121 protein-coding genes, 1 tRNA gene and 2 pseudogenes (1 of these 124 cut by a window edge) are annotated in these 110588 nt (G+C 70.3%); 50 read left to right on the top strand and 74 right to left on the bottom strand.

The window, feature by feature from the left end:
- The 4 genes from FCN18_RS26175 to FCN18_RS26160 all read right to left on the bottom strand — a co-directional run.
- A protein-coding gene (locus FCN18_RS26175) for a protein kinase domain-containing protein (RefSeq protein ID WP_137096353.1) crosses the window boundary here: on the bottom strand, positions 1-1120 show its 5' portion. The gene continues 212 nt to the left of window position 1, outside the view; 1120 of the gene's 1332 nt are visible here — the first part of the coding sequence; it begins with the start codon at positions 1118-1120; its stop codon lies beyond the left edge, outside the window.
- A gap of 9 nt (positions 1121-1129) precedes the next feature.
- A complete protein-coding gene (locus FCN18_RS26170; protein ID WP_137096352.1) occupies positions 1130-1888 on the bottom strand; it encodes a ParA family protein in 759 nt (252 codons plus the stop codon).
- The gene (locus FCN18_RS26165) at positions 1885-3447 is read right to left on the bottom strand and encodes a CHAD domain-containing protein (RefSeq protein ID WP_158303182.1); all 1563 of its coding nucleotides are present in this window, start codon (positions 3445-3447) and stop codon (positions 1885-1887) included. The genes FCN18_RS26170 and FCN18_RS26165 overlap by 4 nt, the downstream gene beginning before the upstream one ends.
- 234 nt (positions 3448-3681) lie before the next feature.
- Positions 3682-4701: a YihY/virulence factor BrkB family protein gene (locus FCN18_RS26160; RefSeq protein WP_137096350.1), complete on the bottom strand. Its 1020-nt coding sequence runs from the start codon at positions 4699-4701 to the stop codon at positions 3682-3684.
- A gap of 115 nt (positions 4702-4816) precedes the next feature.
- Here FCN18_RS26160 and FCN18_RS26155 point away from each other — a divergent pair, with 115 nt between their 5' ends.
- Both FCN18_RS26155 and FCN18_RS26150 read left to right on the top strand, forming a co-directional pair.
- Positions 4817-6625, top strand: coding sequence for a pentapeptide repeat-containing protein (locus FCN18_RS26155; protein ID WP_137096349.1), 1809 nt, complete (start codon positions 4817-4819; stop codon positions 6623-6625).
- A 6-nt stretch (positions 6626-6631) separates the two neighbouring features.
- The gene (locus tag FCN18_RS26150) at positions 6632-7465 is read left to right on the top strand and encodes an aldo/keto reductase (protein WP_112273110.1); all 834 of its coding nucleotides are present in this window, start codon (positions 6632-6634) and stop codon (positions 7463-7465) included.
- Between the two features lie 77 nt (positions 7466-7542).
- Here the strand turns inward: FCN18_RS26150 and FCN18_RS26145 are convergent, their stop codons facing one another.
- Positions 7543-8544, bottom strand: a complete 1002-nt coding sequence (locus tag FCN18_RS26145; RefSeq protein ID WP_112273112.1) for an ABC transporter substrate-binding protein — start codon at positions 8542-8544, stop codon at positions 7543-7545.
- A gap of 104 nt (positions 8545-8648) precedes the next feature.
- Here FCN18_RS26145 and FCN18_RS26140 point away from each other — a divergent pair, with 104 nt between their 5' ends.
- Genes FCN18_RS26140 through FCN18_RS26130 form a run of 3 tightly spaced genes read left to right on the top strand, consistent with a single transcriptional unit; the run spans position 8649 to position 11586 of the window.
- The gene (locus FCN18_RS26140; RefSeq protein ID WP_137096348.1) at positions 8649-9695 is read left to right on the top strand and encodes a FecCD family ABC transporter permease; all 1047 of its coding nucleotides are present in this window, start codon (positions 8649-8651) and stop codon (positions 9693-9695) included.
- Positions 9692-10783: a FecCD family ABC transporter permease gene (locus FCN18_RS26135; protein ID WP_228714134.1), complete on the top strand. Its 1092-nt coding sequence runs from the start codon at positions 9692-9694 to the stop codon at positions 10781-10783. The genes FCN18_RS26140 and FCN18_RS26135 overlap by 4 nt, the downstream gene beginning before the upstream one ends.
- On the top strand, positions 10780-11586 hold the full coding sequence (locus FCN18_RS26130; protein WP_112273116.1) for an ABC transporter ATP-binding protein: 807 nt from the start codon (positions 10780-10782) through the stop codon (positions 11584-11586). Before FCN18_RS26135 ends, FCN18_RS26130 begins: the two co-directional genes overlap by 4 nt.
- 183 nt (positions 11587-11769) lie before the next feature.
- Here the strand turns inward: FCN18_RS26130 and FCN18_RS26125 are convergent, their stop codons facing one another.
- From FCN18_RS26125 to FCN18_RS26100, 6 genes are read right to left on the bottom strand one after another with little or no spacing between them, the layout of a single operon-like run.
- A complete protein-coding gene (locus FCN18_RS26125) occupies positions 11770-12483 on the bottom strand; it encodes a GAF and ANTAR domain-containing protein (RefSeq protein WP_137096347.1) in 714 nt (237 codons plus the stop codon).
- 10 nt (positions 12484-12493) lie between these two features.
- Entirely contained in the window at positions 12494-13582 is a 1089-nt protein-coding gene (locus FCN18_RS26120) for an acyl-CoA dehydrogenase family protein (protein ID WP_137096346.1), read from the bottom strand.
- On the bottom strand, positions 13575-14522 hold the full coding sequence (locus tag FCN18_RS26115; RefSeq protein WP_112273119.1) for an acyl-CoA dehydrogenase family protein: 948 nt from the start codon (positions 14520-14522) through the stop codon (positions 13575-13577). Before FCN18_RS26115 ends, FCN18_RS26120 begins: the two co-directional genes overlap by 8 nt.
- Complete coding sequence (locus FCN18_RS26110; protein WP_137096345.1) at positions 14519-15652, bottom strand: acyl-CoA dehydrogenase family protein; 1134 nt, start codon at positions 15650-15652, stop codon at positions 14519-14521. Before FCN18_RS26110 ends, FCN18_RS26115 begins: the two co-directional genes overlap by 4 nt.
- Complete coding sequence (locus FCN18_RS26105) at positions 15652-16494, bottom strand: enoyl-CoA hydratase (protein WP_137096344.1); 843 nt, start codon at positions 16492-16494, stop codon at positions 15652-15654. The genes FCN18_RS26110 and FCN18_RS26105 overlap by 1 nt, the downstream gene beginning before the upstream one ends.
- Entirely contained in the window at positions 16491-18041 is a 1551-nt protein-coding gene (locus FCN18_RS26100; RefSeq protein ID WP_137096343.1) for a FadD3 family acyl-CoA ligase, read from the bottom strand. The genes FCN18_RS26105 and FCN18_RS26100 overlap by 4 nt, the downstream gene beginning before the upstream one ends.
- Positions 18042-18113: 72 nt before the next feature.
- Here FCN18_RS26100 and FCN18_RS26095 point away from each other — a divergent pair, with 72 nt between their 5' ends.
- Genes FCN18_RS26095 through FCN18_RS26085 form a run of 3 tightly spaced genes read left to right on the top strand, consistent with a single transcriptional unit; the run spans position 18114 to position 21187 of the window.
- Entirely contained in the window at positions 18114-19259 is a 1146-nt protein-coding gene (locus tag FCN18_RS26095) for an acyl-CoA dehydrogenase family protein (protein ID WP_170200600.1), read from the top strand.
- Positions 19256-20026: an SDR family oxidoreductase gene (locus tag FCN18_RS26090; protein WP_112273123.1), complete on the top strand. Its 771-nt coding sequence runs from the start codon at positions 19256-19258 to the stop codon at positions 20024-20026. The genes FCN18_RS26095 and FCN18_RS26090 overlap by 4 nt, the downstream gene beginning before the upstream one ends.
- Before the next feature lie 9 nt (positions 20027-20035).
- Positions 20036-21187 (top strand): acetyl-CoA C-acetyltransferase, encoded by a 1152-nt coding sequence (locus tag FCN18_RS26085; protein ID WP_112273124.1) that lies wholly within the window; start codon positions 20036-20038, stop codon positions 21185-21187.
- A gap of 388 nt (positions 21188-21575) precedes the next feature.
- Here the strand turns inward: FCN18_RS26085 and FCN18_RS26075 are convergent, their stop codons facing one another.
- The 7 genes from FCN18_RS26075 to FCN18_RS26045 form a co-directional block, all read right to left on the bottom strand.
- Entirely contained in the window at positions 21576-22637 is a 1062-nt protein-coding gene (locus tag FCN18_RS26075) for an NAD(P)H-dependent flavin oxidoreductase (protein WP_112273261.1), read from the bottom strand.
- Complete coding sequence (locus tag FCN18_RS26070; RefSeq protein ID WP_137096342.1) at positions 22637-23371, bottom strand: CoA-transferase subunit beta; 735 nt, start codon at positions 23369-23371, stop codon at positions 22637-22639. The genes FCN18_RS26075 and FCN18_RS26070 overlap by 1 nt, the downstream gene beginning before the upstream one ends.
- Positions 23368-24231, bottom strand: coding sequence for a CoA transferase subunit A (locus FCN18_RS26065; protein ID WP_112273127.1), 864 nt, complete (start codon positions 24229-24231; stop codon positions 23368-23370). Before FCN18_RS26065 ends, FCN18_RS26070 begins: the two co-directional genes overlap by 4 nt.
- Positions 24231-24980 carry an enoyl-CoA hydratase family protein gene (locus tag FCN18_RS26060; RefSeq protein ID WP_137096341.1) on the bottom strand — a complete coding sequence of 250 codons (750 nt, stop codon included), beginning with the start codon at positions 24978-24980 and terminating at the stop codon, positions 24231-24233. Before FCN18_RS26060 ends, FCN18_RS26065 begins: the two co-directional genes overlap by 1 nt.
- Positions 24980-25891, bottom strand: a complete 912-nt coding sequence (locus tag FCN18_RS26055) for an SDR family oxidoreductase (protein WP_137096340.1) — start codon at positions 25889-25891, stop codon at positions 24980-24982. The genes FCN18_RS26060 and FCN18_RS26055 overlap by 1 nt, the downstream gene beginning before the upstream one ends.
- On the bottom strand, positions 25888-26655 hold the full coding sequence (locus tag FCN18_RS26050; RefSeq protein ID WP_137096364.1) for an SDR family oxidoreductase: 768 nt from the start codon (positions 26653-26655) through the stop codon (positions 25888-25890). The genes FCN18_RS26055 and FCN18_RS26050 overlap by 4 nt, the downstream gene beginning before the upstream one ends.
- Before the next feature lie 85 nt (positions 26656-26740).
- Complete coding sequence (locus tag FCN18_RS26045; RefSeq protein ID WP_137096339.1) at positions 26741-27661, bottom strand: SDR family NAD(P)-dependent oxidoreductase; 921 nt, start codon at positions 27659-27661, stop codon at positions 26741-26743.
- Positions 27662-27742: 81 nt separating this feature from the next.
- On the opposite strand from FCN18_RS26045, the gene FCN18_RS26040 reads away from it, so the two are divergent.
- Positions 27743-28324 (top strand): TetR/AcrR family transcriptional regulator, encoded by a 582-nt coding sequence (locus tag FCN18_RS26040; protein WP_112273134.1) that lies wholly within the window; start codon positions 27743-27745, stop codon positions 28322-28324.
- Here the strand turns inward: FCN18_RS26040 and FCN18_RS26035 are convergent.
- The 5 genes from FCN18_RS26035 to FCN18_RS26015 form a co-directional block, all read right to left on the bottom strand.
- A complete protein-coding gene (locus FCN18_RS26035; protein WP_137096338.1) occupies positions 28311-29108 on the bottom strand; it encodes a DeoR/GlpR family DNA-binding transcription regulator in 798 nt (265 codons plus the stop codon). The two genes, FCN18_RS26040 and FCN18_RS26035, sit on opposite strands and share 14 nt — an antisense overlap.
- A gap of 9 nt (positions 29109-29117) precedes the next feature.
- Positions 29118-30158: a 4-hydroxythreonine-4-phosphate dehydrogenase PdxA gene (pdxA, locus tag FCN18_RS26030; protein ID WP_112273138.1), complete on the bottom strand. Its 1041-nt coding sequence runs from the start codon at positions 30156-30158 to the stop codon at positions 29118-29120.
- Complete coding sequence (locus FCN18_RS26025; protein WP_228714133.1) at positions 30155-31420, bottom strand: four-carbon acid sugar kinase family protein; 1266 nt, start codon at positions 31418-31420, stop codon at positions 30155-30157. The genes pdxA and FCN18_RS26025 overlap by 4 nt, the downstream gene beginning before the upstream one ends.
- Positions 31417-32868, bottom strand: a complete 1452-nt coding sequence (locus FCN18_RS26020; RefSeq protein WP_199543264.1) for a GntP family permease — start codon at positions 32866-32868, stop codon at positions 31417-31419. The genes FCN18_RS26025 and FCN18_RS26020 overlap by 4 nt, the downstream gene beginning before the upstream one ends.
- A 97-nt stretch (positions 32869-32965) precedes the next feature.
- Positions 32966-33610 carry an endonuclease gene (locus FCN18_RS26015; protein WP_113644135.1) on the bottom strand — a complete coding sequence of 215 codons (645 nt, stop codon included), beginning with the start codon at positions 33608-33610 and terminating at the stop codon, positions 32966-32968.
- 121 nt (positions 33611-33731) lie between these two features.
- Between FCN18_RS26015 and FCN18_RS26010 the strand changes: the two genes are divergently transcribed.
- Positions 33732-35567: an AMP-dependent synthetase/ligase gene (locus tag FCN18_RS26010; RefSeq protein ID WP_137096337.1), complete on the top strand. Its 1836-nt coding sequence runs from the start codon at positions 33732-33734 to the stop codon at positions 35565-35567.
- 68 nt (positions 35568-35635) lie between these two features.
- On the opposite strand, the gene FCN18_RS26005 is transcribed toward FCN18_RS26010, so the two are convergent.
- Positions 35636-36538, bottom strand: a complete 903-nt coding sequence (locus FCN18_RS26005) for an SDR family NAD(P)-dependent oxidoreductase (protein WP_112273142.1) — start codon at positions 36536-36538, stop codon at positions 35636-35638.
- A 400-nt stretch (positions 36539-36938) separates the two neighbouring features.
- Between FCN18_RS26005 and FCN18_RS26000 the strand changes: the two genes are divergently transcribed.
- The 5 genes from FCN18_RS26000 to FCN18_RS25980 all read left to right on the top strand — a co-directional run bounded on the left by FCN18_RS26000 (position 36939) and on the right by FCN18_RS25980 (position 44972).
- Positions 36939-38114, top strand: coding sequence for an MFS transporter (locus FCN18_RS26000; RefSeq protein WP_137096362.1), 1176 nt, complete (start codon positions 36939-36941; stop codon positions 38112-38114).
- 861 nt (positions 38115-38975) lie between these two features.
- Positions 38976-40166, top strand: coding sequence for a GGDEF domain-containing protein (locus FCN18_RS25995; RefSeq protein WP_112273146.1), 1191 nt, complete (start codon positions 38976-38978; stop codon positions 40164-40166).
- 74 nt (positions 40167-40240) lie between these two features.
- The gene (locus FCN18_RS25990; protein WP_228714132.1) at positions 40241-42409 is read left to right on the top strand and encodes a phospholipase A2; all 2169 of its coding nucleotides are present in this window, start codon (positions 40241-40243) and stop codon (positions 42407-42409) included.
- Between the two features lie 126 nt (positions 42410-42535).
- Positions 42536-44224, top strand: coding sequence for an LCP family protein (locus FCN18_RS25985; RefSeq protein WP_228714131.1), 1689 nt, complete (start codon positions 42536-42538; stop codon positions 44222-44224).
- Positions 44225-44498: 274 nt separating this feature from the next.
- Complete coding sequence (locus tag FCN18_RS25980) at positions 44499-44972, top strand: helix-turn-helix transcriptional regulator (RefSeq protein ID WP_112273148.1); 474 nt, start codon at positions 44499-44501, stop codon at positions 44970-44972.
- A 227-nt stretch (positions 44973-45199) separates the two neighbouring features.
- Here FCN18_RS25980 and FCN18_RS25975 read toward each other — a convergent pair whose 3' ends face one another.
- Positions 45200-46669, bottom strand: coding sequence for a flavin-containing monooxygenase (locus FCN18_RS25975; protein ID WP_112273275.1), 1470 nt, complete (start codon positions 46667-46669; stop codon positions 45200-45202).
- Between the two features lie 117 nt (positions 46670-46786).
- On the opposite strand from FCN18_RS25975, the gene FCN18_RS25970 reads away from it, so the two are divergent.
- Positions 46787-47365, top strand: a complete 579-nt coding sequence (locus tag FCN18_RS25970; protein WP_112273149.1) for a TetR/AcrR family transcriptional regulator — start codon at positions 46787-46789, stop codon at positions 47363-47365.
- Between the two features lie 233 nt (positions 47366-47598).
- Positions 47599-48123, top strand: a complete 525-nt coding sequence (locus tag FCN18_RS40295) for a hypothetical protein (RefSeq protein ID WP_228714130.1) — start codon at positions 47599-47601, stop codon at positions 48121-48123.
- 13 nt (positions 48124-48136) lie between these two features.
- Here FCN18_RS40295 and FCN18_RS25960 read toward each other — a convergent pair whose 3' ends face one another.
- Positions 48137-48358, bottom strand: a complete 222-nt coding sequence (locus tag FCN18_RS25960) for a DUF3618 domain-containing protein (protein WP_110337984.1) — start codon at positions 48356-48358, stop codon at positions 48137-48139.
- Positions 48359-48469: 111 nt separating this feature from the next.
- Here FCN18_RS25960 and FCN18_RS25955 point away from each other — a divergent pair.
- A tRNA-Leu gene (locus FCN18_RS25955) sits at positions 48470-48543 on the top strand.
- Here the strand turns inward: FCN18_RS25955 and FCN18_RS25950 are convergent.
- The 6 genes from FCN18_RS25950 to FCN18_RS40880 form a co-directional block, all read right to left on the bottom strand.
- Positions 48503-50092 carry a recombinase family protein gene (locus tag FCN18_RS25950; protein WP_228714138.1) on the bottom strand — a complete coding sequence of 530 codons (1590 nt, stop codon included), beginning with the start codon at positions 50090-50092 and terminating at the stop codon, positions 48503-48505. The genes FCN18_RS25955 and FCN18_RS25950 overlap by 41 nt on opposite strands.
- A 225-nt stretch (positions 50093-50317) precedes the next feature.
- Positions 50318-50563, bottom strand: a complete 246-nt coding sequence (locus FCN18_RS25945; protein WP_137096336.1) for a hypothetical protein — start codon at positions 50561-50563, stop codon at positions 50318-50320.
- A 607-nt stretch (positions 50564-51170) separates the two neighbouring features.
- Positions 51171-52241: a replication-relaxation family protein gene (locus tag FCN18_RS25940; RefSeq protein ID WP_228714137.1), complete on the bottom strand. Its 1071-nt coding sequence runs from the start codon at positions 52239-52241 to the stop codon at positions 51171-51173.
- 122 nt (positions 52242-52363) lie between these two features.
- Complete coding sequence (locus FCN18_RS39540) at positions 52364-52540, bottom strand: hypothetical protein (RefSeq protein WP_170200597.1); 177 nt, start codon at positions 52538-52540, stop codon at positions 52364-52366.
- Between the two features lie 476 nt (positions 52541-53016).
- Complete coding sequence (locus tag FCN18_RS25935; protein WP_137096335.1) at positions 53017-53571, bottom strand: GNAT family N-acetyltransferase; 555 nt, start codon at positions 53569-53571, stop codon at positions 53017-53019.
- Positions 53572-53616: 45 nt separating this feature from the next.
- The gene (locus FCN18_RS40880) at positions 53617-53889 is read right to left on the bottom strand and encodes a 2OG-Fe(II) oxygenase (RefSeq protein ID WP_407675791.1); all 273 of its coding nucleotides are present in this window, start codon (positions 53887-53889) and stop codon (positions 53617-53619) included.
- A gap of 356 nt (positions 53890-54245) precedes the next feature.
- Here FCN18_RS40880 and FCN18_RS25925 point away from each other — a divergent pair, with 356 nt between their 5' ends.
- Entirely contained in the window at positions 54246-55025 is a 780-nt protein-coding gene (locus FCN18_RS25925; RefSeq protein ID WP_137096333.1) for a hypothetical protein, read from the top strand.
- Positions 55026-55059: 34 nt separating this feature from the next.
- On the opposite strand, the gene FCN18_RS25920 is transcribed toward FCN18_RS25925, so the two are convergent.
- From FCN18_RS25920 to FCN18_RS25885, 8 genes are all read right to left on the bottom strand, one after another.
- Entirely contained in the window at positions 55060-55740 is a 681-nt protein-coding gene (locus tag FCN18_RS25920; protein ID WP_137096332.1) for a hypothetical protein, read from the bottom strand.
- Positions 55733-57166, bottom strand: a complete 1434-nt coding sequence (locus tag FCN18_RS25915) for a methyltransferase (RefSeq protein ID WP_137096331.1) — start codon at positions 57164-57166, stop codon at positions 55733-55735. The genes FCN18_RS25920 and FCN18_RS25915 overlap by 8 nt, the downstream gene beginning before the upstream one ends.
- Positions 57163-57867: a hypothetical protein gene (locus FCN18_RS25910; protein ID WP_137096330.1), complete on the bottom strand. Its 705-nt coding sequence runs from the start codon at positions 57865-57867 to the stop codon at positions 57163-57165. Before FCN18_RS25910 ends, FCN18_RS25915 begins: the two co-directional genes overlap by 4 nt.
- 1 nt (position 57868) lies before the next feature.
- Positions 57869-59119, bottom strand: coding sequence for a YcaO-like family protein (locus FCN18_RS25905; RefSeq protein ID WP_137096329.1), 1251 nt, complete (start codon positions 59117-59119; stop codon positions 57869-57871).
- Complete coding sequence (locus FCN18_RS25900) at positions 59116-59736, bottom strand: TfuA-like protein (protein ID WP_158303180.1); 621 nt, start codon at positions 59734-59736, stop codon at positions 59116-59118. Before FCN18_RS25900 ends, FCN18_RS25905 begins: the two co-directional genes overlap by 4 nt.
- Before the next feature lie 32 nt (positions 59737-59768).
- Positions 59769-60509: a phytanoyl-CoA dioxygenase family protein gene (locus tag FCN18_RS25895; RefSeq protein WP_137096327.1), complete on the bottom strand. Its 741-nt coding sequence runs from the start codon at positions 60507-60509 to the stop codon at positions 59769-59771.
- Complete coding sequence (locus tag FCN18_RS25890) at positions 60490-61221, bottom strand: SAM-dependent methyltransferase (RefSeq protein WP_137096326.1); 732 nt, start codon at positions 61219-61221, stop codon at positions 60490-60492. The genes FCN18_RS25895 and FCN18_RS25890 overlap by 20 nt, the downstream gene beginning before the upstream one ends.
- Before the next feature lie 82 nt (positions 61222-61303).
- Positions 61304-61585: an Os1348 family NHLP clan protein gene (locus FCN18_RS25885; protein ID WP_137096325.1), complete on the bottom strand. Its 282-nt coding sequence runs from the start codon at positions 61583-61585 to the stop codon at positions 61304-61306.
- A 343-nt stretch (positions 61586-61928) separates the two neighbouring features.
- Here FCN18_RS25885 and aspS point away from each other — a divergent pair, with 343 nt between their 5' ends.
- Positions 61929-63707, top strand: a complete 1779-nt coding sequence (gene aspS, locus FCN18_RS25880; protein ID WP_228714129.1) for an aspartate--tRNA ligase — start codon at positions 61929-61931, stop codon at positions 63705-63707.
- Between the two features lie 49 nt (positions 63708-63756).
- Here aspS and FCN18_RS25875 read toward each other — a convergent pair whose 3' ends face one another.
- From FCN18_RS25875 to FCN18_RS25850, 7 genes are read right to left on the bottom strand one after another with little or no spacing between them, the layout of a single operon-like run.
- The gene (locus tag FCN18_RS25875; protein WP_137096324.1) at positions 63757-63987 is read right to left on the bottom strand and encodes a helix-turn-helix transcriptional regulator; all 231 of its coding nucleotides are present in this window, start codon (positions 63985-63987) and stop codon (positions 63757-63759) included.
- A gap of 6 nt (positions 63988-63993) precedes the next feature.
- Positions 63994-64233, bottom strand: coding sequence for a hypothetical protein (locus FCN18_RS25870; protein WP_137096323.1), 240 nt, complete (start codon positions 64231-64233; stop codon positions 63994-63996).
- Between the two features lie 11 nt (positions 64234-64244).
- On the bottom strand, positions 64245-64652 hold the full coding sequence (locus tag FCN18_RS25865; protein ID WP_228714128.1) for a hypothetical protein: 408 nt from the start codon (positions 64650-64652) through the stop codon (positions 64245-64247).
- Between the two features lie 51 nt (positions 64653-64703).
- Positions 64704-64940: a hypothetical protein gene (locus FCN18_RS25860; RefSeq protein WP_137096322.1), complete on the bottom strand. Its 237-nt coding sequence runs from the start codon at positions 64938-64940 to the stop codon at positions 64704-64706.
- Positions 64937-65299, bottom strand: coding sequence for a hypothetical protein (locus FCN18_RS25855; RefSeq protein WP_137096321.1), 363 nt, complete (start codon positions 65297-65299; stop codon positions 64937-64939). The genes FCN18_RS25860 and FCN18_RS25855 overlap by 4 nt, the downstream gene beginning before the upstream one ends.
- Positions 65296-65433 carry a hypothetical protein gene (locus tag FCN18_RS39535; RefSeq protein WP_170200599.1) on the bottom strand — a complete coding sequence of 46 codons (138 nt, stop codon included), beginning with the start codon at positions 65431-65433 and terminating at the stop codon, positions 65296-65298. The genes FCN18_RS25855 and FCN18_RS39535 overlap by 4 nt, the downstream gene beginning before the upstream one ends.
- Positions 65430-65690 carry a hypothetical protein gene (locus tag FCN18_RS25850; RefSeq protein WP_137096320.1) on the bottom strand — a complete coding sequence of 87 codons (261 nt, stop codon included), beginning with the start codon at positions 65688-65690 and terminating at the stop codon, positions 65430-65432. Before FCN18_RS25850 ends, FCN18_RS39535 begins: the two co-directional genes overlap by 4 nt.
- Before the next feature lie 304 nt (positions 65691-65994).
- Here FCN18_RS25850 and FCN18_RS25845 point away from each other — a divergent pair, with 304 nt between their 5' ends.
- From FCN18_RS25845 to FCN18_RS25830, 4 genes are all read left to right on the top strand, one after another.
- Complete coding sequence (locus tag FCN18_RS25845; RefSeq protein ID WP_137096319.1) at positions 65995-66861, top strand: helix-turn-helix domain-containing protein; 867 nt, start codon at positions 65995-65997, stop codon at positions 66859-66861.
- 1 nt (position 66862) lies between these two features.
- Positions 66863-67219, top strand: coding sequence for a DUF397 domain-containing protein (locus tag FCN18_RS25840; protein ID WP_137096318.1), 357 nt, complete (start codon positions 66863-66865; stop codon positions 67217-67219).
- A gap of 24 nt (positions 67220-67243) precedes the next feature.
- Positions 67244-67636 (top strand): hypothetical protein, encoded by a 393-nt coding sequence (locus FCN18_RS25835; RefSeq protein ID WP_137096317.1) that lies wholly within the window; start codon positions 67244-67246, stop codon positions 67634-67636.
- 75 nt (positions 67637-67711) lie between these two features.
- Positions 67712-68371: a hypothetical protein gene (locus tag FCN18_RS25830; protein ID WP_137096316.1), complete on the top strand. Its 660-nt coding sequence runs from the start codon at positions 67712-67714 to the stop codon at positions 68369-68371.
- 35 nt (positions 68372-68406) lie between these two features.
- On the opposite strand, the gene FCN18_RS25825 is transcribed toward FCN18_RS25830, so the two are convergent.
- Both FCN18_RS25825 and FCN18_RS25820 read right to left on the bottom strand, forming a co-directional pair.
- A complete protein-coding gene (locus FCN18_RS25825) occupies positions 68407-68961 on the bottom strand; it encodes a hypothetical protein (protein ID WP_228714127.1) in 555 nt (184 codons plus the stop codon).
- Between the two features lie 38 nt (positions 68962-68999).
- Positions 69000-69476 (bottom strand): hypothetical protein, encoded by a 477-nt coding sequence (locus FCN18_RS25820; protein ID WP_137096315.1) that lies wholly within the window; start codon positions 69474-69476, stop codon positions 69000-69002.
- A gap of 170 nt (positions 69477-69646) precedes the next feature.
- On the opposite strand from FCN18_RS25820, the gene FCN18_RS25815 reads away from it, so the two are divergent.
- Entirely contained in the window at positions 69647-70165 is a 519-nt protein-coding gene (locus tag FCN18_RS25815) for a hypothetical protein (protein ID WP_137096314.1), read from the top strand.
- Here the strand turns inward: FCN18_RS25815 and FCN18_RS25810 are convergent.
- Positions 70135-70908, bottom strand: coding sequence for a DUF2637 domain-containing protein (locus FCN18_RS25810; protein ID WP_137096313.1), 774 nt, complete (start codon positions 70906-70908; stop codon positions 70135-70137). The two genes, FCN18_RS25815 and FCN18_RS25810, sit on opposite strands and share 31 nt — an antisense overlap.
- Positions 70905-71105: a hypothetical protein gene (locus tag FCN18_RS25805; RefSeq protein ID WP_137096312.1), complete on the bottom strand. Its 201-nt coding sequence runs from the start codon at positions 71103-71105 to the stop codon at positions 70905-70907. The genes FCN18_RS25810 and FCN18_RS25805 overlap by 4 nt, the downstream gene beginning before the upstream one ends.
- Positions 71106-71840: 735 nt before the next feature.
- On the opposite strand from FCN18_RS25805, the gene FCN18_RS25800 reads away from it, so the two are divergent.
- The 3 genes from FCN18_RS25800 to FCN18_RS25790 are packed head-to-tail and all read left to right on the top strand — an operon-like array spanning position 71841 to position 73263.
- The gene (locus FCN18_RS25800; protein ID WP_112271355.1) at positions 71841-72209 is read left to right on the top strand and encodes an ArsR/SmtB family transcription factor; all 369 of its coding nucleotides are present in this window, start codon (positions 71841-71843) and stop codon (positions 72207-72209) included.
- The gene (locus FCN18_RS25795; RefSeq protein ID WP_137096311.1) at positions 72206-72694 is read left to right on the top strand and encodes an SRPBCC family protein; all 489 of its coding nucleotides are present in this window, start codon (positions 72206-72208) and stop codon (positions 72692-72694) included. Before FCN18_RS25800 ends, FCN18_RS25795 begins: the two co-directional genes overlap by 4 nt.
- A 2-nt stretch (positions 72695-72696) precedes the next feature.
- Positions 72697-73263, top strand: a complete 567-nt coding sequence (locus FCN18_RS25790) for a TIGR03086 family metal-binding protein (RefSeq protein ID WP_112271264.1) — start codon at positions 72697-72699, stop codon at positions 73261-73263.
- 51 nt (positions 73264-73314) lie between these two features.
- Here the strand turns inward: FCN18_RS25790 and FCN18_RS25785 are convergent, their stop codons facing one another.
- On the bottom strand, positions 73315-73875 hold the full coding sequence (locus tag FCN18_RS25785; RefSeq protein WP_112271262.1) for an HD domain-containing protein: 561 nt from the start codon (positions 73873-73875) through the stop codon (positions 73315-73317).
- Between the two features lie 55 nt (positions 73876-73930).
- Here FCN18_RS25785 and FCN18_RS40290 point away from each other — a divergent pair, with 55 nt between their 5' ends.
- Positions 73931-74404, top strand: coding sequence for an alpha/beta fold hydrolase (locus FCN18_RS40290; protein WP_228714126.1), 474 nt, complete (start codon positions 73931-73933; stop codon positions 74402-74404).
- Positions 74362-74739 carry an alpha/beta fold hydrolase gene (locus FCN18_RS40285; protein ID WP_228714125.1) on the top strand — a complete coding sequence of 126 codons (378 nt, stop codon included), beginning with the start codon at positions 74362-74364 and terminating at the stop codon, positions 74737-74739. The genes FCN18_RS40290 and FCN18_RS40285 overlap by 43 nt, the downstream gene beginning before the upstream one ends.
- Here FCN18_RS40285 and FCN18_RS25775 read toward each other — a convergent pair.
- Positions 74729-75556, bottom strand: a complete 828-nt coding sequence (locus FCN18_RS25775; RefSeq protein WP_112271261.1) for an ABC transporter permease — start codon at positions 75554-75556, stop codon at positions 74729-74731. The genes FCN18_RS40285 and FCN18_RS25775 overlap by 11 nt on opposite strands.
- Complete coding sequence (locus FCN18_RS25770; protein ID WP_137096310.1) at positions 75553-76512, bottom strand: ATP-binding cassette domain-containing protein; 960 nt, start codon at positions 76510-76512, stop codon at positions 75553-75555. Before FCN18_RS25770 ends, FCN18_RS25775 begins: the two co-directional genes overlap by 4 nt.
- 81 nt (positions 76513-76593) lie before the next feature.
- Between FCN18_RS25770 and FCN18_RS25765 the strand changes: the two genes are divergently transcribed.
- Positions 76594-77358 (top strand): TetR/AcrR family transcriptional regulator, encoded by a 765-nt coding sequence (locus FCN18_RS25765; RefSeq protein ID WP_170200598.1) that lies wholly within the window; start codon positions 76594-76596, stop codon positions 77356-77358.
- 6 nt (positions 77359-77364) lie between these two features.
- On the opposite strand, the gene FCN18_RS25760 is transcribed toward FCN18_RS25765, so the two are convergent.
- Both FCN18_RS25760 and FCN18_RS25755 read right to left on the bottom strand, forming a co-directional pair.
- Positions 77365-77877 (bottom strand): cupin domain-containing protein, encoded by a 513-nt coding sequence (locus FCN18_RS25760; protein WP_112271257.1) that lies wholly within the window; start codon positions 77875-77877, stop codon positions 77365-77367.
- 37 nt (positions 77878-77914) lie between these two features.
- On the bottom strand, positions 77915-78166 hold the full coding sequence (locus FCN18_RS25755) for a hypothetical protein (RefSeq protein WP_112271255.1): 252 nt from the start codon (positions 78164-78166) through the stop codon (positions 77915-77917).
- A 207-nt stretch (positions 78167-78373) separates the two neighbouring features.
- Between FCN18_RS25755 and FCN18_RS25750 the strand changes: the two genes are divergently transcribed.
- From FCN18_RS25750 to FCN18_RS25735, 4 genes are read left to right on the top strand one after another with little or no spacing between them, the layout of a single operon-like run.
- Positions 78374-79318 (top strand): branched-chain amino acid ABC transporter permease, encoded by a 945-nt coding sequence (locus FCN18_RS25750; protein ID WP_112271254.1) that lies wholly within the window; start codon positions 78374-78376, stop codon positions 79316-79318.
- Between the two features lie 10 nt (positions 79319-79328).
- Complete coding sequence (locus FCN18_RS25745) at positions 79329-80321, top strand: branched-chain amino acid ABC transporter permease (protein WP_112271252.1); 993 nt, start codon at positions 79329-79331, stop codon at positions 80319-80321.
- Positions 80311-81150 (top strand): ABC transporter ATP-binding protein, encoded by an 840-nt coding sequence (locus tag FCN18_RS25740; protein WP_113644107.1) that lies wholly within the window; start codon positions 80311-80313, stop codon positions 81148-81150. The genes FCN18_RS25745 and FCN18_RS25740 overlap by 11 nt, the downstream gene beginning before the upstream one ends.
- On the top strand, positions 81143-81883 hold the full coding sequence (locus FCN18_RS25735; protein ID WP_112271248.1) for an ABC transporter ATP-binding protein: 741 nt from the start codon (positions 81143-81145) through the stop codon (positions 81881-81883). The genes FCN18_RS25740 and FCN18_RS25735 overlap by 8 nt, the downstream gene beginning before the upstream one ends.
- A gap of 83 nt (positions 81884-81966) precedes the next feature.
- On the opposite strand, the gene FCN18_RS25730 is transcribed toward FCN18_RS25735, so the two are convergent.
- The gene (locus FCN18_RS25730) at positions 81967-83232 is read right to left on the bottom strand and encodes an ABC transporter substrate-binding protein (RefSeq protein ID WP_112271246.1); all 1266 of its coding nucleotides are present in this window, start codon (positions 83230-83232) and stop codon (positions 81967-81969) included.
- A gap of 259 nt (positions 83233-83491) precedes the next feature.
- Here FCN18_RS25730 and FCN18_RS25725 point away from each other — a divergent pair, with 259 nt between their 5' ends.
- From FCN18_RS25725 to bcp, 3 genes are all read left to right on the top strand, one after another.
- Positions 83492-83674: a hypothetical protein gene (locus FCN18_RS25725; protein ID WP_112271351.1), complete on the top strand. Its 183-nt coding sequence runs from the start codon at positions 83492-83494 to the stop codon at positions 83672-83674.
- A gap of 200 nt (positions 83675-83874) precedes the next feature.
- Positions 83875-84411, top strand: coding sequence for a hypothetical protein (locus FCN18_RS25720; RefSeq protein ID WP_113644106.1), 537 nt, complete (start codon positions 83875-83877; stop codon positions 84409-84411).
- 30 nt (positions 84412-84441) lie between these two features.
- Positions 84442-84921 (top strand): thioredoxin-dependent thiol peroxidase, encoded by a 480-nt coding sequence (gene bcp, locus FCN18_RS25715; RefSeq protein ID WP_112271242.1) that lies wholly within the window; start codon positions 84442-84444, stop codon positions 84919-84921.
- Between the two features lie 62 nt (positions 84922-84983).
- Here the strand turns inward: bcp and FCN18_RS25710 are convergent, their stop codons facing one another.
- On the bottom strand, positions 84984-85727 hold the full coding sequence (locus tag FCN18_RS25710) for an IclR family transcriptional regulator (protein WP_113644105.1): 744 nt from the start codon (positions 85725-85727) through the stop codon (positions 84984-84986).
- A gap of 105 nt (positions 85728-85832) precedes the next feature.
- Here FCN18_RS25710 and FCN18_RS25705 point away from each other — a divergent pair, with 105 nt between their 5' ends.
- Genes FCN18_RS25705 through FCN18_RS25690 form a run of 4 tightly spaced genes read left to right on the top strand, consistent with a single transcriptional unit; the run spans position 85833 to position 89539 of the window.
- Entirely contained in the window at positions 85833-86954 is a 1122-nt protein-coding gene (locus FCN18_RS25705) for a cupin domain-containing protein (RefSeq protein WP_112271238.1), read from the top strand.
- A complete protein-coding gene (locus FCN18_RS25700; RefSeq protein WP_113644104.1) occupies positions 86951-87778 on the top strand; it encodes a fumarylacetoacetate hydrolase family protein in 828 nt (275 codons plus the stop codon). Before FCN18_RS25705 ends, FCN18_RS25700 begins: the two co-directional genes overlap by 4 nt.
- Positions 87775-88362 (top strand): maleylpyruvate isomerase N-terminal domain-containing protein, encoded by a 588-nt coding sequence (locus FCN18_RS25695; RefSeq protein ID WP_112271234.1) that lies wholly within the window; start codon positions 87775-87777, stop codon positions 88360-88362. Before FCN18_RS25700 ends, FCN18_RS25695 begins: the two co-directional genes overlap by 4 nt.
- 16 nt (positions 88363-88378) lie before the next feature.
- Entirely contained in the window at positions 88379-89539 is a 1161-nt protein-coding gene (locus FCN18_RS25690) for an FAD-dependent monooxygenase (RefSeq protein ID WP_137096309.1), read from the top strand.
- A gap of 23 nt (positions 89540-89562) precedes the next feature.
- Here FCN18_RS25690 and rdgB read toward each other — a convergent pair whose 3' ends face one another.
- Positions 89563-90174 (bottom strand): RdgB/HAM1 family non-canonical purine NTP pyrophosphatase, encoded by a 612-nt coding sequence (gene rdgB, locus FCN18_RS25685; protein WP_112271230.1) that lies wholly within the window; start codon positions 90172-90174, stop codon positions 89563-89565.
- The gene (gene rph, locus FCN18_RS25680; RefSeq protein WP_112271349.1) at positions 90171-90950 is read right to left on the bottom strand and encodes a ribonuclease PH; all 780 of its coding nucleotides are present in this window, start codon (positions 90948-90950) and stop codon (positions 90171-90173) included. Before rph ends, rdgB begins: the two co-directional genes overlap by 4 nt.
- Before the next feature lie 72 nt (positions 90951-91022).
- On the opposite strand from rph, the gene FCN18_RS25675 reads away from it, so the two are divergent.
- Positions 91023-91847: a hypothetical protein gene (locus FCN18_RS25675; RefSeq protein ID WP_113644102.1), complete on the top strand. Its 825-nt coding sequence runs from the start codon at positions 91023-91025 to the stop codon at positions 91845-91847.
- A 72-nt stretch (positions 91848-91919) separates the two neighbouring features.
- Positions 91920-92849 (top strand): annotated as a pseudogene (locus FCN18_RS40280) (lysylphosphatidylglycerol synthase transmembrane domain-containing protein); the annotation flags it as partial.
- A gap of 36 nt (positions 92850-92885) precedes the next feature.
- Here FCN18_RS40280 and FCN18_RS25665 read toward each other — a convergent pair.
- From FCN18_RS25665 to FCN18_RS25655, 3 genes are read right to left on the bottom strand one after another with little or no spacing between them, the layout of a single operon-like run.
- Positions 92886-93656: an MBL fold metallo-hydrolase gene (locus FCN18_RS25665; protein ID WP_112271347.1), complete on the bottom strand. Its 771-nt coding sequence runs from the start codon at positions 93654-93656 to the stop codon at positions 92886-92888.
- 40 nt (positions 93657-93696) lie between these two features.
- Complete coding sequence (gene murI / locus FCN18_RS25660) at positions 93697-94488, bottom strand: glutamate racemase (RefSeq protein WP_228714124.1); 792 nt, start codon at positions 94486-94488, stop codon at positions 93697-93699.
- Complete coding sequence (locus FCN18_RS25655) at positions 94485-95096, bottom strand: rhomboid family intramembrane serine protease (RefSeq protein WP_112271345.1); 612 nt, start codon at positions 95094-95096, stop codon at positions 94485-94487. The genes murI and FCN18_RS25655 overlap by 4 nt, the downstream gene beginning before the upstream one ends.
- 152 nt (positions 95097-95248) lie before the next feature.
- On the opposite strand from FCN18_RS25655, the gene FCN18_RS25650 reads away from it, so the two are divergent.
- Positions 95249-96100 carry an arylamine N-acetyltransferase family protein gene (locus tag FCN18_RS25650; protein WP_137096308.1) on the top strand — a complete coding sequence of 284 codons (852 nt, stop codon included), beginning with the start codon at positions 95249-95251 and terminating at the stop codon, positions 96098-96100.
- Here FCN18_RS25650 and FCN18_RS25645 read toward each other — a convergent pair.
- The 6 genes from FCN18_RS25645 to clpS form a co-directional block, all read right to left on the bottom strand.
- Positions 96085-97035 (bottom strand): PLP-dependent cysteine synthase family protein, encoded by a 951-nt coding sequence (locus FCN18_RS25645; RefSeq protein WP_110337933.1) that lies wholly within the window; start codon positions 97033-97035, stop codon positions 96085-96087. The genes FCN18_RS25650 and FCN18_RS25645 overlap by 16 nt on opposite strands.
- 2 nt (positions 97036-97037) lie before the next feature.
- Positions 97038-97316, bottom strand: coding sequence for a MoaD/ThiS family protein (locus FCN18_RS25640; protein WP_112271223.1), 279 nt, complete (start codon positions 97314-97316; stop codon positions 97038-97040).
- A 69-nt stretch (positions 97317-97385) separates the two neighbouring features.
- A complete protein-coding gene (locus FCN18_RS25635; RefSeq protein WP_110337929.1) occupies positions 97386-97850 on the bottom strand; it encodes a Mov34/MPN/PAD-1 family protein in 465 nt (154 codons plus the stop codon).
- A gap of 404 nt (positions 97851-98254) precedes the next feature.
- Positions 98255-99262 carry a P1 family peptidase gene (locus FCN18_RS25630; RefSeq protein ID WP_113644099.1) on the bottom strand — a complete coding sequence of 336 codons (1008 nt, stop codon included), beginning with the start codon at positions 99260-99262 and terminating at the stop codon, positions 98255-98257.
- Positions 99262-99819: a DUF2017 domain-containing protein gene (locus FCN18_RS25625; RefSeq protein WP_112271221.1), complete on the bottom strand. Its 558-nt coding sequence runs from the start codon at positions 99817-99819 to the stop codon at positions 99262-99264. Before FCN18_RS25625 ends, FCN18_RS25630 begins: the two co-directional genes overlap by 1 nt.
- Positions 99816-100100 (bottom strand): ATP-dependent Clp protease adapter ClpS, encoded by a 285-nt coding sequence (clpS, locus tag FCN18_RS25620; RefSeq protein ID WP_112271220.1) that lies wholly within the window; start codon positions 100098-100100, stop codon positions 99816-99818. The genes FCN18_RS25625 and clpS overlap by 4 nt, the downstream gene beginning before the upstream one ends.
- A 73-nt stretch (positions 100101-100173) precedes the next feature.
- Between clpS and FCN18_RS25615 the strand changes: the two genes are divergently transcribed.
- From FCN18_RS25615 to FCN18_RS25605, 3 genes are read left to right on the top strand one after another with little or no spacing between them, the layout of a single operon-like run.
- Entirely contained in the window at positions 100174-101475 is a 1302-nt protein-coding gene (locus FCN18_RS25615) for a nicotinate phosphoribosyltransferase (protein WP_137096307.1), read from the top strand.
- Between the two features lie 10 nt (positions 101476-101485).
- Positions 101486-102058: a nicotinamidase gene (locus FCN18_RS25610; RefSeq protein WP_112271218.1), complete on the top strand. Its 573-nt coding sequence runs from the start codon at positions 101486-101488 to the stop codon at positions 102056-102058.
- Positions 102055-102993: a sugar kinase gene (locus FCN18_RS25605; RefSeq protein ID WP_137096306.1), complete on the top strand. Its 939-nt coding sequence runs from the start codon at positions 102055-102057 to the stop codon at positions 102991-102993. The genes FCN18_RS25610 and FCN18_RS25605 overlap by 4 nt, the downstream gene beginning before the upstream one ends.
- On the opposite strand, the gene FCN18_RS25600 is transcribed toward FCN18_RS25605, so the two are convergent.
- Entirely contained in the window at positions 102990-103640 is a 651-nt protein-coding gene (locus FCN18_RS25600) for a choice-of-anchor P family protein (RefSeq protein ID WP_112271216.1), read from the bottom strand. The genes FCN18_RS25605 and FCN18_RS25600 overlap by 4 nt on opposite strands.
- Positions 103641-103805: 165 nt before the next feature.
- Positions 103806-105650 carry a glycerophosphodiester phosphodiesterase gene (locus FCN18_RS25595; protein WP_137096305.1) on the bottom strand — a complete coding sequence of 615 codons (1845 nt, stop codon included), beginning with the start codon at positions 105648-105650 and terminating at the stop codon, positions 103806-103808.
- Positions 105651-105778: 128 nt separating this feature from the next.
- Here FCN18_RS25595 and FCN18_RS25590 point away from each other — a divergent pair, with 128 nt between their 5' ends.
- Both FCN18_RS25590 and FCN18_RS25585 read left to right on the top strand, forming a co-directional pair.
- Complete coding sequence (locus tag FCN18_RS25590) at positions 105779-107830, top strand: ATP-dependent DNA helicase (RefSeq protein WP_137096304.1); 2052 nt, start codon at positions 105779-105781, stop codon at positions 107828-107830.
- A gap of 53 nt (positions 107831-107883) precedes the next feature.
- The gene (locus FCN18_RS25585; RefSeq protein ID WP_112271210.1) at positions 107884-108234 is read left to right on the top strand and encodes a hypothetical protein; all 351 of its coding nucleotides are present in this window, start codon (positions 107884-107886) and stop codon (positions 108232-108234) included.
- Between the two features lie 106 nt (positions 108235-108340).
- Here FCN18_RS25585 and FCN18_RS25580 read toward each other — a convergent pair whose 3' ends face one another.
- The 3 genes and pseudogenes from FCN18_RS25580 to FCN18_RS40275 all read right to left on the bottom strand — a co-directional run.
- On the bottom strand, positions 108341-109099 hold the full coding sequence (locus tag FCN18_RS25580) for a peptidyl-tRNA hydrolase (protein ID WP_112271208.1): 759 nt from the start codon (positions 109097-109099) through the stop codon (positions 108341-108343).
- On the bottom strand, positions 109096-110325 hold the full coding sequence (gene serB, locus FCN18_RS25575; RefSeq protein WP_112271206.1) for a phosphoserine phosphatase SerB: 1230 nt from the start codon (positions 110323-110325) through the stop codon (positions 109096-109098). Before serB ends, FCN18_RS25580 begins: the two co-directional genes overlap by 4 nt.
- Positions 110322-110588 (bottom strand): annotated as a pseudogene (locus tag FCN18_RS40275) (cytochrome ubiquinol oxidase subunit I); the annotation flags it as partial. The pseudogene FCN18_RS40275 and the gene serB, both read right to left, overlap by 4 nt.

The raw sequence follows: 110588 nt of genomic DNA, 5'->3' as shown, positions 1-110588 counted from the left end.
TCAGCCGCTCCTCACCGTCGTTGCGCACGATCACCTCACCCTGATATCCACCTGGCCAAGAGTTGGTCACGGCGTACCGTGCGACACAACCAGAATCAGGACGTTCGGACGTCGAGCCGATCACCGGCGGCTGATCACCCTCCGCCGACGGCTCCCCCGGCGAACTGATCAACACCCCGATCAACACCCCGGCAATGAGCAAGGCCGCGGTGCCGATGCCGACCACGACGGTGCGCCTGCGCACTCGGGGCGCCGGCGACAACAGCGTCGGACGACGAGGCGGTGGCAGCTCAACGGGCCGGCCCTCCGACACCGCGGTGAGGGCCTCCCGCGCCCGCACCATTGTCGGCCGCTCACCGGCCTCCCCGGCCAGCAACCGCAGTAGCACATCGGTCAACGGCCCCGCCCGCCGGGGCGCCACGAGCTCACCACTCGCGACCCGCCGTAGCAACGCGATCGGGTTCTCGTCGTCACCGAACGGCGGCGCCCCTTCCACCGCCGCATAGAGGGTGGCCCCCAGGGAGAACACGTCCGAGGCGGGCGAAGCCTCACCGCCGGCGGCCACCTCGGGCGAAAGGTACGCAGGCGTGCCCGCGATGAGCCCGGCACCGGTCACCGTCGCCTCGCCCACCGCGCGCGAGATGCCGAAGTCGGCGATCTTGGCGGTGCCGTCGTCGGCCAGCAAGACATTGCCGGGCTTGACGTCCCGGTGCACGATGCCCTCCGCGTGCGCGGCGGCCAGCGCGGAGGCCACCTGCTCACCGATTCGCGCGACCTCGCCGGCCGGGAGCGGACCGCGCTCGGCGAGCACCGTCGCGAGGCTCTTCGACGGCAGGAACTCCATGATCAGGCACGGTTTTCCCGCATGCTCGACGACGTCGTGGACCATGATCGCGTGGGGATGCCGCAGCCTCGCCGCGACCCGGCCCTCGCGCGTGGCGCGGCGCATGGCCTGCTCAGCGGCCTGAGCGCTGTCGCCGGTGTCGAGCAGCAACTCCTTGACGGCAACCTCGCGGTCGAGGCGTTCGTCGCGGGCGTGCCAGACCACTCCCATGCCGCCACGGCCGATCCGCGACAGCAGCCGGTACCGCCCGGCGATCAACTCGCCCTCATCGGTCACCGCACCAGTTTAGGCTGGCAGCAGCTCCGCGATCTCGCTCCACAGCGACTCGAACGCACGGGCGGCCGGGCTGTTCGGCGCGTAGGCGGGCAACGGCGCACGCCGCACCGCCATCTGCTCGATCACCGACAGCGCGGGGATCGCCGTCGGGCTGACGCCCTCCCGCCGTCGAGGCAGGTCCGCGATGATCTCGCGGTGCAGCGCCTTGCGCCGGTCGGCCATCGAGAAGAATGCGTGCAGGCGGGGCCGGTCGCGGTCGAGCGTGTCGACGAACTCCGCGAGCTGGTCGAACGTGCGCAGGGCCAGGACCGTCGGGATGATCGGCACCAGCACGAGATCGGCCGCGCGCAAAACGTTCTCCGACACAAGCGACAAGCTCGGCGGCGTGTCGAGGAACACGACGTCGTAGTCGTCCGCCAGGTCACGCAGCAGGCGCGCCAGCGCACGGGCGGCCTTGCCGGCCTTGCGGTGCGATCGCGCGAGGTCGAGGTCCATGTTGCGGTAGGTGAAGTCGGCGGGCAGCAGGTCGAGACCGTGGAAGTCGGTGCCCTTCAGCGCGGCCTCGACCGGCCGCGCGCCGCCTACGAGCTTCGCGCTGCCACCCTTGACCTTCGGCTTGACGCGGAACAGGTACGTCGCCGCGCCCTGCGGGTCGAGGTCCCAGATGAGTGTGCGCCTGCCTCGTGCCGACGCGAGGTAGGCGAGGTTGACGGCCGCGGTCGTCTTGCCCACCCCGCCTTTCACGTTGTACGAGGCGACGACCTTCACGGCAGCAGCGCCTTGATGCGCTCGTGGGTGGCGGGGCCGAGGAAGCGTTCCAGCGCCTCCGTCAGGTCGTGCCGCGCGCGCAGTTGCATGTCGACGAAGCCCGCCGACAGCTCCCCCATCGCGAGCAGTGTCGCCGCGGGCGGGCGGCGGTTTCCTGCCTGCAGGCGCTCGGCGAAGCCCCGCAGCGATTCGCTCTGCACCTCGCCGTCCTGGAACGCCCCAAGGATGTCCTGCACCTTCTTGAGGTCCTTGATCACCGCGCGGTGGGCGGCCTCGTCGCACACCGGCTTGACCACCTCGAGGAGGTATCGCAGCTCCTTGCAGCGCTTGCGCAGGTCGTGCACCGACTCGGAGGGCGATTCCGGCGTGATCGACCTCGCGCGCCGGACGACCTTCTTCACCATGCGCCGAACTCGTTGCCCCGCAAGGGCTTCCGCCGAGAGCTCGGCTTCGGAGCGCTCCCGGTCGATGATCTCCGCGAGCGCCGCCTGCCAGCCCTCGATCAGCCGGGTGAACCGCTGTGAGCGCAGGGCCCGTGCGAGCGTTCGCCGCGCCTTCTCCCGTTCCGCTCGCAGGAGTTCGCCGAACGGCGCGAGGTCGTCCGGCTCTCCCGCGACGAGCATGGCCGTCAGCGCGTCGAACTCCAGCAGGTAGACGTCGAGATCGCGCGTGGGCGTGGTGATGTCGCCGAGCCACTTGAAGTCGGGCTCGTAGCGGGCGACGAGGCGGGGCGGCAGCACGTCACCCGCGAGCTTGAGCAGTGACCGCGTCCTGCGCACGGCGACGCGCAGGTCGTGCAGGAACTCGGTGTCGATGTCGTCGAGCACGCCGTTGACGTTCACCGCGATCACCCCGGCGAAGCCGTGCAACGCGGTGGCGATCGCGACGTCAGCGGGCATCTCGCGCGTGATCGCGGGTGCGGCCGCCTCCTCGGGCACGATGCCCGCGGCGGTCAGCAGGCCGTCGTAGAGGTCACCGTCGACGTCCGCGAACCCTTCGGCGGCGCGCAACGCCTTCCGCACGCGCTTGGCGTCGCGGCCGTAGCCGAGCACGGGCCACAGGGAGACTCGCACGAGCGGCGGTGTGGCGACGGGGTCGATGCCGGTCACCTCGGCCCAGTCGAGCCGCACAACGGTCTTGCCCTCGTCGTCGAGCACCGCGACCTCGCGAGTGACGGCGCGGCTGCGCAGAACGGGTCCGACCGCGCGCACCCACATGGCCGAGGCCATGCCGTCGCGTGCCTCGCCTTCGGGCAGTTGCTCGACGCGAGCAGGCCACTGCGGCAGTTCGGTCAGGCGCGTCGTTCCAGAGACGCCGTCGCCGTCGATCGTCAACGTGCCGGGGCCTGACGCCCGTTCGTGACTCGCCACGAGGCCCTTGCCGCGCAGCCGCCAGTCCACGGTGTCGAGGTAGGTCACCGTACGCACGCGCCGGGGACCCACTGACAGTTCGTACCTGCTCGCGGTCACGGGTTCGAGCGCCGCGAGGACGGCCTCGGCCTCACCGCGGGTCGGCTCTCCTCGCCAGTGCAACGACGGCGGGTGCGAATCTTTTGGCACAGCAGCAAATCCCGGGCTCGAGCGGACAGAATTCGGCCGATTATAGTTCACCTGCTGAAAACCCCGGGTTCGTCTGTCGTTCAGCATCACGTGTCCGGCCGGCGACGACGAAGGGAGCAAGGGAGCTTTACTACCGTTTTCCGGGAGTAAAGCTCCCTTGCTCCCTGCTCGTCCCCAAGCGATCCGGCGGTCAGCGCACGAATCGCGAGCCCGAACGCACGACTCGCGGGGGCATCAGGCTCCGTGCGGCCTCGGTCCGGTTGGCTGCGCCACCCGGCCCCGCCCCCTGGCCTCGCGGGCCTGGGTGTCGGCGCTGACGGCGTCCCGCTCACCGGCCGGCAGCGGGTCGCCGGTGGTGGTGTCGACGGCGGTCTGCCGCTCGGCCTCGGCGTTGATCTCCGCGCCGAGCAGCACGAGGTAACTGGTGAGATAGAGCCACAGCATCAGCACCACCACACCGGCCAGCGCGCCGTAGGTCTTGTTGTAGTTGCCGAAGAAGCTGATGTAGAGGCTGAAGCCGACGCTCGCGATGATCCACAGCACGGTCGCCAGCCCCGCGCCGGTGCTCACCCAGCGCCAGCGCGGCGCCGCCCGGTCCGGCGCGATGCGGTACAGCACGGCCAGCGAGACCGTGAACAGCCCGATGAGCAGGAGCCAGCGCACCACCTCACCACCGATGCGGCCGGCCAGGCCGAGGTCCAGCGCGCTGAACACGGCGGGCACCACGGCCACCAGCGCGAGCGTCAGCAGCGCAAAGGCGATCACGCCGAGCGTGAGCACGAGCGCGATCGCGCGCAGTTTGACGAAGCCGCGTGTCTCCTCCTCGCCGTAGGCCACGTTGACGGCGGTCATCAGGTTGCTCACGCCGCTCGACGCACTCCACAGCGCCGCGAGCAGCGCGATCACGAGCCCGATGGTGAGGGCTCCTCCGCCCGCGTTCGCCGCCGCGGTGAGCTGCTCACCGATCAGCTGCCCCGCCGAGCCCGGCAGCGCGTCGGTGATCCGCCGCGTCTGGTCCGCGATCTGCTGCGGGTCCGCCACGAGGCCGTAAAGGGTGAGCGCGGCGATCAGTGCGGGGAACAACGCGAGGAACCCGAAGAAGGCCACCCCCGCCGCGAGGACCGAGAGGTTGTCCTCTTTGCCCTCCTTCATGCCCCTGCGCAGTACCTGCCACCAGCCGCGCGCCGGGATCTCGCCGGGGCGGTGCGCCCGCTGGCCGTACTCGCCGCCCGCTTTGGTCCTCTTCGCACTCATGCCCCGGGGGTTTCCCCACCTTCCGCCGTTCATTCACGGTTACCCAGCGCGCTTGCGGCCCGTCGCACCGTGAGGTCCCCTTGAGGGAGGGAGTCACGAGCGGAGGGGGTGGCGCATGCCGTTCGAGCCGGGTACCGCGCCCGGTCCCCCGACGCGGTCGGAGGTGGCCGCCGCCGAGGTCCGCTGCCGCGTGCGCTCCGTCGGCGACGGCACGCCCGTCGTGGAGATCCGCGACGCCCACGTCACCGGCGCGCTCGACCTGCGGGCGTGCCGGCTCGCCCACCTGCTGCGGTTCACGCGCTGCCGGTTCGATGAGCCGCCGGACCTGCGCGACGCGGAGCTGCCCGGCCTTGCCTTCGAGCACTGTTCGCTGCCCGGGCTGCGTGCCCGCAACGCGCGCGTGCGCGGCGACATCCGCCTGCTCGGCTGCGAGGTCGCCGCGGATGACCTCGACGACGCGGCGGTGGACCTCGCCGACGCCTGGGTGGGCGGTTCGCTGGTGCTGACCGGCAGCCGCCTCCAGCACCCGGACGCCCAAGCCTTGCGTGCCGACCGGCTCGCGGTCACCGGCTCGGTCTCGGCACAGCGGCTGGACGTCATCGGAGAGGTAGGCCTCTGCGGGCTGCGCACCGGCGGCGACCTCGACGCCTCCGCCGCCCGCATCGGCGGCACGCTCTCGCTGACCGGCGCGCACGTGGGCGGTGACCTGCTCCTGCGCCACACCCGCCTGGGCAAGGGCAGGCCCGACGAGCCCATCGTCGAGGCGTGCAGGCTCCACGTCGGCGGCGACGTCGACGCGCCGCGGCTCGCCGTGCTCGGGCAGGCGCGCGCCACGGGCGCATGCGTCGCGGGCGAGGCCAGGCTGCCGGGCGCGATCCTCGTCGCCCCCGGTCACGACGTGCTGTCGGCCGCGCGCGGCAGGGTGTCCGGAGACCTCCAGCTCACCGGCGCGCGGATCGCGGGCACGGCGCTGCTGCCGGGATTCACGACGGGCGGCGACCTTGACCTCAGCGGCACGCTGCTCACCGATCCGCGGCACGCCCACTGGTCGGTGGACCTGCGCTCGGCCCGGGTCGGCGGCGATCTGCTCCTCACGGCCCTCGATGACCGGCCCTTCAGCGCGGACGGCGGCGTGACCATCGACGGCGCGGCCGTGACGAGGCGGGCCGATCTCACGGGTGCGGTGCTCGACGTCGGCACCGCGCCGTGGGTCGCCTTCGACGCGTGCGGCAGCACGGGCTCCGAGTTCGTCCTGTGGCCGGCCGAGATCCGCACCGGCACGGTCAACCTGCGCCGCGCGCGTTGCCGGCTGCTCAGCGCCGCGCCGACGCTGTGGCAGGCCACGGCGGGCATCGGCCTGGTCGACTTCCGGTACGACATGATCAGCGTGCCGGACACGCTGCGCGGCGACGAGGGCGCCGGCCTGCTGCGCCGCGCGATGGCGTTCCACCAGTCCGGCCCCTACGACCAGCTCGCGGCGGCACTGCGCACGAGCGGTGAGGAGAGCAGGGCGCGCACGGTGCTCGCCCGCAAACACCAGTACCGCTACGCCGCGCTGGCGGACGACCTGCTGTTGTTCGGCTTCGTGGTCCGGCTGTGGAGCTGGCTGCAGCGGGGGCTCGCCGGCTACGGCTACCGGCCTGGCCGTGCGGTCGCCGCACTGGTGTTGCTCCTCGCGGCGACCGCGATCGTCGTCGCGGGGGCCGGGAGGGAGCCGGGTGGTCCCGGGCTCGGCGACTGGCCCGGCCTGCTCCTCGCCAGCGCGGCGGTGCTGCTGTCCGCAGCGGTGGCCACGGGGATCGTGCACCGGCTCGCCGACCGGCGCCGGGCGCAGGCGGCGCAACGCGCGTCACCCAGACCCGTGCTGACCCCGCGGGCAGGCTCCGGGACACTCGAAGGCGAGCGTGTGATCGAAAGGAGCTGACGAGCGATGACCGACGTCCCCGCAGTGACCCTCAACAACGGTGTCCGGATGCCACAGGTCGGCTTCGGCGTCTTCCAGGTGCCCGTCGACGAGACGGCGGCGGCCGTGACCTCCGCTCTGGAGGCCGGGTACCGCAGCATCGACACCGCGGCTGCCTACCGCAACGAGGCGGGCGTCGGGAAGGCGGTGGCCCAGTCGGGTGTCTCCCGCGAGGAGCTGTTCATCACCACGAAGCTGTGGAACAGCGACCAGGGCTACGACGAGACGCTGCGCGCGTTCGACAACAGCCTGCGCGAGCTCGGCACGGACTACGTCGACCTGTACCTGATCCACTGGCCGGTGCCGGAGTTCGACCGCTACGTCGACACGTGGCGCGCGTTCGAGAGGATTTACGCCGAGGGCAGGGCCAAGGCCATCGGCGTGTCGAACTTCCAGCCGCACCACCTCGAGCGGCTCGCCCGCGAGTCCGACGTGGTGCCCTCGGTGAACCAGATCGAGCTGCACCCATACCTGCGGCAGCGTGAGGCGAGCGCCTACGACGCCGAGCACGGGATCGTCACCGAGGCGTGGAGCCCGCTTGCCAAGGGCGGCGACCTGCTCACCGACCCGGCGGTGACGGCGCTGGCCGAGAAGCACGGCCGCACGCCCGCGCAGGTCGTGCTGCGCTGGCACCTCCAGCTCGGCAACGTGATCATCCCGAAATCGGTGACGCCGTCACGCATGCGCGAGAACCTCGACCTGTTCGGCTTCTCGCTCGACGACGGCGACGTCGCCGCGCTGGACAGGCTCGACCGCGGCGAGCGCACCGGCCCCGACCCGGACACCTTCAACGCGCGGTAGCCGGCTGCAGTGAAGGCCACCATCACTGCGTTGAACGCAGGCAGGGTGGCCTTCACTGCAGAAGGGGTAGGTGGGGATCAGGCCCTGGCCGGGTCGACCCCGTACTGCTTCGCGATGTCGTCGAGCATGGCGTGGGCGCCCTGCAGGCTCACCGACGTGTACCACGTGTCGTCGTTGACGTCGGCGATCTTGCCCTTCAGCGTGCCCCACAGCGGGTTCGACTGGAACTGCGCCTTCGGGTCGGCCGCCTCCTGCGTCGCGTCGGCGTAGGAGGAGACGTAGACGTTGTCGGCGTCGAGCTGACCGATGTTCTCCTGGCTGAGGTCGGTCGCGATCTGCCCCTCCGCGTCCGGCTGGCCCTTCGGCCGCGCGAGGCCGACGTCCGACATCACGATGCCGGGGAAGGACTCGCTGCCGTAGAGGCGCACCGTGGGCTCGCCCTCGATGAAGCGCACGAGCGAGTACGTCGGCGTGCGGCCGAGCTTGGCCTTGATGGCGTCGCCGATCTGCTTCGCGCGGTCCTCGTAGGCGCCGATCTTCTGCTCGGCGAGCGCCTCCTTGCCGAGTGCCTTCGCCAGCAGGCGGATGTTGTCCTTCCACGTGGCGCCCGTGGTTTCGCTGAAGATCGTCGTCGCCACATTGGACAGTTCGTTGTAGATCTCCTCGTGCCGGATCTTGGCCGAGACGATGAGGTCCGGCGCGATGTCGTAGAGCTGCTCGACATCGGGGCTCGACAGCTCACCGATCATCTTCGCGTCCTTGCCGTACTGAGCGTCGTCCCCGAGGTAGTCCGGCAGGGCGTCGTAGGACGGGTACTTGGTGTACGCGACGACCTTCGTCTCCAGTGCGAGTGCGGCATCGACGTAGCTGGAGTCGAGCGCCGCGACCGTCTGCGGCCGGCCCTCGATCGTCGCCTCGCCCATGGCGTGCTTGACGGTGCGCGGGAAGCCGCCCTGCTCGGCGGACTGCGCGCCCTGCTCGGAAGGCTCCTCGTTGCTGGGTGAGCACGCCGTCAGCGCGAGGCAGGCGGCTGCGCCGGCGACGAAGGCGGCGCGCCACGGTCGGGACAGGCGAATCATCGGACACCTTTCACGTTCGGTTAGGCTCTCCTAACGGCCACTGGACCATAGATGACAGAGGCGCCGGGCAAAAGACTTCGTAACGTGGATGACAAGGAGCCGTCATGGCAACGCCCCTCGCGACACGGCCCGCCACCGTGCGCGACGGCGGCGGTCGCACCCGAAGGCGCCGGATCGCCGGACTGGCCGTGCTCATCGTGCTGCTCGCCGTGGTGTCCGCGCTGAGCTTCGTCTTCGGGGCACACCCCGTGCCGCTCGACGCGGTGTGGCACGCGCTCACCAGTCCAACCGGATCCGAGTACGACATCATCGTCCGGTCCCTGCGCGGCCCGCGCACGCTGATCGGCATCCTCGCCGGGATCGCGCTCGGCGTCGGCGGAGCACTCATGCAGGGCCACACGCGCAACCCCATCGCCGATCCCGGCCTGCTCGGCGTCAACCAGGGCGCGGCGTTCGCGATCGTGCTCGCCGCGGTGGTGTTCGGCATCCAGGGCATCCACGGCCTCATCTGGTTCGGCTTCGCGGGTGCGCTGCTCGCCGCGGTGGTGGTGTTCCTGCTCGGCGCGACCGGCGGGCGCGGCTCGACGCCGGTGACGCTCGCACTCGCGGGTGCCGCGGTGAGCGCCCTGCTCTACGGCCTCATCTCGGCGATCGTGCTCGGCGACCGGCAGGGCATGGAGACATACCGGTTCTGGCACGTCGGCTCGATCGCGGGCCGGGACTTCGCCGTGGCAGGGCAGATCGCGCCGTTCCTGCTGGTGGGCGTGCTGCTCGCGCTCGCCAACACTCCGGGGCTCAACGCGCTCTCGCTGGGTGACGACGTGGCGACGGCGCTGGGCCGCGACATCCGCCGGACCCGCATCCTCGGTGTCCTCGCCATCACGCTGCTGGTGGGCGCTGCCGTGTCGGCATGCGGACCGATCGCGTTCGTCGGGCTGATCGTGCCGCATGTGGCCAGGGCGATCACCGGCCCCGACTACCGCTGGCTGGTGCCGTTCGCGGGCCTCATCGGGGCGATCCTCGTGCTCACCGCCGACGTCCTCGGACGGGTCCTCACCGGCGACAGCCTCGAGGTGGGCATCATGCTCGCGATCGTGGGCGCGCCGATGTTCATCGCGCTGGTGCGGAGGAAAGGCCTGGCACGACTGTGAAAACCGTTCATGACGTCGTCCATGATGTCGCGGCGGCGCCCGGCCGCAAGGCGCTGCGGCTGGGCCCGCTCGCCTGGACGTTCCGGCCGAGGATCGTGCTCGTGCCCTTGGCCGGCGCCGCGCTGCTCGTCCTGGTCGCGGCGCTCAACATCGGCAAGGGCAGCGCGCACCTCGAGGTCCTCGACGTGCTGCGCACGTTGCTCGGCGGCGGCGACCGCCGCGAGAACGGGATCATCTTCGACCTGCGGCTGCCGCGCACGCTCGCCGGCGTGCTCGTCGGCGCGGCCTTCGGGCTCGCGGGCGCGGTCTTCCAGACGATCGCGCGCAACCCGCTGGCCAGCCCCGACATCCTCGGCATCACGTGGGGTGCGGGCGTCGGCGCGGTCGCGCTGATCGTCGCGGGCGGGACCCGGGGGCAGGTCAGCGGCGTGGTGGCCGAGCTGGGCGTGCCGCTCGCAGCCCTCGGGGCGGGGCTGGTGGCCGGGCTGCTGCTCTACGCGCTGTCGTGGCGGCGCGGCATCGACGGCCACCGCATGGTGCTCATCGGCATCGGTCTGTCCGCGATCGGCTACAACGCCGTGTACTGGCTGCTCACGGTCGGCGACGTCGACGACGCCACGCGCGCGACGACGTGGCTCGTCGGCAACCTCGCCGGCGTCGGCTGGGAGTCCATCGGCCCCGTCGCGATCGCGCTCGCCGTGCTCGTCCCGGCGACGCTCGTCTGCGCGCACACGATGGGCGGCCTGCAGTTCGGCGACGACACGGCACGCGGGCTCGGCATCCGCGTGGACGCCGCGCGGGGCACGCTGCTGCTGCTCGCCGCGGGGCTCGCCGCCGTGGCGACCGCCGCGGCCGGCCCGATCACGTTCGTCGCGCTGGCGAGCCCGCAGATCGCCCTGCGGCTGGCCCGCACCCCTCGCCCGCCGCTCGTCGGCTCGATGGTGCTGGGCGCGCTGCTCACCGTCGGAGCCGACCTCGCGCTGCGGACGTTCGCCCCCGACCTGCCCGTCGGCGTGCTGACCTCGGTGCTCGGCGCGCCGTACCTGATCTACCTGTTCGTCCGCTCTCGCAAAGGGGTTCGCGCGTGACCGAGGTACGGCTACGGGCCGAGGGAGTTCGGCTCGGCTACGGCGACCGCGTGGTGGTCGACGATCTCGACCTCGACGTGGTCGACGGCTCCATCACGGTGATCATCGGGCCCAACGGCTGCGGCAAGTCCACGCTGCTGCGCGCACTGGGCAGGCTGCTCGCGCCGCGCTCGGGTGCCGTGCTGCTCGACGGCAAGCGCATCGACCGGCTGCCGACCAAGGAGGTCGCGACGGTCGTCGGGCTGCTGCCACAGGCGCCGAGCGCGCCCGAGGGGCTCACCGTCGCCGACCTGGTGTCGCGAGGCCGCCAGCCGCACCAGCGGTGGTACCGGCAGTGGTCGGCCGGAGACGAGGAGGCCGTGTCGCGCGCGCTGTCGCTGACGGGCATGGACGTCCACGCGGAGCGCGTGGTCGACGAGCTTTCCGGTGGGCAGCGCCAGCGCGCGTGGATCTCGATGACGCTCGCGCAGGACACCTCGCTGCTGCTGCTCGACGAGCCGATCACCTACCTCGACCTGGCCCACCAGGTGGACGTGCTCGACCTCGTGCACCGGCTGCACACCGAGCGCGGCACCACGGTGGTCATGGTGCTGCACGACCTCAACCTCGCGGCGCGCTACGCCGACACGCTCGTGGCCATGCGGGAGGGCCGGATCGTCGCGCAGGGCCCGCCCTCGGAGGTGCTGTCCGAGCAGCTGCTGTCCGACGTGTTCGACCTCGACGCGAAGGTGCTGCCAGACCCGGTCGCGGGCACCCCGCTCGTAGTGCCCGTGAGCGCCCACCTGAGCCCCGACCGAGGCTGAGGTTCAGCACCAGCCCCCGCAGTGAAGGCCACCATGCCTGCGTTCAACGCAGTGAAGGCCACCATGCCTGCGTTCACCCGCCTCCCACCACGACCCAACCGGAGACGCTGCGCGCCGCTACGCCTGATTCCACGCGGTGAAGGTGACCTTCGCTGCGGCTGAGGCTGCAGTTGCGGGAACGGGTCAGCGGCCGCTGGAGCTTTCGTTGACCAGCCATTCGGCGGCGTCGCGGAGTTTGATGTTCGCGTGCTGTGAGGCCTGGACGAGCAGCTCGAACGCGCGGTCGGGGCCCACGCCGTGGCGCTGCATGAGGATGCCCTTGGCCATGCCGATGACGTCGCGCGTGCGCAGGGCGTTCTGCAGCTGTTCGAGCCCGCGCGACCCGGCGAGCGCGATCGCGGCGTGCGCGGCGAACAGCTCGCCGACACGCTCGGCCTCCGCGTCGAACGCGCCCGGCACCGACGAGTAAAGGTTCAGCGCTCCGATCACGGTCTTGCTGGTGAAGAGACGGAAGCACAGCATCGAACGGATGCCTGCGCGCGTGGCGCGCTCGGCGAACCTCGGCCAGCGGTCGTCCCGCACGAGGTCGCCGGTGCGGTAGACGGGGCCGTCGAGGATCGCGTCGACGCACGGCCCCTCACGCAACTCGTGCTGCCACTGGTCGAGCTTGGCGACCAGGTCGTTGGAGGGTGCCACGGACCGCATCTCGCCGCGTTCGACGAAGGAGATCCCTGCCTGCTCCGCCCCGGGCACGGTCAGTGCCGTTGCCGCCACGATCTGCTCGACGGTGCGCTCGACGTCGGGTTCCGGCTCGAGCGACCGGGCGATCTTGCTCAGGACGCCGGCCAGCCCCTCGGGTTCTCCAGGGCCCGCCACGGGCGTCAGCTCGTCGGTCATTCCGCCAGCATCACACACCGCCACCCGGAACGCCGCAAACCGCGAGCGCCGCGACGTGCGCATCGGGATCGCCGAAAAGCTGCGCGCTGCCGTGCGCCCTCCGGAAATACAGGTGCGCGTCGTGCTCCCAGGTGATGGCGATGCCGCCGTGCAACTGGATCATCTCGGCGGCGATGTGCCGCAGGGCCTCCGAGCAGACGACCTTCGCGACCGCGGCGTCCAGCGGCAGCTCCGCGGCGTCGTCGACGGCGGAGCGCACGGCCGCGTGCACGGCCGACCGCGCCTCCTCCAACCGGACGAACGCGTCTGCCATGCGGTGCTTGAGCGCCTGGAACCCGCCGATGGGCCTGCCGAACTGGTGCCGTTGCAGGCTGTACTCGACGGTGGCCTCAAGCGCCCGCTCCGCCGCCCCGGCCTGTTCCGCGGCGAGCGCGACGAGAGCGACATCCCGGACGTGTCGCAGGCACGGCGTGTAGTCACCCCGGTCAAGGCGGCGGGCTGGCACTCCGGCGAGGTCCACGGTGGCAAGCCTGCGGGCGGGGTCCAGCGACGGGGTGTGCTCACGCCGCACCCTGGCGGCGGCGGTGTCCACCTCGAACAGTCCGGTTCCCTCGCCCGTGCGGGCTGCGACGAGCAGCACGTCGGCGAGATCCCCGTCGAGCACGTAGGAGGCCGTTCCGGTGAGGGTGGAGCCGTCGGCCTGCACGGCGGGCTGTTCGGGAGACCAGTTGCCCTCCGGCCCGCTCCAGGCGAGCGCGGCGATGCGGCTGCCCTCCGCGATGCCGGGCAGCAGCCGCGCGCACGCGTCGGTGTCGCCCGTCGCGAGCAGCGCCTGTGCCGCGAGCACGGCGGAGCCGAACAGCGGGCACGGTGTCAATGTGCGGCCGAGCTCGTGGAGCACGACGCACGACTCGGCGAGCGTCGCGCCGACGCCGCCGTAGCGCTCGGGCACGGCCAGTGCCGCGACGCCGATCTGCCCGGTCAGTACCGACCACAGCTCGTGGTCGTAGCCGAGCCGGGTCTCCACGGCTGTCCTCGGCTCGGAGCGTTTGGCGAGCAGTCCGCGCACGGCCTCCCGCAGCGCCGTCGTCTCATCCATCGCGCACATCCAGCCCGGCGAGCACGCGCGCCCGATGCCAGGCCGCGCCACCCCACGCCCCGGTCAGCGCCCGCACCCGGGTGAGCCACAGGCCCAGGTCGTGCTCGGCGGTGTAGCCGATGGCGCCGTGCACCTGCAGTGCCGTGCGGGCGGCAAGGTAGGCGGCCTCGCCCGCCGCGACCTTGGCGGCGGACACGTCGCACGCGGTCATGGTGACCGCGGCGCCGTGCACGAGCGGCCGCGCGAGCTCCAGCCGCGTCGCCACGTCGGCGAGCAGGTGTTTCACGGCCTGGAACGAGCCGATGGCCCTGCCGTACTGTTCGCGCTGCCTGGCGTACGCGCTCGCCTGCTCCAGCAGCCACCGCCCGGCGCCGGCGAGCTGCGCGGACACGGCGAGCAGGCCCAGCTCGAACGCCTCCCCGGGTGCGTCTCCGAGCGCCTCGCCAGCTCGCACCCGGAACAGCCGCCGGGCGGCGTCCACCGACCGCACGGGTCCCGCCACGCTGCGGGCCCGCTCCACGCCGCCGTCGCGCACGCGCAGCACGAGCCCCGCGACATCGGCGTCGAGCGCGTACGGCACGAGCGGCGGCGAGGCCACGGTGGCGAGCAGTTCGCCGGAGGCGAGCGCGGGCAGCGACTCCCGCGGCGCGAGGCGCGGCGCCACCGCGACCGACTCGACGAGCGGCCCCGGCACGGCGTGGTAGCCGAGCACCTCGAACGCCACCACCAGGTCGGCGGCCGAGGCACCGAGCCCGCCGTCGCGCTCAGGCACGAGCAGTGCGGGCACGCCGAGGTCGGCCAGGTCGCGCCAGATCTTGAGGCCGGGCTCATGTCTGCCCTCGCCCCACTCGCGGACGGCAGCGGGCGTGTCTGCTCCGGCCAGCAGGTCGTGCAGGCTCTCGGCGAACTGCTTCTGCTCCGCGGTGGGGGCGAATCTCATCGGGCCTCCCTCGGCAGGCCGAGCAGGCGTTCGGCGATCGTGTTGCGCTGGATCTGGTCGGTGCCGCCGTAGATCGGGCCCGCGAGTGAGAACAGGTAGCCGTCGGTCCACGGCCCGGCGACCTCGCCCTCGGGACCGAGCAGGTCGAGCGCGGTCTCGTGCAGCGCGACGTCGAGGTGTGACCAGAACAGCTTGTTGACGCTGGACTCCGGGCCGAGGCCGCCGCCCTCGGCGAGCCTGGTGACCGTGCCGTACGTGTAGAGCTGGTAGGCCCGCGCGCCGATCCACGCGTCGGCGACCCGCTCCGCGACGGCCGCGGGCTCGCCCTGCTCCCGCCACAGCGTCACGAGCCGGTCCGCGGCGGCGAGAAAGCGGCCGGGGCTGCGCAGCGACAGGCCGCGCTCGTTGTTGGCCGTGGTCATCGCCACCCGCCAGCCCTCGCCGGGCTCGCCGATCACGTCGGTGTCGGGCACGAGCACGTTGTCCAGGAAGATCTCCGCGAACCCCGGCTCGCCGTCGAGCTGCGGGATCGGCCGCACCGTCACACCCTCGGCGCGCAGGTCGAACATGAGGTAGGTGAGCCCGCGATGCCGCTGCGACTCCGGATCGCTGCGGAACAGCCCGAAGGCCCGGTCGGCGAAAGCGGCCCGCGAGCTCCACGTCTTCGCGCCCGAGGCCAGCCAGCCGCCGTCGGTGCGCACCGCCCGGCTGCGCAGCGCGGCGATGTCGCTGCCGGCCTCTGGCTCCGACCACGCCTGCGCCCACACCTGCTCGCCGCGGGCCATGGGCGGCAGGATCCGGTCGCGCTGCTCCTGGGTGCCGTGGGCGAACAACGTGGGGGCGAGCATGAAGATCCCGTTCTGTCCGACCCGGCCGGGCGCGCCGGCCGCGTAGTACTCCTCCTCGAACAGCAGCCACTGCAGCAGGGACGCGTCGCGGCCCGTGTACTCGCGCGGCCACGACACCACGGACAGGCGCGCGTCCGCGAGCTTCGCCTCCCACTCGCGGTGCTGGGCGAAGCCCTCCGCGGTGTCCATCGAGGACAGTGCGGGCCGCGGCACGTGCTCGGCGAGCCACTCCCGCACCTCGTCTCGGAAGGCCGCAGACGCCTCGTCGATGTCGAGGTCCACTAGCGGGCCCCGTTCCCGTCCCGCATCGACCGCGCCGTCTGCCCGCCGAGCGAGTCGGCCGAGGTCTCCGCGTTGTGGGCGTGCGCGAAGTGGTGCAGGCCGAAAACCGAGTCCATTCCGGACCGCAGGCCCATCAGGTCCTCGGCCTGGTTCACCGCCTTCTTCGCCAGCGCCAGCCCGAACGACGGCATCGCGGCGATCTTCCCGGCCAGCTCCAGCGTGCGCTGCCCCAGCTCCGCGCGCGGCACCACCCGGCTCACCATGCCCCACTCCTTCGCCTGGTGGACATCGAAGCGCTCGCCGGTGAACAACACCTCCTTGGCCGCCCTCGGCCCGAGCACCCACGGGTGCGCGAAGTACTCGACTCCGGGGATTCCCATGCGCACCACCGGATCGGCGAAGAACGCGTCGTCGGCGGCCACGATGAGGTCGCACACCCAGGCGAGCATGAGCCCGCCCGCGATGCACGCGCCCTGCACCGACGCGATCATCGGCTTGGGGATCTCCCGCCACCGGCGGCACATGCCCAGGTACACCTCGGACTCGCGGGCGAACCGCCGGTCGCCGCCCTCGCGGGTGGTGTGGTCCCACCACACCACCGCCCTGCGGTCGAAGGACTCGTCGGCATCCCGGCCGGGAGAGCCGATGTCGTGGCCCGCCGAGAAGTGCTTGCCCTCGCCCGCGAGGACGATCACCGTCACGTCGGGGTCGTCAACCGCGCGCGTGAACGCGTCGTCGAGCGCGTAGGTCATCGCCGAGTTCTGCGCGTTGCGGTACTCGGGGCGGTTCATCGTCACGAGCGCCACCCCGTCGCGGCGCTCGTAGCGGACCACGTCCGTCATGCGTCCTCCTTACCCAGCAGGCGTTTCAGCACCTTGCCCGAGGCGTTGCGCGGCAGCTCGGGTACGAACTCCACCGAGCGGGGCCGCTTGTAGTTGGCGAGGCGTTCCCGGCAGAACGCGAGCACGTCGTCCTCGGTGAGCTGCCCGCCGGAGACGACGAAGGCCCTGCCCACCTCGCCGAGCCGCCCGTCCGGCACGCCGACGACGGCGATGTCCTCGACGCCGTCGAGCTGCCGGAGCGCCTGCTCGACCTCGGCCGGGTAGACGTTGAAACCGCCGCAGATGTACATGTCCTTGAGCCGGTCGGTGATCGTCAGGTTTCCGTCGGCGTCGAGCGCGCCGACGTCGCCCGTGTGCAGCCAGCCGTCGGCGTCGATCGCCTGTGCCGTGGCGTCGGGGTCGCCGAGGTAGCCGAGCATCACGTTCGGGCCGCGCAGCAGGATCTCACCGGATCCGGCGATCGCGATCTCGAACCCCGCGGTGGCCCGGCCCGATGTGCGCGCCACGGTGTCCGGGTCGTCGCCGGGCCTGCACATCGTGGCCACCACGGCCTCGGTGAGCCCGTACGCGGTGAGCACGGTGCGGAAGCCGAGTTCGTCGCGCATGCGCTCGACGAGCGTCACCGGCACCGTGGCGGCTCCGGTGACCGCGAGCCGCAGGGACGAGAGGTCCCGGCCCGGCGCCTCGGGCAGCAGGCTCTGGAAGATCGTCGGCGCGCCGGGCAGCACCGACACCCGCTCCGCCTCGACGAGGTCGAGCAGCGACCCCGTGTCGAACACGGCCTGCGGTAGCAGCGTCGCCCCGGTGAGCAGGCTGACGAGGATGCCGGCCTTGTAGCCGAAGCTGTGGAAGAAGGGGTTCACCACGAGGTAGCGGTCGGTCTCGGTCACCTCGCCGCACTCGGCCCACGCCTGTGCCACGGCGAGCGCCTGCCGGTGTGCGGACTGCACGCCCTTGCTGCGGCCCGTGGTGCCCGAGGTGAAGAGGATGTCGCTCACGTCGTTCGGCGACACCGCGTCGGCACGCGCCTCGACCTTGGTCAGCGGCACGCGCTCGGCCACGTCGGGCAGGTCGGGCCAGTCGAGGACTCCCTCGGCCGGGGCGAGCGGGCCGGGCACCGGGACGCGGATGACCGTGCCGAGGTCGGGCAGGCCCTCCTCCCCGGAGGCCTCGCGGATCCCGGCGAGCCGGTCGGTGCCGAGGAAGTCGCCCGCGACCACCAGCGCACGGGCGCGGCTGCGGCGCAGCAGGTCGACCGTCTCGGCCCCGGTGAACCGGGTGTTGACGGGTACGAGCGTCGCGCCCGCGTAGTGGGCGCCGAGCGCGGCCACGATCCAGTGGTGGGTGTTGGGCGAGTTGATCGCCACGCGGTCGCCCGCCCGGACACCTCCGGCGGCGAACACTCGCGCCAGCATTCGAACATGTTCTAGAAGTTCGGCGAACGTCAACCGCACGTCGCCGTCCACCACGGCCTCACGGGATCCGAACAGCTGCGCCGCAGCCCTGACCGCACCGGGGATCGACCGCGCGATGTGCGTCTCTGCCATCTCGCTCCCTCACTGGACGCGAAATCTAGAACGTGTTCTCATTATGCCAGTGAACCGTAGCAGGAGGTGAGGGTGAAGGACCACGAGCTGTTCCGCCGTGAGGTGGCGGACTGGCTGGCCGAGAACCTCACCGGCGAGTTCGCCGGGCTGCGCGGGCTCGGCGGCCCCGGCCGCGAGCACGAGGCGTTCGACCTGCGCCTGGCCTGGGAACGGCACCTCGCCGCGTCCGGCTGGACGTGCGTCGGCTGGCCGCGCGAGTTCGGCGGGCGCGGGCTGAGCCTCGAGGAGCAGGTGATCTTCCACGAGGAGTACGCGGCCTCCGGCGCCCCCGCGCGCGTCGGCCACCTCGGCGAACAGCTGCTCGGGCCAACGCTCATCGCACTCGGTACGCCCGAGCAGCGGCAGCGGTTCCTGCCGAAGATCGTGGCCGTCGAGGAACTGTGGTGCCAGGGCTACTCCGAGCCGGGCGCGGGCTCGGACCTGGCGGCGGTGTCGACGTCGGCTCGGCTCGACGGCGACACGTGGGTGGTGAGCGGGCAGAAGATCTGGACCTCCCTCGCCCACGTCGCCGACTGGTGCTTCGTGCTGGCCCGGACCGAACCGGGCTCGCGGCGGCACGCGGGGCTGTCGTACCTGCTCGTGCCGCTGCGGCAGGACGGCGTCACCGTACGGCCCATCCGGCAGCTCACCGGGACCTCGGAGTTCAACGAGGTGTTCTTCGACGGCGCGCGCACACCCGCGTCGATGGTGGTGGGCGAGCCCGGCGACGGCTGGCGCGTCGCGATGGCGACTCTGGGCTTCGAACGCGGCGTGTCCACGCTCGGCCAGCAGATCGGCTTCCGGCGCGAGCTGGAGGGCGTGATCGAGCAGGCCAGGCGCACGGGCACGATCGACGACCCCGTGCTGCGGGCGGACCTCACGCGCGCGTGGATCGGCCTGCGCGTGCTGCGCGCCCACGCGCTGCGCACGCTCGGCGATGAGGCGGGTCCCGAGGTGGCCGTGGGCAAGCTGCTGTGGGCGCAGTGGCACCGCCGCCTCGGCGAGCTGGCCATGCGCGCGCGGGGCGCGCGGTCGCTGACCCACGACGGCGAGCCCGACGAGTGGCAGCGGTTGTTCCTGTTCTCCCGCGCCGACACCATCTACGGCGGCTCCGACGAGATCGAGCGCAACATCATCGCCGAGCGCGTGCTCGGCCTGCCGAAGGAGGCGCGCGCGTGATACCCGAGTACCCACCGGGCCGGGATCTGCTGGCGGGCAAGGTCGTGGTGGTCACGGCCGCCGCGGGCACCGGCATCGGCTCCGCCGTCGCGCGGCGCGCGCTCGAGGAGGGCGCGTCCGTGGTCGTGAGCGACTGGCACGAACGGCGGCTCGCCGCCACGGCCGCCGAGCTGGCCGAGCTCGGCAAGGTGCACGCGATCCCCTGCGACGTCACCGACGAAGCGCAGGTCCAGTCCCTCGTGGACGGTTCTTGCGACCAGTTCGGACGGATCGACGTGCTGGTGAACAACGCCGGGCTCGGCGGCACGAAGTCCATTCTGGACATGACCGACGAGGAGTGGTCTCGGGTGCTGGACGTGACGCTGGGCGGCACGTTCCGCTGCACCAGAGCGGCACTGCGCCGGTTCGTCCAGCAGGGCGGCGGTGGCGTGATCGTCAACAACGCGTCGGTGGTGGGCTGGCGCGCACAGGCGGGTCAGGCGCACTACGCGGCGGCCAAGGCGGGCGTCATGGCGCTCACGCGATGTGCCGCGATCGACGCCGCAGAGCACGGGATCCGCGTCAACGCCGTCGCCCCGAGCCTCGCGATGCATCCGTTCCTCGCCAAGGTCACCAGCGACGAGCTGCTCGAGCAGCTCGAGCGGCGTGAGGCTTTCGGGCGCGCCGCTCAGCCGTGGGAGGTCGCCAACGTCATGGTCTTCCTCGCCAGCGACTACGCCAGCTACCTCACCGGCGAGACCGTCTCCGTGTCCAGCCAGCACCCCTAGGAGTTCTTCGTGGCCGAGGCCTACCTCATCGACGCGCTGCGCACACCCGTCGGCAAGCGGGGCGGCGCGCTGTCCACAGTGCACTCGGCGGATCTCGCCGCCCACGTGATCGGCGCGGTCGTCGAGCGCAGCGGCGTCGATCCCACGCTCGTGGACGACGTGATCCTCGGCTGCACCGACACGCTCGGTCCGCAGGCGGGCAACATCGCGCGCACGGCGTGGCTCGCGGCGGGGCTGCCCGACCACGTGCCCGGCGTGACCGTGGACCGGCAGTGCGGGTCGTCGCAACAGGCGGTGCACTTCGCGGCGCAAGCGGTGCTGTCGGGAACCGCGGACGCCGTGGTCGCGGGCGGGGTGCAGAACATGAGCCGGATCCCGATCAGCGCGGCGATGCTGGCCGGGCGCGAGTACGGGTTCGACGACCCGTTCTCCGGGTCGAAGGGCTGGCAGGAGCGTTACGGCAGCGCGGAGGTGTCGCAGTTCCGCAGCGCGGACATGATCGCCGAACACTGGGACATCACGCGCGAGGACATGGAGGCGTACGCCTACCGCAGTCACCAGCGGGCGCTCACGGCCGTCGAGGAGGGCCGGTTCGAGCGCGAGATCGTGGCCTTCGCGGGGTTCGCCGTCGACGAGGGCCCTCGTCCCGACACGACGCCGGAGAAGATGGCCGGGCTGAAGCCGTTGAGCGAGGGCTCGCGGCTCACGGCGGCCGTGGCGAGCCAGATCTCCGACGCGGCGAGCGCGGTGCTGCTGGCGTCGGAGCCGTTCGTGAACGAGCACGGACTGAAGCCCAGGGCGCGGATCCACCACATCTCGGTGCGCGCCGCCGATCCGGTGTGGATGCTGACCGGTCCCATTCCCGCGACCGCCCACGCGCTGCGCAAAACGGGGCTGACCATCGACGACATCGACCTCTTCGAGGTCAACGAGGCGTTCGCGAGCGTGGTGCTGGCCTGGCTCGACGAGACCGGAGCCGATCCGGACCGCGTCAACGTCAACGGCGGCGCGATCGCTCTCGGTCATCCCATCGGGGCGACCGGTACGAAGCTGCTGGCGACCCTGCTGAACGAGCTGGAGCGCACCGGTGGCCGTTACGGCCTGCAGACCATGTGCGAGGGCGGCGGCACCGCGAACGTAACCATCATCGAACGCCTCTGACGCTCGCGAGTCCCCCGCTCCCGTCCGCGAGTCCCCCGCTCTGGCGCGCGAGTCCCCCGCTCCCGCCCGCGAGTTCTGCACTCGGGCACGCGAGTTCTGCACTCGGGCACGCGAGTTGCCCGCTCCGGACGACGCGAGGTATCGCACTCGGCGGCTCCGCGGCGGCGACACGGACACGGGCACGCACGACTCGGCGTCCGGAGCGGGCCACTCACGCGCCGGAACGGGCGACTCGCGGGCCGGAGCGGGCCACTCGACGTCCGGAACGGGCCACTCGACGTCCGGAACGGGCCACTCGCGGGCCGGAACGGGCCACTCGGCGTCCGGAACGGGGGACTCGCGGGCCGGAGCGGGGGACTCGCGGGCCGGAGCGGGGGACTCGCGGGTGTCAGGGGGCGTCGGTCACCTGGGCCGGCAGGGCGCTCAGGATCGCTTCCGCGTCGGCCACCACGCGGTCGACCAGCTCGGCCACCGTGGGCAGGTCGTCGAGCAGGCCCACCACCTGGCCGGAGGCCAGCACACCCGCATCGGTCCGCCCTTCGACGAGCCCCGAGCGCAGCAGCATCGGGGTGTTCGCAGCCATCACCACCTGGCTCCACGTCAGCTCGTTTCCGCGCTTCATCGCCAGCCCCTCGCGGACCATCGCCGACAACGAGAGCCCCGTCAGCGCCCGAAAACGCAACGCGTTGCGCAGCGCCTGCCCGAGAGCGCGCAACCGGCCCGCCGACTCCAGCCGCTCCACCAGCTCGGTCCGCAGGACGCGGTGCGGCAGGCCGTCGACCCGCTTCGTCACCACGGTGCCGGCGAGGCCCTGCCCGAGGTAGTACCGCTTGACGTCGTCGGGCACCGTGCTGTCCTTCGTCAGCAGGAACCGGGTGCCCATCGCCACCCCGGCGGCCCCGTACGCCAGCGCCGCCGCGAGCCCGCGCCCGTCGAAGAACCCGCCGGCCGCCACCACGGGGATATCCACGGCGTCGAGCACCGACGGCAGCAGCAGCGTCGTCGCCACCGCTCCCGTGTGCCCACCGCCCTCGCCGCCCTGCACGATCACGGCGTCGGCACCCCACCCGGCGACCTTCTCCGCGTGCCGCGCCGCACCGACGGAGGGGATCACGACGGCGCCGTTGTCCTTCAGCTTGGCGATCAGCTCCCTGCGCGGCGCCAGCGCGAACGACGCCACGCGCACACCCTCGGCGATCAGCAGGTCCACGCGCTCGCCCGCGTCGTCGGCGTCGGCCCGCAGGTTGACGCCGAAGGGGTTCGCGGTGCGCTTCTTGGTCTCGGCGATCGCAGCGGCCAGCTCGTCGTAGGTCATCGTCGCCGACGCGAGGATGCCGAGTCCCCCCGCCTCGGCCGTCGCCGACACGAGCCGGGGACCGGCCACCCAGCCCATCCCCGTCTGCACCACGGGATGCCGCACGCCCACCAGGCGCGTCAGCGCGGTCTCGATCACGATCGGACTTCCCGGTCCCGCGACCCCGATGGGTCGAGCACCTCGCGGATCAGCCGCAGCTCCTCGGCGGAAGGCAACCGGGTCACGCCCGCGCCGTCCAGCTCGATCTCGAACGACGTCGCCTCCACCACCTCGGCGGCCTCGACGCCGAGATGCAGCGACACCGCGCGCATCCCGTGGTCCTGGCCGCCGAAGTCGAACACGCCCAGGTTGGTCACCACGCGGTGCACGTCGTGGAACCGCTGCGCCGACGGACCCGCCTTCGCGGCGTTGTCGTACCCGACCCCGGACACGACGTCCACGGACGGGACGAACACGCGCCTGCTGTGCCGGGGAACCCAGTAGCTGGTGCGGTGGTTGACGGTGTTGCCGGGCGCGCCGCGAACTCCGAGCAGCTGCTTGACGGGCCGCTCGTGGTCGCCGATCGCGGAGATGTTCTGGTTGCCGTACCGGTCGATCTGGTTGGCGCCCATCACGACGTGCCGCCGTCCGTGCGGCACGATCATCTCCAGCATCTTGCGGAACGGCTGCCAGCCCTCCACCGCGCCGCCCGCGTCGAGCAGGTACGCCTCGCCGTCGGAGAGCAGCAGGTCGGGCTCGAACGTCAGCCTGGCCAGCCGCGCGCCGATCGAGGGCACCAGGCCCATCGGGCTCACCAGCAGCTCACCGTCGCCGCGGAACAGCTCCGCGACCGCGACGATCGCCACCTCGGCCCTGCTCGCGTCGTTCACTTCGCCTCCTCCGCGAACCGTGCGACCTCTTTCTGGTACGCCCGCTCGTCCCCGGACAGGAAGCGGTCGGCGAAGCCGGGCCAGCGCTCGGGGTCCTTGGCGCATTCGGCGTAGTGCCGCTGGAACGCCTCGTCGCGGCCGTAGTCGGGCACGGCAGTGGTGAAGTGGGCTCCGCGCGGCGCCTCGACCACGGCGTCCACAGTGGACCGATTGAGAAGCAGTGACTGTACGGGCCCCTCGTCCAGGAGGTCACCGGTTTCCACCACCTTCTCCACCGACACGATCCGCTGTTTCGCGGCGAGGCAGAAGAGGTCGTCGAAGTACGGGTCGGGGCCGAGGTACTGCGCGTTGCCGCGCGCGTCGGCGCGGTTGAGGTGCACGAACGCGACGTCGAGCTCCTGCGCGGGCACGGCGACCAGCTCCTCGCCGTCGGCGTAGGGCGAACGCACGGTCCGCAGGCCGGGGTTGACGCGCAGGACGTCGGAGCCGAGTCCGGCGCGCGTCGGCAGGAACGGCAACCGCTGCGCGGCCGCCGACAGCGCCGCGGCGAACATGCCCTCGTCGTACTCGGTCACCTCAACGGCCCCGGACTCGCGCACGCGCCCGAACCACGGGTCGAACGGGATGGAGTCGAGGGTCACGAAGCCGAACACGACCCGCCGCAGCTTGCCGGCCGAGGCCAGCAGGCCGATGTCGGGCCCGCCGTAGGACACCACGGTGAGGTCCTTCACCGGCGAGCGCAGGATCGCGCGCACCAGCGACATCGGCTTGCGCCGGGAGCCCCAGCCGCCGATGCCGATCGTCATGCCGTCTTCCAGCCCGGCGACGACCTCGTCGGCGGTGGCGGTCTTGTCGGCCATCACGTGTCCTTGTCGTCCAGGAACTTCTGGCGCGCCTCGTCGGAGGCGCCCAGCAGGTTCAGCTCGAAGGTGAAACCCTGCTCGAAGCGGTAGCTGCGGTGCACGTCCTGCGGGTCGATGCCGTTCAGCGCCTCCTTGGCGGCCCTGATCACCCGCGTGTCCTTCTTCGCGATGTCGCGGGCCACGTCCAGCGCGGCCTCGTCGAGGTCGGCGCGCGGCACCACCCGGTACACCGAGCCGTAGCCGTGCAGCTGCCCCGCGCTGACCGTGCGGGCCGTGAAGTACAGCGTGCGCAACAGGTGCGGCGGCACGAGCCGCGCGAGGTGGGTGGCCGCGCCGAGCGCGCCGCGCTCCACCTCCGGCACGCCGAACGTCGCGTCGTCTGAGGCCACCACCACGTCGGCGTTGCCGACGAGCCCGATCCCTCCGCCGAGGCAGAAGCCGTGCACCGCGGCGATCACGGGCACCGCGCAGTCGTACACCGCGCCGAACGCCGCGTAGCAGCCGCGGTTGGCGCCCACCAGCGCCTCGTAGCCGGTGCTGCGCTGGATCTCCTTGATGTCCACCCCGGCGTTGAACCCCCGGCCCTCGGCGCGCAGCACCACCGCGTGCACGTCGGGGTCCCTGCCCGCGGTCTCGATCGCGTCCGCGAGGTCGAACCAGCCCCGCACGGGCAGCGCGTTGACGGGCGGGAAGTCGACGGTGACCACCTCGATGTGGCTCGCGGGCCTGCTGGTGACGATGCCCATCAGCGCGCCCCGTAGACCGGCTCGGGTTCGGGTGCCCGCTCCAGCAGCCTGGCGACGACCGGCCCCAGCTCGGCCGGTTCCCAGCGGGCGCCCTTGTCCTCGGCGGGACCGTGCCGCCAGCCCTGCGCGAGCGACACCTGGCCGCCCTCGACCTCGAACACGCGGCCCGTCACCTCAGCGGACTCCTCGCTGCCGAGCCACACCACGAGCGGCGAGACGTTCTCGGGCGCCATCACGTCGAAGCCGTCTTCCGGCGCGGCCATCATCTCGGCGAACACCTCCTCGGTCATGCGGGTGCGGGCCGAGGGGGCGATGGCGTTGACGGTCACGCCGTAGCGAGCCAGCTCCTCGGCCGCCACCACGGTGAGCCCCGCGATCCCGGCCTTGGCGGCCACGTAGTTGCCCTGCCCGACGCTGCCGAGCAGGCCCGCGCCCGAGCTGGTGTTGATCACACGCGCGCTCGGTTTCCGGCCCGCCTTCGCCTCGGCCCGCCAGTGCGCCGCCGCGTGCCGCAGCGTCGCGAAGTGCCCCTTCAGGTGCACGCGGATGACGGCGTCCCACTCGTCCTCGGCGAGGTTGACGAGCATCCGGTCGCGCACCACACCGGCGTTGTTCACGAGCACGTCCAGCCGTCCGAAGTGTTCGAGCGCGGAGCTGATCAGCCGCTGCGCTCCCGCGAAGTCGGCCACGTCGTCGGTGTTGGCCACGGCCTTGCCGCCGAGCGCCTCGATCTCGGCGACGACGTCGGCGGCCGGTCCCTCGGCGGTGGCCGAGCCGTCGAGCGCAACGCCGACGTCGTTGACCACCACCTGCGCGCCCTCGGCCGCGAACGCGAGCGCGTGCGCGCGGCCGATGCCCCGCCCGGCTCCGGTGACGATCACGACCCGGCCCTGACACAGTCCACTGCTCATTCGTGCTCCCCGTGGTTGACGTCGGTGGCGGCGAGGAAGGCGGGCAGCTCGCCACCGCCGTGGACGAGCAGCGTGGCGCCGCTGACGTAGGAGGCCAGCGGAGAGGCGAGGAACAGCGCGCAGTTGCCGATCTCCTCGGGCTCGGCGAGCCTGCCGAGCGGCACCGTCTTGCCGACGGCCGCGACCGCCGCCTCGCTGCCGTAGTGCAGCTCGCCGCTCTCGGTGCGGACCATGCCGACGTCGAGCGCGTTCACACGCACCTTCGGCGCCCATTCGACGGCGAGACTGGCGGTGAGGTTGTCGAGCCCGGCCTTGGCGGCGCCGTAGGCGGCGGTGCCCGGTGACGGCCTGCGCCCGCTGACGCTGCTGATCATCACGATCGAGCCGCCGGAGTCCTGCCGCTGCATCACGGCGTTGGCGTGCTGCGCGACGAGCAACGGCGCCAGCAGGTTGAGCCGGATCACCTTGTCGTGGAAGCGGGGCGACGCCCCGGCCGCGGGCGCGTACGGCGCGCCGCCCGCGTTGTTGACGAGCACGTCGAGCCTGCCGTGCTCGTCGAGAACCTGTTGCAGCATGTGCTCGACCTGATCGGGCTCGCGCACGTCACAGCGGATGAACCCTGACTCGGCGTTCTCGGGCCGGTTGCGGGCGCAGGTGACCACGGTCGCGCCGTTCTCCCGGAAAACCCGGGCGATCCCCGCGCCGACCCCGCGGACGCCACCGGTCACCAGCACGACGGCACCGTCCTGCCGCACGTCCGGCACTGCCACGGCCACCTCCGCTCGTTCGCCTGCCCTCGAAACTAGAACACGTTCTCGAAATGGACAAGCGCCGGGGCGACCCGGGCCGCTACCGCACCTCGGCGGGCAGGCCGCACAGCTGCGCCGCCGCGGCCCACAGGTCCTCCTCCCTGGCCTCGTCGTAGGACTCCGGCGACGACGGCACGGCCTTGCCGCGGTCGAGGTAGGACCCGCTGGCCCCTGGCCGCGGTCCCATCGCGGTCTTGGCCAGCAGCCTGCCCGCCGCCACGGGTCCCATCGCGAACGGCGTCGCGCGTGCCAGCTGCAGCACCGTCCGCGCGGCGAACCGGCTCACCGGATCGGCGTCGCGCACGAGCCCCGTGCCCGGCACCAGTCCGGGGTTGTACGTGTAGCCGTCGACACCGTCCGGCAGGCGGCGCGCAAGCGCGTGCACCAGGTACAACACCGCGAGTTTGCTCGTCGCGTACGCCCGCCTGCCCTCGCGCACCCCGCCCGGCCTGGGCCGGGCCAGCTCGGCCACCGTCGTCCACCTCGGTGCCGGGATCAGCCCGCCGCTGTGTTTGAAGTCGCCGAAGTGCACGTCGCTGCCCACCACGACGATCCGCGAGCCCCGCTCGAACCGGTCGAACAGCAGCCGCAGCAACAGGTAGTTCGCGAGCACGTTGACGCCGAACGTGGCCTCGAACCCGTCCTCTGTCGCCCGCGTCGTCGAGACCATCTGCAGGCCGGCGTTGCCGAGGAAACCGGTCAGCGGCGGCAGTTCCCCGACGTCGATCCTCCGCTCGATCTCCTGGACCGCCTTGCGGATGTCGGCGAACGAAGCCAGATCGGCGGAGACGGTGGAAACGTTGCGGTTTCCGGTCTTGCCAGCCAGCTCCGTGGCGAGGCGGTCGCCGTTCGCACCGCGCACGGTCAGCAGGAGGTGCTGGTCCGGGTGATCTCGCAGCAGCTGCTCGGCGGCCTCCCGGCCCAGGCCCCGGCTCGCGCCGGTCATCAGCAGAGTTCCCATGTCTCCCTCTCAGCGGAATTCCGTTCCATATGGAACTGAGTACCACTATAGACACGGTACCGCCCACGTACAATGACGGCCATGTCCGACCGGGTCCCGTTGCGCGAGCGCAAGCAGCAACGCGTGCGGGAGCAGATCATCAAGGCCGCGTTCGAGCTGTTCGCCGAGCGCGGCTACGCACACGTCACCGTCGCCGACATCGCCGAGCGCGCCGAGGTCGGCCGCACGACGTTCTTCCGGTACTTCGGCGACAAGCAGGAGGTCGTGTTCTACGAGGAGCAGGCCATCCTCGACGGCATCATCGAGCGCCACGGCGCGCTGACGCCGGAGCGGCCCACGCTCGCCGAGGCGGTCGAGCACCTCCGCGCGGCCACCGTGGCGATCTGTGAGGACGTGACGAGCGACGCCGAGCACTACCTCACGTACCTCCGGCTCGTGAACGAGACGCCCGAGCTACGGGACCGGAGCACGCGGAAGTTCGCGCTCTACACCGGCACGCTGACCGAGAACCTGCGCGAGCGGGGCGCCACGGAGCTCGTCGCCACGCTCGCGCCCCAGCTCGCACTCGCCTGCTTCAACGCGGCCGTCCAGCTCGCCGGCGACGACCCGGAGGCGCTGCCGCGCGCGGTCGACGCCGCGTTCGACGAGCTCACGGCTCGCTGACCGCCCCGGAGGCACGCACGGGGAGCAGGGCACAGCCCGACACGGACTCGAACGGCTCCAGCGCGGCCGGATCGCCGTCGTCCACGATCACCGTGTGCTCGCGGTCCATCGGGGCCCAGTACGAGAACGGCGAGCTGTCCAGTTTGGAGTGATCGACGAGCACATAGGACTCTCGCCCGGCGTGTAGCATCGCGTGCTTGAGCTGTGCCTGCTCCAGCGTCGGAGCGCACAGCCCGCGCCGCGCGGTCAGCCCGTCCGCGCCGAGGAACACGCGATCCGGCGTGATGTGCCTCAGCTGCTGCTCGACGGTCGGGCCGAGGATGGCCTCGTTGGGGTGCCGCAGCCGCCCGCCGAGCACCACCACGTCGATGTCGGGGCTGTCGGCGAGCGCGAGCAGCACCGTGAGCCCGTTGGTCACCACGGTGAGGCCCGACCGGCCGGCCAGGTGGTGCGCGAGCCGCCCCGTGGTGGTGCCCGCGTCGAGCAGCACCACCTCGCCGTCGCGCACCAGCCCGGCGGCGGCCCTCGCGACCGCGTTCTTCTCCTCGGCGTGGCTCGCGTCCTTCTCCCGCAGGGTGCGCTCGACGCTGGGGCCGGTGTCGAGCGCGCCGCCGTAGGTGCGGACGACGTGCCCCTCCCTGGCCAGCTCGGTCAGGTCACGCCGGATCGTCGACGACGACACCCCGAACTGCTCGGCCAGCGCCTGGATACTGCTGTCGCCACCGCGCACGGCGGCGAGCAGCATCGTGCGCCGCTGGGTCGTCGTCTGCCGGGGAACGGTCACGCCGGAACTCTACGACGCCGTCGGCGGGTAGACGTCCCGCAGTTTGCCCGCGAACGGCGCCAGCTCGACGGCCGCGCGGAACGCCGCGCGCATCGTGCCCGCGTCGGCCTGCCCGGTGCCCGCGATGTCGAACGCCGTGCCGTGGTCGACCGACGTCCGCAGGATCGGCAGCCCGACCGTCACCGACACCGTCCCGTGGAAGTCCACCGTCTTCGACGCGATGTGCCCCTGGTCGTGGTAGAGCGAGAGCACGCCGTCGAAGCGGCCCTCCAGGCCCTGGTGGAACACCGAGTCGGCGGGAATCGGCCCCACGACGTCGAGACCGGCCTCCCGCGCGGCCTCCACGGCGGGCGCGATCGCGACGATTTCCTCGTCACCGAACTTGCCGTTCTCCCCGCCGTGCGGGTTGAGCGCGGCGACGGCGAGCTTCGGCTCGCTGGTGCCGAACACCTCCAGCGCCGTGTACGCCTCGCGGATCGAGTGCTCGATGTTCGGCTTGGTGATCCGGTCGAGCGCCTCTCGCAGCGAGAGGTGCCGCGTGGCGAAGAAGATCTTCAGGCCGCGCACCCAGAACATCGTGTTGAAGCGTTCCGACCCGGTCAGCTCGCCGAGCATCTCCGTGTGCCCCAGGTGCTTCGACCCGGCGGCCCAGATGGCCTCCTTGTTGATCGGCGAGGTCACCACGGCATCGACCTCGCCCGCGAGCGCGGCCTTGGTCGCGGTCTCGATCGCGGCCACGGCCGAACGGCCCGCCGTGCCGTCGACCTTGCCCCACGGCAGGTCGGCTGGCGCGATGCCGAGGTCGAGCACGTCGATCACGCCGGGCGTGAACCGGGCCTGCGACACCGACGAGATCGCGTTGACCTCCACGTCGAGCCCGCAGACGCCGATCGCCCTCCGCAGCACGGCCGCGTCGCCCACCGCCAGCGGGCGGGCCTGCTCGGTCGCCTCCTTGCCGGCGAGCGTGCGTGCGGTGATCTCCGGGCCGATGCCCACCGGATCACCGAGGGTGATGGCGAGGATGGGACGGTCGGTACTGGCTGCGGTCACTGCGCGGTTCCTCTCTCTCGTTGTGCGCTGACGCTGATCAGGTGCTCGACGCAGGCGAGCGCGGCGTCGCGGCCGCCGATCAGCCCGCCCTTCGTGGCGAAAGGCAGGCCGTCGTGCGGCCCCCCGACGAGCCTGCCCGCGACGGCGAGCGGCAGCACCTCGGCGTCGATGGCGAAGCCGTCGCTGGCGAGCGCGGCCGTGGTGGCCTCGGCCATGTCGCCGCCCGTCGCGTAGAGGCCGCCGAAGCGATGCTCGGTGAGCAGGATCGAGACGGCCTCGGCGAGCACCCTGGGAATGCGTTCCGCGGTCGCCGGGTCGATCAGCTCGCCAGGAGCGGGCTGGGACGTGCGGATTCCGGCCACCCGCACGCCCGGCCGCAGCAGCGCGGCGACGCGGTCGGCGATGGCACGGGCGTCGAGCCCGTCGAGCGCCACGTCCACGAACCGGGCACGCAGCACCTGCTCGAGCTCGAGCACCTGCTCCTGGGTGGTGCCGGTGATGCTCGCGACCACGGCGAGCACCGGGGGCAGCTCGTGCACGCCGGGACCGATGCCGAGCGCTGCCGTCAGCTGCACGGCGAAGGGTCCACTGTCGACGGAAACCCACCGGGTCCCGAGCTGTTGCTGGAGTTTCGCCGCCGCCTCGGCGATGATGCCGAGGTGCGCGTTGGTGGTGGCGTCGCACACGACGAGCGGCGCGTCCGTGGCCGCGAGTTCGCCGGCAAGAGTGTCCACACCGGACTCGACGACGTCGAGCGGGAGCTCGGCGATCGGCAGGTCGGTGCCCTGGCGCAGGATCGTCGCGACGCGGGAGGCCCTGACCGGCGTGAGCGGGTCGCGGGCGGCGGAGGTCTCGGCGAGCGGAACACCGTCGACCAGGTGCAGTCCGCCGACCGTCGTGCGGCCTGCGTCGGGGAAGGCCGGCACCACGAGCGCTCGCGTGCCCGGCTCCAGCACGCCGAGCAGCGCGTCGACCTCGGCGCCCACGTTGCCGCGCAGGGTGGTGTCCACGCGCTTGGCGATGAAGTCCACCGGCGTCACCGCGCCGACGGCCTCGCGCACGAGCTCCCTGGCCCGGTCGGCGGGGTACTGCCGCGTGCCGAGGTTGAGCACCACCACGTCGGCGCCCTCGGCGCACGGCACCCGCTCGACGCCGCTCACCGACACCGTGCGCAGGCCGGCGCGCGCGAACCGGGCACCGGTCGCGTTGCTGCCGGTGAGATCGTCGCCGATCACCAGCACGTGGGCCTTCACCGCGTTCACAACACCGCCCCTGCGAGCAGGACCAGCGGCAGCGAACCGAGCCACACCGCGGTGGTGATGCCGGACCAGCCGCGGATCGCCGCCGCGCCGTCGAGACCAGTGAACCGCGTGACGACCCAGAAATACGAGTCGTTGAAGTAACTGAACACCATCGAACCCGCGCAGCAGGCGATGGCGGCGGCCAGCGGCGACACCCCGAGCCCGGCCACGAGCGGAGCCGTGACCGACGCCGCCGTGATCATCGCGACGGTGCCGGAGCCCTGCGCGAGCCGCACCAGCGTGGCGATCAGGAACGGCACGAGCACGCCGGGCAGGCTCCACGACGCGATGGTCTCCGCCAGTGCGTCGCCGACCCCGGTGTCGCGCAGGACCTGGCCGAACGCTCCACCCGCACCGGTGATGAGGATGATGAGCCCCGCCGACGACGCCGCCTGCGAGAGCCAGCCCGCCACCTGGTTCCGCGTCGTCACCCGCGGCAGCAGGACGTAGACCGCGAGCACGAGCCCGATCAGCAGCGCCACCACGGGGCTGCCGACGAACGACAGCACGGCGGCGACGCTTGACGGCTCGTAGTCGTCACCGCTGAGCACGCCCTTGGCACTGCGGTCGACCGCCTCGGTGACGGTGTTGGCCACGATCAGCAGCAGCGGGACGAGCAGGGGCAGGGCTGCCAGCCACGCGGACATGCGCTTCGGCGCGGGCTCCTCGCCGTCCTCCCTCTCGCCGTCCTCGCTCTCACCGGTGCCGCCGTCGCCCGCGGACCCGCCCGTGACCACGGCGCTGCGCGAGGTGGCAGAGCCGTAGACCTCGGCCTTGACGTTCGGCAGCACGTGCTCCTCGAGCCGCGGCCCCATCCACTTCGCGTAGAACACCAGCAACGGCAGCAGCACGACGGAGAAGATCACTCCGGCGAGGATCATGCCGCCCACGTCGGCGCCGAGGATGCCCGCGACGCCGAGCGGACCGGGTGTCGGCGGCACGAGGTGGTGGGTGAGCGTCATCCCGCAGCCGAGCGCGAGGGCCAGCGTCACGTACCCCGCCCGCTTGCGCCGCGCGATCGAGCGCGCGAGCGGGTTCATGATCACGTAGCCGGAGTCGCAGAACACCGGGATCGACACGAGCGCGCCCGTGCCCGCCATCGCCCACGGCTCCCGGCCCCTGCCGAGCGCCCGCACGAAGGCCCTGGCCAGCGCGTCGGCCGCGCCGGAGACCTCCAGGATCTTGCCGACCCCCACCCCGAGGCCGATGACGATGCCGATGGCCCCCATCGTCGAGCCGAACCCGTCGGTGATCGACCCCAGGATGTCCGTCACCGGCGCGCCCGCGACGAACCCGGTGAGCAGCGCCGCGATGAGCAGCGCGACGAAAGCGTCCAGCCGGGTGCGCAGCACGATCAGCACGATGGCGCCGATCCCCAGTACGAGCGCAGCCAGCAGCTGAAGATCCACGGTGATCCTCCTTGGCGTTGAACGGAGCCGTCATCATGCCCCGAATCAGTCGCTCAGAACAAGCACCTTGGAGGAAAAAGTTGGAAATACTGCGCAACTAGTCCTTGGTCACCTGGTCGGCCAGCCTCTTGTCGAGGCTGACCCGCACCAGCGCGGCCGAGAACCGTGCGAGGTCGTCGTCCGGCACGAGTTTCGCCAGCTCGGAGGCGTTCTCGGGCAGGCCGACCCGTCCAGCACCGGACGTCGCCTTGCGGTCGAGGTACGGGCGCAGCTCGGGCCACACCTGCTGGGCCTCGCGGCAGAAGATGTCGGCGCCGACGGCACCGAGCCTGGGCAGTTCGCACAGCAAGTTGCGCAGTTCGCCAACATCGCCGGACGCCCGCTCCCGTAACCGCCGCAGGTCGCCCCGGTACTCGTCGAGCAACAGCCGCGCACCCTCTCCGAGCGCGGTGGCCGTGCTCTCGTCGTAGCGGACGTAGTGCGCGCGGCCGAGCGCGTCCACCCGCTCCTGCCACGACGTGTCCAACATCCTCCTCGGCGTCCCCGCGCCCGCCTTGACCAGCTCGCGCGCGGCGGCGACGGCGAGGTCGGCCTTGATGCGGGTGGACAGCAGCACGGAGAGCACCAGCAGCCGGTACAGCGGGGCCGGGGTGTCAGCGAGCTTGATGCCCGCCTCGCTCGCGTAGGTCCTCCCCGCCACGTCCAGCAGCCGCTTGGCGACGCGCTCTGGCTCCCTGCTCATCCCACCCGCGTACCCGGACGCCCGGGCGGCAACACCGGCGAGATGAACGATCATGGTTCCCTGAGTGACGTCGAACACATAGGCTGGGCGCCTCTCGACCGGCGAGACGAGGAGACATCCGTTGCCGTCCAACCAGACTTCGGTCGCCAGGCAGACCGACACCCTCACGATCCCCGTTCTGTTGCGCCGCAACGCAACCGAGTTCGCCGACCTGCCGGCGCTCACGTCACTGGACGCGGAGGGAACGCCGACGCTGACGTGGGGACAGCTGCGCGAGGAGGTGGCCTCGATCGCCGCCGGGTTCACCGACCTCGGCCTGCGCGCGGGCCAGCGGCTGATCATCATGGCGCCGAGCCGCCCCGAGCACCTCATCGCCGACCTCGCGGCCACCAACATCGCGGCCATCCCGTGCACCGCGTACTCGACGCTGAGCAGCGAGCAGATCGCCTTCGTCGTCAATCACAGCGCGGCGCCGATCGCGGTGCTCGCCGGGCGCGAGGAGCTGGACCGCTGGCTTCCGGTGCTCGACCAGCTGCCCAACCTGGAACACGTCGTCGTACTCGACCCCGTTGACCTCCCGCACGGCGACGACCGCTTCCTCACGTTCGCCGACCTGCGCGAGCGCGGCGCCGCCAGGCACGCGCGGGAACCCCAGGCGTTCGAGCAGGCGACCGACGAGATCAAGCCCGACGACCCGCTGTCGATGATCTACACCTCCGGCACCACGGGCGTGCCGAAGGGTGTGGTGCTCTCCCACCGCAACGCGATCCACGAGGCGCTCGCGATCCATTCGCTGCACGACAACCAGATGCACCTGAAGAACATCGCCTACCTGCCGCTGGCGCACATCGCCGAGCGCGAGCTGTCGATCTACCTGCCGATCGTCTACGCGGGGCACGTGCACACGCTCGCCGACGCGAAAGGTCTCGTCCCCGCGCTCGGCCGGGTGCGGCCCGACGTCCTGTTCGGCGTGCCGCGTGTGTGGGAGAAGATGGTCGCCGGCCTCAAGAACATGCTCGGCGGCGTGCCCGAGGAGCGGCGGACCGCGCTGTTGCAGGCCAACGAACTGCTGCAGGAGGGCTACAAACTGCGCAGCGCAGGCAAGGAGGTGCCCGCCGACCTCGCCGCCCGCATCGCCGAGACCGACGAGACCGTGCTCGCGCCGGTGCGTCAGCTGCTCGGCCTCGACAAGCTCACGCTGGCCTCCAGCGGCGCCGCGGCGCTCCCGGTGGAGGTCCTCTACTTCATCGCGGGCCTCGGCGTCGAGATCCAGGAGGTGTGGGGGCTCTCGGAAACCACCGGCGCCGTCACGTCCAACACCGCGGGCGCCTTCAAGGCGGGGACGGTCGGCAGGCCGCTCGCCGACGTCGAGGTGCGCACGGGCGAGGACGGCGAGTTGTTCGTCCGCGGCCCGATCGTCTTCCTCGGCTACTTGCAGGAGGACGGGTCGATCGAGCCGGCGACCGACGCCGAAAGGTGGTTCGCGACCGGCGACATCGGCACGATCGACTCCGACGGGTTCGTCACGATCACCGACCGCAAGAAGGAACTGATCATCACGGCGGGCGGCAAGAACATCGCACCGAGCCGGATCGAGGGCCTGCTGAAGGAGCACCAGCTCATCGGGCAGGCGGTGGCGATCGGCGACGGCAAGCCGTACGTCACCGCGCTGATCGTGCTCGACGACGAGATCGCTCCCGCGTGGGCGGCGGCGCGCGGCATCGAGGACACCGACGTGGCCGCGCTGGCCGGCCACCCCGACGTGCGAGCCGAGATCGACCGCGCCGTCGAGGCGGCCAACGAGCGGCTCGCCAAGGTCGAGCAGATCAAGCGGTACCAGCTGCTGGCGAAGGCGTGGACCCCGGAGAGCGGCGAGCTGACGCCGACGCTGAAGCTCAAGCGCCGCGTCATCGCCGAGCGGTACGAACCCGACATCGCCGCCCTCTACGCAGACTGACGCCACCGGCCCCCAAGGCCACCTTTGTTGCGTTGAACGCAACAAAGGTGGCCTTGGGGGCAGTCAGGTCAGGCGCTGCGGAGGGGGGTCGTGGGGCCCTCGGTCCACTTGCGCAGGCGCGGGGGCACACGCTTCTCCAGGCCGTACGGCTCCAGGTGAGCGCTGAAGACCTCGTCGAACGCGCGCTGCACGCTGTCGGAGTCCCACACCTGCCGTTCCAGGATCGGCGCCTTGAGATACGGCTGGCCGACGATGTGCAGCTGCGGGCCGTTGCACCGGATCAGCTGCCCCGTGATGCCGTGGGAGCCGTCGCCGAGCAGGAAGAGCACCACCGGAGCGATCCGCGCAGGCGTGCGGTCCGGCGGGCAGTTGCGCAGTGACCGCTCCGACTTCCACACCATGCGCGTGTGGGCGAGCGGGCAGACGGCGTTGACGCGAATGCCGACATCCTCCATGTCGAGCGCCCACGAGTACGTCAGCGACGCCACCGCGCCCTTGCTCGCCGCGTAGGTCGCGAGCTTGCGCTGCCCCAGCGACGCCCCCGACGAGATGTTGACGATCGAGCCGCCGCCGTGGCGCATCATCGCCTCCGCCGCGGCCGTCCCCGTGTAGATCACGCCGAGGACGTTGGTCTCGATCAGCTCGCGGATCTGCGCCGGGTCGTCCTGCCACGGCAGCGCCTCGTAGTTCACCCCGGCGTTGTTCACCAGTCCGTCGATCCGGCCGAACTCCGCCTCGCACAGCTCGATGATCGCCCTCGCCTGTTCCGGGTCGGCGACACTGTGCCCGCTGGCGACCGCCAGGCCGCCGTGCGCCCTGATGTTCGCCGCGGTCGCCTCAGCCCGTCCCACGTCGATGTCGTTCACGACGACCGCGGCGCCCGCCTGCGCGGCGTGCACGGCGAAGGCCTCCCCCAGGCCCCTTCCCGCACCGGTCACAACCACCGATTTGCCGCTCAGCAGCTCGTTCATCGTCTCTTCTCCCACCCGCCGGCACCGACTCGCGCTCGGTCCACCCGTGCAGCCGGCGTCACCCTCAGTCTTCGGCAGAGTCGCCTTCCCGGCCCGCCGAGCTCGCCGAACGGCCGCCACACTGCGCCGAACGAGTGATCGGTGATCGGTCCCGGCATACTGCCGGGCTGCTCCGCACTGCACCGGCGATCGGCCGGGCGGACGTACAGGCAACCGGGTGGCCCCCGTACGTTTGGCCTCGGACAGATGGCCGAAAGGAGAGCGCCGTTAGTCCCATCCGGGCGACGTTCACTGTTCGTCTCCCCGTCACGGGGGTAGAACTTAACGTTGTCGTGTGTGTTGCACGGGGTAATCGAGTCAGTACAGGGTGACAAGGGTGGGTACCAGCACGGCGCCACGGATGAACGTCGCGATCCGCAACCCGGAGTTTCGCGCGCTGTGGCTCGCCGAGGCGCAGTCGGTGGCCGGCGACCACCTCACCACGGTCGCGCTCGCCATCGTGGTCTACGGCCGCACCGGTTCGGCCCTGTGGGCCGCGGTGGTCTACGCCCTCACCTTCCTGCCCGCGCTCGCGGGCGGGCTCGGGCTCTCCCAGCTCGCGGACCGGTTCCCCCGCAGGACCGTGCTGGTCGTGTGCGCGCTGATCCAGGCCGTGCTCGTGGGAGCCATGGCGATCCCCGGCACCCCGCTCGCCCTGCTGTGCGTGCTCGTCGTGGGCGTGCGGCTGGCCGGCGCACCGGTCAACGCCGCGCAGAACGCGCTCACGAGGGAGATCTTCGACGACGACGAGGTCTACCTGCGCAGCCAGGACCTGCGTGGCATCACCACCAACGTCGCGATGCTCGTCGGCCTCGGCGCCGGTGGCGTGCTCGTGACCGCACTCGGCCCGTCGTGGGCGCTCGCGATCGACGCGCTGACGTTCGCCGTCGCGGCGGCCGTCGTGCGATGGCAGGTGCGCGCGCGGCCCGCGGCCGGCGACCCGGACGATCCGTGGTTCGGCGCCGCCCGGTGGGTGTTCGGGCAGCGCAGGCTGCGGGTGCTGCTCGCGTTCTCGTGGCTCGTCGGGCTCGCCGTCGTACCCGAAGGTCTCGCCGCGCCACTGGCCCACCAGATCGGCGCGGGCGAGCAGGCGGTCGGCTGGCTGCTCGCGGCCGACCCCGTCGGGTTCATTCTCGGCGCCTTCGCGCTGTCGCGCTTCGTCTCCGCCGAGAACCGGCAGCGCTACGTCGGTGTGCTGGCGATCGCCGCGGCGGGCGTGCTCGTCGCGTTCTCCCTCGAGCCAGGACTGGTGCTCGCGCTGGTCCTGCTGGCGCTCGCGGGCGCGGCGGGCGCCTACATCATCACCGTCGGCGCCACGTTCATCACGTGGGTTCCCAACGAACTGCGCGGAGGAGCGGGAGGGCTGTACCGCACCGGGCTGCGGGTAGCACAGGGCCTTGGTGTGGCGATGGGCGGCGTACTCGCGGAATGGGTGGACTCCGCGACTACCGCTATCGCTCTCGCCGGCGTACTGGGAGTTGTTTTCACCGTGCCGGTCGCGCTTTCGTGGGCGCGCGTCCGTAGCTACGCCGGATAGTTCCGCTGCCTAGGGGCACGAACGGAGAAAGAAGAATTGCGGGGCAATCAGAAGTCACGGCCGGCCATCAGAGGCTCCTCCTCGAACGCGATTAAGAAAAATTGTCACTGTGAGTGCTCATAATGACTACGAGTGTTCAGAAATCACGGCCACGCACTTGCGTACACCTCCCCGGCGATCCCGGCTCGACTCTCCACTACCGACTGCCCTCGCTCAGAAGTCACGCCCGGCCACAGCCAGCCTCCTTAACATCCGCTAACGATTTTTCCGAACTCCACGTGTCTCAGAAATCACGACCGGTCACCGGAAACACCTCCTTTACTTCGACTGCTCACCGAGTTCACCAACGCCCAGGATCAGAAATCACGGCCGGCCACGGGACACCTCCCATTGAGAGCGCAATCAACCAACATGTGTTTGTTCTAGATCAGAAGTCACGGCCAGGCAAGGGAGAACACCTCCGATCGCCCTTTGAGCCGAAGACGGGGCGCCCCGAGACTACATGTCGGCGTCCTCGCCTACACGACAGTTCTCGCGCGGTGAGATGATACCCGCTGTGGAGAGCGCCCAGTTCTCTCGCGGACTTCGCAGAGGGTACTTAACCGCCGGAACGCACACCTTGGGGAGGTTTGGCGATTGCCGCTCACGCCTCACGATCGGCCACCGCCAGGACCCGACGCCCCAGGTCGAGACCGTGCGCCCGGCAGGGGCGACGGCGCCGCCGTGACCGGGCCGGCGCCGCCGGCCGGAGGCGCGAGCGCCGACGGCGAGCCCGCGCACGCGCGGCGGCGCCACCGGTTACGCCCACGGAACTGGGCACTGTGGAGGCGGCCGAGACGCTTCATCGTCTTCCTGATCGTTATGGAGCTCGTGGCGATCGCGGGCTTCGCCGTCGCTTTCGCGGGCGCCCACCCGCCGACCGGCACGGACTGGCTGCGGTTCGCGATCCTCGCGGCCGGCGCGACGGTCCACATCCAGCTCACCCAGCGCCAGGAGGAACGCAGGCGCAACCGGACGAAGACCGTCCTCATCGACCTCATCGCCGTGTGGGTCTTCCCGGCGGTGCTCGTGCTCCCCACGACGCTCACGGTCCTGCTCGTGGTGCTGATCCGCGTTCAGCGCTGGTTCACCGCGCGCCGCCCAGCGCACAACTTCGTCTTCTCGTCCATTTCGCACAGTCTGGCCGCGGCGCTCGCCGGGCTCGTCTACGCCTCACTCGGGGCGCACGACTGGCACACGATCACCGCGCTCGGCTCGCTGCGCGAGTTCGGCTACGTGCTCGTCGCCGCCGCCGTGTACGAGGGCGTCCAGCTGATCTACGTCGGCGGCATCCTTGCCCTCAGCGACCCGAACCCGACCCTGCGCAACGTGCTGGGCAGCAAGGCCGACAACACCATCGAGGCCATCACGACGGGACTCGGAGCCGTCACCGCCGTGCTCGTGGTCACCCTGCCGCCGTCGGTCGCGATCATGGCCGTGGTGACCGTGTTCTTCAACCGGCTCGCCGAGCTCGACCAGCTGCAGGACGACGTCGTCACCGATCCCAAGACCGGGCTGCTCAACATGCGCGGCTGGTCGGAGTCCGCCGAGCGGGCGCTCACGCGCGTGCGCCGTGCCGACGGCAACCTCGCGATGCTCATGATCGACCTCGACCACTTCAAGTGGATCAACGACACGTTCGGGCACCCGGCGGGCGACGACGTGCTCGGAGCCGTCGCGAAGGCACTCGGCGAGGTCACGCGACCCGCCGACATCGTCGGCCGGTTCGGCGGCGAGGAGTTCCTCGTGCTGCTGCCCGACGCAGACGCGGCCGCGGCGGAGGTCGCCGCCGAGCGCGTCCGCAACACGATCGCCGCACTGGAGATCGCCACCACCGACAAACGCGGAGCGCAGACCACGGTCACCGACCGCACAACCTCCATCGGCGTCGCTGTGTACCCGAGGCACGCGAGCACGCTGCAGGGACTGATGCAGGCCGCCGACGCCGCGGTGTACGAGGCGAAGGAGAACGGGCGCAACCAAGTCCGCTTCGCCGACGGCTCCGGCGGGTAGGCTGACCTGCACAGCTCATATCGGGGGGTTACCCGGATGCCGCCTCCCGCTCGCCGCTGACACCCTGGGGAACCGTGACCGCAGCAGCCGAGGAGACCGTCGCGCCCGCGTCCAGACGCGGGCGGGGCCTCCTCGGGACGTCGGCATGGGTCGTCTTGCTCGTCCTGGTGGTGACGGGGTTCGGATTCCTGGCGTCCCGTTCGGAGGCACCGCCCGACCAGGGACCGCCGCAGGGCGACGTGGCGTCGGCGCAGCGCGCGATCGACGCCCTGCTCGCTCCGGGACCCGACCCCGGCGCGCTCGCGCTGCTGCCCGCCGACTTCACCCAGGTCACCGGCGTCGTGCCGGGCGAGGCGACCGCCCGCGACGGAACGGTCAGGGCCGTGCACGTCGACGGCGGGTGCTCGACGCCGTGGGGCGACGACGACACCCGCTGGGACTTCGGCACGCCGTGCCGGGCCCACGACCTCGGCTACGACCTGCTGCGCTACGCCGAGAAGAAGGGCCATCCGCTGGGCCCGGAGGTCCGCAGGGCGCTCGACGACCGGCTCTCCGCCGACATGCACGCCACGTGTGAGCTCAACCCGAAGGGCTCGCCGCGGCTGTGCCAGAGCGTCGCGTCGCTGTACTCGGCCGGGCTCGTGGTCAACTCCTGGCACCAGCGCTGGGGCCCTCCGGTCGGCGAGCCGATCGTGCCGATCCTCGCCGGGGTCGCGGCGATCGGCTTCCTCGTTTCGTTCCGGCTGCGCGGCTGGCTCGTCGCGCGGCGCACCCGGCCCCGGACCGACGTCCAGGAACCGAGGCCCGCACCGGTGCCCGGCGGGCGCTGGACGCTGCTCGGCGTCGGCAGCGTCGCATTGCTCGTGCTCGGCGAGGCGTCGGTCGCGCTCGCCCACTGGGCTGGCGCGCCCGCGGACTGGCTCTGGCCGTTCACGTGGCTCTCCCAGCTGGCCTTCGTGTTCTTCTTCGCGGCCGGGCATTCCAACCTCACCGGCTGGCTCACGGTCCGCCAGCACGGCGGCGGCTACCGCGAGTTCCTCGCGCACCGGGCGAGCTGGCTGCTGCGCCTGACGCTGGTGTTCGCCGTGGTGGCGTTCGCGGTGCCCACAGCGCTCGAGCTGCTCGCGGTGCCGAAGGCGACCACCGACGTCGTGGTCAGGATCGCGCTCCATCCGCTGTGGTTGCTCGGCGTCTACGTGGTGACCATGGCGGCGGCTCCCGCGCTGCTCGCACTGCACCGTCGCAGACCGGTACCGGCGGGACTCGCCCTCGTCGCCGCGCTCGTAGGCGTGGCGCTGCTCGCGGACCGGGTCGGCTCGCCGGTGCTCGGCAACCTGAGCGTGGTGGTGCTCGCGCTGCTCGCCCAGCAGCTGGCGTTCGCCCACGCCGGGCGGCCGAGGCCGAGGCCGTGGCTCCTCGCGGTGGCAGGGCTCGGCGGAGTGGGCGCGCTCGCGGCGGGAGCGGTGGCGGGGCGCGTCCCGGCCACCCTGCTCGGCTCGCCCGGCGACCCGCCGGCGCTGACCGGCCCCGTGCTCCCCGTGCTCGCTCTCGGACTGGTGCAGCTCAGCCTGCTCGGGTTGCTCCGCGCGCCGCTGGCCAGGCTGGCAGGCAGACCCGGCGTGCTGCGCGCGGCCGGGTTCGCCTCCCGCGCGCCGATGAGCCTCTACCTGCTCTTCCTTTCCGGCATGCTGCTGGTCGTCGCGGCGGTGTACCTGCCGGAGCGCCTGGCGGCGGGCAGCCTGCGGGTCCTGCTGGCGGTCGCGATGCTCACCGGGCCCGCCGCGCTCGTGTTCTGGTGGTTCGAACGGCATCTCGGCTACCGACCGCCGCCACTGCCCGCATGGCGGACGGCGCCAGGACGACTCGATCGGGCGTTGGCGCACGCGGCTACGTTCGCCGGGATCGGGTACTCCACTCTTGGCGTGTTCGGGTTCGCGCTGAGCAGCTTCAGCGGCGCGGGCCAGGTCACGCTCGGCGGGTTGCCGCTCGATCCGATCCAGAGCCTCGTGCACCTGCTGCTCGGGATGTCGCTGCTGCACACGGTGCGTACCGGTGTCAGCAACGCGCCGCGGACGTGGCTGCTGACGGCGCTGGCGTGTGTGCCACCGCTGTTGTCCGCGACGGCGGGGCCGAGCACGTTCGCACTGGGCGTCGTTGTGCACGGCGTCACGGGGCTGCTGGCCGTGTCGGCGGCGTTGGCTACGGTGTGGGCCGCCCGGGCGACGAGCGGTTACGTCACGTAGTCGGAGCGCCCACTCCGGAGTGGTACCAACCACATCGGTGAACCGGTGTGCCACCCTACGACAACCTGTGTCCTTGCTCGGACGTCCAACAACGGATCGAACTGTCGACCGAAAGGAGCCGTTGGCGTGGAGTACCCGCCGCGGAACTCCCCGCGAGGCCGTGGTCCCGCGAGGCCGTGGCAGGACCGCGCCGGAGGGGGCAGGCCGGTGCCGCCCCCCAGCGGCAGGCCGGCACCCCCGCGCAGGGCACAGGGGGCGCAGCAGCCGGGTCGCCGCACGGCCGCCGCCGGTCAGGGACGTCCGCCCGCTCAGCGCCCCCGCAGGTCGGCTCCGCCTCCGCCGCCGCCCCGGCGCCGCAGGTTGCGCGGCCCGAAGATCGTGCTCGCGGTCGTCTCGGCGCTCGTGATGTGCCTGACGGGCTACGCGTGGGCCGCGATGCAGGGTCTCGTCAACGGCCTCACGATGGCCGACGTGATCGAGGGCGGCTCCGACGAGCTCCCAGCCGACGGCGCCCGCGACATCCTGCTGGTCGGCATGGACAGCCGCACGGACGCGCAGGGCAACCCGCTGTCGGAGGAGATGCTCGCCAAGCTGCGGGCCGGAGTCGCCGACGGCGAACTGAACACCGACACTCTCATCTTCGTCCACATCCCCAACGACGGCAGCAAGGCCGTGGCGATCTCGCTGCCACGCGACTCCTACGTGGACATCCCCGGCTTCGGTGAGCACAAGATCAACTCCGCGTACGCGCGCGGCAAGGCCGCCGCCCGTGCGCAACTGGAGGAGGAGGGCGTCACCGACCCGAAGCAGCTCGAGGTCGACAGCAACCAGGAGGGCGCGAAGACCCTCATCAAGACCGTCGAGAACCTCACCGGCTCCACGATCGACAACTACGCCTCGATCAACCTCCTCGGCTTCTACGACATCACCAAGGCCATCGGTGGCGTGGACGTGTGCCTCAACGAGCCCGTCGACGACGACTACTCGGGCGCGAACTTCGAGGCGGGCCCGCAGACGATCTCGGGCTTCGACGCGCTGGCGTTCGTCCGGCAGCGGCACGGGCTGTTGCGCGGCGACCTCGACCGCGTCGTGCGCCAGCAGGTGTTCATGGCCGGACTGGCCCGCAAGGTGCTCTCCGCGGGCACGCTGGCCGACCCGGCCAAGCTCAACGACCTCGTCAGCGCGGTCCAGAAGTCCGTGGTCGTGAACCAGGGCTGGGACCTGCTCGGCTTCGCGGAGCAGATGCGGGGTCTCACCGGCGGCCAGATCGAGTTCCGCACGATCCCCGTCGTCGACACCGAGTACGACACCGCCGACGGGCAGGCCATCCAGGTCGACCCGGACGAGGTGCGCGACTTCGTGCAGGGCCTCTCCGGCCCGCCGCCGTCGGAGGAGAAGAAGGCGCCCGCTCCGCCCCCGGACGAGATCACCGTGGACGTGCTCAACGCCTCGGGCATCACCGGCCTGGCGGGCAGCGTGTCCGAGTCGCTCACGGCCGAGGGCTACATCGCAGGCGAGGTCGGCAACGCCACGGCCCGTGCGACCACCGTGGTGCAGGTGCCCGAGGGCCAGGAGGCGGCAGGCGAGAAGGTGGCCGGTTCGCTCGGCGGCGACGTCGAGGTCGATACCGATCCCTCCGTGCCTGCCGGACACGTCCGCGTCCTGCTGGCTCCCGACTACACGCCGCCGGACGAGTCCGGTTCCGCCGAGGGAGTGGCCGAGCCCGCCATGCAGCAGCAGGCGTCGCCCGTGGCCAAGCAGGAGCCCGCCGAGGAGCCACCCATCACGGCACAGGGAGTCCCCTGCGTGAACTAGGCCCCCTCCGCCCGGCTGCAGTGAAGGCCACCTTCACTGCGTTCAACGCAGTGAAGGTGGCCTTCACTGCAGTCTGTGACCGCAGAATCCGGGTGAGCCCATTCGGTGTCTTTTGCTGCTCCATTCGGGGTAGTTGGCGGGCTTTTGTCAAGTTTTCTACGGAAGCCGCGTAAGGCGAGGGACCTCAAAGGCTTTCACTCGCGTGAAGAACGCATGCACTGTGTCGGCTGAGCCGGCGCACGGCATCCCACGCGGTGCGGGCAGGGGACCTGGAGTGCTGATCGACGCGGACGCCTACCAGCGAGTACTTGGCGAGGAACTACGCAAGCTCCGCAAGAAGCGAGGATGGACGCGCAAGGAACTGAACGAGCGCCTGCAGAGCGAGATCTCGCTGCAGACGCTCGCGACGTACGAGCTGGGCACCCGGCAGTGCTCGGTGGTGCGGCTCGTCGAGCTCTGCCTCGCCATGGACGAGCTGCCGCAGAACCTGCTGGAGCGCGTGCACCGGCGGGTGTTCGGGGACGAGCCCGGCAGGATCCGGCTGAACCTCGCCAAGGTGGTCGCGGACGACCAGCCCGAGCTGCTGCCGCTGCGCCGGTGGGCCCGAGGCAGGCTCGAGCAGGCGAGCGGCACCGAGGTCCAGCTCGAGTTCAGCGCGCTCGAACGCATGGCGGAACTCTGCGGCATGGAGACCCAGGACCTGATCGCCCGCCTCCGGAAGCTGTCCGGCCTCCCGGCCGGCTACTGACCAGCTACCGGCCCCCGGGGCCCCCTCCCTGCCCGGGGGCCGGTAGCCCCCCGGCCCCCGGGTCTAGTGCCCCCCGCCGGAAGTTCGCCACATAATTCGACGGTCCAGCTTCCCGCCGGCTGCGTTGCCGGTCCGCCCAAGTACGGCCCCGTACGAGGACGAACCGGCGCCTTGCCAGCGGAAACCTGGATCCACCGACTCAAGCAACAGACTTCCGACGGAGGGCACTAGCGGGTCAGCTCGAAGTCGCTCGGGCGGAGCTTCCGCGTCTCCAGCCAGTAGCGCCAGGTGAAGCCCGGCCAGATGGTGCGGTTGACGCCCTTCGCGTCGAGGTACCAGCTCTTGCAACCGCCCTGGGTCCAGATGCCGCGCTCCAGCTTGCGCTGGATGTCGTCGTTGAACCGCGCCTGGACGTCCTCGCGGACCTCGATCGCCTCGGCGTCGCGCGACTCCACGAAGCGGATCGCCTCGGAAATGTAGCGGATCTGCTGCTCGATCATGAAGACCACGGAGTTGTGCCCGAGCCCCGTGTTGGGCCCGAGCAGGAAGAACAGGTTCGGGAAGCCCGCGACGGTGATGCCCTTGTGCGTCTGCATGCCCTCGGTCGACCACAGTTTGCCGAGGTGGCGGCCGTCGACGCCGATGATGTCCAGGTCGTCGAAGGCGTCGGTGACGTGGAAACCGGTGCCGTAGATGATGGCGTCGACCTCGTGCTCGACGCCGGCCTTGTCGATCACGCCGCGCTCGGTCACCTCGGCGACGCCGTCGGTCACCACGTGCACATTGTCCCGGTTGAGCGCCGGGTAGTAGTCGTTGGAGATCAGCACCCGCTTGCAGCCCATGACGTAGTCGGGGGTGAGCTTCGCGCGCAGCTCGGGGTCGTCGACGTGCTTGTCGATGTTGTGCTTGGCGAGCTTCTGCGCGAGCTTCATGACACGTGGGTTGCCGTTGAAGCCGACGGCGCGCACCTCGAGCATCCAGTAAAGGAGGTTGCGGTACGCCCGCTGGGCTCCCGGCACCTTCGCGAAGAGCTGCTTCGCCCAGTCCGGCATGGCGTGGTCGGGCTTCGGCATGATCCACGGCGGCGTGCGCTGAAACAGGGTCAGCTCGGCGACGTCCTTGGCGATCTGGGGCACGAACTGGACCGCGCTGGCCCCCGTGCCGATCACGGCGACCCGCTTGCCGCGCAGGTCGAAGTCGTGATCCCACTGCGCGGAGTGGAAGCTTCGACCCTGGAACCGCTCGATGCCCGGCAGGTCCGGGATCTGCGGGAGGTGCAGCGCACCGACCCCGGCGACGAGGTAGCGGCCGACGAACTCGTCGCCGCAGGCGGTGGAGACGTGCCAGCGGTTCTCGTCGGCGTCCCAGCGCGCTCCGGTCATCTCCTGGCCGAAGCGGACGAAGCGGTACAGGTCGTACTTCTCCGCGACGCGCCGCATGTAGTCGTGGATCTCGGGCTGCGGAGAGAACGAGCGGGACCACTGCGGGTTCTGCTCGAAGGAAAACGAGTACATGTGCGACTGAATGTCGCAGGCACAGCCTGGATAGGTGTTGTCGCGCCAGGTGCCGCCCACGTCGTCGGCCTTCTCCAGGATCACGAAATCCTCGCGGCCTTCCTTGCGGAGCTGGATCGCCATGCCGAGGCCGGAGAACCCGGTGCCGATGATGACGACTCCCGCTTCGGTGCGGTTGCCCATGCGTGCCTCCATGCCGCAGTTCCTGTTACCCGGAGTCCACCTTACCAGCAGTAGGTTACTTCCGGTAGAGTCGTTGTCGTGAGCACGCCCGAAAAGGCCCCCACCCGGCGCAAACGCATGCCGAGGGCGCAGCGCGAGCGGCAGATGATCGAGGTCGCCGAGGCCGTGTTCGCCGAGCGGGGCTACGCCGCCGCGTCGATGGACGAGATCGCGGAACGGGTCGGCGTCTCGAAGCCGATGCTCTACGAGTACTTCAATTCCAAGGAGGGCCTGCTCCTCGCGTGCATCAGGGAGGCGAGGGCCGAGCTGCGGCACGTCACCGAGCAGGCCGTGGTCGGCGCGGCAGGCGCCGAGGACGCGATGCGCGCGGGCCTGCGCGCGTTCTTCCGATTCATCAGGGACCGCAAGCAGGCGTGGTCGCTGGTCCGCCACGAGATCACCTTGGTCGGGACCTCGGCGGCCGAGGAGATCGAGGCGACCAGACAGCAGCAGACCGACCTCATCGCGACGTTGATGAGCGGCTACTTCGACGACTCCGACACGGTGCGTGTCCAGGCGGCTGCGGAATTCGTTGTCGGCGGCTGCGAGCGGCTGGCGATCTGGTGCGAACGGTACGACGAATTGACGCCCGAGGCCGTCACCGAGTACGCGATGGACCTGCTCTGGGGCGGTTTGCAGCGGTTGACGAGCCGGTGATCGACAGACTGAGAACACCGGGTCACCCATTGTGGCGACATACTGAGAGTGTTCTCACGCTCAGTAGTTCCTGACGCATTGTCGTATTGCTGGGTGGATCATTTCGTAACAGAATCTGAACACGCGCCTGATGGGACTCAACCGATCGGGTTGTTCACGAACTGGCGTCATAAGACGGCGGCGAAGCGGTCTTGCACTGTGGAGCCGTATCCGTCGAGGAGGGGTGAGGACTGGTGGTGCAAGCGATCACCGCACGGTACGTGCAGGAAGCCGACGACTGGGCGGTCACGGTCGCCGGGCTCGGCAAGGAGCTCAACGACCGGGCACCGGGCATCATCGCCGCTCGCGACCGGGCGGACCAGCTGGTCGAGAAGCTGGCCCCGGAGGGCAGCACCCCGACCGTGGTGCATCTGCTCAACGGCAGCGCGCTCGAGTTCACCTCGGCGTACATGACCGCGAGGCTCGCACGGCCGGAGCCGGGCACGGAGGAGCCCGCCAAGCCGGAGTCCAAGGACGAGGCGAGCGAGCCGGAGCCGAAGGACAAGCCTGCGGAGCCGAAGGAGTCGTCCGCCAAGGAGGACGCCGCGGCCAAGGAGACGAAGCCGCGCAAACGGAACGTGCCGCGCAAGGAGCTCAGCAAGAGCCCGCAGCCCGCGGCAGAGAAGGAGACCCGGCCGCGGGCAGCGGACGGGCGCTACGTGCGCACGACCGCGGCCGGACTGCCAGGGTCGGCAGGCTCGGCGAGCGCGGCCGGCTGAGCCGGTCCCCGACTCAGCGGATCAGCTTCCGCACCAGCAGCACCGCGATCAGCGCGCCGGCGCCGATCAGCGGGAACTTCACCTTGGGGTCGTCGAACTTCGCCCGCAGGCTCGTGCGCGCGGAGTCGGCGAGCCGCTTGGGACTGGCCTTGGTACCGAGCTGGTCGAGCGTCGAGGCCAGCGCGTGCCTGGCCTTCTCGATGTCGCGTTCGATGGTCTCCGGATCGCGAGCCACGTGTCCTCCCTCGGCAACATGCTTGCCAGCAGGCTAGATCACGCCGACCGGGCACTTCTCACGGGCACGCCGAGCGGAGCGCCGAAGGCGGGCGGCTAGGCTGCATCCGTCGGGCCCGTAGCCCAATTGGCAGAGGCACACGGTTTAGGTCCGTGCCAGTGTGGGTTCGAGTCCCACCGGGCCCACCGATTTAGTCATTGTGCGAACCACTCCTTTCGGGGCCGTTTCCGCTGGTAGGGCGGGGGCGGTCCCGTCGTTGTTGCGGGGTTGGGGGATGCGGAAGACCGGGATGAGCCGGTCGGGGCCGGTGATGGTGACCTTGGCGACCAGGGCTTCCACGAGGCCCTTGATCTGGTTGTGGCTGCCGCTGGTGATGATCTCGGCGATGTGGTCGGCCACCGCCACCAGGGTAGCGGGCTCGGGCGCGGTGGGTGCGTCGTCGAGGGCGAGGGTGAGTTCGTCGCGGCGGACGCGGAGTTGCTTGGTCTTGGCGCGTAGTTCGGTGAGCCGGTCGGCGACGAGTTCTTCGTCCATGGTGCCGCGCTCGAACGCGGTCAGGTAGCGGTCGATGGCTTGGCCGGTCTTGGTGATCTCGTTCTCGACCGTGGCGAGTTCGGCGTTCCGGTCGGCGTTGGCCGCCTGGTGCTGGGTCTGTTCGTGGGCGATGGCGTCCGCGATGAGGTCATGCCGGGTGCGGTAGAAGCCGGCCAGGGCGTCCAGGACGGCCACGTCCACGGCGTCGGCGTTGAGGCGCTTGAAGTCGCACTTGCTGGCGTCGTAGCGGGCGAGGTTCCAGCAGGTGTAGTAGCGGTAGGTGCGGTTGCGGCCGGTGGCGCGGGTGCCGATCATGGCTTTGCGGCACTTCGGGCAGCGCAGGCGGCCGGTGAGTACGTAGTCGGAGCCGGACGCGGCGCGGTGGGCGTGGGATTCGCCGCGTGCGTCGAGGATGGCTTGGGCCTGCTCCCAGGCGGTGAGGTCGATGATGGGTGCGTGGGTGTCGGTCACGGTGGTCTCCCGGAACGTGAGTTCGCCGAGGTAGACGCGGTTGTTCAGGGCGCGGATGACTTGGTAGCCGGACCACTTGCCGCCGGAGCTGGTGCGGTGGCCTCGGTCGTTGAGGACTTTGGCGATGGCGCGGGACCCGAGCCGGTCCTTGGTGTACAGGTCGAAGATCAACCTGACAATCACGGCCTCGTGCTCGTCCACGACCAGCGTGTGGGTGGTCTTGTCGACCAGGTAGCCGAAGGGGCGTTTGCCGCCCTTCCACTTTCCCTTGGCGTGCTTGCGTTCCATCCCGGCGATGACGCGGTCGATGATCGTGTCGCGCTCGAACTGGGCGAACATGCCGAGCATCTGGACCAGCATCCGGCCCATCGGGGTGGAGGTGTCGAAGGGCTCGGTGGCGCTGCGGAACACGACCCCGGCGGAGTCGAGTTCGTCGAGGAGCATGACCATGTCCCGCAGGTTGCGGGAGAACCGGTCGACTCGGTAGACGAGCAGCACGTCGATCAGCCCGGCGCGGGCGGCGGCGAGTGCTCGTTGCAGTCCGTCGCGTTCGGTGGTGGCGCCGGAGGCGTCGTCGGGGAAGCGTGCCACGAGCCGCCAGCCGGGCTGGGAGCCGATGTAGGCGTCCAGACGGGTGTCCTGGGCTTCGATGGAGTAGGGCTGGTGCTCGTCGTCGGTGGAGCGCCGCACGTAAATCCCCACCCGAACATCGTCGCCGAGCGTGGTCATCGCGGCTTTCTTGCTGCGTTGCGCGGTCGTGGATCGCGCCATTATCCGACCCCCTTGGTTCGGTATTTCCGCGTGCCCTGCAGTAGCCGTTCCGGGCTACTACAGGGCGACTATGCGGCTACTAGATCACTACTAGCGTGGAATTAAAACCGCAGCTCACGGGCGGTGTCACGATGGTTCCATTATCCCTCGCCGGGCGTGGAAAGGGAAGCGGAATACCGTGTACTATGCGGCTTTTTCGTGGCCCTCCTTCGTGTTTTCCTGGGTGTTGCGCCACTGTGTGATGAGGGTGGCCAGGGTGGTGACGGCGAGATCGTATTGCTGGGTGGTCATCGGTTCGGTGTCGATCCGCTCCACGCGCCAGGTGTCCTGTGTGGCTGATCGCGTGGCGCGGAACGGGAGCACGGTGGCGTCATCGCCGCCGCTGTCCTGTTCGTGGTCGTGTTCGTGGTCGGGTGTGTGCTGGGGCATGGTGCACCTCGGGTGCCCGCGAGCCCGCACGGGGCGGGAGGTCGCGGGCGGCTGTCGGGCGGTCACTGGGCAACCGTCGATCAGCAGGACCCGCCGGCCCTCTGGTCACCAGCACCCCGGAAGCCTCCACACAGGAGGGTTCGTGGTGGGGGTGATGGCCGCGCCGCTACACGCGATTCAAGAACCGGCCGGGTCTGAACTGCTCCAACCATTGTGCCGCTTCGACTCCCCGACTGCCGTAGCACCCGTCGGGGCCAGCGATCACCGGTCGACTGAACCCTTCCCACTGTCCACCCGAGACACTCGCCGAGACCGCCGCCGGGACCGCGAGACTTGGTGCGAGACTGGGTGTCTCGCCGGTCTCACCTGCGGTCTCGGTGTCTCGTCTCGACCTGTCTCGGCGTCCCGGTGTGGTCTCACCAGACGCGAGACCACGGTGGACAGCTCGACGTACAACGGGTTCAGATTTCCGTGCTGCGCAAAAGCGACGGTCCGGAACCAGCGAACCGGTGCGGCCGTCGTCGCTGTCGTTCTCACGGGTCACGTCATCAATGCCACCTCCTCCGGGCAGGCGAAAGCGTGCGGGAACCCTTGCGGGGAGAGGGTTTCAGGCGGCCCACCGTGGCCGCTGCGCGTCCGGCCGCGCCGGGGTGACCGGCGCGCGGTACACGTCGTCATCGTCCGCGTCGTCGTAGAGCGTCACGTCGTCGAGGTCGTCATCGTCGTCCGCATAGCCCGCCGAATCGGCTGGTTCGGGCTGGGATGTGTCGATGCGACGCGACATCTCCCGGTCGTCCGGGTCGAACGCCGCCTCGTTCAACGGCTGGTCGGTGTTCGAGGCGCTGTGCTCGACGGAGGGGCCACGTCGGGGCAATTCGGCCAACCGGTACCGGCGCGGCACGCCGTCGCCGCTCTGCGGCGTCCACAGGCCCCAGACCGGCCCCGCCGGGCCGTCGGCGTGGCCGAAGGTGTTGCCGTCGCGGGCCGCGGTGGCGATCACGAACCCAGGATCTCCACCGCCGAGGGCGCGGCGCAACGCCGCCCGCAGGGCAATCTCCCGCCGGGCCGAGTGCACCGAGAACAGCAGGACGCCGAAGGCGTCGGTCGGGAAGGCGGCGTAGTCGTCGAGCTTGCCCGTGACCTTCGCCAGCGATTCGGTGCCGGTGTCGTGTTCGAGGAAGAACCGCACCGTCCGGCCGTGCTCTTCCCAGCAGCCGTAGCCGTCCGGGCGCAGCCGGGTTTCCCGACCGCCGCCCTGGTACTTCCAGAAGAACTCGGTGCAGCGGCGTTCGGACCACCACTGCGTCAGGCCGCTCACCTCACCGTCGCGGCCAGCCTCACGCAGCCGGGCCGGATTGCGGTACGCGGCCAGGCCGCAGAAGAATTCGTTCACGCCGAGTTGGTGATCCAGCTTCGGCCACAACGCGAGCCGTTCCAGGCTCTCGGTGTACGCCTTCGGCGCAGGCGGGCGCTCCGCGCGCTGCGCCGCGATCAGCCGCGCGCCGAGGTAGCCCAGCGCGTAGCGCGTCTGGCTCGTCCCGCCGCGCTGGAAGGACTCGCGGAACGCGAACACCACGCCCAGCTCGCGTAGGTGCCGCAGCCGGTCCTGTGCTCGGCGCACTGACAGGAACTCGATCGCGGCGATCTGGTTGGTGGTCAGCACCTTGTGCTCGGCCAGCAGGACAAGCAGGCGTCGGTCCCGGTCGACCAGGCGGAACCACAGGCCCGCGTCCGGTTCCCCGGCCCGCCGGCCGCCGCGCCCCGCGCGCCCCCGATGTGTGGATGAGTGAGGATCATTCCTCAGTCGGCCTTCCACGCTCTTCCGCCGATACCACCGCTGACCAGCGGGTTTAGTAGCAGCAGCCTCGGCGTTTGGGGTGGCGGATTCAGAACGCCGAGGCTGCGCTGACCCAGACGCGGAACGAGACGCCACCCCATCCGCACCCACCACACCACGACCACCAGCACGGTCAGCACCGTCCACCATGATCACCACCACCTTCCATCCAGAGCGGCCAGGAGTGCCCCAGCACCCCTCAACTCCGGATTTCGGCCCCAAAATTGACAGCGGTGATCAAAAATTTGCAGAACCGTGCTCTCGCTGTAACCAGCCGCGCGGTGATCGCGTCCCGTCGATGTTCGGCGAGTGGTGACCATGATCGGCCGTCCCTTCCATCGTGCCAGAAACCCCCTGCACTACTGAAGGCCGATTTTCGGGTCGATTTTGGACACCAAGCGCCCGACTGAGACCAGGCTGTTACCTCAGCCCGCCCGCCGCCGTGCGGGCCGCAACGAGCATCGGGCCGCCGTGCGCGGCCATCGCGCTCACGACGCGCTCCTGGCTGTATCTCCAGATGTCGGGCGACGCGCTCGACCGATCCATACGGTCGTTGAGCTGCGGGAACCGGTGAACCATGCGCGGCCGGTGACCAGGCCAGCCATAGGTGGCCCGCTCACTGGCCGTTCGGTGGCCCGCCGACTGGGCCAGTGACAGACCGGGTGCCGACAGGCTCGGTTGGAACCTCGAAGAACAGCCGATCGCCGCGTTGATCGACCAGCCGCCCGCCGTTGGCTTCGATGACCCGCCTGCTGGCCGGATTGCTGGTGCTGGTGGACAGCAACGCCGGATTGATCCCCAGCCGATGCGCCACCGGGAGCGCGGCGGCCAGCATCGGCGTCGCGTGCCCGCGTCTCCGCGCTGTGGGGCGAACGTCGTAGCCGATGTGGCCCGACTCCATCAGGTTCCCGGATAGCTTGTGCCACACGGAAATCCGTCCCAGGTACTCGGACCCGGCAACCCACCATAGGAGAGTCATATCCGGTAGCCGAGGCAGGCCCGCTCGGCGAACGGGGTCACGGCGGAGCTGGTCAACATAGCGGGTGAACGCGTCCACCGTGCCGATGTCGAGATCGTCAAAATCCGGGTAACCACCCTCGGCCCGGTACTCCTCGACCGCCGCCAGGTACGACGCATGAACCAGCGTCGTTGGCTTGATCAACTCCGCCATCGTTGTGTGTCCGTTTGTTTCGTCGCTATCACGGCGCGCAACCAGTCATGTGCGATAGAAGTTCGTCACCACCGTGATTCTGTTTCCAGCGGTAAGAGGTTCGACTGAATGAACTTGATCACCAGCTATTATTACCAGTTGATCTGCCCCTGGGTGCACCCGAGTACGTACTTGTCCCGCCGAATCGTGCAATGCGAGCGCGCCACCAGTCGCGTTCTCAACCTCGGCGTAGTATAGCGACGTCGCGACAGGATTTCGTCCCTGCGCTTCGTCCTTGTGTGCCCACTGAGTTGGTGGCTCTTCAGTGTTTCCTTCCATTCGGACAGGGAAAACCTGCGGCATTAGAGTTGTCGCGTCGGGGAGCAAGTCTGGTATCGATCGGTGTATTTCGTCATAAATAAGGCTGGCCATCAGTGTCGATAGTTGCATCATCTCGGGTCGCTTGTGCATCGCTGAACTCGCCAGCTGCCACATGCGGCCGAACGTGGTACGGCCGAGCCGGTCGGACCGTTCCCATTCCAGGCTTGGTGAACTGAGCAATCGAAGTACATCAGACCGCCGAGTTTCGCCGAGAAATTTGGCGACTTCATGGAGGATCATCACACTCACGCTCCTGTCGCTTGCTGCTTGGTCGGGTACGGGCGGGCGGCTGCGGTCATCTATCGTCACCGGGCATGGGCCGCTTGTACCTGGTTGCCGACCGACTCGGCTGGCATCGTCCCGTCCATCGGCGTGACATGAGCTTTGACTGCGTCGGCGCCAGCCGTAGTCGTGACGTCATCGAGTGGACCTCGACGTTCGATGTCAGGCAACATGCCAACGTGGTTCAGCAGTGGATGTCGGGGATAGGTGATGTTCCGCTGTCTGATGAGTGGATACCGGCCGAGTGGTTGTTGCGGGTTTGGGACAGTCCCGCGATGGCAGCAGCCGAGAGTAGCGGCATTGGCATGCGGACAAGGTTGTTCGAGATTGACGCGGAGCCCGTCTTGCTGGCACGTTCCATACCGGTCGTCATTCCTGATCTTGGCCTCGCGGGTGTCGATCGATTCCAGGTTGTCCGAGAAGTACCTAACTGGTGGCTCCTGGGGCCGTGCGGACGCGAAGTCCTGGCGCTTCTCGTCCAATTTCAGTCTATAGAAATTGATTTCAGTGAACAGCTCCCGCCGTCCGGTTCGGAGTTGGCTTCCTTGCGAATGCGTGCGTTTGACTTGATTGATGCGGCGCGGCGAGTCGGGGCATATGCTCTGGCGCGCGCCGTGATCGGCGAGAAAGGTGGCCGGTTCACGGAATTCCACCAGTTGGCATTCGGGGCGGCGGTCGGCTTGGTCCTTAAGGATGTCTGGCCAGAGGCGCCGCGCCTGTACCAACCCTGGGTACAGCGCTACGGCTTGCCCGACCTGGGCACCATCATGCGCCATGACGACCTCCCATACCCCGTCGCCTGGAAGTGGTGATGCCGCGTCGCCGGACGTGGGGCCGCGATAGGTGTCAACCATCGACGACAAGTCTTCCGTCGCGATGCGTCACGGTCTGCCCGTGAGCTAACGCCACGATGAGGGCAGCGTGTTCCTCCGCTAGTTCACTGGGCCTGCCGTTGGATGTGGTCTTCAGTGCGGCGGCAAGCACGGCGGCACCGAAACCGCCGAGACCAAGGCGGGCGCGCCGTGACTGCGCGGTCGCGGTTTCTGCGACACAGTCCAGAATCCTTTGACGTCGGTCGCCCGCCAGGTTGCGTCGGATCGCTCGGGCAAGGGCATCCGCCCCCGCTTGTGCTTCATCCGCGTCGTTGACGATCACGGCCTTCGTTTGTGCTTGGGCGTCGGTGAGCACCGTTTGCCATGTCGGCAAAGGAACGCTCCACAGCAACTCACTCGCCAGGGTTACCGAACGCAATGCCGTGAAGACCGCCATCAGGCTGCTCATGTCCGCAAGGCGCTGCATCGCGCTGGCGTGCTCGCCGCGCAACAGAGCGTGCACCACTGAATGGGCCTCGGTCAGCCTTGAGCGGGTTCGGTCGTCTGCCGTGACGATGCTGCTGTCGTCCCAGGAAACGGAGACAGGTCGGCCGCTCGGGTTCCACAGGGCGAGCAGGGCGTCGCGGGTGCCGAGAGCGCGTTCCAGTTCGGCATCCGACTCGCGGACATGGCCGGCTTCGCCTCCGTCAGTCATCTGCGCCTCCGATGAGGAGACCGAGTTCATAGAGTCGCCGCCGCATGGTCACGATGACCTCCGTTGTCGGCTCTGAGGTGGTTGGCGCCGTTCCGGTCGCGATCGCGTTCAGCAACCGTGGACCGCACTCCACGGCGAACCGCATCCCACGAGTGGAACAGAGGAGCTGTTCGCGGACGGTAGGCGTCCCGTCCGTTCCGATCTTGCCGACGGATTCGATCTCGTGGTCGGGGTGTGGCGTGAGGTCTTCGGGAATGCGTCCGCGATGGGTGCGATCGAGCGCCGACGTGATGTCGCGAAGCTGACCCCGGTCGAACTCTTGACCTTGCAGCGTGACTTGTTCTGTTCGGAACCAGGGTTGTCGTTCCCGAGCGGGCGTGAAAACGACGACACCGTAGGCGAGTTCACCGATTCCTTGCTCCCGGTAGAAGTCCAGCCAGCGCCGCGCGGCTTGGTGAATCTGGTCAGGTTCGCGGCGATGGACGTTCCACCGCAGAGCGTCGTCCGGTCCGCTGCGAACTGCGTACACGAACACGACTGCGTTGCACCCGGTCCGGCGGGCGATGCTTCTGATTTCGCGCGCCGGGTCGCCGGGGTTGGAGATGCCCCAACTGGTGAGGCACACCAATAGCCCGTCGTGAGTAAGACGGGCGGGGGCTTCGCTCAGCACGCGTGTGCCGACATGTGCCGATTCGGGCGGGCCGTCCCGGTAGACAACCGATCTCTCTGGCGATACGAGGTACGGTGGGTTGCTCACGATCAGGTTGAAGGGTTCATCGTCGTCGATGCCGCTCACTACGTCCGCGATGTCGAACCGGGTGTTCGTGATCTCGTTGAGGGCTGCGTTGAACTGGGCGAAAGCGGTGGCACGGGGCGAGACATCGACACCGAGGACCGTGTCCGAGTGGCGGGCGAGTTGCAACGCGTGCACGCCGGAGCCAGTGCCGATGTCGAGGCTTCGGCCTACGGTCTCGCGTGGGATCAGGCGCGCGAGGGTCTCCGTTGGGCGATGCGGGCTCTCGACGGCGTCCGGCTTGACCTCGGCTGAGTCTTCGTTGTGAAGATCCGCGGCAAGCAGCAGATCGTGAAATGGTGTCAGCCTTACCAGTGGATGCAGAACGTCACCAGCATGCTCGACCAGGCGGGTATTGGTCAGCGTGTCGACGAGTTCCGCGGCGAGTTGCGGTGTGTCGCTCAGGCGGATCGGCTGTCCGAGGAGCAGCAACCGGATCAACGCGCCCTGGGTGTCCTGTTGGCCCAGGGCGATTCGGGCAAGGCCGAGCGCGTGGCCAGCCGGGGGCAGTGGGGAGGTTGCTGGCACGGCAAGACGATCTCGAATCGCGGCTTCGTTATACCGGACCGCCGCGAGTTCCGCGCGAAGATGTGGCAAACGCCCGCCGTGACAAGGCGCTGGAGTGGCCGTCATGATCGGCCACCGTGATCACGCGGAAGCTGCTCTATGGTTTGGGTGGCTGGTGGTGCGACCAGATGGAACCAGCCGATCACTTGCCCCTTGTGGACTTCGACGACCGCGCCGCCGCGTGGTGCGCGGGCGATAATGTTCAGGGCGGCGATTCCGTACGTGTGTCCGTCGAGTTCGCGGCTTCGTCCAGGGACGAAGTACTCCATGCCGGCCATCACATCGAGTTGATCCGAGGCGATTGTCGGGTCGTCCACAAGCTGCCGGTTCGGGATGGGGCCTTGATAGAGCATGTGCCCCTTGGGGAAGTAGATCAGTATGCCTGTGCTGATCTTGACGTACTCAGAACCGGCGATCCAGCTTGCCACGAAGCCAGACTCGGTGCCGTGCCACGGGTCGCCACCAACCCGGACGCGACCGTAAGCGCTGCTGTCGGGCTGGAAGTCACGCCATTTCAGTCCCGGCTCCTCCCGTTGGATGGTGATCCGGCCCGGTGCGCGTACGACGTGGCCGAACCGTGAGAGCACCCGCACCGGTCCGCAGTCGGCTGGGCGAACCTCGCGGCCCGAGACGGTGTATGCACGCTGCAGTTCCGTCCCGCGCAGCCTGTCAGAGCCAGCGGGACGGTGCCCATAGGACAGCTCCAGGGGCTCGGGCGGGTAGGCGCCGGCGTCCTTCGACTTGATGTTGTCGAACGCCCAGTACATGTCAGGACCTACTCACCGCTGCGCGTAGCCGTGGGCCGAAGCTGGACCACCCGCCTGTGACGTGCCATGTCTCGGCGTCGGGCACGACCACCCGCACTACCGAGATACCGGGCCAGCCAGGGAACTCCACGTAGGCTACGTCCGGGAGTCCCGCGTCAGCGCAGCGGTTCACCAGGCTGTCGAGTCCGGGCTCAACGTTGCGCTCCTGGTAGGCGATCGGCTGTGTACCTGGCGTCGCCAGCCAGTGGCGTTCGGGAACGTGGTCCAGGCGCTGCTTTTCCGGCTCGTGCCGATCTTCTCGCGCGCCTTGCAGGTCGGTGGCGCGAGTCTGCGCCAGCTCCAGCAGAGCGGCCTCCGCAGCGGCTACGTTGCTCGGCCGGACGGCATATCCAGCGCAGCCAAGATGGCGCGTGAAGTCGGCTTCCTGGACAGCGGCGACACCAAACGCGGGCAGGTCGAAGTCGTTCGGCAGCATCTTGAGGACAAGATCCAGGCCAGCCGCCTCGTAGAAGCGCATGATCTCCAGCGTGCTGTCGGGGAGACTGTCGCGGTCGATGGTGACGGCAAGGTCGACGTTGTCTTCGTAGCGTCCGAGTGCGGAACCGGCAAGGCCGAAACGCTCCGCGATCGTGGCCAGAAAGCGGAACCCGAGATGGGAGGCGCGGACTTCGGCACAGGAAATGACGTCCCGCTCGATGACCTCAGCCAAGCCGTGCGCCAGCGCGTCTTCCAGGCAGAACGCCGCCGCCAGCCCGTTGGAGGTCGACAGCAGGAAGGGGCTTGCCGCAAGGCCGGCGGGTCTGCGCCCGTTGAAGCACACATCGGCGGGCACCATCACACGTCCACGGTCTCCGGTGAGCTTGGTGGCCTCGACCCACACCTGGAGATCCTCGGCCTGCACACTGTCGCGGCGGCGGTAGGTGAACCGGTCGGGACCCCACACCTCGTGCGACCGTCGCAAGACGTCCGGTGTTTCGATGACCCAGCGCGCCTCGGCGGGCCACAACGCTCCGCTGCGTTCGAGACATTCCATGATCGCGGTCACTCGCGCTTGGGATTGACTTCGCCCTTTGCCGCTGTAGACCCAGATCACATCGGTGGTGGCCGGTTTGGTCGCGCTGGCGGTCGGCACGCCTGGAGTGTCCATGCCGGTGGTGTCGGCGAGGCGGCTGATGCCGAACTCGTCAAGGCGGGAAACGAGCTGCTGTTCCCAGGCTTCCCACTGCTCATGGGATGGGCGACTGCCGCTCATTGCGCCAGCACCGATGTGATGAGCTGCCGCACGAGCGCCGTGGCATCCTGGCGCTTGACATCACTGCGCAGCAGGCGGTCGATGATCGACGCGTTCAGTCCTGCTGACGTCGCCAGACTGGCGCACAGGCGGCTCGTCCGGTGCTCAAAATGCACTGCCCGCAGGCCGTCGATGAGGAATTCGGCCTGAGACTGTGTCGCACGGCCAGCGGTGATGAGCTGATCAAGCCCGAAGCGGATATTGGCCAGGAACAGGCCCGTGGCCTCGTTGGTGCGCGGGTCCAGTGTCGCCACCAGTTCGTCGTCGTAGGTAATGGTGCGGTCCACCACGCGGTCGTATACCCAACCGAAGCCACGCATGCCGTGGTTACGCAACTCCGCCGCACGCAAGGCGCCAAGGCTGGAACACCCCCACACCTCGTGACCTCGGGCGATCAGATTGAACACCTCGGTGGGCGACGGAGGGTGTTGCCGGACGAGGTAGCCGTCCACGAGCACGACCGTGATCGTTGGGTCCAGATCCAGCTCGTCGAGATCGCCACGGCGCGCTGGCGGACGCCACATCACGACGTCCGAGTCCGGGCGAACGCGCTGGGGCAACGACGGGCCGGCGAACACGACAGCTCGTAACTCCCGACCACTCTGCAACGTCATTCAGCGCGCCAGGGGTCGATCTGCTGGCGGTATGGCGAGCGCCGGAAGTTCAACGCGAACGCCGCGCGGGGACTTGTTCCCCGCATGGGTCCTGAGCGGTGCACCGCGTAGGAATGGTGTACCACCGCGCCGCCCGCGGGCACTGGTGCTGAGTGGAACTCGAAGCCGGAATCGTCAACGAGTTCCGCGCCGAAGTTTTGCACGTCGGACACCCGATGCTTGAGCAATTCCCCGACCGTTGGTTGGGGGTTCGCGTACTGCAGGACTCCGTCGTCCTCGGTGACATCCGTGAGTGCGATCCAGAACGTAATCGCCAGTTCGTCGCCGAAATGGTCACGGTAGAAGATCTGGTCCTGGTGGGGTGGCGTGGCTTCGGATGTCGCGGCCGGTTTGGCGAAGTACTCGGTCAGGAAGGGAACACAGCGCGATTCCAGTAGTGCCTCGGCCAGGTGCTGCAACTCCGGCAGGCGAGTCAGATCGAACAGCAGGTCACTGTGGCGGTCGAGGTAGTGCATGCTCAGCACGTGGCCGTCGATGTCGCGCGAGATCACCGTGCCTTCCGGCTGCCCGTACAGCTCGCTCGACAGCCTGTCGGCCTCGTGCCGGAGGGCGTCCAGCAGCGCCGGGTGAGCGAACGTCGGGAGCACCGTGTGGCCAGCCGTGCGGAGCTGATGCCGGATTCCGCCGAGATCGCCATGTTCGGGCAGACGGAGGTCGTCAGTCTTTGGCTGGTACATACAGCGTCGGCCTCCTCCACAGCTCCAAGTCGGTCGTCGCGAGGTCGCGAAGGGGAAGTTCGGTGATGGAGCTGGCCTCCAGGATGTGCGCAGACGACCACACAACCTGGACCCGGTGATCGGCGCCGTACAGGGGCGCCAGCAGGTCGATCAGCGGGCGCAACACGTCCTGATCGGGATCGCCGCTGATGACGGACCGGTTCAGCGTTGAGGCGAGCTGGAACAGCAACAGCGGGACCTGGGGATTCGGTGCCCAGCCAGCCTTCAGCAACGTGGTGGTATCGAAGATCTGAACCCCGTAGCCGTAGTCGATACGCAAGTCGCACAGGAGGGTGTCGAATGAACTCACGGCCGGTAGCACGGACACCCTCAGGTCGTGGTGCTCAGCCAGGTCGAGGGTGTATTCAGTCGCGCTGACCAGGAACAACGGGTGTCCGTGGACCAGGAACGCGACAGGCGCCGAGTCCAGGGCTGACTCAACCAGACGACGCGAGATCTCGTGGTACACGTCGTCGCGGACGGTCTGGCCGGTGTATAGGGGAGCCAGATCCTCGACTTCGGCGCAGTGCTCGCGAACCGACTCGATCACGCTCTGATCGGAGTGGAGCACGAACACGCGCTGGCACGCGCGTAGCGCCTGCACCGTCTCGACGGTGAAGTGCAAGGTTCCCTTGATGCCGCTGCCGAGCAGATAGATGGAGGTCTTGCGCACCTACAGCTGTCCCTTGTTCGATGGTCCCGGACACGAACGACCGGGCAGCGCGGACACCCACGCTCCCCGGTCGTCAGGGAAGTCAGATGGCAGGCTCGACGTCCTCGCCGGTCCAGAACTTGTTGCCGTTGTCCATCAGGAACGCCCGGAAACGCCGCACATCGACGCCCCACTCTTCGAGCGCCACGCGGCGCATGGTGCTCAACGCCGTCTTTTCGTCGTCAGTCAGGTCGGAGTCCTTGAGCGCAGCCTCGGGGTCGGCGAGCAGCAGCTCGCGGAACTCGATGTCCTCGGCCGCACGGGACAGCACCGCCTCGACGCGCTGCTTGGCCTCAGCGTCGAGCTGCGGAACAGACGATGTCACGAGATACCTCCTGAGCGTAATCCGGGCACTGTGTGCAACTACCTAACCTATCGGGGGATACAGCGGGGTCTACAGGTGCAGATGGGTGACCAGTAGTGAGCGCAGAGTGTTTGCTGCTGGGCCAAGTGGATGATTTCTTACACTGACGTGTGATCCATGGCACTGACATGCTGGGAGCTGTCGGGGTGGCTGGCCAGCCGTCCAAGCGGGATCGGTGCTCTGTGCCAGGGCATGCAGCGCGCCGCCGGGGAGCCGGTCAACCTGGTCACGGTACGCTGCGAGAGCCCTGGTCAGGTGGGCGGCTATCGTCGATGGCCCGCCTATATGCCGACAATCTGGATGGATGATGCATCGATACAGGTCCCACACGTGCGGCGAGCTGCGTACCACGGACGTCGACACCGACGTCCGCCTCTCGGGGTGGCTGCACAACCGGCGAGATCTCGGTGGCGTCATCTTCGTTGATCTTCGGGACAACTCCGGCATCGTCCAGCTCGTGGTCCGATCGGACTCGGCGGCGTACGAGCCCCTGAGTGACTTGCCCAAGGAAACCGTCATCCGCGCCGACGGGCGTGTGCTGAAGCGCCTGGCAGAGAACGTCAATCCGGAGCTGCCGACGGGTGAGATCGAGGTTCAGGTCAGCGAGATCGAGGTGCTGGGCAGCTGCGACCCGTTGCCGTTCAGTGTCTTCCCCGAAGAGAAGGTGAATGAGGAGACGCGGCTCACCTACCGCTTCCTCGACCTGCGCCGCCAGAGGATGCATCGCAACATCCTGCTGCGTTCCGCCGTCATCGCCAGCATCCGGCAGAAGATGACCGACCGGGGCTTCCTCGATCTGCAAACTCCCATCCTGTCAGCGACAAGCCCCGAAGGTGCCCGCGACTTCCTTGTTCCGTCGCGTCTGCACGCGGGGAAGTTTTACGCATTGCCGCAGGCCCCTCAGCAGTTCAAGCAGCTGTTGATGGTCTCCGGCTTCGATCGTTACTTCCAGATCGCGCCGTGCTTCCGCGATGAGGACAGCCGTGCCGATCGCTCGCCCGGCGAGTTTTACCAGCTTGACGTTGAGATGAGCTTCGCCGAGCAGGAAGACGTCTTCCAGGTCATCGAGCAGGTATTCGTCGAGCTGTTCACCGAGTTCGCGCCGGATCGGGAAACCACCTCACCGTTCCCGCGCATCGCCTACCGGGACGCACTGGCTCGCTATGGCACCGACAAGCCTGACCTACGCGCCAAGCTCGAACTGGTCGACGTCTCCCACCTGTTCCGCGACAGCGAGTTCCGGGCGTTCGCGGGCAAGCACGTTCGGGCGTTGCCGGTGCCGGGTTGCAGCGACAAACCGCGGTCGTTCTTCGACCAACTGGGGGCGTTCGCGGTCGAGCGCGGCGCCCAGGGCCTGGCTTGGGTGCGGATCGACGACAACGGCCAGTTCACTGGCCCGATTGCCAAGTTCCTCACCGAGAACGTCGCACAGCAACTGATCGCCGAAGTCAAGGGAGAACCCGGCACGGCCGTGTTCTTCGGGGCCGGCGACGAAACCGATGTCGCCAAGGTGATGAGTGAGGTCCGTGTCGAAGCCGCGAAGCGCGCCGACCTCTTCGAGGCGAACGCGTACCGGTTCTGCTGGATCGTCGACTTCCCGATGTACGAGCGGAATGACGACGGTGCGATCGAGTTCAGCCACAACCCCTTCTCGATGCCGCAGGGCGGCCTCGAAGCCCTCAAGACACAGGACCCCTTGGAGATCCTCGCCTGGCAGTACGACATCGTCTGCAACGGGGTGGAGCTGTCCTCCGGTGCGGTCCGTAACCACAGCCCGGAAATCATGTACGAGGCATTCCGCATCGCGGGGTATCCCAAGGAACAAGTCGACCGGGAGTTCGGCGGCATGGTCCGCGCCTTCCACTACGGAGCCCCACCACACGCTGGTGTCGCGCCCGGCGTCGACCGCATCGTCATGTTGCTCGCGGACGAACCCAACATCCGGGAAACGATTGCCTTCCCCCTCAACCAGAACGCCCAGGATCTGCTCATGGGAGCGCCCACCGAAGTAAGCGAAGATCGACTCAAGGAACTCCACCTGAGCGTGCGGAAACCACCGTCAAAGGGAAGTCAGGCTCGGTGAGCGGGCTACCTCGCTCAATTCTGGCGACCTGAACGTCGGCCGATACCGCTCAGGCCACGTCTGCTCCAACTGACTGTGGCCTGAGCATGCCGTCCAGTTGCTCCAAGGTGATCCCGAGCTTGTGTGCGAGGTCGGGGCGTTGCCAGGGTTGGGGTTGCTGTTTGCCGCGTTCCCAGCGGCCGATCGTGGTGCGATCGACGCCCAGGGCCTCGGCCAGCCCTTCTTGGGTATATCCGGCGATGACGCGCCGGTTCGCCAGCGGGCGCGATGATCGGGCCACGGTTCTTCACTCCTTGTGGTGGCCGTGACGGGCCAGGTTCGCGGTCGGCATGGGGCCGGTGATCCGTTCGCAGTCGTGGCAGTTCAGGTAGGGCAAGGGGCTGCCGGTCCAGGGGAGTGTGGGTGCGCCGCACGCTGCCCACAGCACGATCAGGCCGTTGAAGTCGGTGACGTTCTGGGTGTCGGGGATGGCGTGCAGCAGTGGCCGGAACAGGCCCGGCAGCCACGGCACGCCATCCGCTGACACCCGCGTCCGTTTCAGGCGGCTTCGTCGTCCTCGGCGGTGGTGGCCGCGTCCGGGTTGAACCACACCAGCCGAGCCCGGATGTGGCTGCCGAACTTGAATAGGCGCAGTGCGTTTTCCGGTGCTTGCAGGCTCATCCGCCGTGTGCGTCCGACCGAGACGACTTCGGCGTGGTCGTCGAAGGCCATGCCCCACGCGACGATTCGGCCGTCGACACGCTCGCCGTACTCCTGTACGACGGCGAACAGCCGGGGTGCTTCGTCGGCGACCATCTCTTCCAAGATCGCCGCGAACTCCGGTTCCTCGCACACCGGCGGCAGCTCGGCGGGATCGGGCACGAACGCGTCCAGCGGATGCGCCTGTTTCCGGTGGTCGCGGTCGAGTTGGCGGGGTTGCGGGCCGCGAGTGAGTGCTGTGGTCATCGGGTTGCCTCCATCCGTAACGGTTTTCCGGAGTTGTAGGGGCGGCGCGCGTCAGCCGTCGGTTTGCCAGCGCTGCTCGTCGGGGACGTGGGTGCCGTAGAGCACGAGGCAGGCGGGGCAGAACACGCGCGGCACGGTGCGCTCGGCATGGCGAGCCGGGACCGAGTGGTCGCACAGGGCCTGGTAGAACGTGCGCGCCGGGTCGTTGACCTGAGCCGTGGGGAAGGCGTGCCAGGTGGCGTCGTAGGCCGACATCAGCCAGTCCACTGCGGGCAGAAGGAGGTTCATCCGCCACCTCCCGGCTCGTCGGAGGCGTCGGGCGCGGCGTACGGGCGCGGCAGGTCGCCGGAGGGCTGGTCAGCGCTGGTGAGCAGCCAGTTCAGGGCGTTGACGGCGTGGCCGGAGTGGTGCTCGATCACCGGGCCGTGCTCGGCAGGACGCCGGTAGTCGAAGGTGGCTTCGGCGCGGATGGCGTGGGCGAGTCCGTTGGGGCGCAGCGCGAGGTATTCCACGTATCCGGCGCGCACCCGCCACAGGCGGGTGCCGATCAGCGCGCCGTCGTCGGCCACATCGGGCAGAGGGCGGAACCCGGCGGCGTGCAGACGTCGGCCCAGCTCGCGAGCGGTACGCGCGGATAGCGGGCTCACGGCTGCCGCTCCTGGCGAGCGCGGCGGGCGGCAATGTGGCCGTCAACCCGCGCGTGATACAGCGCGGCCACCAACCGAACGACGAACACCGTGGCCGCGATGACCAACACGATGACCTGCGCGGTGGGACTCATGCGGTGGCCCGCACGGTTGGGACGGCGTGCTGGTGGTCCTCGCGCGTGGTGGGGTCGTCCAGCGCGAACACGACATCGCGCAGAGCCGCGCGCAGGCGACCGGCCTGCAAGGGTTCCAGGACGGCGACCTCGCCGGACGGGAAGACCAGCGCCACCCGGTCATCGTCGGTGGGCAGTACGAGGATTTCCCGGCGTCGGCCGGCGACATCCCGGCACGCCGCCACCCACTGACTGGGCTTGCGTCGCGTTCGCCACATGACCGCTCTCCGCTCGCCGCACCGACCCGCGGTGGCAGGTCGGCTGGTGGTACCGGCGAAGCCGGGCCAGGTCGGGGGTCCGGCCCGGCCCCGCCGGGGCTTGGGCGTCGGACAGGCGCAACACGACCGCTTACCTGCGTGTTAGCGCTCCGTCCGGCGCGTGTACCGTCCTTCAATGTCGGCACCACTGTAACCTAGCTTGTATATATACAACACTCCATACACCCATCGGGTGGGTCTGCTGTTATCGGCATCGATGGGTGCAACACTGTGTGCGACCTGGCTGGCATACGGGAGGACATCAGTGGCCGACCACCGCGCGGACCCGTCCGCATTGCGCTTCCTGATCGGGCACGACCTGAAGGTCACCCGTGAGCGCGCCAACCTGAAGCAGACCGAAGCGGCCAAGGTGCTCGGCTGTAGCCAAGCAAAGATCAACTACTTGGAGAGCGGCAAGACGCAGCAGAAACCCGACGAGGTCACCGCGCTGCTCCGGGCCTACGACGCGGACGTGGAGCACGTGGACCGCATGGCGTCGTTGGCGGCGCGTGCCGATCAGGGCACCTGGTGGGCACCGTTCAGCGACGTGCTGCCCAACTGGTTCAAGATCTTCGTCGGGCTCGAAGGGCTCGCCGCCGCCGAGTTCTCCTACGAGTCGCTGTTGCTGCCCGGCCAACTCCAGACGCCCGACTACGCCGCCGGACTGCTGGTGGGCAACCTCCGCGTCCCGCCGATGGACGCCCCACAGGTCGTCCGCGCCCGGATGGCGCGGCAGCGGCTCACCGACGACACCAACCCGCTGCGGTTCCGCGCCGTCATCGAGCAGTACGTCCTTGACCGCGTTGTCGGCGGCCCGCAGGTCATGCGGGCGCAACTGGAACATCTACTCACCCTGATGCAGCGCGACAACGTCGAACTGCACGTCATGCCGGTCAGCGTTGCCGTCCATGACGGGCTCGACGGGGACTTCCTGCTGCTGGACTTCGACGAAGCCCAGAGCATCGGCTACATCGAGTACCCCACCGGAGCCATCTACGTCCAGGACCAAGATCAAGTCGGGGCGTATACTTTGTCAGCGGACCGGCTGTGTGACGCCGCGCTGTCGGTGTCCGATACCGCCGACGCCATCACCGCGCGCATCGAGACCTTGGCAACCAACTCGGAGGACTGAGATGACCCCCGCCGACCGCCTTGCGTGGCGGACCTCCACCCGCAGCAGCAACGGCGAGAACTGCGTCGAGGTCGCCCCGGCAGCCGAGGGCGTGGTTATCCGGCACAGCAAGCACCCTGCCGCAGGCACGATCGCCTTCCCTCACCACGCCTGGACGGCCTTCATCCGCGACGCCTCCGAAGACCGCCCCACCAGCGCAAACGGGGTCGCCTCCATCACCAAGATCGGCACCGACACACTCGTCACGTCGCTCATCACCGATGTCGAATTGCGCTTCGACGAAGGCGAGTGGTCGGCCTTCCTCGCCGGAGTCGCCGACGGCGAGTTCGACTTCACCACCCAACTCGCTATCGCCTGACCACAACCGGGGGAAGGCAACGCAATGCCGGTACGACAGCGGCCGATCGGCGCGCTGCTCGACTTGGTGTTCGGCAACGCCCGCGTTCCTGGTGGCGGGCCACGGTGGATCACCCTTCCGCCGTGGCCCTGGTTCTGCCACTATTGCGACACCAACGCCCAGGGCGGCGACAGCCCTTTCGCAGACTTCGCATCCGCTCGGATTCAGCGCACTCGTATAGGTCGCCGAATCGTCTGGCATCCCTATGAATGGCGACACGACCTCGAAGATCTCGGTCTTACCCAGGATGAGCGAGATCGGGCGCAAGCCGCTGTCCGCCATCACGTCAGCGGCCCCGGCGCAGCGGTTACCTGGGACATCCAGCGGCAGAAACTCCAGATCGTGCGGGCACCCCAGATCGACTGGCGCAAAGCCTGACCGCAGCCGAGATCAACGCGGCCCGCGGCCCGTAGTGGCTGCTAGTTTCGCAGTATGCGACCGGACCATGTTCCCATGCCGCGCGCTGTCGCAGCGCGGCCTCGCGATCAGCGTGGGTACCCGGTACCGGCGATCACCCCGTGGCAAGACGAAGTGCCGCAGTTCGCCGAACTCAGCGCTCAGCGCATGTTCTTGTGTGCGGTACAAGGGCGTTGCACGGTGTGCGGGCTGCCGCTCGGTGACGAACCGGTGTGGCGTGTGGTCGACCACGAGAACGCCGAACTGGTTGCCGCCGCACTAACCGCGGGCACGTCACTGATCAACGAAGCACCAGCGTTCGAGGGACCAGCACACCGGGCTTGTGCGCTCTACAGCGCGGCCGTGTGCCCCTACCTGGCGGGGCCGACCGCCCGCCGTAGCCAGGCCGTCTCCATTCCGAACCTGGTCATCATCGACAAGGGCGAGGCGCGCGGACCAGCCGGGGCCGTGGTGGCCTTCGACGGCTGCCGTGCCGAGTTGGCCCATGGCAAGCTGGCGTTCTTCTACGGACAACCGGTGGACATGATCGAATATCAGCGCGGTGATGATCTCCTCGATTCCCTTGCAGCAGCAGTGCGAGGCGAACCGGACGACCTTCCGCGGGCACCCGCCTGGCTACGCGATGACGAAGGCGCTGCGCAGCAGGCGTTCGAGGCTGAAGTACAGAAGATCACGCGACAGGCGAAGCCCCGCTAACCACACCTGTGGCGGGTGCCGCGCCCGGTGCCCGGCTACGTGCTGCGGTAAGGCTTGTAGGGCAGTACATGCGGGTCGCGGGGCGGCGCGACGAGGTTGTCCCCTGGCCAGAAGGGGCCTTCCGCGGCGAACCGCCGCACGTGGCCGGTCAGCTCGTCCAGGTGCTGTTGCCGCTCGACCGGGCCGGCCTGGGAGCGGGAGCCGTCCGGGTGGTGCAGCTCGTGCACGGTGTTCGGGCCACCGCCCACCAGGATGGCCGTGAGCTGGGGCAGGCCCATCGGCATCGCGTCGCAGCCCTGGTGTCGGGCGATGTGCACCACCGCGTTGACGGCCCGTTCCCAGTCGGCGACCAGCGGCCACAACTGTCCGCCGTCCAGCTCGAAGGTCAGCGTGGACAGCGGTACCACACCGCCCGGCGTGCGGCCGGGGAACTCGGTCAGGCACCGGTACATCCGGCCGCCGTCCGGCTGTGGCACCGCCGGGTGCAGCAAGGTCAGGGCGTGCACGATCGTCGCGTTGATCGGCACCGGGTGCTGCGGGGACTGGTACGGCTCGTGCAGGGCGAGCAGATACACGTCCTGGATCGTCACATGCTCCCTTTCCATCGCGGCTGAGGTGGGGCGGACCATCAGGCGTAGGGCTCGACGGAAATGCTGTAGACATGCCCGCGCCAGGACCGATCCACTGGCAAGGCACGGACGGCGTACTGGTAGGTGGGCAGACCCAACTCGTTGGCACGGGCGATCAGCGCGCGGACATCGCCCAAGGTCAGCACGTGTGCCGACAGCCGACGACCCCAACGGCGCCACTCCACCTCGGGGCCGGTGGGCTTCTGCGTGACGCTCGTGCGTTTCTCCGAGTCGCTGGGGCTGGCCTCGCCCGAGTTCGCGGGCGGCAAGGTCGGCGAATCGTCGCTGTCGGTATCGCGCGCGTCTTCGACCACGGTCTCTAGGCGTTTCACTTTGCCGTCCCAGCCGGCAAAGCACCGGACAGGCGTCGTGTCGGGGAAGTGCAACGCCGTGGCGCTGTCGGCGAACTCACTCAGTTCATGGAAGTGGAAGATGGTCCGGTCGGGGCGCCTGGCCTGCGTCACGTTGTGCGTCACGACCACCACGATAGGCACTCGCCCCGACACAGCGTGTGGCCCCTCTGTGGATCACCCGACTGGCCGAGCCGGGGGTGCCGTTCGGCGCGCTGCCACGCTGGCATGATCGGCCACCGCGAGCCTGACGACGAGCGAAAGGACGGCATGTGGCCTTGTCCATGCTTGACCGGATGCGGGCGACCGTGCGCAGCATCGGGCGTGACCCCGACCTGGTAGCCCGGCATATCGAATCCGAAGGCTGGCCGGACGAGGTACGCGGTCACCTCGAAATCGCGGGCCTGCTCAGCCTGCTCTACCGAGAAACCGGGCGGCTGCTGGCCCTGGCCACCGACATCCCGGAAGCCCCCGACTGCGGGTACATCGCGATGCCCGAGACGATCGAGCTTCCGGGCGAAGATCCGCGTGCGGCGGCGCGCTGGGAAGTCGCCTGGGCGAAGGATCGCATGGCGGCGGTCGCCTACGACGACGCCACTGATCAGTGGCTGACCGGCTTCGCCGCCGCCGAGCAAGCCATCATCGCGGCGGCGCACGTCCTGAGCGTGGTCAAGGGCGACACGACCCCCGTACATGCCGATCGCTACGCGTACGGATGGGACGAAGCGTCCCGCGCGTTACAACTCGCCCAGCGCCTGGTCGACGAGGCGCGAGCTGGTCGGACTCACACCACGACACCCTCCGACGAGGAGTAGGCCGGTCGCTGCCGTACCAGGCTGTTGACGGATTCGTGCGTACGCTTGCCGTTGTCGCTGGTCGTGGCACGGGGAGAGCACCCGGTCTCTCGCCACCGCCGCAGCACCCGGCGGCCGTAGTTGTTCGTGCCCGCGATCCGGTCCAGCTCCGCGCCGGTCGGCGTGCGGCCCTTGGCCCGCTCGGTCACGTAGTACGCCCACATCCGCTGCTCGGCGGTCGGCTCGGCCGGCGGCCGGGACTCGTCCGAGACCACCGCGAGACGCACCACCGACCCGGTCTCGTCGCCGGTCTCGCCCGTCTCGCCGGTCTCGGTGCTGGTCTCGTTCGCGGTCTCGGCGCGGTGCCGCTTGAGCGCGCGGTTGAGCAACTCGACCGCCAGCAGCAGCGCCAGCGGCGGGCACGCCGCCACCGCCACGGCGAACACGCTCAACTCCGGAGCCGCCGCCACGTTCGCGCACAGCGAGAGGCAGATCCCGAACACGAAGGACAACCACGCCGCCCACCGGCCACCGGCTCGGCGGCTGTCGCCGGTGGTCTTCCACAACTCGACCGTGGCCGTGGTCAAGATGCCGTCCACGATCAACGGCCAGATCGCCGCCGTCGCCTCGTCGGCACCGAACCTCAACGCGAACTCGCGGCCGTGCCGGTAGGAGGCATACGCCGCGCCAAGCGCCACCAGCGCGGTACAGGCGCACTGCACCCACAGCGCGCGGTCCCTCCGAGGGGTTGCCGTGGCGCTCACGGCAGCACACCTCCCGCCGTGCGCTGTGCGTCGTCCGGGCAGCAGCCGACGCAGGCGAACACCTGTGAGCTGGTCACCGACCGGCCCAGCGGCACATGCGGTACCCGGACGCGGAGGTAGTCAGCTCCGCACACCACGCAGGCCAGCCCGTCGGCTTGCAGCGCGTTCAGCCCGGTGATGATTGCTTCGCCGCTCATCGGGAACCACCCGCCGTAAGACGTCGGGTGCCCACCGGGCGGATCGTGATCTCAGGGCCTTCGACCAAGATCGTTTGGTTCGTATGCTGAAGCGTTAGGCCCACAAGTTTGTCAGCAGCCGAACTCCTTCCTCGGAGGCATTGACCTGCGGTTTCGACGCCGAGGAACTCGGGTTCGAATCGTTCCGGGGTGTCCGAGTCGAGCCCGCCCCGCCAACGATCGGCCGCTACCGGGCGTCGGCTCCGGCGGTTTTCTGCCCGGGAACGGGCCGGATCATCGACGCCACGCTCAGGCTCCTCCCGTCATGCCGGGGCACCGGCCGGCTGCCTGACGTTGACCTCTCAAGTACCCCGGCCGTCTCAATACGGCTACGCAAAGCGGCTGGTTTGAACCACGAGCAGCTGCCGACCGGCTTCGGGGCCGGCGTGGGCCGTGCCGGAAGAACGAATGCGGCCGTCATCGAAAGAACTGACGCGCGCGAGAAAGCTCTCAATTCGCCACATTTCGAAACGATCGCCCAATGGTGCTGTATCGGGCGGACTGTCCGCCGAGCCTTCCGCGCAAGAGGGTCCCCGCCGGGTAGCTCACCGGGCTTCTCGGCGGCCATGCTGCTCCACGCCCACCGCGCACCGCCGCGAGTCACGGCGACGGCCTGCCACCTTTCTCAACCAACAGGTTGACAAAGCCTCGTCGGCAGCCTAGCTTCTTATTCAACCAACAAGTTGAGGACGCATGGTGGACGACAGCACGGAACGGCTCAACCGGGCGTTCGCGGCACTTGCCGACCCGACCCGGCGCGATCTGGTGGCCCGGCTGGCCGGCGGGGACGCGACCGTGGGCGAGCTGGCGGAGCCCTACGACATGAGCCTCCAGGCCGTCTCCAAGCACGTGAAGGTGCTGGAGGAGGCCGGGCTCGTGACCCGCAGCAAGGACGCCCAGCGCCGGCCCGTCCACCTCGACGCGGAGGTGTTCGGCCTGATGACGAAATGGATCGAGCGCTACCGCCGGGAAGCCGAGGAGCGTTATCGCCGCCTCGACGCCCTGCTGGCCCGGATGGCCGACGACGAGGAACCGACACACACCGACACAAGGGACGCATCATGACCACGACCAAGCACGAGACCGAGATCAAGGCCGACGAGAGGGTTCCGACGATCGAGTTGGTCCGGGAGTTCGACGCGAGGCCAGAACAGGTGTTCCGCGCCCACGTCGACCCCGAGCTCTACGCCCGATGGATCGGGCCGCACTCGGTGACCACGAGAGTCACCAGGTGGGACGCCCGCACGGGCGGCGAATGGGCCTTCGCCAACGACCGGGACGGCGAGGAGATCGCCACCTTCTACGGCAGCTTCCACGAGGTGCGGCCGAACGAGCGGATCGTGTGGACCTTCACCTACGAAGGTCAGCCCGATGGGGTCGCGCTGGAGACGCTGACCTTCGAGGAGCTCGAGGGCGGGCGTACGCGACTGCGGACGCTGAGCGTGGTGGAGGACTTCGAAACCCGCGACGGCATCCTGTCCAGCGGCATGGACGTCGGAGTCAGGGAGGGCTACGAAAAGCTCGACGAGCTGCTGACGAAGGGTGCCTGATCATGACCTCCACACCCACAACCCCCGCCCAGCGGCACGCGCACGACGCGGCCCGGTTCACCGCGCTGGTCGAGTCCGCCTCGGCCGGCGACTGGACCCGGCCCTCGCCGGTCGCCGAGTGGACGGCGCTCGACGTCGTGAAGCACCTCGTCGAATGGTCCCGCGGCTTCCTGCACGGCGCCGGGATCGAGCTGCCCGCACTGGACGTCGAGGCCGATCCGGTCGCCGCCTGGAAGCAGCACGTCACCGACATCCAGGCCATCCTCGACGATCCCGCCGGGCGGGTGCTCAGCAATCCGCACACCGGAGACAAGCCCGTGGACCAGGCGATCGACGAGTTCTACACCGCCGACGTCTGGATGCACTCCTGGGATCTCGCCAAGGCGCTCGGCCGTGAGCCCGACCTCGGGCAGGAGCGTTGTGCCGCCGCGCTGGAGGGCATGAAGCCGATCGAGCAGCTGCTGCGCGACAGCGGGCAGTTCGGCTCCGCCGTGCCGGTCCCCGAGAGCGCGTCCGCCCAGGACAAGCTGATGGCCTTCATCGGCCGTGACCCGGCCTGGCGGCCCTGAGGCGGTACCCCGCCGAGCGACCGAACAGTCCACACGGGACGGTTCGGTCGCTCAGCTGTTTCGCCACGCCAGCGGCGAGGTGCGCAGGGCCGCCTCGGCGACCCGCCGGGCGATGGCGGTGGTGAGCCTCCCCGTGGCGCTGTCGATCCACTCGCCGACGCCCTCCACCCCGGCCGCGCGGTACTCCAGCGCCTGCAACAGCATCTCCAGCCTGTCCGCGTCACGGGCACAGCGGGCCTCGGGCGTGGCCGCCTGCTCGTACTCCGCGACGGCGTCGCGCACGCTGGCCCGCGCGGTGCCGGGCAGCGGCGTGGTCTGGTCCTCGGTGATGCGCCGCGGATCGGGTTTGTCCAGGTAAGGCCTCGCGGTGTGCGGGAGATCGCCGGTGCGGGTCTCCTGGGTGTCGTGCCACAGCGCGAGATACGCGGCGCGCGCGGGATCGGCGCCCTCCTCGGCCGCCAGGAGAGCCGCGAGCTGGCTCACGCGCATGGTGTGCTCGGCGACCGACTCCGGATCGCGCACACCCGCGTGCCACCACCCCGCCCGCCGGATCCGCTTGAGCACACCCAGCTCGTACCCGAACGTCGCGATGCCTTCAGCGGAATCGGTCACGTGCGGCCTCCTGACTGCTGCGATATCGGCTTGCCCGCGAGGTGATCATGACACCGTGAGCGTCGAGATCGATCCGCCAGCGCGGCTCGGCGAGACCGAGGTCCGGGGAGGGCGCCTGATCGGGTGGGCCGAGTGGGGTCCGCCCGACGGTACTCCCGTCCTCCTGATCCCCGGCGCGGCGACGAGCCGGTGGCTGGGTGTGCGTGCCGGGGCCGCCGAATCGCTGGGCGTCCGGCTGGTCTCGATCGACCGGCCAGGGCTCGGCGTCTCCACTCCCCTTCCCGGACTGACGTTCGCCGACCTCGTCACCGATCTCGACGTGTTCACCCACGCTCGCGGCTTTCCCCGGCCTCCGGTACTCGCCAACTCGCAGGGTGGTCCATTCGCGCTGGCCCGCGCGGCCGAGACGATCGCGTCCGGCGCCGACAAGATCGCGTCGCCGCGCTGGTCGATCTGGCGTGTGCCGATCCCGCGCGAGCCGAAGCCGTGCTCGGGCAGTTCGACGCCGAGGCGATGTGGCGGCTGGTGACCGACGGCAGCGGCGACGCGGATCTCGCCGTCTACCTTTCGCCCACCTTCGAGACCGCCTACCGGCGTGCCCTGGCCAAGGCGTTCGGCCAGGGCTCCGCGGGCTACGCCCGCGACACCGTGCTGGCCATGGGGCACTGGCCGTTCGACCTCGCGAGAGTCACCGTGGACATCCACCTGTGGCACGGCGAACAGGACGGAAGCCACTCCCCCGACAACGGCGCCACGCTGGCCGAACGCATCCCCACGGCTCGCCGCCACGTCGTTCCCGGCATCGGCGGCGCCGTGCTGTGGACGCACACCGACCAGATCCTGCGTTCCCTGCTCAGCGGCTGAGGTTGCGGTAGCGGCGGATCGCCAGCGGGCAGAACACCGCGATCAGCGCCGCGGGCCACAGAAGCGCGAGCAGCAGCGGGTGCTGCGCGAGCCAGCCCTCGCCTCCCCAGCCGGGATTGCCGAACAGCTCCCTCGTCGCCGCGGCCGTGGCCGAAAGGGGGTTCCACTCCGCGATCGAGCCGAGCCAGGCGGGCATCGTCGCGGGCGCCACGAACGCGTTCGAGAGGAAGCCGAGCGGCCACACCAGGATCTGCAGCGCCATCACGGCCTCCGGGCTGCGCGTCACGAGCCCGAGGTAGATGCCGAGCCACAGCATGGCCAGCCTCAGCAGCAACAGCAGCCCGAACGCGGCGAGTGCCGAGGCGAAGCCGTTGTGCCACCGCCAGCCCATCAACAGCCCGGCCACCACCAGGGCGGCCAGCGTCAGCACGGCGCCGAGCATGTCGGCCGTGCAGCGGCCGAGGACCACCGCTGAGGGCGCCATCGGCAGGGAGCGGAAGCGGTCGGTGACACCGCGCTGCGCGTCTGTGCTCACCGCGGTGAACGTGGCCTCGACGCCGAACACCATCGTCAGCGCGAGCACGCCGGGCACCAGGAAGTCCTGGTAGTCGCCCCCGTCCGGCACGGCCATGGCGCCGCCGAAGAGGAAGCCGAACATCAGCAGCACCATGACGGAGAACAGGAGGTTCACCACGAACTGCACGGGCTGGTTGGCCCAGTGCGTCAGGTCGCGCCTGGTGATGGTCCAGCCGTCGGTGAACGCCCAGCGCAGCCGCGCGAGCGCGGAGCGGGACGGCGCGGTGATCGTCATGGTCATCCCACGACCTCCTTCTCCTTGGCGGTGAGGTGCAGGAACACCTCGTCGAGGGTGGGCCTGCGCAGGGCGACGTCCTCCGCCGTGATCCCGGCCGAGGCGAGCGCGGGCACGAGTTCGCTCAGCGCGGCCATTCGGTCGCGCACGGGCACGCTGACGAGCCGCCGGTCGGGATCGGTCTCGGCCTCCTCCCCGGCGATGCCGGTCAGCAGGGCGGCCGCGGCGGCCAGGTCGGCGCCGGAGCGCAGCACTACGTCGATCCGGTCGGCGCCGATGCGGCGCTTCAGCTCGTCCGTGGTCCCGCCGGCGACGACCCGGCCGTGGTCGATCACCGAGACGCGGTCGGCGAGCTGGTCGGCCTCCTCCAGGTACTGGGTGGTCAGCAGCACCGTGGTGCCCGCCGCCGCAAGCTGCCGGATGGCGTCCCACACCTCGTTGCGCGCGCGGGGGTCGAGCCCGGTGGTCGGCTCGTCCAGGAACAGCACGGGCGGGGCGAGGATGAGCCCGGCTGCGAGGTCGAGCCGCCTGCGCATGCCGCCGGAGTACTGCTTGACGGGCTTGCCGCCGGTGTCGGCCAGGCGGAAGCGCTCCAGCAGCTCGCCGGCCCTGCGCCGCGCGCCCGCGGCGCTCAGGTGGTAGAGCCTGCCGAACATCTCCAGGTTCTGCCGTCCGCTGAGCAGCTCGTCGACGGCCGCGTGCTGGCCGACGAGCCCGAGCCGGTACCTCGCCCGCTCGGCCTGGCGGACCACGTCGAACCCGGCGACCCTCGCGGTGCCGGAGTCGGGTCGCAGCAGGGTGGCGAACACGCGCACCGCGGTGGTCTTGCCCGCGCCGTTGGGGCCCAGCAGGCCGTGCACCGTGCCCGGGGCGACGGTGAGGTCGAAGCCGTCGAGCGCTCTGGTGTCGCCGTATCGTTTGCGCAGGTTCTCGGCCACGACGGCCGGTTCCTCGGCAGGCATGTGGGGTCCTCTCGAAAACTCTCTACAGCGTAGAGCGGTGGACGGAGGAACAATACTCTACGGCGTAGGGAGTTTTCAACCGTGACGGTGTACGGCGGCGCCGGCGACCCGAAACGCAGCCTCGAGCTGCTGTGGGGACTTCAGGAGGATCGACCTCGGCGGGGCCCGAAACCCCGCTTCACGCTCGACGACGTAGTCGCCTCGGCGCTCGCCATCGCCGACGCCGAGGGGCTGGCCGCGGTGTCGATGCGCCGGGTCGCTTCGGACCTCGGCGTCACCGCCATGTCGTTGTACGGGTACGTGCCGGGCAAGGCCGAGCTGATCGACCTGCTCGTGGACCGCGTCGTCGGCGAGGTCGACATATCGGCAGCGCTGCCGGACGGCTGGCGGGCCCGGCTCGAACACGTCGCACGGCAGAACTGGGACCTCAGCCTGCGCCACCCCTGGCTGCTCCAGGTCTCCAGCAGCAGGCCGGTGCTCGGTCCGAACATGATCGCCAAGTACGACTACGAACTGCGCGCGGTCGCGGGCCTCGGGCTCACGTCCGTGGAGATGGACCTCGTCGTCACGCTAATCACCGACTACACGCACGGCGCGGCGCGCAACGCCGTCGAGGCGGCACGGGCCGGGCAGCAGACCGGACAGACAGACCTCGAATGGTGGGAGGAGTACTCACCGCTGCTGGAGAAGGTGTTCGACCCGGAGAGGTACCCGACCGCCGCCCAGGTCGGTGGCGAGGTCGGCGCCGAGTACCAGGCCGCGTCGGATCCCTCGCGCGCCTTCGAGTTCGGGCTGCGCCGCGTGCTCGACGGCGTCGGCGTGCTCATCGAGGGCAAACAGGGCTGAGAACGCTCACAACCCCGAGGGCATCACCAGGTCCGCGCCGGGCCGGGTGAGCGCCCTGATGCGCTCCTCGGCATCCGGCCAGCTCTCCACGAGCGAGTCCCGCTCCCCGCCCTCGTACAGTCCACTGTGGAAACCGGGGGCGAGCGTGTTGCCGAAGAGGGCGAACGTGCCGCCGGGGGCCAGCGACGCGCCGAACCAGTGACCTGCGGGCACCGTGAGCTGCGGATGCTGCCCACCGAGCACATCGGACCCGAGCCGGGGCGTGGAATGGGTCCCGTCCGGGTGCAGGACCAGCAGGTCCACGGGATCGCCGAGGTAGAAGTGCCAGATCTCGTCGACGGCGAGGCGGTGCATGGCCGAGAAGGAGTCGGGGTCTCTCGTGAAGGCGGCGTAGGTCGCGGTCCCCGCGGGCGCGGGGTTGTTGTCGCTGCGCCAGGTCTGGACGAACAGTCCACCTTCCACGGGCAGGGGCCGCAGGCCCAGCTTCGCGATCACGGCGTCGGCGTCGATGTCGGTCATCGCCCCATCCTGCGGCACTCCGTACCTGCAGAACCGGTCAGAGGTCGTCGATGTCGCGCGGGGCGCTCTCGCCGTAGCTGAACCCGTAACCGCCGGAGTGCCCGTTGCCCGCTCTCGCCTGGTCGTCGGCGTGGTCGTCGAGCTGCTCGCCGAGCTCGATCAACAGCGCCGCGAACTCGTGCTGGCCCGCCACCCCGAGCGTGCCGGCACGCAGCCCCTCGATGACGCCGGGAAGGTCGTTGCCGAGTGCGGCCAGCGCCGCCACCATCGCTCGCGTCTGCTCGTTCATGGAACGCACCTTCTCTCGTTCAGCCGAACGGCCTACTTACTGAGACGAACCGGCCACGCTGTTATGACGTCCCGCGGACCGCGCGTACTCAAGGTGACGCCGCCGTCGCGTAACAATCGCGCACATTGATGTTGCTCAGTCGTACGTGCGCATACACTGATTGATCCCAGGATCGAGCCCGCACGTGAGGTGACTGTGCGTGTTCAGATGGTTCTCGCAACGGCTTTGGCTCAGGGCGACGAAGTTCGTCAGGGTCCGGGCTTCCTGGATCGCGCGCTGCAGGCGCTGGTCGACGGCATCCAGTTCGGCGCCATCATCGCGATCACCGCGGTGGGCCTTTCCCTGATCTTCGGCACCACGCACCTGATCAACTTCGCGCACGGTGAGCTGGTGACCATCGGCGCCGTCGTCGCGTTCTTCCTCAACGTCGGCGCGGCGGGGCCCGGCTGGCACCTCATCCCGTCCGCCCTCGTCGCGATCGTGATCGGAGCTCTGTTCGGCGGCCTCATCGAGAGGGGACTGTGGCGGCCGCTGCGCAAGCACGGCACCGGCCTGATCAATTTGTTCATCCTCACGATCGGGCTCTCGCTGCTGTTGCGGCACATCGTGCTCGTGTTCTTCGGTACGCGCCCGCAGTCGTACCGGGAGTACGACATCCAGGAGGCCCTCGACCTCGGCCCGATCGGCATCACCCCGCGCGACCTGGTCATCATCGCGCTGTCCGTGCTGGTGCTGTTCGGCGTCGCGTTCATGCTGCAGCGCACCCGGACCGGCACGGCGATCCGCGCGTTGTCGAGCAACCCCGACCTGGCCGAGGCGTCCGGCATCGACGTCAACCGGGTCGTGCTGATCGTGTGGATCCTCGGCGGCGGCCTCGCGGCGCTCGGCGGCGTGTTCTTCGGGCTGACCGAGATCATCACGTGGGACATGGGATTCCGGCTGCTGCTGCTCATGTTCGCCGGCATCATCCTCGGCGGTCTCGGCTCCGCGTACGGGGCGATGGTCGGCAGCTTCGTGATCGGCATCGTGGCGCAGATGTCGAGCCTGTGGTTCCCGATCGACCTGCAGAACGCGTGGGCACTGCTCGCGCTGATCGTCGTGCTGTTGATCCGCCCGCAGGGCATCCTCGGCCAGCGGGAACGCGTGGGCTAGGCGGTACACAATGGACTGGGCAGTCATCGTCTCCGACGCGATCCGCTCCGGGATCGGCCCGGTCGCCGCCGTGTACGCGCTCGCCGCGATCGGCCTCAACCTGCACTTCGGCTACACCGGCCTGCTGAACTTCGGCCAGGTCGCGTTCATGCTCGTCGGCGCGTACGGGGTCGCGGCCTCCGTCTCCACCTACGGCCTGCCGCTGTGGGTGGGTGTCCTGATCGGACTCGGTTCTTCGGTGGTGCTGGCTCTGCTGCTCGGGCTGCCCACGTTACGACTCCGTGCGGAGTACCTCGCGATCGCGACGATCGCGGCCGGGGAGATCCTGCGCCTGTTCTACCGCTCCAGCTGGGCGGAACCGGTGACCGGCGGCGTGTTCGGGCTCCAGCGCTTCGCCGTCGAGTTCTACGACGTCAACCCGATCCCCCGCGACACGTATGGGATCTGGCTCGTGCGGTACACGTCGCTGGACCTGTGGGCGCTCAGCGTGGCCTGGGCGATGGTGCTGCTCACGGCCGGGGTGGTCGCGCTGCTCGTGCACAGCCCGTGGGGCCGGGTGATCCGGGCGATCCGCGAGGACGAGGACGCCGTGCGCAGCCTCGGCAAGAGTGTGTACGCGTACAAGATGCAGAGCCTCGTGCTCGGCGGAGCGATCGGCTCGATGGCCGGCATGATGCTCGCGATCCAGAACCAGTCGGTGAACCCCGACAGCTACGACCCCGTCGTGACGTTCTTCCTGTACACGATCGTCGTGCTCGGCGGGGCCGGCCGCGTGCTCGGGCCGATCGTCGGCGCGATCCTGTTCTGGGCGATCTTGACGTTCTTCGACAGCGCGCTGCGCGAGGCGATCGGCGCCGGGTACGTCTCGTCGGAAGTGATCAGCGCGCCCGAGGTCGGCGCGGTGCGCTTCGCGCTCGTCGGGCTCGGCCTGATGCTGCTCATGATCTTCCGCCCGCAGGGGCTGCTCGGCAGCAGGAAGGAGATGCTGCTCGATGCACGCTGACCTGGTCAATCTCACCGCCGAGCCGGGCGTGGCGAAGCCCGACCCGCTGCTCGTGGCCGACGGTGTCACGAGGGCGTTCGGCGGGCTCGTCGCCGTGCACGTCGAGCATCTGGAGATCCAGCGCGGCGCCATCACCGCGCTCATCGGCCCCAACGGTGCGGGCAAGAGCACACTGTTCAACGTGCTGAGCGGCTTCGACCGCGCCGACCGGGGGCACTGGACCTTCGACGGCGCGCCGGTCACCGGCAGGTCGGCGCACCGGCTGGCACGCCGGGGGCTCGTGCGCACGTTCCAGCTCACCAAGACCCTGGGCCGCCTGTCGGTGCTGGAGAACATGAAGCTCGCCGCCACGGGGCAAAGGGGTGAGCGGCTGGTCACGTCACTGCTGCCGCCACTGTGGCTCAAACAGGAGCGGGAGATCCAACACCGTGCCGATGAGCTGCTCGAACGCTTCCGGCTGGCGCACATGCGCGACGAGTACGCGGGCACGCTCTCCGGCGGGCAGCGCAAGCTGCTCGAGATGGCGAGGGCCCTCATGGTGCGGCCGACGATGGTGCTGCTCGACGAGCCGATGGCCGGCGTGAACCCCGCGCTGACGCAGTCGCTGCTCTCGCACATCACGGACCTGCGGGACGAGGGCATGACGGTGTGCTTCGTGGAGCACGACATGGACGTGGTGATGGGCATCAGCGACTGGGTGGTGTGCATGGCCGAGGGCGAGATCGCGGCGGAGGGGCCGCCAGAGGCGGTCGCGCAGAACCCGGCCGTGATCGACGCCTACCTCGGCAAGCGGCACGACGAACCGGGAACGGAGCACGACCATGGATGAGCTGGACGAGGCCCCACTCCTGCTCGCCGAGCGGATCTTCGCGGGGTACGTGCGGGGAGTCGACGTCCTGTCCGGCTGCGGGCTGCTGCTGAGCGCGGGCGAGCTGGTGGGCGTGATCGGGCCGAACGGCGCCGGGAAGTCGACGCTGGTGAAGGCGATCTTCGGGTTGCTGCGGGTGCGCATGGGGCGGGTTTCGTTCCGGGGGGAGGACGTGACCAACCAGCCCGCGCACAAGCTCGTGTCGAAGGGGATCGGTTACGTGCCGCAGCGACAGAACGTTTTCCCGACGCTGACCGTCGAGGAGAACCTGCGCATGGGCACCTACCTGCAGCCGAAGGAGTTCGCGCGGCGGGCGGAAGTGGTGCGGGAGCTCTTCCCGGTGCTCGCGCAGCGGCGGAACCAGAAGGCCAGCTCGATGTCCGGCGGCGAGCGGCAGATGCTGAGCATGGGCAGGGCACTGATGATGGAGCCCGACGTGCTGCTGCTGGACGAGCCGTCGGCGGGGCTGTCGCCTCGCTTCCAGGACCAGGTGTTCGAGCGGGTCAAGGAGATCAACGCCACCGGCGTGGCGATCCTGATGGTGGAGCAGAACGCGCGCCGGTGCCTGCAGATCTGCGACCGCGGCTACGTGCTCGACCAGGGCACCAACGCCTACACCGGCACCGGCCGGGAGCTACTGCACGACGAGAAGGTGATCGAGCTCTACCTCGGCACCCTCGCCCGCGCCCGCTGAGCGGCTCCCCAGCCGCAGTGAAGGCCACCTTGCCTGCGTTGAACGCAGGCAAGGTGGCCTTCACTGCGGGTGCCGGCAGCCGGTCAGCCTTCGCCGGTGCTCACTTCGGTGCGCACCGTCTGGAGCTTGCCGGACTGGTCGTAGGTGTAGACCTCGATCGTGGCCTGTCCCGGCTCACCCTGTTCGATGAAGTCGAGCGGACCGCTCACGCCGTCGTAGTCGATGTTCGAACCCTGCTCGATCAGCCTCTTGCACTGCTGGAACGACGTGCACTTCTCGCCGTCCTTGGTCACCCCGTTGATCTCCGGTGCGAAGGAGGCCGGGTCCGTGGAGTTCGCCTGCTGGGCGGCCAGCGCGATGATGTTCACACAGTCGTAGACCTGCGGCGCGAACTGCAGCTCCCTCAGATCGGGCGCGAACTCACGCAGCTGGGAGACGAACTGCTGGTTCTCCGCGGAGGCCGGCGCGGTGCCCTTCATGCCGTTGAGCACGGCGGGATCGTTAGGCGAGACCAGCGTCGGCAGCTCCTCGCTGCGCAGGCCGTCGGCGCCGTAGACACCGACCTGCCTCGGGCCGACCCCGGCCTCGATCATGGCCTGCAGGATCTGCGTGCCCTCCTCGAAGGCGATCACGGCGACCGCGTCGGGGTTGGAGTTGCGGATCTGCTGCACGAGCTGCTGGAAGTTGGTCGCCTCGGGGTCGTAGGTCTCCGTGAGCACGGCCTGCCCGCCCGCGGACTCCAGCGCCCGCTGCGTGGACTGCATCAGGCCACGCCCGTAGTCGTCGGCACGAGCGACGAGTGCGACGCGGTTGTGCCCGTCCTCCCTGATCACCTTGCTCAGCACGGGACCCTGGAGAGCGTCGCTGGGCGCGGTGCGGAAGTAGAAGCCGCCGTCCTCGTAGTCGGTGAACGTCGGCGCCGTGTTGGAGCCGGAGCACTGGACCACGCCCGAGCCCGTGACGTTGTCGATGAAGGCCAGTGACATGCCCGACGCCGCCGCGCCGATGATGGCGTCGACGCCCGCGGAGAGCACCCGGTCGGCCGACTGGACCGCGACCGCTTCCTGACCGCCCTCGTCGGAGCCGGTGATCTCGGGGATGTCCTGCCCGAGCACGCCGCCGGCCTGGTTGATGTTCCGGATCGCGAACTTGGCCGCCTGGATCTGCGGCGGCCCAAGGTAGGCGAGCTGACCGGTCTCCGGGAGCACGTAGCCGAGGTTCAGGGCCTCGCCTCCGCCACCGTCGCCGTCCCCGCCGCCTCCGCCGCCGTCACCATCGCCACAGGCGGTCGCCACCAGTGCCGTCACGCTGAGGCACAAGGCGGCCCGCCACAAGATCGACGTTCGCATCACTACAGCTCCCGTCATCCGAGAATGATGGGCGGCGAACCGGCGAAGCCGACCGGGCACAGCTGCTCGGAGGGCGGGGCCAGTCCCGCCCTGGTTGTCGTGCGACTTGCGAGGGTTGAAGCCTAGATCCGGTAGTGACGTCCGGTGAATGATGAATGTCCGATTGATATGTCGCCTTGACTCAGCCGTCAGGCACGATATACGTGGAGTAGCGTCAGGCACACGGCACGCGAGCGAGCAGGTGCGGGAGGTGGACGGCATGGCCGAGCGCAACCCGCTGCGCTGGCCCGGTCGCTGGGCCGACTGGTTCGAGATGCGCGGCGTCTACGTCCCGGGCGAGGACAACCGCATGGTCGACCCCTGGCGCGACTGGGGCTGGCTCATGGTCACGTGGCTCGCCGGGCTGGCCCTGTTCATCCTCTTCTTCGCGTTCGCGGTCTGAACCCTTCGGAGCGAGTGACCGCGCTCACTCCCCGTACGCCATCGATCACGGCTAGGACACGGAAGTACACCAGGTCCGCCGCAACCCCGGGATCCGCCTGGCAGTCCGCCAGCGGCGTCGTCAGAGTGGACCGAGGCGGCGGACTACCGCCGCCGAACGGAGTAATTACCCACCGCGATCGGAGCAGAGGAGCGGCAGTCGTGCGAATTCCGAGGCCCGTACTGGCCGGGTTCGTGCTGCTGGCCGTCACCTCCTGTGCCGCCCCGGCTGCGGGCCACAGCGAGACCACAGTCACCTCCGAGGCGGTCACCGCCGAGCGCAGGGCGACCACCGCCGACCGGGACGCCGTGCTCGTCTTCGGCGCCGACCACCGCTTCGAGTCGGGCCTGGTGGTCACCGTCACCGGGCCGAAGATCTTCCGCCCCAGCGACTCCGCGTACCCGCGCGCCGGCAGGGCCGCCGCCTTCGGCGTAGTGGTCTACAACGAGACCGAGCAGCCCTACCGGCTCTCCAGCCTCTCGGTCAGCGCGACGACGGCCGACCAGCAGGCCAAGCAGGTCGTGGACCCGACGCAGGGCTACAACGGCATCGTCGATGCCGACCGCGACATCCCGCCGGGCGAGATCGTGCGCCTGCAGCTGGCCTTCGTCGTGCCGGACCGGTCCACCCTGGTGCGGCTGGTGGTGCGGCCGGACGTCTCGACACCGGCGACGGCGGTCTACGGCGGCTCCGTGTGATGGTGCCGCGTCGCCGGTTAGGCTTTCGCCATGACCGAGCAGAAGCGGCTTTCCCCCGGCGATCCGGCACCTGACTTCACGCTTGCCGACAGCGAGGGCAACAAGGTCTCGCTCGCCGACTTCCGCGGCCGGTCCGTGGTGGTGTACTTCTACCCCGCCGCGGGCACTCCCGGCTGCACGAAGCAGGCGTGCGACTTCCGGGACAACCTCGCCGAGCTGAACGACGCCGGCTACCAGGTGCTCGGCATCTCCCCCGACAAGCAGGAGAAGCTCGCGAAGTTCGTCGAGCAGGAGCAACTGACGTTCCCGCTGCTGTCGGACCCGGACAAGACGGTGCTGACGGAGTGGGGCGCATTCGGCGAGAAGAAGAACTACGGGCGAGTGGTGCAGGGCGTCATTCGCTCGACGTTCGTCGTCGACCCGGAGGGCAAGATCGCCAAGGCCCTGTACAACGTCCGCGCCACCGGCCACGTCGCCAAGCTCCTGAGGGACCTGGACCTCGCCTCCTGAGCCTGGTCACCAAGCCGCAGTGAAGGCCACCTTCACTGCGTTGAACGCAGGCATGGTGGCCTTCACTGCGTCCGTAGTGCCTCCTCGATGGCTGTGGTGGTCGCCGAAAGGGCCGCGACCCACATCGGCAGCAGGTCGCGGTCGAAGCGGGCCGACGGCATCGCCAGCGACACCGCCGCCGAGGGAGTGCCGTTCGCGGCGGGCACGGCCATGCCGACCGCCGTCAGGCCCGCCTCGGTGAGCCCGTCGTTGAGGGCGAAGCCGCGCTTGCGCACCAGCGCCAGCTCCCGCCGCAGCCGCGCGAGGTCCACCGTTTCACTCGCGTCGGCGTAGCGCGCGGCCAGTTCCCCGGCGGGCAGCGCCGCGAGCAGCGCCTTGCCGCCCGACGCGAGGTGTGCCGGTAGCGCCCTGCCGGCCCGGTCGCCGACCCGCAGCACCTGGTCACTCTCCACCGACGCCACGAACAACGCCCGCGTGCCGGCCAGGACCATGAGGTTCGCGGTCTCCCGCACCTTCCCCACCAGCGCTTCCAGGTGCGGCAACGCGGCGCGCCGCAGCAGCGACACGGGCGCCGAGGTCGCGTCGCCGGGCCTCAGCACGGGCCCGGCCCGGTAGCGCCGGTCGGCGTCCTGCTCGGCGAAGTCCCGGTACACGAGCATCGCCAGCAGGCGGTGCGCCGTCGAACGCGACACCCCCAGTCGCTCGGCCGCCTCGGCCACACCCAGCGAGTTCTCCTGTTGCAGCAGCGTGGCCAGGTGCAGCGCGTGGTCGACAGACTCGATGGCGTAGGGCGGCTTGTTCTTCACAGCAGAATCTTACGTCCCTGAGTACAGAACCCTTCTACGTTGTGACTCATGTCCGAGACGGCTCGGCACAGTGCTGCGCCACGTGACCGAAGGAGTCACCACACGATGACGAGAGAGCAACTCGCCAGCCCGGTATCCATAGTGGATTCCGGCGGCCCCGGCAGGCCCGACCCGTCGCCCGAGCTGAGCGAGCTCTACCGCGGCTTCGAGCGCGAGCTGCTGATTCCACTGTGGACCGAGATCGGCGACCTGATGCCGAAGCACCCCACGCCTGCCGCGCGGCCGCACGCGTGGCGCTGGCAGCGGCTGCTGCCCCTCGCCCAGCGCGCGGGTGACCTCGTGCCGGTGGGCAGGGGCGGCGAGCGCCGCGCGATCGCGCTCGCGAACCCCGGCCTCGGCGGCGCCCCCTACGCCACGCCCACGCTGTGGGCCGCGATCCAGTACCTCGGCCCGCGCGAGGTCGCGCCCGAGCACCGGCACAGCCAGAACGCGTTCCGCTTCGTCGTCGAGGGCGAGGGCGTGTGGACCGTTGTCAACGGCGACCCGGTGGCCATGCGCCGCGGCGACTTCCTGCTCACCCCCGGCTGGCACTTCCACGGCCACCACAACACGAGCAACGAGCCGATGGCGTGGCTCGACGGGCTCGACATCCCGTTCGTGCACCAGACCGGCTCGGCGTTCTTCGAGTTCGGTCCCGACCAGGTCACCGACACGGCCACGCCCGACCGTTCGCGCTCTGAACGCCTCTGGGCGCATCCCGGCCTGCGCCCGCTGTCCCAGCCGGGCCCCACGGCCAGTTCACCGATCGCGGCCTACCGCTGGGAGCACACCGACGCGGCACTCGCCGACCAGCTCGCGCTGGAGGACGAGGGCCACCCCGGCGTGGTCGAGCCGGGGCACGCCGCGATCCGGTTCAGCAACCCCGCCACCGGCGGCGACGTCATGCCGACGATCCGCGCCGAGTTCCACCGCCTGCGCACGGGCACGCAGACGGCCACCCGCCGCGAGGTCGGCTCCGCGGTGTGGCAGGTCTTCCAGGGCGAGGGCCAGGTCCGCATCGGCGACCAGGAGTGGCGCGTGGAGCGCGGCGACCTCTTCGTGGTGCCGTCGTGGGCCCCGCTCACGCTCGGCGCCGAGACCGGGCTGGACCTATTCCGGTTCAGCGACACCCCGATCTTCGAGCGGTTGCATCAGGACCGCGTGCACGTGGAAGGACAGAACGCATGAGGCTCGCGACGATCCGCACCGGCCAGGGCACAAGAGCCGTCCGCGTCGACGGCGACCGCTACGCCGAACTCGACGCGGCCGACGTCGGCGCGCTGCTGCGCACCCCCGGTTGGCAGGCCGCCGCCGAGGCGGCCACCGCGGACCGGCCGCTCGGTGACGCGGAGTACGCGCCGGTGGTCGCGAGGCCGGGCAAGATCCTGTGCGTCGGGCTGAACTACCGCAACCACATCCTGGAGATGGGCCGCGAACTGCCGCGGTACCCGACGCTGTTCGCGAAGTACCCCGAGGCACTCGTCGGTGGCGGAGACGACGTGCTGCTGGCCGCCGAGTCCGGCGCCGTGGACTGGGAGGCGGAGCTGGCGATCGTGATCGGCGAGCGGGTCCGCCGCGCGAGCACGGCCGAGGCCGAGACCGCCATCGCCGGGTTCAGCGTGCTCAACGACGTCACCATGCGCGACTGGCAGTACCGCTCGCCGCAGTGGTTGCAGGGCAAGACGTTCGAGTCGACGACGCCGTTCGGCCCGGTGCTCGTGACTCCGGACGAGCTGCCCGGTGGCACGAGGCCCGCGCTGGAGTTGTCGTGCACCGTGGACGGTGAGCTGATGCAGAAGGCGAACACCGACGACCTGGTGTTCGACCCGGTCGAGCTGGTGCGCTACGTCTCCACGATCCTCACGCTGCGGCCGGGCGATGTGATCGCCACCGGCACGCCCGGCGGCGTCGGCCACGCCCGCAAGCCCGCCCGCTACCTGACGAACGGCGCGCGGCTGGTCACCGAGATCAGCGGCATCGGCAGGCTCGACAACGTGGCGAGGGCCGAATGACCACGTCAGACTGGCTCGACGAGTGCACGGATCTGCTGCTGCGCACCGTGGACGGGCTCGCCGACGCCGACTTCGACGCGCCGAGCGCGCTGCCGGGCTGGACGCGACGGCACCTGGTGGCGCACGTGCACTACAACGCGGAGGCGTTGCGGCGTCTGGTCAGCTGGGCGCGCACGGGAGTCGAGAACCGGATGTACGCGAGCGTCGAGCAGCGCAACGCCGAGATCGAGGACGGCAGCAAGCTGCCCGTCGCGACGCTGCGCGAGCAGGTGCACTCCTCGGCGCGGGCGCTGGGGGCGGACCTGGCCGCACTACCGGAAGAGGCGTGGCGCACGGAGGTGGTGACCGCGCAGGGCCGGACCGTGCCCGCGACCGAGATCCCGTGGATGCGCACGCGCGAGGTCTCCGTGCACGCGGTGGACCTCGCCGCGGGCGTCGACTTCGCCGACCTGCCCCCCGGCCTCCTGCGGGCGCTGGCCGACGACGTGCTCGGCAAGCGGTTCGCGGGCGGGCACGGACCGGATCTCGTCCGCTGGCTCACCGGCCGCAGCGACGCCGCCCCGGCGCTCGGCCCGTGGTTGTAGAGGAAGGACCGACGACATGACCGACATCGACGTCGCCGTGGTGGGCGGCGGCATCGGCGGCCTCGCCAACGCCCTCGCGCTCGCGTCCTCGGGCCACCGCGTGCGGGTGCTCGAACGGGCTTCCGCCTTCGCTGAGGTGGGCGCCGGCCTGCAACTCGCCCCCAACGCGACCCGGATCCTCCGCGAGTGGGGGCTGCTGGACGAGGTGATCGAGCACGGCGTCCGGCCCGGGCGGCTCGTCTTCAAGGACGCGCTCGACGGCGCCGAGCTGACCTCGCTGGAGCTGGGTGAGTCGTTCGAGCGGCGCTATGGCGCACCGTACGTGGTGATCCACCGCAGCGACCTGCTCTCGATCATGTTCCGCGCGTGCGAGCGGGCCGGGGTCGAACTGCTCGCCGACCACAAGGTGGACGACGTCACCGTCACCGAGCACGAGGCCGTGGTGCTGGCGAACGGAGAGAAGCACCGCGCCGCCATCGCGCTCGCGGCCGACGGCCTTTGGTCACCCCTGCGAGCCCGGGTGAGCGACGACAGCCCGGTGTGCTCCGGCTACGTGGCCTACCGGGGCGCGCTGCCGGTGAGCGAGGTGACCGAAGTGGACGCCGACGCGCTCACCGACGTCGTTGTCCACTTCGGACCGGGCTGCCACCTCGTGCAGTACCCGTTGCGGCAGGGCGAGATGCTCAACACGGTCGCCGTCTTCGCCTCGCCCGCGTACGCGCGCGGGGAGGAGGAGTGGGGTGGCCCCGACGAGCTCGACGCCGCGTTCGACGGGACGTGCCCCGCCGTGCGGCGGGGGCTGACCTGGCTGTGGCGCGACCGGCGGTGGCCGATGTTCGACCGCCTGCCGATCGGCAACTGGGTCAACGGCAGGCTCGCGCTCACCGGCGACGCGGCCCACCCGATGCTGCAGTACCTGGCGCAGGGCGCGTGCCAGGCGCTGGAGGACGCGCACTGCCTGGCCGCGGAGGCCGGCAAGCGAACGGGCGACTGGGCCGGGGCGCTCGATGCGTACCAGCGCACACGGACCGCGCGCACGGCGCGCGTGCAGTCCTCGGCGAGGGTGTGGGGCGAGATCTGGCACTGCGACGGGCTCACCCGGACCCTGCGCAACGCGCTGCTGACCGACCGCAGGCTCGACGACTACCAGTACGTCGACTGGCTGTATCAGTCCTGAGTAAGCCCTGAGTGAGCCCTGGGTCAGTCGTGAACCAGGTCGCGCAGGTGCGGCAGCAGTGAGCGCAGCGCGCGGCCCCGGTGGGACGCGGAGTCCTTCTCGGAGGGCTCCAGTTCCGCCGAGGTCCGCTGCTCGCCCTCGGGCACGAAGATCGGGTCGTAGCCGAATCCGTTGGTACCACGGGGTTCCCGGATGATCGTGCCGCGCCACTCGCCGCGCACCACCACCTCCTCGCGGTCGGGCACCACGAGTGCGGCCGCGCACACGAACGCCGCGCCCCTTCGCTCGTCGGGGGTGTCCCTCAGCTGGGAGAGCACGAGCCGGAGGTTGGCCTCGTCGTCGCCGTGCTGCCCCGCCCACCGGGCCGACAGCACGCCCGGCATCCCGTTGAGCTCGTCGACGGAAAGCCCGGAGTCGTCGGCCACAGCCGGAAGGCCGGTGGCCATCGCGGCGTCGTAGGCCTTCGCGAGCGCGTTCTCCTCGAACGTCGCCCCGGTCTCCGGCGCTTCCGGGAACTCGTCCACATCGGACAGGCCGAGCACCGTAATGTCGCCGAGCCCGCGCTTGAGCAGGATCCGGCGCAGTTCCTCGAGCTTCTTGGCGTTGCGCGTGGCCAGCAGGACCTTGGTGGTCACTTGGAGCCCTTCGACTTCTTGTCGGGCGCGGGCGTCGGCAGCTCGTACGGATACGGCGCCTCCAGCGCCTCGGCCTGCTTGCGGGCCAGCTCGGCACAGCCGTTCAGGGCGAGGTCCAGCATCTTGTCCAGTGTGGACCGCGTGAACGTGGCGCCCTCGCCCGTGCCCTGCACCTCGATGAGCGTGCCCACGTCGGTGGCGACCACGTTCATGTCTACCTCCGCGCGGGAGTCCTCCTCGTAGGGCAGGTCGAGTCGCACGCGGCCGTCCACCACGCCGACGCTCACCGCGGAGACCGCGGCGGAGAGCGGCTTCGGGTCGGCGAGCCTGCCCGCCGCGCCGAGCCAGGTGATCGCGTCGGCGAGCGCCACATAGGCGCCGGTGATGGCGGCCGTCCGGGTGCCGCCGTCGGCCTGGATGACGTCGCAGTCGATCTGGATCGTGTTCTCGCCGAGCGCCGAGAGGTCGATGCACGAACGCAGCGACCGGCCGATCAGCCTGCTGATCTCGTGGGTACGTCCGCCGACCCGGCCCTTGACGGACTCGCGGTCACTGCGCGTGTGGGTCGCCGAGGGGAGCATCGCGTACTCGGCGGTGACCCAGCCGAGCCCCGAGCCCTGCCGCCAGCGCGGCACGCCCTCGGTGACGCTCGCCGCGCACAGCACCCTGGTGTTGCCGAACTCGATGAGCACCGATCCGGCCGGCCACTGCTGGAAACCGCGGGTGATCCGCACCTCGCGGAGCTGGTCGTCGTTCCTGCCGTCTTTTCGCACCACGAGGGCAGAGCCTAGTGCCAGCGCCGCGTCGCGGAAGCTCGACGTGGTCATGTGCTGCTAGCGTGCCGTCGCATGCGCGCCGCCGCCGTGGGCATCGTGGCCCTGTTCCTGTTGTCCGTCGTGCCAGCGCCCGCCTCGGCGGCCCGGCAACCGCGTGACCCGCTGACGTGCGCGGCGACGCTCGACTGCCCGCTCGCCGAGATCGACCTGATGACCATGCCGCAGCGGCTGGAGTTCCTCATCGCGATGTCGGAGGGCCCGGCGGCGGAGATCGCTCCCGGCTACGCGCCGCGCTGGGGCAACATCGCGGGGATCATCACCTTCTTCGCCGCGCATGACATGGGCGAGCCGGGCACCTGGGTCTCCTACGTCGACGCCGGAATCCTGGAGGGCATCGAGCGCGGGATCGCGATCGCCGCTGGCCGGGGCACCGACACGTTCGGCAACCCGGGTTCGGCGTTGTGGGCGAGCTACCTCGTCCGGCTGCGCGACGGCGAGCTCACCGGCCGCGCCGCGCACGACCGCGCGTGGAGCGAGGCCGAGCAGGCGGCGACCGACCACGGCGTGACCGTGGCCGAGCAGGTGCACGGCCTCGTGGCCTCGGGCGTGGAGCAGCGGTTCTTCTCCTACTCGGAGTTCTACCGGTGGGTCCTGCGCAACCGCCCGGCCCTGTTCGACGTGGTCTCCCCCGGCGCGCGGCCGGGCGAGCGGTTCCAGCTCACGTTCGTCGACTGGTTCACCGACGTCACCAACCCCGTCCCGGCGCGGCGCGGTGCCGAGCTCGCGCTCGATCTCGCCGAGTTCGACGCCGTCGGCGGGCCTTTCAGTGGCCTCGCCCTGCTCCACGCCTACGCGGAGTACCTGGCGCCCGAATACCTGGCCGCCGCCAGGGCGTGACCTTATTCAACGACCGTTGACATCTCCGCGTGCGCGCGCATAATTCAACTCAGCGTGAATTAGGGGGTCGCGATGCGCAGGCTCGTCCAGGTCGGCGGCGTGGCGGCGGTACTCGCGCTCATGGCGTGGACCCTTGGCGACCGGGTTCCGCAGCCCGCCGACGTGCTCGGCGCGCTGCGGCACGCCGACCCCCGCTGGCTGCTCGTCGCGGGGCTCGCCGAGTTCGTCTCGATGGCGATGTTCGCCAGGCAGCAGCGCAGGCTCCTCACGGCGTTCGGCGTCACCATGCCGCGCCACAGGGCGCTCGCGCTCGCCTACAGCCGCTCCGCGATCTCGATCAGCCTGCCCGCCGGGTCGGCCGTGTCGGCGGCATACGCCTTCCGCGAGTTCCGCGCCGGCGGGGCCGACCGTGCCGCCGCGACGGCGGTCATGGTGCTCTCAGGACTGGCCTCCGCGACCGGGCTGGCGTTGCTGTGGGCGACGGGGGCGCTCACCTCGGGCGCCCTGCACCTCGCGCGCGCCTGGCACACTCACCCGGCGCTCACCCTGACGGCGGCGGTCGCGGCGATCGCGGCGCTCGGCTGGATCGCGTACCGGCTGGCGGCGGCGCACCACAGCGCCGCGCAGCCGAAACGGATCCGCAGACCACCCAGGTGGCCGTGGCTCGCCGCGGTGGTGACGCCGCTGGCGGACGCCGCGGCCACGTCGCGCACGGTCGCGCCCCGGCACTGGCTACTGGCGCTCGGCGCCGCCGTCGCGAACTGGCTCACCGACATGCTGTGCCTGCTCGCGGCCGCCAACGCCTTCGACATCGGACTCGGCACGTTCGAACTGGCCACGATCTACGTGACGGTGCAGCTCGTCCGGCAGATCCCGCTCACCCCCGGCGGCATCGGCGTGATCGAGGTCGGCCTGCTCACCGGGCTCGTGTCCGCGGGAGCCGCCGAGCCCGCCGCCGCGGCCGCGGTGCTCGCCTACCGGCTCCTGTCCTGCTGGCTGATCATCCCCGTCGGCGTGCTGGCGTGGCTGTTCCTGCGTTCACACGTCGTAGGAGGCGCCCTGCTCGACGAGATCCGTCAGCCCGGTGAAGGCCGCGCGGGCCTCGGCGAGGATGGCCTCCCGGTCGCTCCACGGCGCGATGTGGGTGAGCAGCAGCCGTCCGGCCCCGGCGCGGGCGGCCAGCTCACCCGCCTGCCTGCCGGATAGGTGCACACCGGCGGGCCGGTCCGGCGCGTCGGTCCACGACGCCTCCGCCAGCAGCACGTCGGCGTCGGCGGCGAGCTTGTCGAGCGTCTCGCACGGCCCCGTGTCACCGGTGTAGGCGAGCGTGCGACCACCGTGTGAGAGCCGCAGGCCGAACGCCTCCGTCGGGTGGTCCATCGGCACCGCGCTCAGCTCGAACGGCCCCACCCGCACCGGACCCGCCGACAGCGGATGGAACTCGAAGACGTCGGTGAGGTCGGTCCGCACGCGCTCGGCCTCGTGCGGGGCATACGCGTTGGCCAGCCGCGCCGGCGCCTCCACCGGGCCGTACACGGGGAGCCTTCGCGCCGTGACGTCGTACGGCGGCGCGGGATGGTAGCGGCGCAGGACCGTCAGCGCGCTGAAGTCGGCGCAGTGGTCGGGATGCAGGTGCGAAAGGACGAGCGCGCCTAGGTCGAACGGGTCACGGACGGCCTGCAGCTGCGCGAGCGTGCCGTTGCCGAGCTCGAGCCCGAGCACGAAGCCGTCGGCCTCGACGAGGTAGCCGGACGCGGCCGCGTTCGGGCCGGGGATGCTGCCGGAACAGCCCAGGATGGTCAGTCGCACGATCGACACCCTGCCACGCGAGCGCGCCGCGCGCCCAGGGTCACGTGGCGGCGAGCACTCCCGGCTGAAAGCCCATGAACCGGTGCGCGAGCTTCGCGAACGGCTCGGCGCGCCCGGTGGCGACGAACTGGTGCCGGGGTTCGCCGTGGCCGGCCAGCAGGTCCAGCTCGGTGAGCACCCGCACCACGTCCTTCGCGGTCTCCTCCGCGCTCGACACGAGCGTCACGTCGGGCCCCATCACGATCTGCAGCACGCCGGTGAGCAGCGGATAGTGCGTGCAGCCGAGGATGAGCGTGTCGACGTCCGCCCGCACGAGCGGTTCGAGGTAGCCCTGCGCGAGGCCGAGCACCTGCCTGCCCGAGGTGATGCCGCGCTCGACGAAGTCGACGAACCGGGGGCACGCGACGCTGGAAAGCCGGATGCCGTTCGCGGCGGCGAACGCGTCGTCGTAGGCGCGCGAGCGCACGGTTCCCTCGGTGCCGATCAGCCCGATGTGCCCGGTGTGCGTGGCGGCGACGGCCCTGCGCACCGCGGGCAGCACCACCTCGATCACGGGGATGTCGTAGCGCTCGCGCGCGTCCCGCAGGCACGCCGCCGATGCGGTGTTGCACGCGATGACGAGCGCCTTCACGCCGTCCGCGACGAGCCCGTCCAGCGCCGTCAGCGCGAGCTCGCGCGCCCTGGCGATGGGAAGCGGGCCGTACGGGGCATGGCGGGTGTCGCCGACGTAGCGCAAGCTCTCGCCGGGGAGCTGGTCGGCGATGGCGCGAGCGACGGTCAACCCGCCGACGCCGGAGTCGAAGATTCCGATCGGGGCGTCAGCGTGACTCACGCCCCGAGCGTACCGGCGGCCCCCGGCGTGCCCTTGGCCTTGCCCGAACGGACGCGGTCGGACTTGGCCACCAGCCATGCGGCGAGCACACCGCCGAGCGCGCCGAAGAGGTGCCCCTGCCAGGAGATACCGGGGCTGCCGGGCAGCACGCCCCACAGCATCCCGCCCCAGACGGCCAGCAGCACCGCCGCGACGGCCAGCTGACCGAAGCTGCGGTTGAACAGGCCACGGACCAGCAGGAACGCCAGCCAGCCGAACGCGAGCCCCGACGCGCCGACCGTAACGACGTGCGGCGCGGCCGTGAGCCACACCCCGAGCCCGCCGACGATCCAGATCGTGGCCGTCACGGCGATCCACTGGCCGATGCCGCCCGCCATCGCCAGGAACGCGAAGACCAGCACGGGAACGGTGTTGGCGAACAGGTGGCTCCAGCCGTCGTGCAGTACGGGCGCCCAGGCGATGCCGTCGAGCCCCGACAGTGAGCGGGCCCGGATGCCGCCTTGATCGAGATCGGCGGGCATCAGCACGTCGAGCAGTTCGATCAGGTAGAGCACCACCGTGAACGACAACGCGACGATGCCGGCCACCAGCGGTTTCGGCGGCAGGATGCGGGCGGGGGCCTTCTTCGGTCCCTGCGTGGAGGGTGGCTGGGGCTGCGTGCTCACGGTTTCAGGCTACGTCGTGGGCAGGCGCCTCACCTCGGTGAAAAACCCTGATAAATCGGTCGGCCCGGCGGGGCGGCCCCCGCTAGATTCGGCGCGTGACCGAGATCGACGTGGCCGCCTACCTCGCCCGCCTGGGGATCGACGAGGCCGAACCCCCGAGTGTGGAAGCGTTGCACCGCCTGCACGCCGCCCATGTGGAACGGGTGCCGTACGAGACCCTGGAGATCCAGCTCGGCAGGCCGACGTCCCTCGACCCCGCCGAATCGGCGCGCCGGATCGTCGCGGGCCGCGGTGGCTACTGCTTCCACCTCAACGGCGCGTTCTCCGCGCTGCTGCGGCAGCTCGGCTACCGCGTCACCCGGCACCTCGGCGGCGCACAGATGACCGCGGCGGATCCCGCGGCGATCACGCGCGAACACCTGGCGCTGACCGTCGACGCCCTGCCCGGCGACCCAGGGACGGCGTGGTTCACCGACGTGGGGCTCGGCGACGCCCTGCACACGCCCCTGCCACTGCGCACGGGCACCTACCGGCAGGGCCCGTTCACCTATGGGCTCGAGCCCTCGCAGATCGCACCGGGCGGCTGGCGCCTTGCCCACGACCCCGCCGGCAGCTTCTTCACACTGGACTTCGCGCCCGGACCGGCCGAGATGGGCGACTTCGCCGACCGCCACGAGTACCTGTCCACCTCGCCGGAGTCCGGGTTCGTGCGGACGTGCACGGTGCAGCGCCGCGACGCGGGCGGCGTCGACGTCCTGCGCGCGCTCACCCTGACCAGAACCCCCGGCAGCCGGACGGTGCTGGAGACCGAGCAGGACTGGTGGGCCGCACTCGGCGACGTCTTCGGGATCGCGGCGAACGGCTTCACCGGCGACGAACGCGCCCGGCTGTGGCGAACGGTGGTCGCCCAGCACGAGAGGTTCCTGGCCGCTCAGGCCCAGAGCTGACCGTCGAGCCGCTCGGCGGCCTCGTCGAGGGAGCCGCTGTAGGCGCCGGTGGAGAGGTACTTCCAGCCTGCGTCGGCGACGACGAACGCCACGTCCGCCTTCTGGCCCTTGGCCACCGCCTTCTCGGCGATGCCTAGCGCGGCGTGCAGCACGGCTCCCGTGGAGATGCCCGCGAAGATGCCCTCGTGCTCCAGCAGCTCCCTGGTGCGGCGCAGGGCGTCGTAGGCGCCCACCGAGTACCGGCCGCTGAGCACGTCGGGGTCGTAGAGCTCGGGCACGAACCCCTCATCGAGGTTGCGCAGCCCGTACACCAGCTCGCCGTAACGCGGCTCGGCGGCGACGATCTGCACGTCCGGCTTGTGGTCCCGCATGTACCGGCCGACGCCGACGAGTGTGCCCGTGGTGCCGAGCCCGCCGACGAAGTGGGTCAGCGTCGGCAGGTCCTTGAGCAGCTCGGGACCGGTTCCGTAGTAGTGCGCGTCGGCGTTGGCCGGGTTGCCGTACTGGTAGAGCATCACCCAGTCCGGGTTGGTCTTGGCCAGCTCCTTCGCGCGGCGCACGGCCTCGTTCGACCCGCCCGCGGCGGGTGAGTAGACGATGCGTGCGCCATAGGCCTGCAGCAGCTGCTTGCGCTCGGCGGAGGTGTTCTCCGGCATCACGCACACCAGGCCGTAGCCCTTGAGCTTGGCGGCCATCGCGAGCGAGATGCCCGTGTTGCCCGAGGTCGGCTCCAGGATCGTGGAGCCGCGGCGCAGCAGGCCGTCGCGCTCGGCGGCCTCGATCATGGCCAGCGCGGGCCGGTCCTTGATCGAGCCGGTGGGGTTGCGGTCCTCCAGCTTGGCCCACAGCCGGACGTCGTCCGACGGGGACAGCCTCGGCAGCCCCACCAGCGGCGTACCGCCGAGCGCGTCGAGCAACGACTCGTAGCGAGCCATGGTCAGCGCGCGCCGCCGGCGACCGCGGGCAGGATCGTCACGGTGTCACCGTCCTTGACCTCGGCATCGAGCCCGCCGGCGAACCGCACGTCCTCGTCGTTGACGTAGACGTTGACGAAGCGGTGCAGCTTCTCGTCCTTGACCAGGCGAGCCTTGAGTCCTCCGTGCCTGGCCTCGATGTCGTCGATGACCTCCAGCACCGTCTTGCCGGACGCCTCGACGGACTTCTCGCCGCCGGTGTGCGTACGCAGGATGGTCGGGATCGACACGGTCACGGCCATGGGTTACCTCCGCAAATGGTTTATGACAGGACAGACGTTCACGAAGACGGGGAAATTCCCGCCTGTGACCTACGCGTCGGGTACGTCGTCGCTACCGGTGTTGGCGAACATGTACGACTCGACGACCTCGACCGGCTCCTCGGTCACGACGCCGTCCACGATGCGGTAGGACCGGAACTCGTGCTCGTCCGCGTCCCTGGTCGACACCAGCACGTAGTGCGCGAACGGCTCCTGGGCCAGCTTGATGTCCGTGCGGGAGGGGTACGCCTCGGTGGCGGTGTGCGAGTGGTAGATCACGACGGGTGTCTCGTCGTTCGCGGCCATCTCGCGGTACAGCTTGAGCAGGTCACCGGAGTCGAACTCGTAGAACGTCGGCGAGCGCGCGGCGTTCACCATCGGGATGAACCGCTCGGGACGGTCGCTGCCGTCGTCGGGGCCGGCGATGACGCCGCACGCCTCGTCGGGGTGGTCACGACGGGCGTGCGCGACGATCGCGTCCACGAGGTCACGGCGGATCCGAAGCACGGTGAACATCTTACGGGCTGGATACCGGGCGTTCACAGCGTGAGACGAGCCACGAACGTCACACCGCGAGTCCCCCGCTCCCACCCGCGAGTCCCCCGCTCCCCCCGCGAGTCCCCCGCTCCCGCCTGCGAGTCCCCCGCTCCCACCCGCGAGTTGCCCGCTCCCGCCTGCGAGTTGCCCATTCGGGACGCCGAGATGCGCGACTGGGGATGCGATGGCGGCAACGGAGCGCACACGTCGCGCGCCGGAACGGGGAACTCGCCCGCCGGAACGGGGAACTCGCCCGCCGGAACGGGGAACTCGCAGGCCTCAGCGGGGGACTCGCCCGCCGGAGCGGGGGACTCGCGCGCCGGAACGGGGGACTCGCGCGCCGGAACGGGGGACTCGCGCGCCGGAACGGGGGACTCGCGTGGTTACGGCTTGAAGGCCTCCGGCCAGACGTCGCGGTACGCCGGCAGGCCCGGGACGCCCGTCGCCGCGAGCAGGCCACGCACCATCGCACGGGTGAACACCCTCGCCGCGGCGGAACAGAGCGCGTCGAGGGCGACCATCCGGCTCGCCTCGCCGATCCGGCCCTGCTCGCTCGGCAACTCCCGCTCACCCGTGGCCAGCGCGAACACGGTGTCGCCGTCGAACATGGTGTGCGCGGGACGAACGGCACGCGCGAGCCCGTCCTGACCGGCCACGGCGAGCCTGCGGCACTCCGCCTTCGACAACGTCGCGTCGACTGCCACCACGCCGATCGTGGTGTTGAGATCCTTCCCACGCGGGGAGAGGTCACCCGGCCTGCCCGGCCACCGGGCGACGCCGAACTCGCCGTCGACCTCGTGGTCCGCGGCGAAGGGCTCCCCGGTGCCGGGGCGCACGGCCTCGCCGGACGCGTTCACCACCGCGAGCGCGCCGACCACGAACCCGTCGACGACCTCGCTCGCCGTGCCGACACCGCCCTTGAGGGAGCCGACCTGCGCACCGGCCCCCGCACCGACCGTGCCCAGCTCGACGGGACCGTCTGTGGCCGCCTCGCACGCCGCGTAGCCGAACGACGCGTCCGGCCGGTTGCCCCACGTGCTTCGCGGCAGGTCGAAGATCACGGCGCCGGGCACGATCGGCACCACCTCGTGGGGCTCGACGCCGACGGGGAAGCCGAGCTCGTGCTCGCCGAGCCAGCGCATGACGCCGTCCGCGGCCGCGAGCCCGTACGCGCTGCCCCCGGACAGGCACACGGCGTTGACCCGCTGCACGAGGTTCTCCGGCTCCAGCAGGTTCGTCTCCCGCGTGCCGGGCGCTCCGCCGCGCTGGTCGACGGCGGCGACGGCCTCCCCCGGCACGAGCACCACGGTCGTGCCCGTGGCCCAGCCGTCCCCCACCCGGTGGTGGTGGCCGACGAGCACGCCCGGCACGTCCGTGATCGCGTTCCGCATCACTCGGTCAGTGCCTGTACCAGGCTCTCCTGCACCCAGGTCAGCCAGTGGTAGACACCCAGATGCGGCGCGCGGGGGTCGTCCTCGGGCAGCTCGTCCGGCATGTCGTCGGTGACGTCGAGCGCGGTGCCGAGCGCCAGCCGCACGTCGTTGAGGGCCGCCAGCCACGCGTCGGCCTGCTCGTAGGTCAGCCGGATGTCGCCGCCCTCCGGCGGCAGGGTGTCCATGACGACGGCGGCGACGCCGACCTTGGCGTCCAGCACCTCCGGCTCGTGCAGTGAGCGGAGCGCGGCGACCGAGTCGAGGTCCTCCGTCGTCGGGTTGTCGGGGTCCAGCTTGTGGAAGTCGGGCAGCAGCCGGGACAGCACCGGGTCGTTGGGGCTCTCGGAGGGACCCGTCTTGATCCCGGTCAGCTCGGCCAGCTCGTCCTGCGGCGCCTCCTGCGCACGCGCGCGCAGCATGTCGTCCACCTGACTCACCAGGCCGCGCAGCACCGCGGCCTCCTGCTGCTCGAAGCCCGCGAGCACCTTGCCGCCCTTGCGGCGCCAGCCCTTCACGGCTGTTCCATCGTGGCCCACAGGCCGGCCGCGTGGAGCTTGGCGACGTCGCCCTCCACCTTCTCCTTGGTCCCGGACGACACGGCGGCCTTTCCCTTGTGGTGCACGTCGAGCATGAGCTTCGTGGCGTGGTCTCTGCTGTACCCGAACAACTTCTGGAACACGTACGTCACGTACGACATCAGGTTGACCGGGTCGTTCCAGACGATGGTCTGCCACGGACTGTCCCCGGCGGCGGCGTCCGCACCGAGTGTCTCTTCGGCCTCGACAGGCGTGGTCATGGCTCCATGTTGTCACGCCTCGAAGGGGCGGTGCGGCACCGGTCGGGCCGTGTGGGTGAATAGTCTTCCCGGTATGGCCGAACAGAGCGGCAACAACGACAACAGCACGGCGCTGCTGACCGACCACTACGAACTGACCATGCTCGGCAGTGCGCTCGCGGACGGCACGGGTGAGCGGGACTGCGTGTTCGAGGTCTTCGCACGCAGGCTCCCCGCCGGCCGCAGGTACGGCGTCGTGGCCGGTACCGCCAGGGTCGTCGAGGCGATCACCGACTTCCGGTTCACCGACGCCGAGATCGCCCAGCTGGAGACCACGGCGGTGGTGGACGGCGACACGCTGTCCTGGCTCGCCGACTACGAGTTCTCGGGCGATGTCGACGGCTATCCCGAGGGTGAGCTGTACTTCCCCGGCTCCCCGATCCTCACCGTGCGGGGCACGTTCGCCGAATGCGTGGTGCTGGAGACGGTGGCGCTCTCGATCCTCAACCACGACAGCGCGGTGGCCTCGGCGGCAGCGCGGATGTCCAGCGCGGCACACGGCAGGCCGATCATCGAGATGGGCGGGCGGCGCACCCACGAGCAGGCCGCCGTCGCTGCCGCGCGCGCCGCGTACCTCGCCGGGTTCGCTACCACGTCCAACCTGGAAGCGGGCCGCCGCTACGGGATCCCGACGCGCGGCACGGTCGCGCACGCGTTCATGCTGCTGCACGACAGCGAGGAAGCGGCGTTTCGCGCGCAGATCGACAAGATGGGCGTGGACACGACGCTGCTGGTGGACACCTACGACATCACGGCGGGCATCGAGACGGCCGTGCGCGTGGCCGGTCCCGAGCTCGGCGCGATCCGGATCGACTCCGGTGATGTCGGCGTGCTCGCCCGCAAGGCCCGCGAGCAGCTCGACTCCCTCGGCGCCAGTGACACGCGGATCGTGGTGTCCGGCGATCTCGACGAGCACGCGATCGCCGCGCTGCGGGCCGAGCCCGTCGACGCGTACGGCGTCGGCACGTCGGTGGTCACCGGTTCGGGCGCGCCGACGGCCGGAATGGTGTACAAGCTGGTCGAGGTCGACGGCAGGCCGGTCGCGAAACGCAGTGAGCACAAGGCATCCCGAGGGGGCCGCAAGTCGGCGCTGCGCAGGCACAAGCCGACCGGGACCGCGCTGGAGGAGGTCGTCTACCCGACCGCGAAGCCGCCGGAGCTCGGCGAGTACGACCGCGAGTTGCTGATCCCCCTCATGCGCGCTGGACAACCGGTGGACGAGCTGCCCACCCTTGAGGACGGAAGGCAACGGCTGCGCCGCGCGCTGGTGAGCCTGCCGTGGGAGGGGCTCAAGCTCTCCGGCGGCGACCCGGCCATCCCCACGACCTTCAGCTGAGGAGGACGAGATGACGACCGCGCTGATCGTGGTGGACGTGCAGAACGACTTCTGCGAGGGCGGTGCGCTCGCGGTCACCGGCGGTGCCGCGGTCGCGGAGGCGATCTCGGGGCACCTGCGCGACAACGACTACGCGCACGTGGTGGCCACGAGGGACTACCACATCGATCCGGGCGCGCACTTCAGCGACGAACCCGACTTCGTGCGCTCGTGGCCCCGGCACTGCGTGGCCGGCACGGCGGGCGCCGGCTTCCATCCGCAGCTCGACGTCGGGCCGATCACGGCGGTGTTCTCGAAGGGCCAGTACAGCGACGGCTACTCCGGGTTCGAGGGCGCGACCGACGCCGGCGAGCGGCTGGCGGACTGGTTGCGCGAGCGGGACGTGACCGCGGTGGAGGTGGCCGGCATCGCGACCGACCACTGTGTCCGTGCCACGGCGCTCGACGCGGCGAGGGCGGGCTTCGGGGTGCGCGTGCTCGCCGACCTGACCGCGGGCGTCTCATCGTCCACTGTGGACAAGGCACTCGCGGAGCTGAGGTCGGAGGGCGTGGAGATCAGCGGAAGCCCACGGGTCGCTTCGTGACTGTTCCCGGTCTGCTGACCTTCGGCGAGACCCTCGCCGCGTTCAGCACCTCCGAGGGCAGGCTGCGGCACGCCACCACGGCCGTGGTGGGCATCACGGGCTCGGAGTCGACCGTGGCGATCGGCGTGGCCAGGCTCGGCATCGAGTCCGCGTGGGCTGGCAGGGTCGGCGCCGACGAGCCGGGAGCGCTGGTGCTCTCGCGGCTGCGGGCGGAGGGCGTCGACACCTCTGCGGCCGTCACCGACCAGGAGGCGCCGACCGGACTGGCACTCAAGGACTTCCGCACGCCCGACTCGCCGCGCGTCGCCTTCTACCGGCACGGCAGCGCGGGTTCCCGGCTGTGTCCCGAGGACATCTGCGAGGACCGCGTCGCCGAGGCGGGCGTGCTGCACCTGTCCGGGATCACGCCCGCGCTGTCCGACACGGCGGCCAAGGCGGTGCTCGCGGCGATCGAGGTGGCACACGCGGAAGGCGTTCCGGTGTCGTTCGACCTCAACTACCGGCACGCCCTGTGGCCGCCGGAGGAGGCCCGCCCGGTGCTGCTGGACCTGGTGACCAGGGCCGACATCGTGTTCGCGGGCGACGACGAGGCGCGCATGCTCGGCTTCGACGGCACGGCCGAGGAACTGGCCTCCGGCCTGTCCGAGCTGGGCCCGGAGGAGGTCGTGGTGCGGCTCGGGCCGAGGGGCGCGGTCGCGGAGCTGCACGGCTCGCGCTACGACGTGCCCTCCTACCCGGTCCGCGCGGTCGACGCCGACGGCGCCGACGACGCGTTCGTGGCCGGTTATCTCGCGGACTTCCTCACTGGAGCCCCGCCGGAGCGGCGCGTGCGCACGGCCGCCGCGTGCCGTGCGCTCGCGCTGTCCGTGGAGGGCGACTGGCAGGGCCTGCCCGACCGGGAGGAGCTGACGCAGCTCTCCCGGCCGCCGCGTTAGCCCCCGTAGGGATCGCAGGCGGCCGTGCCGACGCGGATGTCGCCGCTGGCGGGTCCGCCCTGCGGGAACAGTTTGATGCGCAGTGCGGTCGTGGTGAGGCTGCCGTCGGGCGGCGTCGGCGCGGTGAACTCGTTGAGCACGAGCTCGGCCAGCGGCGGGTCGCCCTGTGCCCTGCCGGGGATCGTGATGGTGTGGTTCGGCGGGATGTTCTGCGGCAGGGTGAAGCCGGAGACGCCGCCGAGCTCGACATAGCCGCTGCTGCCGTTCGTGGTGGTGCGGCACTCGGCCGAGAACGTGCGCACCCGGATCGTCGGCCCGCCGAACTGCTTGAGCACCGAGGTCTCGAACCGCTGGCCCGTCGCCTTCGCGCTGGACACGCCGTCGCCCGCGCGGGCACAGTTCGTCTCGCCGCGGCCGAACTCGGTGTCGGCGCCGACGTCCACGCCGTCCGATGCGCCCGCCGCCGGGCCCGCGACGTCGCACGGGGCGATCGGCCCCGCCTGGGTGACCTCGCCGTTCACGACCAGGTCCGCCGCGCCGAGCGACGCCGACGCGGTGGAGACGGTCTGCGCCTGAGCCTGCACTGGCAGCGCGAGCGCCCCGGTCGCGAGAACGGCCACCACCGCAGCCCTGTTGATCTTCGCCATGCGCGTTCCTTCCAAGATCGCCTGCTGACCCGCACACGACATCGGCGGAGCCGCGCCGTCACCTGACCCGGTCGCGGTGACGTCACTCGCTTGTGTGACCCCGCCTTGCCCCAAGGCCACCTTTGTTGCGTTGAACGCAACGAAGGTGGCCTTGGGGGCAGTTGGTCAGCGCTCCGAGAGCGTGCGGAGGTCCGCCAGCAGGACTTCCTCCTGCTCGGCGGTGAAGCCCGCCTTGTGGACGGCGCGCTCGGCGAGCTGCCAGCGGCCCTTGTCGAGGTGACGCAGGATCGTGGCGGTGTCCTCCGGCGCGACACCGGCCTCGGCCACCAGCACCCGCACACCCGTGACGTCCACGACGAGGTCGAACGTCGCGCTCGCCTCCGCCGTGCCGCCGGGCCCCTCGGCGACGGCGGTCAGCTTGTGCTCGCCCGCCGCGAGGTTCCGCAGGTCCAGCGGGGCGCCCACCTCGACCGGCTCGCCGTCGAGCGTCACGGTCACGGTCTCGGCGTCGCGGGCGTCCACCGCGACCACGGCCGAGGAGTACCGGCGCAGCTGCGCGCCGTCGGCGGGCGCGACGAGCGACACGCTCGGCTTCGCGGGCGCGTCCTGCCCGGCCCGCTGCCGCCAGCCGAAGTGCTCACCGGCCTTGTTCGTGATCACGGCGTCGACGCCGATCTCGGCCAGCCGCAGCCAGGTCCCGGCGTCGTCGATCGTGTAAGGCATCACGGCGATGCCGGCGTCGTTGAGCGTCGCCACGGTGCCGGGCCTGGTGAGCAGCGCCGCCGACGAGGGGTTGTAGGCGACCACGCCGAGGTCACGCGCCGTCGCGAGCGGGTCGGCGTCCAGCGTGCCCCGCAGCAGGCCGAGCGGGATCTCCGGTGCCAGGTCGCGCGCATCGCGCAGCACCCGCTCGTCGAAGCTCTGCAGCAGCACCTGCTCGGCCATGCCGCGGGCCCTGACCTCGGCGAGGATGCCCTCGGTCTCGGCGCGGGTCTCCGGGCCCTTCACCTCCAGCAGCAGCGTCGAACCGCTGCCCTTGACGAGGTCCAGCACCTCACCGAGGGTCGGCACGCGCTGGCCCTCGTACGCGGGCGAGAACCACGAGCCCGCGTCGAGCCCGGTGACGTAGTCGGCCGTGAGCTTCGAGACGTCGCCGGTGCCCTCGGTGGTGCGGTCGACGGTGCTGTCGTGCATCACCACGGGCACGCCGTCGGCGGTCGTCTGCGCGTCGATCTCGACGTACTCGGAGCCGGCCCGGATCCCGGCCTCCACGGCGGCGAGCGTGTTCTCCGGCGCGACCGAGGAGTAGCCGCGGTGCGCGACGGTGAGCGGCAGCGCGCCGTCGGGCTGCGTCACCGGCAAGGGCTCCAGCTCGGTGACCTTGACGTCGTCGACGCTGATCCGCGCGCCGTCGGCGATGAGGCCCAGCACGCCGTCGGTGCTGCGCCGCACCTGCGTCGACGTGAGCACGGTCTGACCGTCGAAGGACCAGGTCGCGCGGCTGCCGTGCACCTCGATGGCGACCCGGATGTCCCGGCCGGTGCCCGCGTCGTACGGCGCGGCGCCCGCGTTGGTGACGTTCCAGGTGTTGCCCTCGGTGCGCCCGGCGAACTCGATGCCGTTGCTCGCGGTGGACGCCGACCGCATGATGGCCTGGCTCCACGGCACGGCGCCGGACGGGTCGGTGTCGAGCACGAGGCCGGCCCAGCGGCTCGTGTTGTTCACGGACTCGAACCGGATGGTCGCCTCGGCCCGGAAGTCGCGCAGGTGAGTGCCGAACGTGATCCTTGAAAGGCTGCCCGGTTCGGTGTTCACCAGGCGGCCTCCCGCGACCTGCCACTGCCCAGCCACGGGCCGCCAGCCGTCGGGCAGCGCGGTGCCGTCGAAGGACTCGTCGACGACGACGTCTCCGGGGTCCGCGGCGGCGATCGGGGACAGCGCCGGACCGGCGACGGCGACCGTGGCCGCCGCCAGCAGGCAGGCGAGGATGCGGGATGGGATGCGTCTCATCCGGCAAACGTTATGACCGGTTCGCGACGACTCGATGAGACGTGAATGGACCATTCGTGATCAATGGGCGACCAGTTGGCGCGCACCGCGCCCGGAACTGACGCACCCGGGCGGTAACGTCTCGATCCGTGCCGTCCTCCATCTCCACCCTGCCCAGCGTCCGCGATCTCCTCTCGCACGCCGTCGAGGCCGTGGGCGGAGCAGAGCGCGAGGGCCAGGTGCGGATGGCGGAGGCGGTCGCCAAGGCGATCCGCACCGGCGAGCACCTCGCCGTGCAGGCGGGCACCGGCACCGGGAAGTCGCTGGCGTACCTCGTGCCCGCAATCCGGTACGCGGTGGAGCACGAGGCGACGGTGGTGGTCTCCACGGCCACGATCGCGCTGCAGCGCCAGCTCGTCGACCGGGACCTGCCAAGGCTCGCGAAGGCGCTCAAGAGGCCGCTCGGCAGGGAGCCCACGTTCGCGATCCTCAAGGGCAGGCGCAACTACCTCTGCATGCATCGCGTGCACACCGGCGCTCCCGAGGAACCCGAGGACACCGGGCTGTTCGACGCGTTCGCCGTCTCCCGCATCGGCAGGGAGGTCAAACGCCTGCACGAATGGTCGTCCGACACCGAGACCGGCGACCGCGACGAACTCGTGCCCGGCGTGTCCGAACAGGCCTGGCGGCAGGTGTCGGTCACAGCGCGCGAATGCCTCGGCGTCGCCCGCTGCCCGGTCGGCACCGACTGCTTCGCCGAGCGCGCGCGGGGCGAGGCGGGCCGCGCGGACGTGGTGGTGACCAACCACGCGCTGCTCGCGATCGACGCGCTGCAGGAGTACCAGGTGCTGCCCGAGCACGACCTGGTGGTGATCGACGAGGCGCACGAGCTGGTCGACCGCGTGACGTCCGTGGCCACGTCCGAGCTCACCACGTCGCTGATCTCCGCGGCCACCCGGCGCTGCGGCAGGCTCATCGACGCCGACATCGCCGACCGGCTCCTGGAGGCCGGCGACGGGCTCGCGCTCGTGCTCGACGACCTGCCGCCGGGCCGCATGGACACGCTGCCGACGCCGCTGGGCGGCGCGCTGACGGTCGTGCGCGACGCCGCGCACGGGTGCCTCACCGCGCTGGGCTCCGAGCGCAAGGAGGACATCGAGGAGGCCACGGCACGCAAGCTCGCCCGCTCGCTGCTCGACGAGGTGCACGACACCGCGGTGCGGCTGCTGGACGCGTTCGACGAGGACCAGGCCCACCGGCAGGACGTCGTCTGGCTCTCCGGGGACCAGTACTCGGCCTCGCCCCGGCCGCCCGCGCTGCACGTCGCGCCGCTCTCGGTGGGCGGGCTGCTGCGGGAGCGGGTGTTCGCGCGCAGCACCACGGTGCTGACGTCCGCGACGCTCGCGCTCGGCGGCGCCTTCGACACGCTGGCCCGCCAGTGGGGGCTGCCACCGTCGCCGAAGCCGACGGTCAAGGCGGAGGGCACCGCCACGGACAAGCCCGCGCCGTCGGACGACGACGGCCCGCGCTGGAGCGGCCTCGACGTCGGCTCGCCCTTCGACTACCGCAAGCACGGAATCCTGTACGTCGCCAAGCATCTGCCGCCGCCGGGTCGCGACGGACTCGGCGAGCGCACGCTCGACGAGATCGCCGAGCTCATCGACGCGGCCGGCGGGCGTGCGCTGGGGCTGTTCTCGTCGATGCGCGCGGCGAAACAGGCCACCGAGGAACTGCGCGACCGCGTCAAGCACCCGATCCTCTGCCAGGGCGACGACTCGACGTCGTTGCTGGTGAGCAAATTCGCCGACGATCCACGCACGTGCCTGTTCGGCACACTCTCGCTGTGGCAGGGCGTCGACGTCCCCGGTCCGTCGCTGCAGCTCGTGATCGTCGACCGGCTCCCGTTCCCGCGCCCCGACGACCCGGTGTCGTCAGCCCGGCAGCGGGCCGTCGAAGCGCGTGGTGGCAACGGTTTCCTCACCGTCGCGGCCACCCACGCCGCGTTGTTGCTGGCACAGGGCACTGGGCGGCTGCATCGGTCCGTGACCGACAAGGGCGTCGTCGCGGTACTCGACTCGCGCCTGGCGACGGCGCGCTACGGCGGATTCCTGCGCGCGTCGCTGCCGCCGCTGTGGCCGACGCACGACCCGAAGGTCGCCCGGGACGCCCTGCGCAGGCTGGACGCCGCCGCCCCGGCCTGAGCGCCGGGGAAGAAGGCGCTACGGTGAACGGAACCCGAGGCAAGGGAGAAGTCTTGTTCCCCGACTCATCCAGCGCACGGTCCCGGTCGGTCAGCGTGGACGACACCGGTGTGCGCCGACAGCTCGCCGATGGCAGCGAGGAGTCCATCACCTGGTCGGAGCTGACCGCCGTGGTGGTGCGAGTCATCCCAGAAGGTCCGTGGAAGGAAGACGTCTTCCTGATGCTGGCCGCGGCCGACGGAACGGGCACAGCGGTGCCGAGCGGCGACCCCGCGGCGAACGCGCTCATCGAACGGCTGCAGACCCTGCCCGGTTTCGATCACGACAAGTTCGTGGAGGCCATGACGACCGACGCCGACGAGGCGTACGTGGTCTGGAAGGCGGACAGCCAGCCCGCGCAGTAGGCAGCCCTTGCTACTGCAGTGAAGGCCACCTTCACTGCGTTGAACGCAGTGAAGGTGGCCTTCACTGCAGTCAGGGCACTCAGGGGTCGGCAGGCGAGCAGTTGGTTCAGCCTCGCCACTGGGCGAGCACGGTGACCGTGCCCGGGGCGATCTCGGTGAAGCCGGCGTCCCGCACGGCGATCACCTCGCGGTCGCGCCAGGCGGCCGCGGGTTCGCGCGGGTACAGCTTCGTCCACTCCGTGTCGGTCGCCGTGCGCACCGCGCAGCCGTAGTCCCGCTCCCGCCAGCGCGCGAGTTCCTCCTTGCCCAGCAGGGAAGCCAGCAGCATCGTGCCGTGGCCCACCTGCGCGGCGGCCTTGCCGACCGTCATCGTGATGCCGGGGTTCAGGAGCAGCAGCGGCAGGTCCGCAGGCGGCTCCCCAGGCTCGTCGGCGGGCAGGTCGCTGCCGGAGATCTGCAGCCGCGCGACGTCCTTGGGCACGTCCGCGACCCGGCCGGGCAGCAACGCGCGCGCCTGCGCTCCGTCCACTGTCACCGTCACGCCGGGCAGTTCCTGCACGGCCTGCCAATGCGCTCCCCGCGCCCGCCTGGCGACCTTGCGGATGTGCCCGCCCACCCACGCGCTCACGGCCTCGTGCCACTCCCCGCCGTCGGCGGCGCGCTCGTCGAGGCACACGGCCAGCGCCGCGGTCGCCGCCGCCTCCAGCAGCGGCGTGCGCGCGGGCGGGCCGGCCTTCTCCATGCGCAGCACCACCGGCATCGCCCGCACTTCGCCGGGGGCGGCTTCCGGCTCCGCGGTCTGCTCCGAGGGAAGACCGAGCCACGACGCGTAGCGCGCGGCGAGTGGTTCCAGTATCGAGGTCACGGCCGGACGAGCGGAAGCCCGTCGGCGGCGTCGGCCGCCTCCACCTCCGCGCGGGTCACGCCCAGCATGAACAGCACGGCGTCGAGGTAGGGATACGACAGCGCGGCGTCGGCGACCTCACGCAGCGCGGGCTTGGCGTTGAACGCGATGCCCATGCCCGCGGCCGACAGCATGTCGATGTCGTTGGCCCCATCTCCGACGGCGACGCACTGCGCGACCGGAATCCCGTAGCCGGAGGCGAACTTGCGCAGAGCCACCGCCTTGCCCGCCCGGTCGATGATCTCCCCGGTGACGCGTCCCGTGAGCTTGCCGTCCACGATCTCCAGCTCGTTGGCCGCTGCGAAGTCGAGACCGAGGTCCTTGACGAGCCGGTCGATGATGCGCGTGAACCCGCCGGACACGACGCCGCAGCGGAAGCCAAGGCGCTTGAGGGTTCGGACAGTGGTGCGCGCACCCGGCGTCAGATCGATCGAGTCGGCCACCTCGTCGAGCACCGACTCGGGAAGCCCCTCGAGCAGGGCGACCCTGCGTTCGAGCGACTCGGTGAAGTTCAGCTCTCCGCGCATCGCGGCCTCGGTGATCTCCCGCACCTGCGACTCGAGACCCACGTACGCCGCGAGCATCTCGATCACCTCACCCTGGATCAGGGTGGAGTCCACATCGAACACGACGAGCCGCTTCGCGCGCCGCGACAGCCCGGCCCGCTCGATCGAGACGTCCAGACCGCCGCGCGAACCCACCTCCGCGAGCATCGAGCGCAGTTCCGCGTCGGCCTCGGGCGTGTCCTGCGCGACCGAGGCGTAGACCTCCAGGCCCGTCACCGGATAGTCGGCGATGCTGCGGATGGTGTCGATGTTGGCGTTCACCGCCGCGAGCCTTCCCGCGACCTCCGTGAACGCTCGCGCCGTCACCGGGCGGCCCAGCAACGTCAGGACGTGCGTCGAACCCTGCCGCCCCTGCGCGAACGGATCGGTGCCGATCGCCGAACCGATGCGGACCTCGACGTGCATCGACACCGTGGCCATCGCCTGCTCGACGGCCTCCTGCAGCGCCTCGGGGTCGCTCTCGACCCCGACGAGCACGCCGAGCACGAGCTGACCCCTGATCACCACCTGCTCGACGTCGAGCACCTCGACGCCGTGCCGGGTCAGCGCGGCGAAGAGGACCGAGGAGACACCAGGTTTGTCCGGCCCCGTCGTGGTGATCAGGACAGGGGTCGCGCTCACTGTTCGCTCGCGTTGTCCTTGTCGTGCCGTCCCGGGACGGCGGCCTCGGTGAGGACCTCCGACGGCGCGTCCTTCGCCTCCGGGTGAGGCAGCGCCTTACCCGTGAAGGTGATGTGGCCCTCGTTGTGCATCCGCTCGACCATGTGCGGGTAGTGCAGCTCGAACGCCGGGCGCTCGGAACGGATCCGGGGCAGCTCGGTGAAGTTGTGCCTCGGCGGCGGGCAGCTGGTGGCCCACTCGAGCGAGTTGCCGTAGCCCCACGG

Source organism: Prauserella endophytica, from assembly GCF_005146945.1.
Classification (GTDB): domain Bacteria; phylum Actinomycetota; class Actinomycetes; order Mycobacteriales; family Pseudonocardiaceae; genus Prauserella_A; species Prauserella_A endophytica.
The sequence above is the reverse complement of the archived record's forward strand: the minus strand, read 5'-3'. Positions and strand labels throughout refer to the sequence as shown.

Bases quoted from the DNA above. Each gene is read 5' to 3' on its own strand.
- FCN18_RS26160 (WP_137096350.1), bottom strand. From the start codon at position 4,701: ATGAGTGCGAAGAGGACCAAAGCGGGCGGCGAGTACGGCCAGCGGGCG.
- FCN18_RS26155 (WP_137096349.1), top strand. From the start codon at position 4,817: ATGCCGTTCGAGCCGGGTACCGCGCCCGGTCCCCCGACGCGGTCGGAG.
- FCN18_RS26150 (WP_112273110.1), top strand. From the start codon at position 6,632: ATGACCGACGTCCCCGCAGTGACCCTCAACAACGGTGTCCGGATGCCA.
- FCN18_RS26145 (WP_112273112.1), bottom strand. From the start codon at position 8,544: ATGATTCGCCTGTCCCGACCGTGGCGCGCCGCCTTCGTCGCCGGCGCA.
- FCN18_RS26140 (WP_137096348.1), top strand. From the start codon at position 8,649: ATGGCAACGCCCCTCGCGACACGGCCCGCCACCGTGCGCGACGGCGGC.
- FCN18_RS26125 (WP_137096347.1), bottom strand. From the start codon at position 12,483: ATGACCGACGAGCTGACGCCCGTGGCGGGCCCTGGAGAACCCGAGGGG.
- FCN18_RS26120 (WP_137096346.1), bottom strand. From the start codon at position 13,582: ATGGATGAGACGACGGCGCTGCGGGAGGCCGTGCGCGGACTGCTCGCC.
- FCN18_RS26115 (WP_112273119.1), bottom strand. From the start codon at position 14,522: ATGAGATTCGCCCCCACCGCGGAGCAGAAGCAGTTCGCCGAGAGCCTG.
- FCN18_RS26105 (WP_137096344.1), bottom strand. From the start codon at position 16,494: ATGACGGACGTGGTCCGCTACGAGCGCCGCGACGGGGTGGCGCTCGTG.
- FCN18_RS26100 (WP_137096343.1), bottom strand. From the start codon at position 18,041: ATGGCAGAGACGCACATCGCGCGGTCGATCCCCGGTGCGGTCAGGGCT.
- FCN18_RS26065 (WP_112273127.1), bottom strand. From the start codon at position 24,231: ATGGCCGACAAGACCGCCACCGCCGACGAGGTCGTCGCCGGGCTGGAA.
- FCN18_RS26060 (WP_137096341.1), bottom strand. From the start codon at position 24,980: ATGGGCATCGTCACCAGCAGGCCCGCGAGCCACATCGAGGTGGTCACC.
- FCN18_RS26055 (WP_137096340.1), bottom strand. From the start codon at position 25,891: ATGAGCAGTGGACTGTGTCAGGGCCGGGTCGTGATCGTCACCGGAGCC.
- FCN18_RS26045 (WP_137096339.1), bottom strand. From the start codon at position 27,661: ATGGGAACTCTGCTGATGACCGGCGCGAGCCGGGGCCTGGGCCGGGAG.
- FCN18_RS26040 (WP_112273134.1), top strand. From the start codon at position 27,743: ATGTCCGACCGGGTCCCGTTGCGCGAGCGCAAGCAGCAACGCGTGCGG.
- FCN18_RS26015 (WP_113644135.1), bottom strand. From the start codon at position 33,610: ATGAGCAGGGAGCCAGAGCGCGTCGCCAAGCGGCTGCTGGACGTGGCG.
- FCN18_RS26005 (WP_112273142.1), bottom strand. From the start codon at position 36,538: ATGAACGAGCTGCTGAGCGGCAAATCGGTGGTTGTGACCGGTGCGGGA.
- FCN18_RS26000 (WP_137096362.1), top strand. From the start codon at position 36,939: ATGAACGTCGCGATCCGCAACCCGGAGTTTCGCGCGCTGTGGCTCGCC.
- FCN18_RS25995 (WP_112273146.1), top strand. From the start codon at position 38,976: ATGGAGCTCGTGGCGATCGCGGGCTTCGCCGTCGCTTTCGCGGGCGCC.
- FCN18_RS25975 (WP_112273275.1), bottom strand. From the start codon at position 46,669: ATGGGCAACCGCACCGAAGCGGGAGTCGTCATCATCGGCACCGGGTTC.
- FCN18_RS25970 (WP_112273149.1), top strand. From the start codon at position 46,787: ATGCCGAGGGCGCAGCGCGAGCGGCAGATGATCGAGGTCGCCGAGGCC.
- FCN18_RS25950 (WP_228714138.1), bottom strand. From the start codon at position 50,092: ATGACCACGCTCGGCGACGATGTTCGGGTGGGGATTTACGTGCGGCGC.
- FCN18_RS25945 (WP_137096336.1), bottom strand. From the start codon at position 50,563: ATGCCCCAGCACACACCCGACCACGAACACGACCACGAACAGGACAGC.
- FCN18_RS25935 (WP_137096335.1), bottom strand. From the start codon at position 53,571: ATGGCGGAGTTGATCAAGCCAACGACGCTGGTTCATGCGTCGTACCTG.
- FCN18_RS40880 (WP_407675791.1), bottom strand. From the start codon at position 53,889: ATGGAAGGAAACACTGAAGAGCCACCAACTCAGTGGGCACACAAGGAC.
- FCN18_RS25925 (WP_137096333.1), top strand. From the start codon at position 54,246: ATGGGCCGCTTGTACCTGGTTGCCGACCGACTCGGCTGGCATCGTCCC.
- FCN18_RS25920 (WP_137096332.1), bottom strand. From the start codon at position 55,740: ATGACTGACGGAGGCGAAGCCGGCCATGTCCGCGAGTCGGATGCCGAA.
- FCN18_RS25915 (WP_137096331.1), bottom strand. From the start codon at position 57,166: ATGACGGCCACTCCAGCGCCTTGTCACGGCGGGCGTTTGCCACATCTT.
- FCN18_RS25910 (WP_137096330.1), bottom strand. From the start codon at position 57,867: ATGTACTGGGCGTTCGACAACATCAAGTCGAAGGACGCCGGCGCCTAC.
- FCN18_RS25905 (WP_137096329.1), bottom strand. From the start codon at position 59,119: ATGAGCGGCAGTCGCCCATCCCATGAGCAGTGGGAAGCCTGGGAACAG.
- FCN18_RS25895 (WP_137096327.1), bottom strand. From the start codon at position 60,509: ATGTACCAGCCAAAGACTGACGACCTCCGTCTGCCCGAACATGGCGAT.
- aspS (WP_228714129.1), top strand. From the start codon at position 61,929: ATGATGCATCGATACAGGTCCCACACGTGCGGCGAGCTGCGTACCACG.
- FCN18_RS25865 (WP_228714128.1), bottom strand. From the start codon at position 64,652: ATGACCACAGCACTCACTCGCGGCCCGCAACCCCGCCAACTCGACCGC.
- FCN18_RS25860 (WP_137096322.1), bottom strand. From the start codon at position 64,940: ATGAACCTCCTTCTGCCCGCAGTGGACTGGCTGATGTCGGCCTACGAC.
- FCN18_RS39535 (WP_170200599.1), bottom strand. From the start codon at position 65,433: ATGAGTCCCACCGCGCAGGTCATCGTGTTGGTCATCGCGGCCACGGTG.
- FCN18_RS25850 (WP_137096320.1), bottom strand. From the start codon at position 65,690: ATGTGGCGAACGCGACGCAAGCCCAGTCAGTGGGTGGCGGCGTGCCGG.
- FCN18_RS25840 (WP_137096318.1), top strand. From the start codon at position 66,863: ATGACCCCCGCCGACCGCCTTGCGTGGCGGACCTCCACCCGCAGCAGC.
- FCN18_RS25835 (WP_137096317.1), top strand. From the start codon at position 67,244: ATGCCGGTACGACAGCGGCCGATCGGCGCGCTGCTCGACTTGGTGTTC.
- FCN18_RS25830 (WP_137096316.1), top strand. From the start codon at position 67,712: ATGCCGCGCGCTGTCGCAGCGCGGCCTCGCGATCAGCGTGGGTACCCG.
- FCN18_RS25815 (WP_137096314.1), top strand. From the start codon at position 69,647: ATGCGGGCGACCGTGCGCAGCATCGGGCGTGACCCCGACCTGGTAGCC.
- FCN18_RS25805 (WP_137096312.1), bottom strand. From the start codon at position 71,105: ATGAGCGGCGAAGCAATCATCACCGGGCTGAACGCGCTGCAAGCCGAC.
- FCN18_RS25795 (WP_137096311.1), top strand. From the start codon at position 72,206: ATGACCACGACCAAGCACGAGACCGAGATCAAGGCCGACGAGAGGGTT.
- FCN18_RS25790 (WP_112271264.1), top strand. From the start codon at position 72,697: ATGACCTCCACACCCACAACCCCCGCCCAGCGGCACGCGCACGACGCG.
- FCN18_RS25775 (WP_112271261.1), bottom strand. From the start codon at position 75,556: ATGACCATGACGATCACCGCGCCGTCCCGCTCCGCGCTCGCGCGGCTG.
- FCN18_RS25770 (WP_137096310.1), bottom strand. From the start codon at position 76,512: ATGCCTGCCGAGGAACCGGCCGTCGTGGCCGAGAACCTGCGCAAACGA.
- FCN18_RS25760 (WP_112271257.1), bottom strand. From the start codon at position 77,877: ATGACCGACATCGACGCCGACGCCGTGATCGCGAAGCTGGGCCTGCGG.
- FCN18_RS25755 (WP_112271255.1), bottom strand. From the start codon at position 78,166: ATGAACGAGCAGACGCGAGCGATGGTGGCGGCGCTGGCCGCACTCGGC.
- FCN18_RS25750 (WP_112271254.1), top strand. From the start codon at position 78,374: ATGGTTCTCGCAACGGCTTTGGCTCAGGGCGACGAAGTTCGTCAGGGT.
- FCN18_RS25745 (WP_112271252.1), top strand. From the start codon at position 79,329: ATGGACTGGGCAGTCATCGTCTCCGACGCGATCCGCTCCGGGATCGGC.
- FCN18_RS25740 (WP_113644107.1), top strand. From the start codon at position 80,311: ATGCACGCTGACCTGGTCAATCTCACCGCCGAGCCGGGCGTGGCGAAG.
- FCN18_RS25735 (WP_112271248.1), top strand. From the start codon at position 81,143: ATGGATGAGCTGGACGAGGCCCCACTCCTGCTCGCCGAGCGGATCTTC.
- FCN18_RS25730 (WP_112271246.1), bottom strand. From the start codon at position 83,232: ATGCGAACGTCGATCTTGTGGCGGGCCGCCTTGTGCCTCAGCGTGACG.
- FCN18_RS25725 (WP_112271351.1), top strand. From the start codon at position 83,492: ATGGCCGAGCGCAACCCGCTGCGCTGGCCCGGTCGCTGGGCCGACTGG.
- bcp (WP_112271242.1), top strand. From the start codon at position 84,442: ATGACCGAGCAGAAGCGGCTTTCCCCCGGCGATCCGGCACCTGACTTC.
- FCN18_RS25705 (WP_112271238.1), top strand. From the start codon at position 85,833: ATGACGAGAGAGCAACTCGCCAGCCCGGTATCCATAGTGGATTCCGGC.
- FCN18_RS25700 (WP_113644104.1), top strand. From the start codon at position 86,951: ATGAGGCTCGCGACGATCCGCACCGGCCAGGGCACAAGAGCCGTCCGC.
- FCN18_RS25695 (WP_112271234.1), top strand. From the start codon at position 87,775: ATGACCACGTCAGACTGGCTCGACGAGTGCACGGATCTGCTGCTGCGC.
- FCN18_RS25690 (WP_137096309.1), top strand. From the start codon at position 88,379: ATGACCGACATCGACGTCGCCGTGGTGGGCGGCGGCATCGGCGGCCTC.
- FCN18_RS25675 (WP_113644102.1), top strand. From the start codon at position 91,023: ATGCGCGCCGCCGCCGTGGGCATCGTGGCCCTGTTCCTGTTGTCCGTC.
- FCN18_RS25645 (WP_110337933.1), bottom strand. From the start codon at position 97,035: ATGGCTCGCTACGAGTCGTTGCTCGACGCGCTCGGCGGTACGCCGCTG.
- FCN18_RS25640 (WP_112271223.1), bottom strand. From the start codon at position 97,316: ATGGCCGTGACCGTGTCGATCCCGACCATCCTGCGTACGCACACCGGC.
- FCN18_RS25635 (WP_110337929.1), bottom strand. From the start codon at position 97,850: ATGTTCACCGTGCTTCGGATCCGCCGTGACCTCGTGGACGCGATCGTC.
- FCN18_RS25630 (WP_113644099.1), bottom strand. From the start codon at position 99,262: ATGCGGAACGCGATCACGGACGTGCCGGGCGTGCTCGTCGGCCACCAC.
- clpS (WP_112271220.1), bottom strand. From the start codon at position 100,100: ATGACCACGCCTGTCGAGGCCGAAGAGACACTCGGTGCGGACGCCGCC.
- FCN18_RS25615 (WP_137096307.1), top strand. From the start codon at position 100,174: ATGGCCGAACAGAGCGGCAACAACGACAACAGCACGGCGCTGCTGACC.
- FCN18_RS25610 (WP_112271218.1), top strand. From the start codon at position 101,486: ATGACGACCGCGCTGATCGTGGTGGACGTGCAGAACGACTTCTGCGAG.
- FCN18_RS25600 (WP_112271216.1), bottom strand. From the start codon at position 103,640: ATGGCGAAGATCAACAGGGCTGCGGTGGTGGCCGTTCTCGCGACCGGG.
- FCN18_RS25595 (WP_137096305.1), bottom strand. From the start codon at position 105,650: ATGAGACGCATCCCATCCCGCATCCTCGCCTGCCTGCTGGCGGCGGCC.